The sequence below is a fragment of the Microbacterium sufflavum genome (assembly GCF_023091155.1).
Taxonomy (GTDB): Bacteria; Actinomycetota; Actinomycetes; order Actinomycetales; family Microbacteriaceae; genus Microbacterium; species Microbacterium sufflavum.
Genome location: NZ_JAHWXK010000003.1, coordinates 1 through 112,478, shown reverse-complemented (window position 1 = coordinate 112,478; position 112,478 = coordinate 1). Strand labels below are relative to the sequence as shown.

At 71.4% G+C, this 112,478-nt stretch carries 110 protein-coding genes, 1 tRNA gene and 1 riboswitch (1 of these 112 running past the window's edge); of the genes, 71 read left to right on the top strand and 40 right to left on the bottom strand.

The window, feature by feature from the left end:
* The 3 genes in view from sdhA to sdhC are tightly spaced (at most 19 nt apart) and all read right to left on the bottom strand, a layout consistent with a single transcriptional unit that may run on beyond the window.
* Positions 1-323, bottom strand: the 5' portion of a protein-coding gene (sdhA, locus tag KZC56_RS16665; RefSeq protein ID WP_136030384.1) for a succinate dehydrogenase flavoprotein subunit. Its footprint begins 1,504 nt before the window's first position; 323 of the gene's 1,827 nt are visible here — the first part of the coding sequence; it begins with the start codon at positions 321-323; its stop codon lies off the left edge, out of view.
* A gap of 19 nt (positions 324-342) precedes the next feature.
* On the bottom strand, positions 343-783 hold the full coding sequence (locus KZC56_RS16660; RefSeq protein ID WP_136030382.1) for a succinate dehydrogenase hydrophobic membrane anchor subunit: 441 nt from the start codon (positions 781-783) through the stop codon (positions 343-345).
* Positions 783-1,217: a succinate dehydrogenase, cytochrome b556 subunit gene (sdhC, locus tag KZC56_RS16655; RefSeq protein WP_136030381.1), complete on the bottom strand. Its 435-nt coding sequence runs from the start codon at positions 1,215-1,217 to the stop codon at positions 783-785. Before sdhC ends, KZC56_RS16660 begins: the two co-directional genes overlap by 1 nt.
* Before the next feature lie 227 nt (positions 1,218-1,444).
* Between sdhC and KZC56_RS16650 the strand changes: the two genes are divergently transcribed.
* The 10 genes from KZC56_RS16650 (at position 1,445) to KZC56_RS16605 (ending at position 12,900) form a co-directional block, all read left to right on the top strand.
* Positions 1,445-2,560 (top strand): mannose-1-phosphate guanylyltransferase, encoded by a 1,116-nt coding sequence (locus tag KZC56_RS16650; RefSeq protein WP_136030378.1) that lies wholly within the window; start codon positions 1,445-1,447, stop codon positions 2,558-2,560.
* Between the two features lie 149 nt (positions 2,561-2,709).
* Positions 2,710-3,822, top strand: coding sequence for a BMP family lipoprotein (locus tag KZC56_RS16645; RefSeq protein ID WP_136030376.1), 1,113 nt, complete (start codon positions 2,710-2,712; stop codon positions 3,820-3,822).
* Between the two features lie 106 nt (positions 3,823-3,928).
* Positions 3,929-5,443 carry an ABC transporter ATP-binding protein gene (locus KZC56_RS16640; RefSeq protein WP_247639049.1) on the top strand — a complete coding sequence of 505 codons (1,515 nt, stop codon included), beginning with the start codon at positions 3,929-3,931 and terminating at the stop codon, positions 5,441-5,443.
* Positions 5,440-6,759, top strand: coding sequence for an ABC transporter permease (locus KZC56_RS16635; RefSeq protein WP_136030370.1), 1,320 nt, complete (start codon positions 5,440-5,442; stop codon positions 6,757-6,759). The genes KZC56_RS16640 and KZC56_RS16635 overlap by 4 nt, the downstream gene beginning before the upstream one ends.
* Positions 6,756-8,042, top strand: a complete 1,287-nt coding sequence (locus KZC56_RS16630; protein ID WP_136036306.1) for an ABC transporter permease — start codon at positions 6,756-6,758, stop codon at positions 8,040-8,042. The genes KZC56_RS16635 and KZC56_RS16630 overlap by 4 nt, the downstream gene beginning before the upstream one ends.
* Positions 8,008-8,466 carry a cytidine deaminase gene (locus KZC56_RS16625; RefSeq protein WP_281733603.1) on the top strand — a complete coding sequence of 153 codons (459 nt, stop codon included), beginning with the start codon at positions 8,008-8,010 and terminating at the stop codon, positions 8,464-8,466. Before KZC56_RS16630 ends, KZC56_RS16625 begins: the two co-directional genes overlap by 35 nt.
* Complete coding sequence (locus KZC56_RS16620) at positions 8,463-9,755, top strand: thymidine phosphorylase (RefSeq protein WP_136030364.1); 1,293 nt, start codon at positions 8,463-8,465, stop codon at positions 9,753-9,755. Before KZC56_RS16625 ends, KZC56_RS16620 begins: the two co-directional genes overlap by 4 nt.
* A 50-nt stretch (positions 9,756-9,805) precedes the next feature.
* Complete coding sequence (locus KZC56_RS16615; protein ID WP_247639048.1) at positions 9,806-10,921, top strand: adenosine deaminase; 1,116 nt, start codon at positions 9,806-9,808, stop codon at positions 10,919-10,921.
* 2 nt (positions 10,922-10,923) lie between these two features.
* Positions 10,924-12,045, top strand: a complete 1,122-nt coding sequence (locus tag KZC56_RS16610; RefSeq protein WP_247639047.1) for a polysaccharide deacetylase family protein — start codon at positions 10,924-10,926, stop codon at positions 12,043-12,045.
* 3 nt (positions 12,046-12,048) lie between these two features.
* Entirely contained in the window at positions 12,049-12,900 is an 852-nt protein-coding gene (locus KZC56_RS16605; protein WP_247639046.1) for a carbohydrate kinase family protein, read from the top strand.
* A 10-nt stretch (positions 12,901-12,910) separates the two neighbouring features.
* Here KZC56_RS16605 and KZC56_RS16600 read toward each other — a convergent pair whose 3' ends face one another.
* From KZC56_RS16600 to KZC56_RS16555, 10 genes are all read right to left on the bottom strand, one after another.
* Complete coding sequence (locus KZC56_RS16600; protein WP_247639045.1) at positions 12,911-13,657, bottom strand: alpha/beta hydrolase; 747 nt, start codon at positions 13,655-13,657, stop codon at positions 12,911-12,913.
* A gap of 10 nt (positions 13,658-13,667) precedes the next feature.
* Positions 13,668-14,624, bottom strand: a complete 957-nt coding sequence (locus KZC56_RS16595; protein ID WP_206253122.1) for an SDR family oxidoreductase — start codon at positions 14,622-14,624, stop codon at positions 13,668-13,670.
* The gene (locus KZC56_RS16590; protein ID WP_247639044.1) at positions 14,624-15,574 is read right to left on the bottom strand and encodes a bile acid:sodium symporter family protein; all 951 of its coding nucleotides are present in this window, start codon (positions 15,572-15,574) and stop codon (positions 14,624-14,626) included. The genes KZC56_RS16595 and KZC56_RS16590 overlap by 1 nt, the downstream gene beginning before the upstream one ends.
* Complete coding sequence (locus tag KZC56_RS16585; protein ID WP_136035781.1) at positions 15,571-16,863, bottom strand: flavin-containing monooxygenase; 1,293 nt, start codon at positions 16,861-16,863, stop codon at positions 15,571-15,573. Before KZC56_RS16585 ends, KZC56_RS16590 begins: the two co-directional genes overlap by 4 nt.
* Before the next feature lie 96 nt (positions 16,864-16,959).
* On the bottom strand, positions 16,960-18,117 hold the full coding sequence (locus tag KZC56_RS16580; RefSeq protein WP_136035780.1) for a mannitol-1-phosphate 5-dehydrogenase: 1,158 nt from the start codon (positions 18,115-18,117) through the stop codon (positions 16,960-16,962).
* Positions 18,114-18,548 (bottom strand): PTS mannitol transporter subunit IIA, encoded by a 435-nt coding sequence (locus KZC56_RS16575; RefSeq protein WP_136030348.1) that lies wholly within the window; start codon positions 18,546-18,548, stop codon positions 18,114-18,116. The genes KZC56_RS16580 and KZC56_RS16575 overlap by 4 nt, the downstream gene beginning before the upstream one ends.
* Positions 18,545-20,179, bottom strand: coding sequence for a PTS mannitol transporter subunit IIBC (locus KZC56_RS16570; protein ID WP_136030346.1), 1,635 nt, complete (start codon positions 20,177-20,179; stop codon positions 18,545-18,547). The genes KZC56_RS16575 and KZC56_RS16570 overlap by 4 nt, the downstream gene beginning before the upstream one ends.
* Positions 20,176-21,861: a phosphoenolpyruvate--protein phosphotransferase gene (gene ptsP, locus KZC56_RS16565; RefSeq protein ID WP_247639043.1), complete on the bottom strand. Its 1,686-nt coding sequence runs from the start codon at positions 21,859-21,861 to the stop codon at positions 20,176-20,178. Before ptsP ends, KZC56_RS16570 begins: the two co-directional genes overlap by 4 nt.
* A complete protein-coding gene (locus tag KZC56_RS16560) occupies positions 21,858-22,139 on the bottom strand; it encodes an HPr family phosphocarrier protein (protein WP_136030342.1) in 282 nt (93 codons plus the stop codon). Before KZC56_RS16560 ends, ptsP begins: the two co-directional genes overlap by 4 nt.
* On the bottom strand, positions 22,136-22,453 hold the full coding sequence (locus KZC56_RS16555) for a PTS sugar transporter subunit IIB (protein ID WP_247639042.1): 318 nt from the start codon (positions 22,451-22,453) through the stop codon (positions 22,136-22,138). Before KZC56_RS16555 ends, KZC56_RS16560 begins: the two co-directional genes overlap by 4 nt.
* Positions 22,454-22,619: 166 nt before the next feature.
* Here KZC56_RS16555 and KZC56_RS16550 point away from each other — a divergent pair, with 166 nt between their 5' ends.
* A complete protein-coding gene (locus KZC56_RS16550; protein WP_206253138.1) occupies positions 22,620-24,542 on the top strand; it encodes a BglG family transcription antiterminator in 1,923 nt (640 codons plus the stop codon).
* Positions 24,543-24,544: 2 nt separating this feature from the next.
* Here the strand turns inward: KZC56_RS16550 and KZC56_RS16545 are convergent, their stop codons facing one another.
* Genes KZC56_RS16545 through KZC56_RS16535 form a run of 3 tightly spaced genes read right to left on the bottom strand, consistent with a single transcriptional unit; the run spans position 24,545 to position 27,311 of the window.
* Positions 24,545-24,808: an HPr family phosphocarrier protein gene (locus tag KZC56_RS16545; protein ID WP_136030335.1), complete on the bottom strand. Its 264-nt coding sequence runs from the start codon at positions 24,806-24,808 to the stop codon at positions 24,545-24,547.
* Positions 24,809-24,810: 2 nt separating this feature from the next.
* Positions 24,811-26,481, bottom strand: a complete 1,671-nt coding sequence (locus tag KZC56_RS16540) for a phospho-sugar mutase (protein WP_136030333.1) — start codon at positions 26,479-26,481, stop codon at positions 24,811-24,813.
* Entirely contained in the window at positions 26,478-27,311 is an 834-nt protein-coding gene (locus KZC56_RS16535; protein WP_136045840.1) for a purine-nucleoside phosphorylase, read from the bottom strand. The genes KZC56_RS16540 and KZC56_RS16535 overlap by 4 nt, the downstream gene beginning before the upstream one ends.
* 48 nt (positions 27,312-27,359) lie before the next feature.
* Here KZC56_RS16535 and KZC56_RS16530 point away from each other — a divergent pair, with 48 nt between their 5' ends.
* Positions 27,360-28,808 carry an NAD(P)H-quinone dehydrogenase gene (locus KZC56_RS16530; RefSeq protein ID WP_136030329.1) on the top strand — a complete coding sequence of 483 codons (1,449 nt, stop codon included), beginning with the start codon at positions 27,360-27,362 and terminating at the stop codon, positions 28,806-28,808.
* A gap of 73 nt (positions 28,809-28,881) precedes the next feature.
* Here KZC56_RS16530 and KZC56_RS16525 read toward each other — a convergent pair whose 3' ends face one another.
* Together KZC56_RS16525 and KZC56_RS16520 are read right to left on the bottom strand one after the other, a co-directional pair.
* Positions 28,882-30,648, bottom strand: a complete 1,767-nt coding sequence (locus tag KZC56_RS16525; protein ID WP_136030327.1) for an acetyl/propionyl/methylcrotonyl-CoA carboxylase subunit alpha — start codon at positions 30,646-30,648, stop codon at positions 28,882-28,884.
* A gap of 78 nt (positions 30,649-30,726) precedes the next feature.
* Positions 30,727-31,362, bottom strand: coding sequence for a Maf family protein (locus tag KZC56_RS16520; RefSeq protein WP_247639112.1), 636 nt, complete (start codon positions 31,360-31,362; stop codon positions 30,727-30,729).
* 23 nt (positions 31,363-31,385) lie between these two features.
* On the opposite strand from KZC56_RS16520, the gene KZC56_RS16515 reads away from it, so the two are divergent.
* The 5 genes from KZC56_RS16515 to KZC56_RS16495 all read left to right on the top strand — a co-directional run bounded on the left by KZC56_RS16515 (position 31,386) and on the right by KZC56_RS16495 (position 37,015).
* Positions 31,386-32,624: a class I SAM-dependent RNA methyltransferase gene (locus KZC56_RS16515; RefSeq protein WP_247639041.1), complete on the top strand. Its 1,239-nt coding sequence runs from the start codon at positions 31,386-31,388 to the stop codon at positions 32,622-32,624.
* 41 nt (positions 32,625-32,665) lie between these two features.
* Positions 32,666-33,325 (top strand): response regulator transcription factor, encoded by a 660-nt coding sequence (locus tag KZC56_RS16510; RefSeq protein WP_136030323.1) that lies wholly within the window; start codon positions 32,666-32,668, stop codon positions 33,323-33,325.
* Positions 33,315-34,550 (top strand): sensor histidine kinase, encoded by a 1,236-nt coding sequence (locus tag KZC56_RS16505; protein ID WP_247639040.1) that lies wholly within the window; start codon positions 33,315-33,317, stop codon positions 34,548-34,550. Before KZC56_RS16510 ends, KZC56_RS16505 begins: the two co-directional genes overlap by 11 nt.
* Positions 34,535-35,566 carry a DUF962 domain-containing protein gene (locus KZC56_RS16500; RefSeq protein ID WP_247639039.1) on the top strand — a complete coding sequence of 344 codons (1,032 nt, stop codon included), beginning with the start codon at positions 34,535-34,537 and terminating at the stop codon, positions 35,564-35,566. Before KZC56_RS16505 ends, KZC56_RS16500 begins: the two co-directional genes overlap by 16 nt.
* A 216-nt stretch (positions 35,567-35,782) precedes the next feature.
* The gene (locus KZC56_RS16495; protein WP_247639038.1) at positions 35,783-37,015 is read left to right on the top strand and encodes an ROK family transcriptional regulator; all 1,233 of its coding nucleotides are present in this window, start codon (positions 35,783-35,785) and stop codon (positions 37,013-37,015) included.
* 21 nt (positions 37,016-37,036) lie between these two features.
* Here KZC56_RS16495 and KZC56_RS16490 read toward each other — a convergent pair whose 3' ends face one another.
* From KZC56_RS16490 to KZC56_RS16470, 5 genes are all read right to left on the bottom strand, one after another.
* Complete coding sequence (locus KZC56_RS16490) at positions 37,037-37,285, bottom strand: acyl-CoA carboxylase subunit epsilon (RefSeq protein WP_206253146.1); 249 nt, start codon at positions 37,283-37,285, stop codon at positions 37,037-37,039.
* Complete coding sequence (locus KZC56_RS16485) at positions 37,282-38,871, bottom strand: acyl-CoA carboxylase subunit beta (RefSeq protein WP_206253148.1); 1,590 nt, start codon at positions 38,869-38,871, stop codon at positions 37,282-37,284. Before KZC56_RS16485 ends, KZC56_RS16490 begins: the two co-directional genes overlap by 4 nt.
* Before the next feature lie 90 nt (positions 38,872-38,961).
* Complete coding sequence (locus KZC56_RS16480) at positions 38,962-39,957, bottom strand: hypothetical protein (RefSeq protein WP_247639037.1); 996 nt, start codon at positions 39,955-39,957, stop codon at positions 38,962-38,964.
* Positions 39,958-40,038: 81 nt separating this feature from the next.
* Entirely contained in the window at positions 40,039-40,731 is a 693-nt protein-coding gene (locus KZC56_RS16475; RefSeq protein ID WP_136030312.1) for a phosphocholine cytidylyltransferase family protein, read from the bottom strand.
* 71 nt (positions 40,732-40,802) lie between these two features.
* Positions 40,803-41,891, bottom strand: a complete 1,089-nt coding sequence (locus KZC56_RS16470) for a hypothetical protein (protein ID WP_247639036.1) — start codon at positions 41,889-41,891, stop codon at positions 40,803-40,805.
* 133 nt (positions 41,892-42,024) lie between these two features.
* On the opposite strand from KZC56_RS16470, the gene KZC56_RS16465 reads away from it, so the two are divergent.
* The 3 genes from KZC56_RS16465 to KZC56_RS16455 are packed head-to-tail and all read left to right on the top strand — an operon-like array spanning position 42,025 to position 45,027.
* A complete protein-coding gene (locus KZC56_RS16465) occupies positions 42,025-43,179 on the top strand; it encodes an ABC transporter ATP-binding protein (RefSeq protein WP_308194378.1) in 1,155 nt (384 codons plus the stop codon).
* Positions 43,155-44,720 (top strand): hypothetical protein, encoded by a 1,566-nt coding sequence (locus KZC56_RS16460; protein WP_136030619.1) that lies wholly within the window; start codon positions 43,155-43,157, stop codon positions 44,718-44,720. Before KZC56_RS16465 ends, KZC56_RS16460 begins: the two co-directional genes overlap by 25 nt.
* A gap of 40 nt (positions 44,721-44,760) precedes the next feature.
* The gene (locus KZC56_RS16455) at positions 44,761-45,027 is read left to right on the top strand and encodes a DUF3039 domain-containing protein (protein WP_028503536.1); all 267 of its coding nucleotides are present in this window, start codon (positions 44,761-44,763) and stop codon (positions 45,025-45,027) included.
* Between the two features lie 2 nt (positions 45,028-45,029).
* On the opposite strand, the gene KZC56_RS16450 is transcribed toward KZC56_RS16455, so the two are convergent.
* On the bottom strand, positions 45,030-46,355 hold the full coding sequence (locus tag KZC56_RS16450) for a nicotinate phosphoribosyltransferase (protein ID WP_247639035.1): 1,326 nt from the start codon (positions 46,353-46,355) through the stop codon (positions 45,030-45,032).
* 61 nt (positions 46,356-46,416) lie between these two features.
* Between KZC56_RS16450 and murI the strand changes: the two genes are divergently transcribed.
* The 4 genes from murI to KZC56_RS16430 all read left to right on the top strand — a co-directional run bounded on the left by murI (position 46,417) and on the right by KZC56_RS16430 (position 49,643).
* Entirely contained in the window at positions 46,417-47,253 is an 837-nt protein-coding gene (gene murI / locus KZC56_RS16445; RefSeq protein WP_136030623.1) for a glutamate racemase, read from the top strand.
* 32 nt (positions 47,254-47,285) lie between these two features.
* Entirely contained in the window at positions 47,286-48,023 is a 738-nt protein-coding gene (gene rph / locus KZC56_RS16440; protein ID WP_136030625.1) for a ribonuclease PH, read from the top strand.
* Positions 48,020-48,619: an RdgB/HAM1 family non-canonical purine NTP pyrophosphatase gene (rdgB, locus tag KZC56_RS16435; protein WP_247639034.1), complete on the top strand. Its 600-nt coding sequence runs from the start codon at positions 48,020-48,022 to the stop codon at positions 48,617-48,619. The genes rph and rdgB overlap by 4 nt, the downstream gene beginning before the upstream one ends.
* A 103-nt stretch (positions 48,620-48,722) precedes the next feature.
* Positions 48,723-49,643 carry a cation diffusion facilitator family transporter gene (locus KZC56_RS16430; RefSeq protein ID WP_247639033.1) on the top strand — a complete coding sequence of 307 codons (921 nt, stop codon included), beginning with the start codon at positions 48,723-48,725 and terminating at the stop codon, positions 49,641-49,643.
* Between the two features lie 15 nt (positions 49,644-49,658).
* On the opposite strand, the gene ligD is transcribed toward KZC56_RS16430, so the two are convergent.
* Complete coding sequence (gene ligD, locus KZC56_RS16425; protein ID WP_247639032.1) at positions 49,659-51,647, bottom strand: non-homologous end-joining DNA ligase; 1,989 nt, start codon at positions 51,645-51,647, stop codon at positions 49,659-49,661.
* Positions 51,648-51,704: 57 nt separating this feature from the next.
* Between ligD and ku the strand changes: the two genes are divergently transcribed.
* Positions 51,705-52,514, top strand: a complete 810-nt coding sequence (ku, locus tag KZC56_RS16420; protein ID WP_136030633.1) for a non-homologous end joining protein Ku — start codon at positions 51,705-51,707, stop codon at positions 52,512-52,514.
* 24 nt (positions 52,515-52,538) lie between these two features.
* On the opposite strand, the gene KZC56_RS16415 is transcribed toward ku, so the two are convergent.
* From KZC56_RS16415 to KZC56_RS16395, 5 genes are all read right to left on the bottom strand, one after another.
* Positions 52,539-53,303 carry a DedA family protein gene (locus KZC56_RS16415; protein ID WP_247639111.1) on the bottom strand — a complete coding sequence of 255 codons (765 nt, stop codon included), beginning with the start codon at positions 53,301-53,303 and terminating at the stop codon, positions 52,539-52,541.
* A gap of 78 nt (positions 53,304-53,381) precedes the next feature.
* Positions 53,382-53,463: transfer RNA gene (locus KZC56_RS16410), tRNA-Leu, on the bottom strand.
* Positions 53,464-53,529: 66 nt separating this feature from the next.
* Positions 53,530-54,111, bottom strand: coding sequence for a DUF2238 domain-containing protein (locus KZC56_RS16405; RefSeq protein ID WP_247639031.1), 582 nt, complete (start codon positions 54,109-54,111; stop codon positions 53,530-53,532).
* Positions 54,108-54,956: an endonuclease/exonuclease/phosphatase family protein gene (locus KZC56_RS16400; protein WP_247639030.1), complete on the bottom strand. Its 849-nt coding sequence runs from the start codon at positions 54,954-54,956 to the stop codon at positions 54,108-54,110. Before KZC56_RS16400 ends, KZC56_RS16405 begins: the two co-directional genes overlap by 4 nt.
* Positions 54,953-55,753 carry a glycosyltransferase family A protein gene (locus KZC56_RS16395; protein ID WP_247639029.1) on the bottom strand — a complete coding sequence of 267 codons (801 nt, stop codon included), beginning with the start codon at positions 55,751-55,753 and terminating at the stop codon, positions 54,953-54,955. Before KZC56_RS16395 ends, KZC56_RS16400 begins: the two co-directional genes overlap by 4 nt.
* A 141-nt stretch (positions 55,754-55,894) precedes the next feature.
* On the opposite strand from KZC56_RS16395, the gene KZC56_RS16390 reads away from it, so the two are divergent.
* The 7 genes from KZC56_RS16390 (at position 55,895) to KZC56_RS16360 (ending at position 60,375) form a co-directional block, all read left to right on the top strand.
* Positions 55,895-57,085, top strand: a complete 1,191-nt coding sequence (locus KZC56_RS16390; RefSeq protein ID WP_247639028.1) for a TadA family conjugal transfer-associated ATPase — start codon at positions 55,895-55,897, stop codon at positions 57,083-57,085.
* Complete coding sequence (locus tag KZC56_RS16385) at positions 57,082-57,939, top strand: type II secretion system F family protein (RefSeq protein WP_247639027.1); 858 nt, start codon at positions 57,082-57,084, stop codon at positions 57,937-57,939. Before KZC56_RS16390 ends, KZC56_RS16385 begins: the two co-directional genes overlap by 4 nt.
* Complete coding sequence (locus KZC56_RS16380) at positions 57,936-58,874, top strand: type II secretion system F family protein (RefSeq protein WP_247639026.1); 939 nt, start codon at positions 57,936-57,938, stop codon at positions 58,872-58,874. Before KZC56_RS16385 ends, KZC56_RS16380 begins: the two co-directional genes overlap by 4 nt.
* Before the next feature lie 66 nt (positions 58,875-58,940).
* Complete coding sequence (locus tag KZC56_RS16375; protein ID WP_136030645.1) at positions 58,941-59,120, top strand: hypothetical protein; 180 nt, start codon at positions 58,941-58,943, stop codon at positions 59,118-59,120.
* A 1-nt stretch (position 59,121) separates the two neighbouring features.
* A complete protein-coding gene (locus tag KZC56_RS16370; protein WP_247639025.1) occupies positions 59,122-59,523 on the top strand; it encodes a TadE/TadG family type IV pilus assembly protein in 402 nt (133 codons plus the stop codon).
* Complete coding sequence (locus KZC56_RS16365; protein WP_247639024.1) at positions 59,513-59,947, top strand: TadE family protein; 435 nt, start codon at positions 59,513-59,515, stop codon at positions 59,945-59,947. The genes KZC56_RS16370 and KZC56_RS16365 overlap by 11 nt, the downstream gene beginning before the upstream one ends.
* Before the next feature lie 44 nt (positions 59,948-59,991).
* Positions 59,992-60,375, top strand: a complete 384-nt coding sequence (locus KZC56_RS16360) for a hypothetical protein (protein ID WP_247639023.1) — start codon at positions 59,992-59,994, stop codon at positions 60,373-60,375.
* A 12-nt stretch (positions 60,376-60,387) separates the two neighbouring features.
* On the opposite strand, the gene KZC56_RS16355 is transcribed toward KZC56_RS16360, so the two are convergent.
* Positions 60,388-61,617, bottom strand: coding sequence for an MFS transporter (locus KZC56_RS16355; RefSeq protein WP_136045849.1), 1,230 nt, complete (start codon positions 61,615-61,617; stop codon positions 60,388-60,390).
* Between the two features lie 122 nt (positions 61,618-61,739).
* Between KZC56_RS16355 and prfB the strand changes: the two genes are divergently transcribed.
* On the top strand, positions 61,740-62,852 hold the full coding sequence (gene prfB, locus KZC56_RS16350) for a peptide chain release factor 2 (RefSeq protein WP_247639022.1): 1,113 nt from the start codon (positions 61,740-61,742) through the stop codon (positions 62,850-62,852).
* 47 nt (positions 62,853-62,899) lie between these two features.
* On the opposite strand, the gene KZC56_RS16345 is transcribed toward prfB, so the two are convergent.
* Both KZC56_RS16345 and KZC56_RS16340 read right to left on the bottom strand, forming a co-directional pair.
* Positions 62,900-64,030, bottom strand: coding sequence for a DUF2510 domain-containing protein (locus KZC56_RS16345; protein ID WP_247639021.1), 1,131 nt, complete (start codon positions 64,028-64,030; stop codon positions 62,900-62,902).
* A 31-nt stretch (positions 64,031-64,061) separates the two neighbouring features.
* On the bottom strand, positions 64,062-65,486 hold the full coding sequence (locus KZC56_RS16340) for a DUF2510 domain-containing protein (RefSeq protein ID WP_247639020.1): 1,425 nt from the start codon (positions 65,484-65,486) through the stop codon (positions 64,062-64,064).
* Positions 65,487-65,649: 163 nt separating this feature from the next.
* Here KZC56_RS16340 and ftsE point away from each other — a divergent pair, with 163 nt between their 5' ends.
* The 3 genes from ftsE (at position 65,650) to smpB (ending at position 68,188) form a co-directional block, all read left to right on the top strand.
* On the top strand, positions 65,650-66,738 hold the full coding sequence (ftsE, locus tag KZC56_RS16335) for a cell division ATP-binding protein FtsE (protein ID WP_136034315.1): 1,089 nt from the start codon (positions 65,650-65,652) through the stop codon (positions 66,736-66,738).
* A complete protein-coding gene (gene ftsX / locus KZC56_RS16330) occupies positions 66,735-67,649 on the top strand; it encodes a permease-like cell division protein FtsX (RefSeq protein WP_136034313.1) in 915 nt (304 codons plus the stop codon). Before ftsE ends, ftsX begins: the two co-directional genes overlap by 4 nt.
* A 62-nt stretch (positions 67,650-67,711) precedes the next feature.
* Positions 67,712-68,188 carry an SsrA-binding protein SmpB gene (gene smpB / locus KZC56_RS16325; protein ID WP_136034311.1) on the top strand — a complete coding sequence of 159 codons (477 nt, stop codon included), beginning with the start codon at positions 67,712-67,714 and terminating at the stop codon, positions 68,186-68,188.
* A 9-nt stretch (positions 68,189-68,197) separates the two neighbouring features.
* Here the strand turns inward: smpB and KZC56_RS16320 are convergent, their stop codons facing one another.
* Complete coding sequence (locus KZC56_RS16320) at positions 68,198-70,066, bottom strand: S9 family peptidase (RefSeq protein ID WP_247639019.1); 1,869 nt, start codon at positions 70,064-70,066, stop codon at positions 68,198-68,200.
* 187 nt (positions 70,067-70,253) lie between these two features.
* Here KZC56_RS16320 and KZC56_RS16315 point away from each other — a divergent pair, with 187 nt between their 5' ends.
* Both KZC56_RS16315 and metE read left to right on the top strand, forming a co-directional pair.
* Complete coding sequence (locus tag KZC56_RS16315; protein WP_247639018.1) at positions 70,254-71,201, top strand: methylenetetrahydrofolate reductase; 948 nt, start codon at positions 70,254-70,256, stop codon at positions 71,199-71,201.
* A 22-nt stretch (positions 71,202-71,223) separates the two neighbouring features.
* Positions 71,224-73,536: a 5-methyltetrahydropteroyltriglutamate--homocysteine S-methyltransferase gene (gene metE, locus KZC56_RS16310; protein WP_136036509.1), complete on the top strand. Its 2,313-nt coding sequence runs from the start codon at positions 71,224-71,226 to the stop codon at positions 73,534-73,536.
* Between the two features lie 55 nt (positions 73,537-73,591).
* Here the strand turns inward: metE and lexA are convergent, their stop codons facing one another.
* The gene (lexA, locus tag KZC56_RS16305) at positions 73,592-74,284 is read right to left on the bottom strand and encodes a transcriptional repressor LexA (RefSeq protein WP_136034303.1); all 693 of its coding nucleotides are present in this window, start codon (positions 74,282-74,284) and stop codon (positions 73,592-73,594) included.
* A 288-nt stretch (positions 74,285-74,572) separates the two neighbouring features.
* On the opposite strand from lexA, the gene KZC56_RS16300 reads away from it, so the two are divergent.
* Genes KZC56_RS16300 through hisH form a run of 4 tightly spaced genes read left to right on the top strand, consistent with a single transcriptional unit; the run spans position 74,573 to position 77,316 of the window.
* Positions 74,573-74,941: a LysM peptidoglycan-binding domain-containing protein gene (locus tag KZC56_RS16300; protein ID WP_136034301.1), complete on the top strand. Its 369-nt coding sequence runs from the start codon at positions 74,573-74,575 to the stop codon at positions 74,939-74,941.
* A 34-nt stretch (positions 74,942-74,975) separates the two neighbouring features.
* Positions 74,976-76,070 (top strand): histidinol-phosphate transaminase, encoded by a 1,095-nt coding sequence (locus KZC56_RS16295; protein WP_205814367.1) that lies wholly within the window; start codon positions 74,976-74,978, stop codon positions 76,068-76,070.
* Positions 76,067-76,684, top strand: a complete 618-nt coding sequence (gene hisB / locus KZC56_RS16290) for an imidazoleglycerol-phosphate dehydratase HisB (RefSeq protein ID WP_136034298.1) — start codon at positions 76,067-76,069, stop codon at positions 76,682-76,684. Before KZC56_RS16295 ends, hisB begins: the two co-directional genes overlap by 4 nt.
* Complete coding sequence (gene hisH, locus KZC56_RS16285) at positions 76,681-77,316, top strand: imidazole glycerol phosphate synthase subunit HisH (RefSeq protein ID WP_247639017.1); 636 nt, start codon at positions 76,681-76,683, stop codon at positions 77,314-77,316. The genes hisB and hisH overlap by 4 nt, the downstream gene beginning before the upstream one ends.
* A gap of 48 nt (positions 77,317-77,364) precedes the next feature.
* On the opposite strand, the gene KZC56_RS16280 is transcribed toward hisH, so the two are convergent.
* Positions 77,365-78,231 carry a MinD/ParA family ATP-binding protein gene (locus KZC56_RS16280; protein WP_240745374.1) on the bottom strand — a complete coding sequence of 289 codons (867 nt, stop codon included), beginning with the start codon at positions 78,229-78,231 and terminating at the stop codon, positions 77,365-77,367.
* A gap of 984 nt (positions 78,232-79,215) precedes the next feature.
* Here KZC56_RS16280 and priA point away from each other — a divergent pair.
* Together priA and KZC56_RS16270 are read left to right on the top strand one after the other, a co-directional pair.
* Positions 79,216-79,962, top strand: coding sequence for a bifunctional 1-(5-phosphoribosyl)-5-((5-phosphoribosylamino)methylideneamino)imidazole-4-carboxamide isomerase/phosphoribosylanthranilate isomerase PriA (priA, locus tag KZC56_RS16275; RefSeq protein ID WP_136034294.1), 747 nt, complete (start codon positions 79,216-79,218; stop codon positions 79,960-79,962).
* Positions 79,946-80,743, top strand: coding sequence for an SseB family protein (locus KZC56_RS16270; protein WP_136035895.1), 798 nt, complete (start codon positions 79,946-79,948; stop codon positions 80,741-80,743). Before priA ends, KZC56_RS16270 begins: the two co-directional genes overlap by 17 nt.
* Before the next feature lie 18 nt (positions 80,744-80,761).
* Here the strand turns inward: KZC56_RS16270 and KZC56_RS16265 are convergent, their stop codons facing one another.
* Positions 80,762-81,160, bottom strand: a complete 399-nt coding sequence (locus tag KZC56_RS16265; RefSeq protein ID WP_136035894.1) for a DUF1844 domain-containing protein — start codon at positions 81,158-81,160, stop codon at positions 80,762-80,764.
* A gap of 207 nt (positions 81,161-81,367) precedes the next feature.
* On the opposite strand from KZC56_RS16265, the gene infC reads away from it, so the two are divergent.
* The 22 genes from infC (at position 81,368) to argH (ending at position 104,975) form a co-directional block, all read left to right on the top strand.
* Positions 81,368-82,042 carry a translation initiation factor IF-3 gene (gene infC / locus KZC56_RS16260; protein ID WP_136034288.1) on the top strand — a complete coding sequence of 225 codons (675 nt, stop codon included), beginning with the start codon at positions 81,368-81,370 and terminating at the stop codon, positions 82,040-82,042.
* Between the two features lie 74 nt (positions 82,043-82,116).
* Positions 82,117-82,311: a 50S ribosomal protein L35 gene (rpmI, locus tag KZC56_RS16255; RefSeq protein ID WP_136034285.1), complete on the top strand. Its 195-nt coding sequence runs from the start codon at positions 82,117-82,119 to the stop codon at positions 82,309-82,311.
* 31 nt (positions 82,312-82,342) lie between these two features.
* Positions 82,343-82,729, top strand: coding sequence for a 50S ribosomal protein L20 (rplT, locus tag KZC56_RS16250; RefSeq protein WP_017202428.1), 387 nt, complete (start codon positions 82,343-82,345; stop codon positions 82,727-82,729).
* 84 nt (positions 82,730-82,813) lie between these two features.
* Positions 82,814-83,626, top strand: a complete 813-nt coding sequence (locus KZC56_RS16245) for a TrmH family RNA methyltransferase (protein ID WP_136034283.1) — start codon at positions 82,814-82,816, stop codon at positions 83,624-83,626.
* A gap of 30 nt (positions 83,627-83,656) precedes the next feature.
* The gene (locus KZC56_RS16240) at positions 83,657-84,328 is read left to right on the top strand and encodes a response regulator transcription factor (protein ID WP_136034281.1); all 672 of its coding nucleotides are present in this window, start codon (positions 83,657-83,659) and stop codon (positions 84,326-84,328) included.
* Between the two features lie 3 nt (positions 84,329-84,331).
* The gene (locus tag KZC56_RS16235; protein WP_247639016.1) at positions 84,332-85,708 is read left to right on the top strand and encodes a sensor histidine kinase; all 1,377 of its coding nucleotides are present in this window, start codon (positions 84,332-84,334) and stop codon (positions 85,706-85,708) included.
* Positions 85,705-86,664 (top strand): TAXI family TRAP transporter solute-binding subunit, encoded by a 960-nt coding sequence (locus KZC56_RS16230; protein ID WP_240753075.1) that lies wholly within the window; start codon positions 85,705-85,707, stop codon positions 86,662-86,664. The genes KZC56_RS16235 and KZC56_RS16230 overlap by 4 nt, the downstream gene beginning before the upstream one ends.
* A gap of 273 nt (positions 86,665-86,937) precedes the next feature.
* A complete protein-coding gene (locus KZC56_RS16225; RefSeq protein ID WP_136034321.1) occupies positions 86,938-87,684 on the top strand; it encodes an amino acid ABC transporter ATP-binding protein in 747 nt (248 codons plus the stop codon).
* A gap of 42 nt (positions 87,685-87,726) precedes the next feature.
* Positions 87,727-88,641 carry a glutamate ABC transporter substrate-binding protein gene (locus KZC56_RS16220; RefSeq protein ID WP_136034279.1) on the top strand — a complete coding sequence of 305 codons (915 nt, stop codon included), beginning with the start codon at positions 87,727-87,729 and terminating at the stop codon, positions 88,639-88,641.
* Between the two features lie 81 nt (positions 88,642-88,722).
* A complete protein-coding gene (locus KZC56_RS16215) occupies positions 88,723-89,370 on the top strand; it encodes an amino acid ABC transporter permease (protein WP_136034277.1) in 648 nt (215 codons plus the stop codon).
* Positions 89,367-90,293 (top strand): amino acid ABC transporter permease, encoded by a 927-nt coding sequence (locus KZC56_RS16210; protein WP_206253196.1) that lies wholly within the window; start codon positions 89,367-89,369, stop codon positions 90,291-90,293. Before KZC56_RS16215 ends, KZC56_RS16210 begins: the two co-directional genes overlap by 4 nt.
* 49 nt (positions 90,294-90,342) lie before the next feature.
* On the top strand, positions 90,343-91,383 hold the full coding sequence (gene pheS, locus KZC56_RS16205) for a phenylalanine--tRNA ligase subunit alpha (RefSeq protein WP_136034273.1): 1,041 nt from the start codon (positions 90,343-90,345) through the stop codon (positions 91,381-91,383).
* The gene (gene pheT / locus KZC56_RS16200; protein WP_247639015.1) at positions 91,383-93,887 is read left to right on the top strand and encodes a phenylalanine--tRNA ligase subunit beta; all 2,505 of its coding nucleotides are present in this window, start codon (positions 91,383-91,385) and stop codon (positions 93,885-93,887) included. The genes pheS and pheT overlap by 1 nt, the downstream gene beginning before the upstream one ends.
* Before the next feature lie 81 nt (positions 93,888-93,968).
* A complete protein-coding gene (locus KZC56_RS16195; RefSeq protein ID WP_247639014.1) occupies positions 93,969-94,958 on the top strand; it encodes an NAD-dependent epimerase/dehydratase family protein in 990 nt (329 codons plus the stop codon).
* Between the two features lie 7 nt (positions 94,959-94,965).
* A riboswitch (TPP riboswitch) is annotated at positions 94,966-95,059 on the top strand.
* Positions 95,050-95,898 carry a hydroxyethylthiazole kinase gene (gene thiM, locus KZC56_RS16190; RefSeq protein WP_247639013.1) on the top strand — a complete coding sequence of 283 codons (849 nt, stop codon included), beginning with the start codon at positions 95,050-95,052 and terminating at the stop codon, positions 95,896-95,898. Its footprint overlaps the riboswitch before it by 10 nt.
* Positions 95,895-98,045: a bifunctional hydroxymethylpyrimidine kinase/phosphomethylpyrimidine kinase gene (locus KZC56_RS16185; protein ID WP_247639012.1), complete on the top strand. Its 2,151-nt coding sequence runs from the start codon at positions 95,895-95,897 to the stop codon at positions 98,043-98,045. Before thiM ends, KZC56_RS16185 begins: the two co-directional genes overlap by 4 nt.
* A gap of 239 nt (positions 98,046-98,284) precedes the next feature.
* On the top strand, positions 98,285-99,349 hold the full coding sequence (argC, locus tag KZC56_RS16180) for an N-acetyl-gamma-glutamyl-phosphate reductase (RefSeq protein ID WP_247639011.1): 1,065 nt from the start codon (positions 98,285-98,287) through the stop codon (positions 99,347-99,349).
* Positions 99,346-100,503, top strand: coding sequence for a bifunctional glutamate N-acetyltransferase/amino-acid acetyltransferase ArgJ (gene argJ / locus KZC56_RS16175; protein WP_247639010.1), 1,158 nt, complete (start codon positions 99,346-99,348; stop codon positions 100,501-100,503). The genes argC and argJ overlap by 4 nt, the downstream gene beginning before the upstream one ends.
* Positions 100,500-101,417 (top strand): acetylglutamate kinase, encoded by a 918-nt coding sequence (argB, locus tag KZC56_RS16170; RefSeq protein WP_136044381.1) that lies wholly within the window; start codon positions 100,500-100,502, stop codon positions 101,415-101,417. Before argJ ends, argB begins: the two co-directional genes overlap by 4 nt.
* Complete coding sequence (locus KZC56_RS16165; protein WP_136034255.1) at positions 101,414-102,619, top strand: acetylornithine transaminase; 1,206 nt, start codon at positions 101,414-101,416, stop codon at positions 102,617-102,619. The genes argB and KZC56_RS16165 overlap by 4 nt, the downstream gene beginning before the upstream one ends.
* Entirely contained in the window at positions 102,616-103,545 is a 930-nt protein-coding gene (argF, locus tag KZC56_RS16160; protein ID WP_136035884.1) for an ornithine carbamoyltransferase, read from the top strand. The genes KZC56_RS16165 and argF overlap by 4 nt, the downstream gene beginning before the upstream one ends.
* Entirely contained in the window at positions 103,545-104,975 is a 1,431-nt protein-coding gene (gene argH / locus KZC56_RS16155; protein ID WP_206253210.1) for an argininosuccinate lyase, read from the top strand. The genes argF and argH overlap by 1 nt, the downstream gene beginning before the upstream one ends.
* Before the next feature lie 60 nt (positions 104,976-105,035).
* Here argH and KZC56_RS16150 read toward each other — a convergent pair whose 3' ends face one another.
* On the bottom strand, positions 105,036-105,614 hold the full coding sequence (locus tag KZC56_RS16150; RefSeq protein WP_247639009.1) for a DUF1349 domain-containing protein: 579 nt from the start codon (positions 105,612-105,614) through the stop codon (positions 105,036-105,038).
* A gap of 68 nt (positions 105,615-105,682) precedes the next feature.
* Between KZC56_RS16150 and KZC56_RS16145 the strand changes: the two genes are divergently transcribed.
* Together KZC56_RS16145 and KZC56_RS16140 are read left to right on the top strand one after the other, a co-directional pair.
* Positions 105,683-106,327, top strand: a complete 645-nt coding sequence (locus KZC56_RS16145; protein WP_136036549.1) for a SatD family protein — start codon at positions 105,683-105,685, stop codon at positions 106,325-106,327.
* Positions 106,324-107,127: a hypothetical protein gene (locus KZC56_RS16140; protein WP_136036548.1), complete on the top strand. Its 804-nt coding sequence runs from the start codon at positions 106,324-106,326 to the stop codon at positions 107,125-107,127. The genes KZC56_RS16145 and KZC56_RS16140 overlap by 4 nt, the downstream gene beginning before the upstream one ends.
* Position 107,128: 1 nt before the next feature.
* Here the strand turns inward: KZC56_RS16140 and KZC56_RS16135 are convergent, their stop codons facing one another.
* On the bottom strand, positions 107,129-107,491 hold the full coding sequence (locus KZC56_RS16135) for a MerR family transcriptional regulator (protein ID WP_136034243.1): 363 nt from the start codon (positions 107,489-107,491) through the stop codon (positions 107,129-107,131).
* A gap of 53 nt (positions 107,492-107,544) precedes the next feature.
* On the opposite strand from KZC56_RS16135, the gene KZC56_RS16130 reads away from it, so the two are divergent.
* From KZC56_RS16130 to KZC56_RS16120, 3 genes are read left to right on the top strand one after another with little or no spacing between them, the layout of a single operon-like run.
* Positions 107,545-108,498 carry an aldo/keto reductase gene (locus KZC56_RS16130; RefSeq protein ID WP_136036547.1) on the top strand — a complete coding sequence of 318 codons (954 nt, stop codon included), beginning with the start codon at positions 107,545-107,547 and terminating at the stop codon, positions 108,496-108,498.
* Between the two features lie 38 nt (positions 108,499-108,536).
* Entirely contained in the window at positions 108,537-109,838 is a 1,302-nt protein-coding gene (gene tyrS / locus KZC56_RS16125) for a tyrosine--tRNA ligase (RefSeq protein ID WP_247639008.1), read from the top strand.
* A 12-nt stretch (positions 109,839-109,850) separates the two neighbouring features.
* On the top strand, positions 109,851-110,651 hold the full coding sequence (locus KZC56_RS16120; protein ID WP_247639007.1) for a DUF4184 family protein: 801 nt from the start codon (positions 109,851-109,853) through the stop codon (positions 110,649-110,651).
* Between the two features lie 24 nt (positions 110,652-110,675).
* On the opposite strand, the gene KZC56_RS16115 is transcribed toward KZC56_RS16120, so the two are convergent.
* Entirely contained in the window at positions 110,676-112,031 is a 1,356-nt protein-coding gene (locus KZC56_RS16115) for a CoA transferase (protein WP_247639006.1), read from the bottom strand.
* Positions 112,032-112,478 lie beyond the last annotated feature (447 nt).

The window sequence follows — 112,478 nt, the reverse complement described above, 5'->3', positions numbered from 1 at the left end:
TCGATGACCGCGTCGATGGCTTCCTTCGCGAGGATCTCCGCCGCGTCCTGGTCGACGAGGTAGTCGCCGCCCTTGACCGTGTCGAAGGTGTGCCACTCCCAGGAGTCCTCCTCGACGTTCGCGAGCGCCGCCGCCATGCCGCCCTGCGCGGCACCGGTGTGCGAGCGCGTCGGGTACAGCTTCGAGATCACGGCCGTCTTCGCGCCGGGGCCCGCCTCGATGGCCGCCCGCATCCCGGCGCCGCCGGCGCCCACGATGACGATGTCGAACTGGTGGTAGTGCACGCCGTCACGGACGACGGAATCCTGGGTCTGGGTAGTCACTTCTCGTATGCCTCTTCTTCTAGCCCTGCGCCTGGCAGGTCTCCCACAGCGTGCTGGACTCGGTCACACCCAGGCAGGGGTCGAACGTGAAGACGACCAGCGTGCCGAGGATGATGAGCAGGCCGGCGGCCAGCCCGAGTGCCCACACGAGTGCCTTGCGGGCGGTGGCGTTGGTCACGTAGTCGTTCACGATCGTGCGCATGCCGTTGGCGCCGTGGATGAGCGCGAGCCACAGCATCAGCACGTCCCACCACTGCCAGAACGGCGTGGCGAACTTGCCGGCGATGAACGCGAAGTCGAGGGCGTGGATGCCCTCGCCGAGCATGAGGTTGACGAAGAGGTGGCCGAAGATCAGCACGACGAGCACGACGCCCGACACGCGCATGAAGACCCAGCCCCACTTCTCCAGGTTCACCCCGCGCTGACGGCGGGCGGGGGCGACGGCGGTCTGAGCGCTCATCAGTGTCCTCCTCCGAAGCCGGCGAATGCGAGCATCAGGTGGCGGGGCACGAAGCCGGCCATGATGATGCCCCAGACGAGCAGAACGCCCCAGAAGAGCTGGCGCTGGTACTTGGCGCCCTTCGACCAGAAGTCCACGGCGATGATGCGCAGACCGTTCATGGCGTGGAACACGATGCCGGCCACGAGCACGACCTCGCCGAGCGCCATGACCGGGTTCTTGTACGTGCCGATGACCGCGTCGTACGCCTCCGGCGACACCCTGATGAGCGCCGTGTCGAGCACGTGCACCAACAGGAAGAAGAAGATGGCGACTCCGGTGATGCGGTGAAGCACCCACGACCACATGCCTTCGCGACCCCGGTAGAGGGTGCCGCGGGGGGTCTTGGACGTGGTTTCCGAAATCGACGGTGTCAAGCGAGCGCTTGTGGACACGGTCGTCCTCCCTGGATCGATGTGACTCGGTCGCGTGCGCCGTCTCGACCCCTCGAAGTGCTGGGGAGGGGCAGGCACGCCCGATCGCCCTCCATCCTATTCCTGTGAGAAGGCCGTGGGCGACGAAGGGGACCCTAACCAGCGTGCGCCGCCCGGATCCGGTCGGGACCGCGTCGCCGCGGAGCGGCTCACGGGGACCGAGCGGGCCGGCTGGGTACGCTGGCCGGGTGAGCGAACCCATCGAGGACTTCTACGCGGTGATCCCGGCCGGAGGCATCGGCAGCAGGCTGTGGCCGCTCTCCCGGGCGGATGCGCCGAAGTTCCTGCACGACCTGACCGGCTCCGGCCACTCGCTGCTGCGCGACACGTGGGACCGCCTCGAGCCTCTCGCCGGACCCGATCGGATCGCGGTGGTCACGGGACGGGCGCACCGGGCGGCGGTGGAGGCCGAGCTGCCCGGCATCGCCGATCTGAACGTGTTCCTGGAGTCGGAGCCGCGCGAGTCCGCCGCGGCGATCGGACTGGCCGCCGCCGTGCTGCACCGGCGCGACCCCGATGTGATCATCGGCTCGTTCAGCGCCGATCACGTCATCCGCGGCACGCGCGTGTTCGAGTTCGCGGTGCGAGACGCGGTCGAGGTCGCTCGCGAGGGGTACATCTGCACGATCGGCATCGCCCCCACGGAGCCCGCGGTCGGCTTCGGATACATCAAGAAGGGCTCCGAGCTCGTCGTCGAGCGTGCCCGTGAGGCCGCGCTCGTCGAGAGCTTCGTGGAGAAGCCCGACCTGGAGACGGCCAAGGCGTACCTCGCCGACCGGGGCTACCTGTGGAACGCGGGCATGTTCATCGCCAAGGCGAGCGTCCTGCTCGACGAGCTCGCCGCGAACGAGCCGGAGCTGCACGCCGGGCTGCTCGAACTGGCCGAGGCGTGGGACGATCGCGAGCGACGGGGCCCGGTCGTCGACCGCATCTGGCCGCGCCTCAAGAAGACGGCGATCGACTATGCGGTCGCCGAGCCCGCCGCGCGTCGTGGTCGCCTCGCCGTCGTCCCCGGGCACTTCGACTGGGACGATGTCGGCGACTTCGCGTCGCTCACCAAGCTCATCACCAACGGCAGGAAGAACGACCTCGCCGTTCTCGGGCCGCGGGCGCGGGTGCTCACGGATGCCGCCAGCGGCATCCTCGTCAGCCAGACCTCCCGCGTCATCAGCCTCGTCGGCGTCAAGGACATCGTCGTGGTCGACACCCCCGACGCGCTTCTCGTCACGACGGTGGAGAACGCGCAGCGCGTGAAGGGCGTCGTGGAGTCGCTGAAGCTGAACGGACAGGGCGACGTGCTCTGATGAGCAGTGATCGGTGCTCATCGGGTGGGTTGATTTCAGCTTTGTAACCTTTCGCCAGCGCCAGGGGCGACGTGCGTGCACGAAGGCTGAAACACTAGGTAACTTTGATCGATCCGCGATGGTCGCGGTTCCGTTGAGGGAGGCATGAGTTGACCATCTCCACCACCAAGAAGCTTCTCGGCGCGACCGTCGCCGCGGGCGTCATCTTCGCGCTCGCCGGTTGCGGCCAGGCACCGACCGACGAGGCCGGGGGATCGGACAAGCCGGCCGACTCCGACTTCCTGCCCTGCCTGATCTCCGACGCGGGCGGCTGGAACGACAAGTCGTTCAACCAGTCGGCCAAGGAGGGCATGGACAGCGCCGCCGAGGAGCTCGACATCAAGCCGCTCGAGTTCGAGTCGGCGAACGACAACGACTACGCGCCGAACCTCGAGACCGCGGTGTCCGAGGGCTGCTCGCTCATCGTCTCGGTCGGCTTCAAGCTGTCGGCCGCCACGGTCGAGTCGGCGCTCGCGAACCCCGAGATCGACTACGCGATCATCGATGACTGGGCCGACAACGACTTCGACGGCGAGGTCGACGCGCCCAACATCAAGCCCCTCGTGTTCGACACGGCTCAGGCCGCCTACCTCGGCGGCTACGCGGCCGCGGCGTGGTCGGCGCAGAGCGGTGTGAACAAGGTCGGCACCTTCGGCGGCATGCAGATCCCGTCGGTCGCCGTGTTCATGGACGGCTACCAGCTCGGGGTCGAGAAGTACAACGAGGACAAGTCGGCTTCGGTCCAGGTCTTCGGATGGGATGCGGCGACGCAGGAGGGCTCCTTCACGGGTGGCTTCGACGCGAACGACACCGCCAAGCAGACCGCTCAGGGCGTGCTCGACCAGGGTGTCGACGTGATCCTCCCGGTCGGTGGCCCCGTCTACCAGAGCGCCGCGGCGGCCATCACCGACAGCGGCAAGGACACCCTGATGCTCGGCGTGGACAGCGACCTCGCGGTTGCCGACCCGAGTGTTGCGGGCATGACGCTCGTGTCGATCATGAAGGCCATCGACGTGGCTGTGCACGACGCGACGATCGCGGCCGCCAAGGGCGACTTCGACCCGGAGCCCTACGTCGGGACGCTCGAGAACGAGGGCGTCAAGCTGTCCGGCTTCGGCGACTTCGAGTCCCAGCTGCCCGAGGGCCTGATGGACGAGCTGAAGACGCTGCAGGAGCAGATCATCTCCGGCGACATCACGGTGGAGTCGAAGAACTCGCCGTGATCTGAAACGGTCCGACACGGGGCGAGTGGTGAGCAGGCTGCCACTCGCCCCGTGCCGTGGACGGACGACGATTCTCCTGAATGACACTTCTGGATAAGGTGCAGATATGAAGCTCGAACTTCGCGGCATCACCAAGCGATTCGGCAGCCTCGTGGCCAACGACCACATCGATCTGGTGGTCGAACCGGGGCAGATCCACGCCCTCCTCGGGGAGAACGGCGCGGGAAAGTCCACCCTCATGAACGTCCTCTACGGCCTGTACCAGGCCGATGAGGGAGAGATCCTCCTCGACGACGAGGTGCAGCACTTCCGCGGCCCGGGTGACGCGATGGCTGCGGGGATCGGCATGGTGCACCAGCACTTCATGCTCGTACCGGTGTTCACGGTCGCCGAGAACGTGATGCTCGGCCACGAGCAGACCAAGGCGCTCGGCACCCTCGACATCGCGAAGGCCCGCCAGCACGTGCGGGACGTCGCCGCGCGCTTCGGCTTCGACATCGACCCCGACGCGATCGTGGGCGACCTGCCCGTCGGCGTGCAGCAGCGGGTCGAGATCATCAAGGCGCTCTCGCGCGACGCGAAGGTGCTCGTGTTCGACGAGCCCACCGCGGTGCTGACCCCCCAGGAGACCGATGAGCTCATGGGCATCATGCGGCAGCTGCGCGACGAGGGCACCGCGATCGTGTTCATCACGCACAAGCTCCGCGAGGTGCGGGAGGTCGCCGACACCATCACGATCGTCCGCCTCGGCCGGATCGTGGGGGAGGCGTCGCCGACTGCGTCGAACGCGGAGCTCGCCTCGCTCATGGTCGGCCGCGCGGTCGAGCTGACGGTGCACAAGGAGGCGCCGCGACTCGGCGAGGGCGGGCTGGCGGTGTCCGGACTGCGGGTGCTCACCACGGGGGGCGCGATCGTCGTGGACGGCGTCGACTTCACCGTGCGACCGGGCGAGGTGCTCGCGATCGCCGGCGTGCAGGGCAACGGCCAGACCGAGCTCGTGGAGGCCATCGTCGGTCTCGCGGCGCGCGTCGAGGGCAGCATCGTGCTCGACGGCAAGGAGCTGGTCGGCAAGAGCGTGCGCGCCATCCTCGACGCGGGAGTCGGGTTCGTCCCGGAGGACCGCACGGAGGACGGCCTGGTCGGCGGGTTCTCGGTCGCCGAGAACCTGGTGCTCGACCGCTCGGACGACCCGGCGTTCAGTCGCGCCGGCACGCTCAAGCGCGCCGTGCTCGAGGAGTTCGCGCGCGAGCGCATCAAGGAGTACGACATCCGCGCGCAGGGGCCCCACACCCCGGCGGGCACGCTGTCGGGTGGAAACCAGCAGAAGGTGGTCATCGCCCGGGAGATGAGCCGCGACCTGCGCCTGCTCGTGGCGGCGCAGCCCACTCGCGGCGTCGACGTCGGCTCGATCGAGTTCATCCACAAGCGGATCATCGAGACGCGCGACGCCGGGATCCCCGTCGTCGTGGTCTCCACGGAGCTGGACGAGGTCGCAGCTCTCGCGGACCGGATCGCGGTCATGTACCGCGGCACGATCGTCGGCATCGTCCCGGGTGACACGCCCCGGGAGACACTCGGACTCATGATGGCCGGTGCGGCCGAAGGAGAGGTGGCCGCGTGAGCGGAGCGACACCAGGCGCAGGGGACGCGACCAAGGGGCTCCCACCCGAACAGCTCGCCACGAGCACCGGCACTGTGCCGCGCGACCCCTCCGACGTCCCGCCGCCTCCCCGCGCGAACGTCGTCCTGAAGGAGATCCTGCGGGGGAGCGCCGTCACCACGATCCTGGCGATCGTGCTCGCGCTCATCGTGGGCGGCATCCTCATCGCCTTCACGAACGAAGACGTGCAGGAGGCGTCCGGGTACTTCTTCGCCCGTCCGACCGACACGTTGGCGGCGGCCTGGAACGCCGTCTACAACGGCTACGAGGCGCTCTTCCGCGGCGCGATCTTCAACGCCCGCGGAGCCGACTTCGCCGCGCAGATCCGTCCGCTGACGAACACGCTCGGTTTCGCCGCGCCGCTCATCGCGGCCGGTCTCGGCGTGGCGCTCGCGTTCCGCGTCGGTCTGTTCAACATCGGTGCGCGCGGCCAGATGCTCATCGGTGTCGCGGTCGCGGCGCTGCTGACCTTCTCCCTCGACCTGCCGCTGTGGCTGCACCTGCCCGTCACGCTCCTCGCCGGCATCGCGGGCGGGGCGCTGTGGGGTGCGATCGCCGGTCTCATCAAGGCCCGCACGGGTGCGCACGAGGTGATCCTCACGATCATGCTCAACTACATCGCGTACTACCTGCTGCTGTGGATGATCCGGACGCCCGGCCTGCTGCAGAAGCCGGGCACGAACCAGGCGCTCGGCTCGCCGACACCCGAGTCGGCGCAGTTCCCGACGCTGCTCGGCCCGCAGTTCCCGCTGCTGGACGTGGGCTTCGTGATCGTGATCATCGCGACGCTGTTCGTCTGGTGGCTCCTCGAGCGCTCCTCCCTCGGCCTGCGCATGCGCGCCGTGGGCGAGAACCCGCACGCCGCCCGCGCCGCCGGCATCAGCGTGCAGCGCATCTACGTCTACGCGATGCTCTTCGCGGGAGGCCTCGCCGGACTCGCGGGCATGAACCAGCTGCAGGGCGCCGTGACCACCGGCGTCACCGAGACCATCGACGCGGGCATCGGCTTCGACGCGATCACCGTCGCCCTCCTCGGCCGCAGCCGCGCGTGGGGCACGTTCGCCGCCGGCATCCTGTTCGGCGCGCTCAAGGCCGGATCGTTCTCGATGCAGGCGCAGGACATCCCGGTCGACATCGTGCTGGTCGTGCAGTCGCTCGTGGTGCTGTTCATCGCCGCGCCGCCGCTGCTGCGCACCGTGTTCTTCCTGCCCAAGTCCGACGCGGAGAAGGCCGCCAAGGCGAGAGCCAAGGCCGCGAAGAAGGCGGTGACGGCATGATGTCGCTCGCACAGACCGAGGCCGCAGACGGCACCGTCCAGCTCGCGACCGTGAAGGAGCGCCACCTCAAGGCGCCCATCGTGCTCGCCGTGCTGACCGTGCTGCTCGCGCTGCTGTTCCTCGCGGTACCCCGTAGCGGCACCAGCACCTTCCGGCTCTCCGACCAGTCGTCGGCGTTCGCACTGCCCGACGTGGCCCTGCCCACCTCGTCGACCTTCTGGTTCGTGTTCGCCGTGCTGGTCGTGATCACGGTCGCCTCGTTCCTGCGGGCATGGGTGTATCGTCCGACCTCGCTCTGGCTGGTCGCTGCCTACGGTGTGTTCGCGGTGTTCGGGTTCCTGGTGTGGGCGTCCGCGGGCGGCCTCGTCCCCGTCACGAGCCTGCTGTTCGGCGCGGTGTCGCTGTCGGTCCCGCTGGTGTTCGGTGCCCTCGGCGGCGTGATCGGCGAGCGCGCCGGTGTGGTCAACGTCGCCATCGAGGGGCAGCTGCTGCTCGGCGCGTTCTCGGCCGCCCTGCTGTCGAGCATCACCGGCAACCCGTTCGTGGGTCTGATCGGCGCGATGGTCGGCGGCGTGCTGGTCGCCAGCGTCCTCGCCGCGTTCGCGATCAAGTACCTCGTCGAGCAGGTCATCGTCGGTGTCGTGCTGAACGTGCTCGTCACCGGTCTCACCGGGTTCCTGTACGGCGCGCTCCTGGCACCCAACGAGGCCGAGCTGAACACGCCGGTGCGGTTCACGCGGATCGAGATCCCGCTGCTCAGCGACATCCCGATCATCGGTCCCGTGCTGTTCAACCAGACGTTCATCGGCTACCTGATGTTCCTCACGGTCGCCGTCGTCGCGTGGGGGCTGTACCGCACCCGCTGGGGGCTGCGGCTCCGCGCCGTCGGTGAGCACCCGCAGGCCGCCGACACGGTGGGCATCAAGGTCAACCCGACGCGGTTCTGGAACGTGCTGCTGGCCGGTGCGATCGCGGGCATGGGCGGTGCGTACTTCACGCTCGTCTCGGTGCCGCAGTTCGGCAAGGACATGACGGCGGGACTCGGCTTCATCGCCCTCGCCGCGGTGATCTTCGGCCGCTGGGACCCGATCAGGGCGACGCTGGCGGCACTGCTGTTCGGCTTCGCGACGAACCTGCAGAACCTGCTGTCGATCCTGAAGACGCCGATCCCTGGCGAGTTCATGCTGATGCTGCCGTACGTGGTGACGCTGCTCGCGGTCGCCGGGTTCGCCGGGCAGATCAAGGCGCCTGCCGCCGACGGCAAGCCGTACATCAAGTCGTAGGACGCAGGAAGAAGGAACGACCGTCATGACCGACATCGACTGGGACGAGCTGCGCCAGGTCGCCGCCGACGCGATGACGAAGGCGTACGCGCCGTACTCCCGCTACCGCGTGGGAGCGGCCGCCCTCGTCAGCGACGGACGCATCGTCGCGGGCTGCAACGTGGAGAACGCCTCGTACGGCGTCACGCTGTGTGCGGAGTGCGCGCTCGTCGGCGACCTGCACATGTCGGGCGGTGGGCAGCTCGTGGCGTTCGTGTGCGTCAACAACGACGGCGACACGATCATGCCGTGCGGCCGGTGCCGCCAGCTGCTGTACGAACACGCCGTGCCCGGCATGCTGCTGGAGACCGTCTCCGGCATCCGCACGATCGACGAGGTGCTGCCCGATGCGTTCGGGCCGCGCGACCTGGAGGACGCACGATGACCGTTGAGCCGTTCGACGCCGTGGATGTGATCCGCGCCAAGCGCGACGGCGGGGCGGTGCCGGAGCCGGCGCTGCGCTGGATGGTCGACGCGTACACGCGCGGCTACGTCTCGGACGCGCAGATGGCCTCGTTCGCGATGGCGGTGTTCCAGCGGGGCATGGAGCGCGACGAGATCCGCGTGCTGACCGACGCCATGATCGCCTCCGGCGAGCGGATGAGCTTCGCGACCCTCGGCAAGCCCACGGTCGACAAGCACTCCACGGGTGGTGTCGGCGACAAGATCACCCTGCCGCTCGCACCGCTGGTGGCCTCGTTCGGCGTGGCCGTTCCGCAGCTCAGCGGACGCGGCCTCGGTCACACCGGGGGCACGCTCGACAAGCTCGAGGCGATCCCCGGCTGGCGCGCCGCGCTCAGCAACGAGGAGATGTTCGCCCAGATGCGGGGCGACGTGGGGGCGGTGATCTGCGCCGCGGGTTCCGGCCTCGCCCCCGCCGACAAGAAGCTGTACGCGCTGCGCGACGTGACGGGGACGGTCGAGGCGATCCCGCTGATCGCGTCGAGCATCATGTCGAAGAAGATCGCCGAGGGCACCGACGCGCTCGTGCTCGACGTGAAGTTCGGCTCCGGCGCCTTCATGCAGGACATCGACCGCGCGCGGGAGCTCGCACGCACGATGGTCGCACTCGGCACCGACTCCGGCGTCGCCACGACCGCGCTGCTCACGGACATGAACGTGCCGCTGGGCCGCGCGATCGGCAACGCCAACGAGGTGCGCGAGTCCGTCGAGATCCTGGCGGGCGGAGGCCCGGACGACGTGCGGGCACTGACCGTCGCCCTCGCCAGGGAGATGCTCGCCCTCGCCGGGCAGCCCGACGCCGACGTGGAGGCCGCTCTCGACGACGGCCGCGCGATGGACAGCTGGAAGGCCATGATCCGCGCGCAGGACGGCGACCCCGACGCCGCGCTCCCGGTCGCGAGGGAGACGCACGTCGTGACCGCCGCGTCCGACGGTGTCGTGACGCGCATGGACGCGCTGCCCTTCGGGATCGCCGCGTGGCGCCTCGGTGCCGGGCGGGCCAGGGCCGAGGATCCGGTCATCCACGAGGCCGGCATCGACCTGCACGCCAAGCCGGGCGACCGCGTGACCGCCGGGCAGCCGCTGTTCACCCTGTCCGCGGCCGACGAGGCACGGTTCCCCCGCGCGATCGAGGCGCTGGAGGGGGCGTGGGAGCTCGGCGACCGGGCCCCGGAGGCCGGGCCGATCGTCCGCGAGCGCATCACGGCCTGAGGCCGCGGACGGTAGCCTGAAACCGAAGTCCCGCGACCGAGAGGATCCCCATGTCGATCGATGCGAACGGCGATGCCAGCCTGAACGGCGTCTCCCTGCGGAGCCTGCCCAAGGTGTCGTTGCACGACCACCTCGACGGGGCCGTGCGGCCGGCGACGATCATCGAACTCGCGGACGCCATCGGGCTCGACGTGCCGGAGAACGACCCGCGCGCGCTGGGCACCTGGTTCGCGAAGCAGAGCGACTCCGGCTCGCTGGTCGAATACCTGAAGACGTTCGACCTCACGACGGCCGTCATGCAGACGCGCGAAGGGCTCACCCGGGTCGCGCGCGAGTTCGTGCAGGATCTCGCGGCCGACGGCGTGATCTACGGAGAGGTGCGCTGGGCGCCCGAGCAGCACCAGGCCGCGGGGCTCACGCTGGAACAGGCCGTGGAGGCCGTGCAGCAGGGCATCGAGGAGGGCGAGGACGCCGCCGACCGCAACGGTCGCAGCATCCGCATCGGCCAGCTGATCACCGCCATGCGGCACACCGACCGCGCCAGGGAGATCGCGGAGCTCGCGGTCGACTTCCGCGGCCGCGGTGCCGTGGGCTTCGACATCGCCGGGCCGGAGGACGGCTTCCCGCCGTCGAACCACCGCGCCGCGTTCGACTTCCTCGCCGAGAACTTCTTCCCCGTGACCGTTCACGCGGGAGAGGCCGCCGGACTCGCATCGATCCGTTCGGCGCTGCTCGACGGGCGCGCGCTGCGGCTGGGCCACGGTGTGCGCATCGCGGAGGACCTGGAGGTCGTCACGCAGGAGGGCGACGAGGTGCAGGTGCGCTTCGGCGAGCTCGCCCGCTGGGTGCGCGACCGCGAGATCCCGCTCGAGCTGTCGCCGTCGTCGAACCTGCAGACCGGGGCCGTCGCGACCTGGGGCAACGTGCTGGCCGACCACCCGTTCGACCTGCTCTACCAGCTGGGCTTCGCCGTCACCGTGAACGTGGACAACCGCACCATGAGCGCGACCTCGCTCACGCGGGAGCTGGCGCTGCTGGTGGAGACGTTCGACTACGACCTCGACGACCTCGAGACCTTCCAGTTCAACGCCGCGGCCGCCGCGTTCCTCCCCGTCGAGGAACGCGAGGAGCTCGTGGAGATGATCGCCGAGGGATTCGACGCCTGACCGTGGCTTCCGGGGGGAAGCGACGGGGGCGCGTCGCACTGATCATCTCGCTCGCCGCCGTGCTGGTGGTCGGGGGTGGCGCGGCGGCATACCTGCTGCTGAACCGGGGGGCGGCCGAGGCGGCACCGGCGCGGACGGAGTCGCCGCGCCCCGAGCCGTCGCCGTCGCCGACGCCGCTGACCGCGGTCGAGCAGCTGCTGGCCGACGCCGACAACCCGCTGGCGTGTGCCGTGAGCTTCGCCGGCGAGGGCGCCCCGGCGGATCCGCAGCTGCAGTGGCAGAACGGCCTGTACGTCGCGCTGCCGATCCCGGCCGTGGCGGGGAAGGTGTTCGCCGGGTGGTACCCGACGGCGGCAGACGCGGCGGCCTTCACTCCGGAGGCCCGCGTCAACGGCGCCCACCCCGTGGTGTGCGACGACCAGCGGATCGAGCTGTTCGCGGCCTGGAAGACCCCGGAGGAGAACGCGGCGGAGGGTACGCGCGTGCCGATCCTCATGTACCACCAGTTCACATCGAACCCGGACGGGGAGACAGGCTGGCTGCGCGGGAACTACGCCTACATCGGCGACTTCGACGCGCAGATGAACCACATCGCCACCACGGGCTTCTACCTGCCGACGTGGGATGAGCTCAGCGCGTTCATCGACGGCCGGCTGTTCCTGCCCGCGCGCTCGGTCATCATCACGGACGACGACGCCGACCAGAGCTGGTTCGACCTCGCCGTGCCCGTGATCGACAAGTACCGCCTGCTGTCGACCTCGTTCATGATCACGGCCTACCGGACCGATCCGCCCCCGTCGATCTACGTGCTGCGGCGCTCGCACACCAACGACATGCACCAGGCGGGGGAGAACGGCAAGGGGCGGATGGTGAACTGGACGGCCGATCAGATCGCCGCCGACCTCAACGCCTCGGGCGATGTGCTGGGCGTCCGCGAGGTCATGGCCTACCCCTTCGGACACTACAACGACACGGCGAAGCAGGGCGTGGCGCAGGCCGGCTTCGAGATGGCGCGGACGATCGAGCCCGGGTACGTGCAGATCGGTACGGACAAGCTCGCGCTTCCCGTGGTGCGCATCGACTACGGCATGGGGCTCGACGCCCTGGTGTCGCGGATCGGCTGACGCGTGGGCGCGGTCGTCATCGTCGGTCCCGCCGCCTGGAACAGGATCGTCGTGCTCGACCGGCTGCCGGAGCCGGAACCGCACATGCAGTTCGCCGAGGACAGCTGGGAGACGGTCGGCGGCACGAGTGCGGGCAAGGCGCTGAGCCTGACCGGGCTCGGGCGCGCGGTGGCACTGCACGCGATCGCGGGGTTGGACGATGACGGCCGGCGGGTGCGCGACGCCCTGGCCGCGGCCGGAGTGCCCGTGCACTGGTCGGACGGCGTGACGGAGCGCCACCTGAACCTCATGACGAGGGCGGGGGAGCGCGTGTCGCTGTACCTGGCGACGCCGGAGGCGGGCGACGGGCGCGACGATGCGGCCCTGGCGGCAGAGCTGGCGGTGGCGGACGCGGTCGTGCTTGACCTGGCCGCTGAACCGTTGCGCCTGCTCCCGCTGGCACGGCGGAGCGGCACGCCGCTCTGGGTGGACGTGCACGACTACGACGGCACGGCCGCGTTCCACCGGCCGTTCCTCGCCGCCGCGCATGCCGTGTTCTGCAACGCCGACCGCCTGGACTCTCCGGTGGAGTTCCTGCGGGCCACGGTCGACGCGGGCGCCCAGCTCGCGGTGTGCACGCTCGGCGCGGACGGCGCGGTGGCGATCGATGCGGACGGGACCGCGGTGCGCGTGCGTGCGGTGCCCACCACGGTCGTCGACACCAACGGCGCAGGCGACGCGTTCCTCGCCGGCGTGCTGGACGCCCGACTGAGCGGAGCCGGGCTCGCCGCCGCGCTGGAGGCCGGGGCGCGGACGGCGTCGCTCGTGCTCGGCACCCGGCACCTGCACCCGCTGCTCGACCCCGTCCTCGGCTGAGAGGTGCCGGTCAGCGGGGGACCGACAGCAGGAACCCGCCCACGATGTCGGTGAGCTGCGCGCGCATCTCCTCCTCGGACAGGGTCGGCTCGCCGTCGCCCGCCTGTGGCCCGTAATCGCCGAACGAGGCATGAGAGGCGCCGTCGATCTCGACGAGTTCGGCGTCGGCCGGGAGCATCGGCCGCGCATCGGCGATCTTCTCCGGGGTGGACAGGCCGTCCTCGCTCCCGGCCACGCTGAGCACCGGGAGCTCGGAATCGGACAGGTCGTTCGCGCAGTACGACGCGAACAGCACCAGGGCATCGGCTGCGGTGGCGAGCTGGCAGGCGCGGACGCCGCCCAGGGAGTGGCCGCCGACGGCCCAAGACTCGACATCGGGCGCCGCGGACGTGAAGTCGTCCAGGCCGCGGGGGTCGAAGAACGCGAGGTTCAACCACGGCCGGGTGATCACGACCGTGATGCCCTCCTCGGCGAGGCCCTGGAGCGGGGCCGCATAGGCCCACGGATCGACCTTGGCGCCCGGGATGAACACCAGGCCCCGTTCCGAGTCGCCGTCGGCGGGTTCCAGCACGATGCCTTCGTCGGCGTCGGTCACGGTGATCGCCGAATTGTCACGGACCTCGGCGAGCGGACCCGGTTCGGCCGGCATGACCCCGATCTGGGTGTAGGCGAGCACACCGCCGATCGCGAGGACCAGCACGATGGCCAGAGCCCACAGGACACGTCTCAGGATGCGGCGGCGGGGCTTCTTCTGCACGGAGGCAACGCTACTCCCGTCGGCGGGAGACGGAGGGGTGCGTGGCCAGGTACTCCTCGAACGCCTCCGCCGAGGTGCGCGTGGGCGTGAAGCCGAAATCCTCGATGAGTCGGCGGTTGGACAGCACGGGCCGCCAGCGCAGGAACGGCACCTTCTCCGGCCCGTGCTCGGTGAGCCGGAGCATCCGTCCCAGGCGGAGCGCCGCGTCCAGTGCCCACGCCGGGACCACGAGCTGTCGCTTGCCGAGCCGCGCGGCGATCTGCGGCACCGTGAGACGCCCGTCTCCGGCAACGTTGAACACCCCGGCCGGTCCGTCCGTCGCCGCCCGCACCATCGCGGTCGCAACGTCGTCGACCCAGACGAACACGAAGGGGGAGTCGGAGCCCGCGATGCGCAGGATGCGCCGCCCGTCCCAGAGCGCGGTGATCTGATTCCGCACGGTCGGACCGAGGATCGTCCCGATGCGGAACACGACCTGCTCGAGTCCGGGGTGCTCGCTCCGGCAGTCGGACAGCATCTCCTCGACCAGCCGTTTGTGGCGCGCGTACGGGAACGCGTCGTTGCCGCGCAGAGGCGTGCTCTCGTCGATCCAGGCGGGAGCGTCGGGGTGGTAGCCGTACGCGGCGCCCGAGCTCGACACGACGATCCGGCGGACGCCGGTCTCGACGCACGCGGCGAGCACATTCGCGGAGCCGATCACATCGACCCGGTACTCCCGGTCGACGTCGCGACCCGGGTTCACGATCGCGGCGAGGTGCACCACGGTGTCGATCCGGTGGGCGCGCAGCAGGGGCGCGACGGCTGCGGCATCGGTCACGTCGAGCAGCGCGTTCACGACGCCGTCCCGCGCGGGGGCATCCCGCACATCCGCGGCCACGACCAGCTCCACGTCGTCACGGCGCGCGAGGGCGCTCGCGACGTGCGTGCCGAGGAAACCCGCACCGCCCGTGATCAGCACCCGCCGCATCAGGCCGCCTCGATGCTCATGCGACCACTCGCATCGCCGTGGGGGCTTCCGGTCCGCCGTCGGGTGTGCCGCGCCCACAGTCCGGCGAGCACGAGTCCGGCGATGATGTCCCAGATGCCCCACCAGCCCGCCACGATGGCCATGCCGCCCAGCCCGTCGAAGAACAGGAAGACCAGGCCCAGGCCGAGCCCGGCGTTGCGGATGCCCACCTCGAAGGTCATGGCCTTGCGCTCGCGGGTGCCCAGTCCGCCGACCACGGCCGTGCCGTAACCGAGGGCCAGCGCGACCGCATCGTGCACGGCGACCACCAGGAGGATGATGCCGAGCACCTGCACGAACACCGTCCAGTTGCCGATCAGGGCGGCCACGATGAAGCCCAGCAGTGCGAGCAGGCTGAACCACTTCACGAAGGGCTGCACGCGCGCGCTCACCCCCGGCAGCTTCGCCCGCAGCAGCAGCCCGAGGGCGAACGGGAGACCGACGATCAGCAGGATCTCGAGCAGCATCCGCCACGGGTCGAGCGAGATGTCGCGCAGCAGCGTGCGTGCGGTCGGGTGCAGCGACCCCCAGAACGTGATGCTCAGCGGCATCGCGACGATGTAGACCAGGTTGCCGACCGCCGTGAGCGACACGGACAGCGCGACGTTGCCGCCCGCGCGATGCGTGAGCACCTGCGAGATGTTGCCGGGCGGACAGCACGCGACCAGCAGCATCCCCAACGCCATCGACGGCGGGACGGGCAGCACCAGCGTGAGCAGGAACGTCGCGACGGGGAGCAGCAGGAGCTGGGCGAGGATCGCGATCGCGAACGGCTTCGGGTGCTTCGCCACGACGCGGAAGTCCTGCGGTGACGTGTCCAGCGCGATGCCGAACATGATCAGGCCGAGCACCACGTTGAGGATCGTGAGCGTGCCGGGGGTGAAGGAGAGCACCACGTCGTCGACGTTCACGCCCCGGCCTCCAGCGACTGCCGCTCCTGCCGGACCGCGCGGCGATAGGCGTCCTTGTTCACGTAATAGGCCATCCGGTCGAGGCCGAGGTAGTGGTAGCCGCCGGTCACGTCCGGCCACGGGGCCCCGGTCACCCGCTCGCGGAATCGCGCGCCGCGCTCGGGAGCCGTCTCCACCGCGTGCAGGTAGGAGGCGAGGAGCTCGGCCTGCTCGTAGCGCCCCTGCCACCCGATCCCCGACGCCTCGATCATGCCCATCACGAACAGCCCGTTGAAGGAGGAGGGGAACACGTTCAGGAACAGCCTCGGGGCCGCCCCGCGCCAGTGCAGGTGCTCCGGATCGACGAACGGGTAGTCGAGGCGGTAGCCGGTGGCGAGCAGGACCAGGTCGTAGTCGTCCGCGCTCCCGTCGCGGAAGTGCACCGTGGAGCCGTCGAAGCGGTCGATGTCGGGTCGGATGCGCAGGTCGCCCTGGCCGAGGTGGTTCAGGACGAGCGTGTTCACGATCGGGTGCGACTCGTACAGCCGGTAGTCGGGCCGGGGGAAGCCGAACCGTACCGGATCGCCCGTGAACGCCCGCAGCACGCGGGTGTCGATCGCCTGCTTGAGCCGGGCGGGCAGCGGTCGGCCCTGGTTGAGCGTGTCGCTGGGACGCCCGAACAGGTAGCGCGGCACGAAGTAGTAGCCGCGGCGCACGCTCATGTCGACCGACGCCGCATGGTGCACGGCGTCGACGGCGATGTCGCACCCCGAGTTGCCCGCGCCGATCAGCAGAACGCGCTTCCCCGCGAGCTGCTGCGGCGACCGGTACGCGCTGGTGTGCTGCAGCTCGCCCGTGAACGCACCGCGGAACGAGGGGACGTTCGGCGTGGCGAGCGTGCCGTTCGCGAGCACCACGCCCGCGTACCACCGGGTGTGCTCGCCGTCCGGTCCCGTGGCGGTGAGGTCCCAGCCGCCGTCGCGGGGTTCGAGCCTGGTCACGGCCGTGTCGAAGCGGAACAGCCCTGTCAGGCCGAAGTGCTCGGCGTAGTCGGTGAAGTACTCCTTGAGCACGCGGTGCCCCGGGTAGTCCGCGGTGGTCCGCATCGGGAACTCCGCGAACTCGGTCGTGGTGCGCGAGGAGATCAGGTGCGCGGACTCGTACATGGTGCTGCGCGGGTTGTCGATGTCCCACAGGCCGCCGACGCCGTGCGACGCCTCGTACCCGTCCACGGCGATGCCGCGCTTCTGCAGCGCTCTGGCTGCTGCCAGGCCCGACGGCCCCGCGCCGATCACGGCGTATCTGTTCATCCCGCTCCCCGCACGTCGCTGTGCTCGAAAAAACGCCCCCGCGCACCGATCGTAGCGGTGCGCGGGGGCGCGTCGTGGACGGTCGCCGCGGCGGGATCAGGTGTCGCGCAGGACGGCCTGCCGGGCGGCGACGGCCTCGCGCACCGCGTCGTACAGCGGGTGTTCGGGGTCGAGTCCGGTGGCGCGGGTCGTGAACGCTCCGGCGTCCTCGCTGCGCAGGAGCGCCTGGAGCTCGACGGACTGCTCATCCGCGGGGTCGTCGAACTCGAGAGCGGCGGCGACGGCGGCCACCAGGGCCCCGGTCGGCAGCCCGCGCTCCGCGGCCATCGCGGCGGGGCCGATGAAACGCTCGTGGCGGGAGATCTTACGCAGCGGCTGCCGCCCAACGCGCTGCACCGTGTCGACCAGTTCCGGGTTGCGGAACCGGTCGAGGATCGTGGCGCGGTACGCGGCGAGCTCGGCCGGATCGAGACCGTGCACCGCCGCGAGCACGGCCGATGTCTCCTGCAGTGCCGCGGACACCCGGGCGGCGATGTCGGGGTCGGCCAGCGCGTCCGAGATGCGCTCGATGCCCGCGCGAGCGCCGAAGTACGCGGTCGCGGCGTGTCCCGTGTTCACCGTGAACAGCTTGCGCTCGATGTACGGCGCGAGGTCCGCGACGAAGTGCGCCCCCGGGATGTGCGGCGGCGCGTCCCCGAACGGCCCCGACTCGATGGCCCACTCCACGTACGGCTCCACCGTGACGTCGACGCCCGCGCCCTCGGGCTGCGCGGGCACGATGCGGTCCACCGCGGTGTTCGCGAACACCGCGCGCGACAGCAGGGCCTCGGCGTCTGCCCCGGCGGCCGCGGCGACCTCGGCGCGCAGCTGGTCGGTGGCGCCGATCGCGTTCTCGCACGCCATGACCTGCAGCGGCGCGGCCGAGGGGGAGCGGAGCGCGAGCCCCGCGACGATCGACGGCGCCACGAAGCGCAGCACCGTCGGTCCCACGGCCGTGGTGACGACGTCCGCGGTCGCCACCTCCTCCGCGACGGCATCGGGGTCCGTGCGGCTGTTCACCGCGCGGAACCCGGTGACGACGTGATCGGTCCCCCCGGGGCCGGCCTCGTGCACGGTGTACTCGTCGACCGCGTTGATGGCGTCGACGAGAGCCCCGGCGACATCCGAGAACACGACCTCGTACCCGCCCTCGTGCAGCAGCAGGCCGACGAATCCGCGCCCGATGTTGCCGGCCCCGAAGTGGACCGCCTTCATGCCTCGTTCACCTCCGACAGGAGCGTGTAGAGCTCCTCCGGGGTCTGCGCCGCGGCGAGCTTCGCGACGTCGTCCTCGTCCGAGAAAAGGATCGCGATGCGCGACAGGATCTCCAGGTGCTCGTCACCGACACCGGCGATGCCGATCACGAAGGTCGCCTGCTCGCCGTCCCAGTCGACGCCGCCGTCGTAGCGCACGACCGAGAGGGCCGAGGCGAGGATGGCGTCCTTCGCGTCGTTGGTGCCGTGCGGGATCGCGAGCCCGTTGCCCATGTAGGTCGACACGGTCTGCTCGCGCTGCCGCATCGCGTCGACGTAGGCGGGGGTGACCGCTCCGGCGGCGACGAGGATGTCCGTCGCCTCCTGGAGGGCGTCGTCCCGCGTCGCACCCGACGGGTGGATCCGGATCTGCTCGAGGGTGAGCACGCTCATTCTTCGTCCTTTCGCTGTTCCCTGACCATCTCGACGACCTCTTCGTACTTCGGCGAGTTCATGAAGTTGTCGACGGAGACGTGGATGGAGTTCGGCGACTTCGTCTGCGCCCGCTCCGTGAGCTGCTGCTGCGTGATCACCAGGTCAGCCGTGCCGTCGAGGTTGGCGATCGCGGCGTTGGTCACGGTGACGCCCTCGATCCCGGCCTTCTTGATCTTGTTGCGGAGCACGCTGGCGCCCATCGCCGAGGAGCCCATGCCGGCGTCGCACGCGAACACGATCGTGGAGATCGGCCGGTCGGCGACCGCGGTCGCGGGCGCCTCGGTCGCGGCGGTGGCTGTCGCAGCGCCCGACGAGGTGCGCAGCGCGTCCATCGCGGCGGACGACTTGCCCTTGTTCGCCTCGGTCTGCGCGATCGCCGCACCGAACGTGTCGCCCTCCGCCGCGAGGTCGCGCTTGCGCGAGGCCCGCAGGATCACGGCGGTGAGCAGGAACGTGACGGCGGCAGCGAGGATGACGGACAGGTAGACCACGAGCAGGTTCGCGACGCCGGGGCCGATCGCCGCGGCGGTCACCGCGATGATGCTGCCGGGCGCCGCCGGGAAGGCCAGGCCTCCGCCGAGGAGCATGTTCGTGGTGACACCGGTCGCTCCACCCGCGATCAGGGCGAGGATCGTCGCCGGCTTGCTCAGCGCGTACGGGAAGTAGATCTCGTGGATGCCGCCGAAGAACTGGATGATCGCGGCACCGGGCGCGGACGCCCGCGCGGCACCGACCCCGAAGAAGCTGAACGCCAGCAGCAGGCCGATGCCCGGACCGGGGTTCGCCTCGATGAGGAACAGGATCGACTTGCCGGTCTCGGTCGCCTGCTCGATGCCGAGCGGGGTGAACACGCCGTGGTTGATGGCGTTGTTGAGGAACAGCACCTTCGCGGGCTCGACGATGATCGACACCAGCGGCAGCAGGTTCAGTCCCACGAGCCAGTCGACGGCGGCGCCCAGCGCGGTGCTGATGCCGAGCATGACCGGTCCGAACGCGAAGAAGCCGACGATCGCGAGGATCATGCCGAGGATGCCCGCCGAGAAGTTGTTCACGAGCATCTCGAACCCGGGGCGGATCTTGCCGTCCCACAGGCGATCCATCTGCTTCGTGAGCCATGCGGCGATCGGTCCCATGATCATGGCGCCGAGGAACATCGGGATGTTCGTGCCGACGATCACGCCGACCGTGGCGATCGTGGCCACGACGCCACCGCGCTCGCCGTAGACCAGGCGGCCCGCGGTGTTGGCGATCAGCAGCGGCAGCAGGTAGGTGACCATCGGGCCGACCAGCCCGACGTACGCCAGGATGTTGCCGCCGTCACCCTCGGCCACCGCGGTCATGGCACCCTGCCAGCCGATCACGGCCGAGTCGCCGCCGCCGCCGATGATCTCGGCGACCCCGGCCCAGTGCCAGCCGAAGGGGCTGTCCGCGCCGAAGAAGCCGGCGGGGATGAAGAGCATCGTGATGAAGCCCCAGGCGATGAAGGCCGCGATGTTCGGCATGATCATGCCCGAGAGGAAGGTGCCGAAGCGCTGGACACCCAGGCGGAGGCCGCCGGGTCTCGTGGCGGCAGGTGACGTCGTCGTCATGATGTCGTCTCTTTCTGGTGAGGGGGGAGTGCCGCGGCGAGGGTCGCCACGGCGGTTCGGGCGGAGGAGGCGTCGTCGGCGTCCAGCGCGGCTTCCGCCAGGCTGAGCGCGTCGGATGCGGTGCGTTCGGAGAGGGCGCGGCGCACGTCGGCCAACGCGGACGGCGCCATCGAGAGACTGGTCGCCCCGAGACCCACGAGCACGACGGCGAGGAGGGGGTCGGCCGCGGCCTCCCCGCAGATGCCCACGGGCTTGCCGAGACGGGCGCCGGCCGCGCCGACCTCGCGCACCAGGCGGAGCACCGCGGGGTGCCACGGGTCCTGGAACGACGCGACCGAGCCGAGCAGGCGGTCGGCCGCCATCGTGTACTGCGTGAGGTCGTTGGTGCCGATCGAGGCGAAGTCCGCGTGGGCGAGCACCCGGTCGGCCAGCAGGGCGCTGGACGGGACCTCGACCATGACCCCGGCGGTCTTCAGCCCGTACTCGCGTGCGAGTCCCGTGAAGTACACGGTCTCCTCGACCGTCGCGACCATGGGCGCCATGACCCACAGGTCGGCGTCGGTCTCGGCGTCGGCTTCCGCGAGCGCCGTGAGCTGCTCGCGCAGGATGTCCTCGCTCGCCCGCAGCGCCCGGAGGCCGCGGAGCCCCAGGGCCGGGTTCTCCTCGTGCGCGTCGTTGAGGAAGGCCAGGGGCTTGTCGGCGCCCGCGTCGAGCATGCGCACCACGACCTTCCGGCCGGGGAACGCCGCCAGGAGCTCGCGGTACGACTCGCGCTGCTGCGCCACCGTCGGGGCCTGGGAGGCAGAGAGGAACAGGAACTCGGTGCGGAACAGCCCGACGCCCTCGGCCCCCCGAGCGACCGCATCGGCGGCGTCCGCGGGCTTCCCCAGGTTCGCCAGCAGCGCGATGGGCGTGCCGTCGGCGAGGGCGCCGGGAGTGGCTGGTGCATCGACGGCCGAGCGTCGGGCCGCGGCGCGCTCGGCGGCACGGGCCAGGGCCTCGGTGCTGGGCTCGCGGGTCACGACCCCGGCAGCGGCGTCGACGATCACGGTCTCGCCCGTGGTGAGGGCGGTGCCCTCGGACGCCCCGACGATCGCGACGATGCCCTTCTCGCGGGCGAGGATCGCGGTGTGCGACGTGGGGCCGCCGTCCGTGGTGATCAGCGCGAGCACCTGGTCGAGGTCGAGCAGCGCGGTGTCCGCCGGGGCGAGGTCGCGCGCGACCAGCACGAACGGGTGCCCGGGGTTCGGCACGCCGGGGGCGTCGACCCCGCGCAGGCGGGCGAGCACGCGCTGGGCGATGTCGTCGAGGTCGGCGGCGCGCTCCCCGAGGTAGCCGCCCACGGCCTCCAGCGTCGCGCGGAACCCGGCGAACGCGTCGTGCACGGCCCACTCCGCGGTGGCGCCGCCGTCGATGCGGGCATCCACCTCGTCCTGCAGCGTCGGGTCCTCGGCGATCATGGCCTGCGCCTCGAGCACCTCCTGCGCCGCTCCTCCGGCGGCCTCGCCGCGCGCGGTCAGCTCGCGCGCCACCGTGGCGACGGCCTCGCGGGCTCGCGCGCGCTCGGCATCGGCGCCCGCGGTGCTGGGCGAGTCGTCCGGCGCCGGCAGCGCCTCGGTCATCCGGACGACCGGTCCCTGGGCGACGCCGAGGCCGATTCCCACCCCGCGCAGCTCGCTCATCCGGCCGCGTCCTGATCGTGATCGGTGGTCAGCAGCTCGGTGAGCGTGTCCAGCACGTCCTCCGCGCCGTCGCCCTCGGCCGTGAGCGTGACGTAGTCGCCGTGCTCGACCGCGAGCGCGATGACGCCGAGGATGCTGGCGGCGTTGACCGGCTTGCCGGAGTCCTTCGCGATGGTCACGGCGAGACCGGAATCCTTGGCCGCCTGCGCGAAGATCTTCGCGGGGCGGGCGTGCAGGCCGTGCGAGGAGCCGATCCGGACGGTGCGAGTGGCGGTCATGGTGTTCCTTTCGGTGTCTCGCCGGCGTCGGCGAGGATCGAGCGGGCGAGCCGGAGGGTGCGGCTGCCGTCGCGGTCGGCGAAGACGTCGTCGGGCAGCAGCGCCACCGGGCCGTCGGCGACGCGGCGGATGTCGGCGAGCCGGTCGCCGAGGTGCGGGCCGATGAGCACGAGGTCGTGGCGCCCTGCGGCGACGGAGCTCTCCGTTCCGGCCGCCGCATCCCAGGCCAGGCCGACGGACTCCGCCGCCCTGCGCAACCGCTGCGCGACGAACGTGCTCGACGCGCCAGCGCCGCACACCACGAGGATCCTCATCGATGCCGCCTTTCCTGAGAACAGTCTGAGAACGCGGAGCGGGGTCGCGCCAACACGTTCCTTTCCGCCCCTGCGGAACCTCGGTTTCCGCGCGCCCCGCCCGTCGGGCTGACATCATGGAGACACGTCGAGACAGTGCGGTCAGCACGCCAGAGCAGGGGGAGTCATGTCGCGCCAGCGCCAGGATCAGCTCCTCGCGCTGCTGCTGCGGCAGGAGGGCTGGGCGACCGCCGGGAGCCTGGCCGACCTCCTCGGCGTGACCCCGCGGAGCATCCGGTCGTACGTCGCCGCCCTCAACGCCCGCACGCCCGGCGCGGCCGTGGTGGAGTCGGGACCCGCCGGCTATCGCGCGGGGTCGGGCGCCCGGGGCGCGCAACGGGTGCGCCAGGGCCGCGAGGCCACGCCCCGCGACCGGTTGCACGCGCTCGTGCGCATGCTGCTCGACGCGCCGGAGGGCGTCGACGTGTTCGACGCCGCCGACGAGCTGCACGTGAGCGAGGCCACCCTGGAGGCCGACCTCGTGCGCGTGCGCGGTCTGCTCGACGGCACCGACCTCACCCTCGACCGCTCGCGCGAGATCGTGCGGCTACGTGGCGACGAGGCGGCCCAGCGGCGGCTGCTCAGCCGGCTCGCGCACGACGAGATGGACGACGCGTCCTTCCACCCGGAGGTGTTCCGCCGCGCGCTGTCCGGCACGGCGGTCGATCCGCGGGCGGTCGCGCCCTTCAAGTCGGCCCTGGTGGGGGAGCTCGGACAGCTCGGCTACTACGTCAACGAGCTCGCGATCGCCGACGTGCTGCTGCACATCGCGATCGCCGCGGAGCGGGTGGCCGCCGGGCGGTCACTCGACACGCCGCCGACCGGGGCCAGGCCCGAGATCCCTCGCGTGGGCGCGGTGATCGCGCGTCTCGCCGCCGAGCACTTCGGCGTGATGCTCGGCGAGGGCGACAGCGCCCACCTCGCGTCCCTCGTGCTCACACGCATCGTGGCGCCGGGCGGCGACGAGACCCGCGAGGTCGCGCGCAGCGGAGTGGCGCCGGAGGTCGACGCGGCCGTGCGGGCCGAGATCGCCAGGGCCGCGGACGACTTCCAGGTCGACCTGGTCGACGAGACGTTCGTGCTGCGGCTCGCGCTGCACGTGCAGAACCTGCGGCGACGGGCGGAGGAGAGCGCCCTCACGCGCAACCCGCTCACGCGGTCGCTCAAGACCACGTATCCGATGATCTTCGAGGTGGCGGTGTCGATCGCGAGCGGGCTGCACGACCGCCTCGGCACCCCCGTCCACGACGACGAGATCGCCTACATCGCGATGCACGTCGGCGGGCGTCTCGAGCGCAGCCGCAAGGCCGAGTCGATCCTCACGGCGACGATCGTGTGCCCCGGCTATTACGAGCTGCACGAGCTGCTGCGATCGAGCGTCGACCGCTCCCTCGGCTCCGCGATCGAGGTCACCAGCGTCGTCACGAACGTCGACCCCGACTGGGCGTCGTTCGACACTGACCTGGTGCTCAGCACGATCGAGCCCGGCTCACCCGGTGAGCGGTTCGTGCGCATCCAGCCGTTCCTCACCGACGCCGACGTCGACCGCGTGCAGCAGGCTGCGGCCCGCGTCCGCCGCGGCCGGCGTCTCACGCGGCTGCGGGCCGAGCTGGCGCGCTACTTCCTGCCCGACGCCTACGTCTTCCCGCTGCCCGATGCGGGGGAGGAGGAGATCATCCGGCTCCTCGGCGCGCGGCTGGTGGCGGCCGGACTGATCGGCGACGACTACGTGGAGAACACGATCGTGCGCGAACGCCTGTCGTCAACGGCGTTCACCGACGCGCTCGCCGTGCCGCACGCGCTGCAGATGACGGCCACCCGCACCGCGATCGCGATCGGGGTCGCCGAGGGGTCCGCGGCCTGGGGCGACGCCCGCGTGCAGGTCGTCGCGCTCGCCGCGTTCAGCGAGGGCGACCGCGCGGCCTTCCAGACCGTGTTCGAGCAGCTCGTCGAGGTGTTCAGCGAGCGCGACAGCGTGCAGCGCATCGTGCGGCGCGGCACCACGTTCGAGGCGTTCCTCGACGAGCTGGTGGCGGTGATCGACGGCTGAGCTCAGCCCCGCGGTGCGAGCACGTCGGCGAGCCGGTCCAGCAGCGTCTCCGCGGCGGGGGATGCCGCCGTCTCCAGCACGACGGCATCGCCCGGCACGATCGCGAGGTCCATGACCGCCAGCACGCTGCTCAGGTCGACGGTCGTCCCGTCGGCGGTGCGCAGCGTCACCGGGCGGTCGTGCGCCTGCACGAGCCGGACGATCTCGGCGACCGGGCGCGCGTGCACGCCGTTGTGCGCGCTCACGACGACGGTCCGCTCGGGCATGGTCAGGAGCGCTCGTCCAGCAGGGCGCGCACTCCGGCCTCGAGCTCGGCGACGGCCGCAGCCGCTCCCTCCGCCGAGTCGCCCCGCGCATCGATGTACACCTTGAGCTTCGGCTCCGTGCCGCTCGGGCGGACGATGACGCGCGAGCCGTCGCTCAGCCGGTACCGGAGCACGTCGCCCGACGGCTGACCGTCCGCGGCGTTCAGCAGGTCCTCCGCCGAGGCGATGGAGCGCCCGCCGATCTGCGTGGGCGGCAGGGTCCGCAGCGCCAGCATGACGGTGCCGATGAGGGCCAGATCGGCCACGCGCACCGACACCTGGGCGCTCGCGAAGTGCCCGTAGGTGTCGCCGAGCTCGCGGAGCAGGTCCGCGATGGTCGCGCCGCGCCCGCGCGCCTCCGCGGCGAGCCCGAGCAGCGCCACGGCGGCGGAGATGCCGTCCTTGTCCCGCACGGTCTCGGGGTTCACGAGGTAGCCGAGCGCCTCCTCGAAACCGAACACGATGCCCGGGGCCCGCGAGATCCACTTGAAGCCGGTGAGCGTCTCGTGGAAGTCGAGGCCGTGGTGCGCGGCGACCGCGCCGAGACCGGGGGAGGAGACCAGCGAGCAGGCCAGCGAGGCTCCGGGCGTGCCGGCGGCCGCACGGGCGGCGCGGGCGCCGAGCAGCAGGCCCACCTCGTTGCCGGTGAGCCGGCGCCAGCCCTCCGGCGCGGTGTCGTCGGGAATCGCCACGGCGAGCCGGTCGGCGTCCGGGTCGTTCGCGAGGATGAGGTCGGCGCGCGTCCGCCGGGCCTTCGCGAACGCGAGGTCCATGGCACCCGGCTCTTCCGGGTTGGGGAACGACACCGTGCGGAAGGTGGCGTCGGGGCGCAGCTGCTCGTCGACCACGAGCGGCTGCGGGTAGCCCGCGGCCTTCACGATGCGCGACACCGTCTCCCAGCCCACGCCGTGCATGGCCGTGTACACCCACCGCAGCCCGGCCGCGTCGTCCGGAGCCGGGGCCACGGCGGCGGTCGCGGCGATATAGGCCTCGACCACGTCTTCGCCCGCCGTCTCGTACTCCGTGGAGCGCGGCAGCGACCGCACGTCTCCGGCGTCTGCGACCCGCTGGATGTGCGCGGCGATCTCGGCGTCCGCGGGAGCCACGATCTGCGAGCCCTGGTCGGCGCCGCCGAGGTACACCTTGTAGCCGTTGTCGTTCGGCGGGTTGTGGCTCGCCGTCACCATCACGCCGGCGGCGGCGTCGAGGTGGCGTACGGCGAAGGCCAGCACCGGGGTCGGCAGCAGGCGCGGCAGCAGGATCGCGCGCAGTCCCGCCCCGGCGAAGAGCTCGGCAGAGTCCTGCGCGAACACCCGGGAGTTGCGTCGGCCGTCGTAGCCGATCACGACGGTGGGCGTGCCGCCCCCCGCGCGCTCGCGGAGGTAAGCGGCGAACCCGGCCGCGGCCTGGGCGACGAGCACCCTGTTCATCCGGTTGCTCCCGGCGCCGAGCTCACCGCGCAGTCCGGCCGTGCCGAACGCGAGCCGACGGCCGAAGCGGTCGTCCAGGTCGGCGACGGCCGCGGCGTCTCCCGCGGCGGCCCTGGTCACGACGCCGGCGAGTTCGTCCCTGGTCTGCGGGTCGGGGTCCTGCCGCAGCCAGGCGCGGGCCTGCGCGAGCCGCTCCTCGCTCACAGGGCCTCGACCACCCTCGCCAGCAGTGCGGAGATCACCGGCTCCGCCTCCCGCCCGGCCTCGATCACCTCGGCATGGCTGAGCGGCGTCTGCTGGATGCCGGCGGCGAGGTTCGTGATGAGCGAGAACCCGAGGATCTCCATGCCCGCCTCGCGCGCCGCGATGGCCTCCAGCGCGGTGGACATGCCGACGATGTGCCCGCCGATCGCCTTCGCCATCTGCACCTCGGCCGGGGTCTCGTAGTGCGGACCGCGGAACTGCGTGTAGACGCCCTCGTCCAGGCCGGGGTCGATGCTCCGAGCGACGTCGCGCAGACGCTTCGCGTACAGGTCGGTGAGGTCGATGAACGTCGCCCCCTCGAGCGGCGAGTCGGCGGTCAGGTTGATGTGGTCGCTGATCAGCACCGGCTGGCCGGGCTTCCAGGTCTCGCGGATGCCGCCGGCACCGTTGGTGAGCACCATGATCTTCGCCCCCGTCGCAGCGGCCGTTCGCACGCTGTGCACCACGCGACGCACGCCGTGGTTCTCGTAGTAGTGGGTGCGCGCGCCGATCACCAGCACGTTCTTCCCGCCGGGGGTGCGGATGCTGCGCAGCGTCCCGACGTGTCCCTCGAGGGCGGGCTTGGAGAATCCGGTGACCTCGGTCGCGGGGATCGTGGCGACCGTCTCGCCGATGAGGTCGGCGGCCTTGCCCCAGCCGCTGCCGAGCGTGAGGGCGATGTCGTGCTTCTCGACGCCGGTGAGGCGCGCGATGTCGGAGGCGGCCGCGGCGGCCACCTCGAACGGGTTCGCGGAGGGGTCGTCGAGGGGGTTGCTGTGCGTTTCAGGCATGGATCCACTCTAGGAAGGTGCAGGCTCGGGGGCCAGGATTGGGGAAGAATGGAAAGCATGTCTTCCACCACTTTCGAGCGCACTCAGCGCGTCGCCGTGCTCGGCGGCGGACCCGGCGGTTACGAGGCGGCCCTCGCGGCCGCCCAGCTCGGCGCCGAGGTCACCCTGGTCGAGCGCGTGGGGGTGGGCGGCTCGGCCGTGCTCACCGATGTGGTGCCGTCGAAGAGCCTCATCGCCACCGCCGACGCCGCGGTGGCGATCTCCGAGGCGAGCGACCTCGGCGTGAACTTCTACGCGAAGGGCGAGAACGGCAAGCCGCTCAAGCCCGAGATCGCGATCAACCTCGCCGCGGTCAACAAGCGGCTGGTCGCGCTGGCCGGGCAGCAGTCCGAGGACATGCGCACGACCCTTCTCGACGCGGGCGTGCGCATCCTCTCCGGCCACGGTCGACTGGAGGGTCCGAACGCGATCGTCGTCTCGACGGGGGAGCGCGGCACCGACTTCGACCGCGTCGAGGCGGACACCATCGTGGTCGCTGTCGGCGCGTCGCCGCGCGAGCTCGACTCCGCCAAGCCCGACGGCAGGCGCATCCTCACGTGGACGCAGCTGTACGACATGAAGGCGCTTCCCGAGCACCTCATCGTGGTCGGCTCCGGGGTCACCGGTGCCGAGTTCGCCTCCGCCTACATGAACCTCGGCGCGAAGGTCACCCTCGTCTCCAGCCGCGAGCAGGTGCTCCCCGGCGAGGACCAGGACGCCGCCCGGGTGCTCGAGAAGGTGTTCAAGCGCGGCGGCATGCAGGTGCTGTCGAAGTCCCGCGCCGAGAAGGTGGAGGTCACGGGCGACGGCGTGACGGTGACGCTGTCCGACGGCCGCACGGTCGAGGGCAGCCATTGCCTCATGGCGGTCGGCTCGATCCCGAACACCGCGGGCATCGGTCTGGAGGAAGCGGGCGTCGAGCTCGACGACTCCGGCCACGTGCGCGTGAACCGGGTGGCCCGCACGTCGGTGCCGAACGTGTACGCGGTGGGCGACTGCACGAACTTCTTCCCCCTGGCCTCGGTGGCCTCGATGCAGGGCCGCACGGCGGTGTTCCATGCCCTCGGCGACATCGTGATCCCGCTCGAGCTCATCAAGATCACGTCGAACATCTTCACCGCCCCGGAGATCGCCACGGTCGGCTACGGGGTGAAGGACGTGGAGGACGGCCTGGCCGACGGAATGGTCTACAAGCTGCCCCTCGCCGCCAACCCGCGCGCGAAGATGATGGGCATCAAGGACGGGTTCGTCAAGCTCATCGCCCGCAAGGGCTCCGGCACGGTGATCGGCGGCGTGATCGTCGCGCCGAAGGCGTCCGAGCTGATCTACCCGATCGCGATCGCCGTCGAACGGCGCCTCACGGTCGACCAGGTCTCGCGCGTGTTCGCGGCGTACCCGTCGCTGTCCAGCAGCATCACCGATGCGAGCCGGGCCATGCACCTGGTGAACATCTCCTGAGTCCCGCTCCTCCGGGCACACAGGAAAGGGCACCCCGCTGCGGCGGGGTGCCCTTTCCTGTGTGTTCCGGGTGTCAGCTGATGGTGAGGAGCTGGTGCCCGGCGGACACCGTGGCCCCGGCGTCGGCGTTGATGTTGCCCACCACGCCGTCCTTGTGCGCCTGCAGCGGCTGCTCCATCTTCATGGCCTCGAGCACGACGACCAGGTCGCCCTTGACGACCTGCTGGCCGTCCTCGACCGCGACCTTCACGACCGTGGCCTGCATGGGCGACTTGACGGCGTCGCCGGAGGCGCCGGCGTTCGCGGTGGTGGTGTGGCTGCGGCGCGACGGCGGCACGACAGCGGGCCGTCCGGACGAGCCGGCGGAGACCGCGACGCGGTCGGGGAGGCTCACCTCGAGGCGCTTGCCCCCGACCTCGACGACCACCGTGTGCCGTGCACCTGCGGCGGCGGGGGACTCCAGTTCGCCGTCCCACGCGGGGATGTCGTTGTCGAACTCGGTCTCGATCCAGCGCGTGTAGACGCCGAAGTCGCCGTCCTCCGCCGTGAAGGCGGCGTCGCGCACCACCTTGCGGTGGAACGGGATGACGGTGGGGAGACCCGCGACCTCGAACTCGTCCAGGGCGCGGCGCGAGCGCTCGAGCGCCTCGGCACGGTCCTTGCCGGTGACGATGATCTTCGCGAGCAGGGAGTCGAAGGCGCCAGAGACGGAGTCACCAGCGGTCACGCCGGAGTCGAGGCGGATCCCGGGGCCGCCGAACGTCTTGAACACGTGGATCGGGCCCGGCTGGGGGAGGAAGCCGCGACCCGGGTCCTCGCCGTTGATGCGGAACTCGATCGAGTGGCCCTGCGGCTGGGGGTCGTCGTAGTCGATGGTGCCGCCCGCGGCGATGCGGAACTGCTCGCGCACGAGGTCGATGCCCGTGACCTCCTCCGACACGGGGTGCTCGACCTGGAGGCGCGTGTTGACCTCGAGGAACGAGACCGTGCCGTCGGCGCCGATCAGGAACTCGCACGTTCCCGCGCCCACGTAGCCGACCTCCTTGAGGATGGCCTTCGACGCGGTGTAGAGCTGCTCGTTCTGCTCCGGGGTGAGGAACGGGGCCGGAGCCTCCTCGACGAGCTTCTGGTGACGGCGCTGCAGCGAGCAGTCGCGCGTGGAGATGACGACGACGTTGCCCGCGGCGTCGGCCAGGCACTGGGTCTCGACGTGGCGCGGCTTGTCGAGGTACTTCTCGACGAAGCACTCGCCGCGACCGAAGGCCGCGACCGCCTCGCGCGTGGCCGACTCGAACAGTTCGGCGACCTCGTCGAGCTCACGGGCGACCTTGAGCCCGCGTCCGCCACCGCCGTACGCGGCCTTGATGGCGATGGGCAGGCCGTACTCCTTCGCGAACGCCACGACCTCGTCGGCGCCGGCGACGGGGCCGGGGGTGCCGGGGGCGAGCGGGGCGCCGACCTTCTCGGCGACGTGACGCGCGGTGACCTTGTCGCCGAGGGCCTCGATGGCCTCGGGCGACGGGCCGATCCAGGTGATGCCCGCGTCGATCACGGCGCGTGCGAACTCGGCGTTCTCGGCGAGGAAGCCGTAGCCGGGGTGCACGGCGTCGGCACCGGCGCGGCGGGCGACGGAGAGGATCTTGTCGATCTGGAGGTAGGTCTCGGCGCTGGTCGAGCCGCTCAGCGCGTAGGCCTCGTCGGCGAGACGCACGTGCAGCGCGTCACGGTCCTGGTCGGCGTAGACGGCGACCGAGGCGATCCCGGAGTCGCGTGCGGCACGGATGATGCGGACGGCGATCTCGCCGCGGTTGGCGATGAGCACCTTGGCGATTGCAGGCATGCTTGCCAGCCTAGCGAGTAGCCCCCCGATCCCTTTGACGACTCTCGACAAGAAACGATCGAAAACGTGGAGGGGAGTCTACGACCACAGGTCGGTCCAGCGGACCCCGAGCTCACCCGCCAGGCGGCGCACGGTCGACAGGGACATGCCGACCACGGTGGACGGGTCGCCCTCCACACGGGTGATGAAGGCACCGCCCAGGCTGTCGACCGTGAAGGCACCGGCCACGAGCAGGGGCTCACCCGACGCGACATAGGCGGCGATCTCCGCGTCGTCCAGGTCGTCGGCGAAGGTCACGGCGGCCTCGGCGACGGCGGTCGCCTCCACCGGGGTCGCGCCGGGGGAGACCCGGAAGACGGAGTGCCCGGAGTGCAGCACCCCGGTGGCGCCGCGCATCTTCTGCCAGCGGCGCGTCGCCTCCTCGGGGGTATACGGCTTCCCGTACACGCGTCCGGCGAGCTCGAACATCGAGTCGCCGCCGATCACCAGGCCGTCGAAGTCGCCGTCGGCGCTCAGCCGCTCGGCGACGGCCGCCGCCTTGGCCCTGGCGAGCAGCAGCACCAGGTCGGCCGGTGCGAGCGGGCCCACGCGCTCCTCGGCCGCGGCGGCGAGGGCGTCCTCGTCGACATCCGGCGCGAGGGTGAGTGGCTCGATGCCGGCCTGGCGCAGCAGCATGAGCCGGGCGGGAGACGTGGAGGCGAGGCAGACGCGCATGTGCACCACCGTATCCTCGAAGGATGACTTCCTCCGCAGCCGACGTGCTCGAACTCGACATCACCGGCATCGCTCACGGAGGGACCTTCGTCGCCCGTCACGAGGGTCGTGTGGTGTTCGTCTCCGACGCGCTCCCCGGAGAGCGCGTGCGGGCGCGGCTGCTCACCCCCGCGGGTGCTGCGGACGCGGACACGCGCAGCTTCTGGCGCGCCGATACGGTCGAGGTGGTCGAGGCCTCCCCGCACCGGCGCCCGCACCTGTGGCCGGAGGCCGACGTGTCGCGCGACCCCGCCGACCGTCCGGGCGGCGCCGACCTGGGCCACATCGAGCTCGGGCAGCAGCGTGTCCTGAAGCGCCAGGTGCTGAGCGAGGCGTTCGACCGCTTCGCCGGCGCCGGGCTGGAGGCGCCGGAGATCGAGGCCGTGGAGTCCGGAGACGGCGCGCGCTGGCGCACCAGGGTGACCCTGCACGTGGACGACCGCGGTGTCGTCGGCCCGTTCGCGGCGCGCAGCCACCGCGTGGTGCCGGTCGGCTCGTACCCGCTTGCGCGGCCGGCGGTCGAGGCCGCCGCTCTCGCGCTCGACGGCGGTGAGCCGGGCCGCATCGAGCTCGTCGAGCCGGCCGACGGCGAGGTCCGGGTGCTGCGTCACCCCGAGTCCGAGCGGCGGGCTCCGCGCCGAGGCCGCCGACCCGCGCCCGAGGTCGTGCACGAGCGCGTGGGCGACCGTGTGTTCCAGGTCGACGCCGGCGGCTTCTGGCAGGTGCATCCGCGCGCGGCCTCGGTGCTCGACGCCGCCGTCTACGGGCTGCTCGACGGGCGCGTGGACCCGGGTGCGACGCACTACGACCTGTACGGCGGGGTAGGACTGTTCGCCCGCACGCTGGCGGATCTGGGCGGCACCGACATCGTCACCGTCGAGTCGAGCAGGCGGGCGACCGAGCACGCCAAGGTCAATCTCGCTCCGGTCGAGGTGTCGGCGGTGACCGCCAGGGTCGACCGTTTCCTCTCCGGCGCGTCGAGCCGCGGTCGTACGGGCGCCGTGGTGCTCGACCCGCCGCGCGCCGGTGCGGGTCGCGCGGTCGTCGAGGGTGTGCACGCGCTCGCCCCGGAGGCGGTCGTGTACGTGGCGTGCGACCCGGTGGCGCTCGCCCGCGACCTCGGCACGTTCCGCGAGCTCGGGTGGCGGGTGGGGACGCTGCGCGGCTTCGACCTGTTCCCGCACTCGCATCACTTCGAGGTCGTCGCGCTCCTCACCCGCTGACGGCGCGGCGACCCGCGAGCGGGACTCAGTAGGCTGTGGGCATGAGCACCGTCGCCCTCATCGACGACCACGAGTCCGTCCGCCTCGGTCTCGAGGCCGCGTTCGCCCGCGACGGGCAGACCGTGGTGTTCTCCGGCAGCACGGTGGGGTCGTATCTGACGTGGCGGTCCAGCGCGGTCGTGCCGCCCGCCGACGTGGTGGTGCTCGACCTCACCCTCGGTGACGGGACGACCGTCACCGAGAACGTCACCTCGCTCGTGGCAGACGGGGCGAGCGTGGTCATCCACAGCGTCGCCGACCGGCCGGCCGCGGTGCGGGAGGCGCTCGCGGCGGGTGCCGCCGGCGTGGTCAGCAAGTCCTCGGCCCTCGACGACGTGCTCGACGCGATCCGCACGGTCGCCCAGGGCGAGGCGTTGAACAATGTCGAGTGGGCGAGCGCGGTGGATGGCGACCGGGCCTTCGCGGATGCCCAGCTCTCCACACGAGAGCGCGAGGTCCTGCGGCTGTATGCCACGGGGCTGCCGCTGAAGGCGGTCGCCGAGCGGCTCGGCGTCGCCTACTCCACCGCGAAGGAGAACATCACCCGCATCCGGGTCAAGTACGTCGAGGTCGGGCGGCCCGCCCCCACCAAGGTCGACCTGTTGCGACGGGCGATGGAGGACGGCATCGTGGCCGCCGACGGGGCGCCGAGTGCCCACTGAGCCGCTCAGCGTCCGCGACGCCTGGAGCAAGATCCCGTCTCCCGGCAGCGTGGAGAGCGGTTTCGAGCGCTTCACGTCGAAGCGGATGGAGCGGATCCTCGCGATCGTGGTGGCGCTGGGCTCGGCGGTGCTCGGCGTGCAGGCGCTCATCGCCGCGATCGCGACCCTGTCCAGGGCCGATGTGCCGCACATGCTCCTGCTCGTGGTCGTCTTCGTCCCGCTCATCGTCATGCTCGTGGCGTGCCTGGTCGGCCGCGGGGTACGCGTCGCCGCGGGGATCTTCGCGGTGGTCTACGTGGTCGCGCTCGCCGCGTGGCCCGTCGTCGTCGATCCCGCCGACAAGGTCGCCGGCGCGCAGCCCTGGATCTTCTTCCTGGTGAACGTCGGGGTGGTCGCCGCGATGCTGGCCTTCCCGCTGCGGCTGCAGTTCGCGTGGGCGGTGGGCGTGCCGTTCGTGTACGGCTACGTCCGGCTGGTGCAGGGCGGGTTCTCGCGCGAGTTCTGGGTCACGACCGCGTTCGACGTGTCGTTCACGCTGATCCTGGGCGTGGTCATCGTGTCGCTCGGCTGGATGTTCCGGTCGGTGGCGGGGGGCGTCGACGAGGCGAGGGGCACGGCGGTGGCGTCCTACGCCACTGCGGCCGCCGCGGCCGCCGCGGAGGAGGAGCGGGTGGCGATGTCGGCGCTCATGCACGACAGCGTGCTCGCCGCGCTGATCGCCGCGGAGCGTGCGGACGGGGAGAGGGCACAGGAGCTCGCGGTCGCGATGGCCAGGGAGGCGCTGACGCGGCTGGCCAACACGGAGGCCGCGGTGGCGGAGGAGGGCAGCGACGAACCGGTCGGCACCGCACAGATCGTCGTCGAGCTGCGCCGGGCGCTGTCGGAGCTCGGCGCGGACGCCATCGTCGAGGAGCGCGGAGGCATCGGCCTCATCCCCGGACGTGCCGCCAGAGCACTGGTGCTCGCGGCGCGGCAGGCGATCGGCAACGCGGTGACGCACGCGCACGGACGTGGACTGCACATCGTCGCGGAAGGCCACGGCGACGAGGGGATCGCGGTCACGATCTCCGACCACGGCCCCGGCTTCGACGTCGACGCGATCGGCCCCGACCGGCTGGGCATCCGCGCATCGATCCTCGCGCGCATGGCCGGTGTCGCCGGCACCGCGCAGATCGTGTCGGATGAGGACGGCACGACGGTCACGCTCGGATGGGAGCGCTCGTGAACCGGACGGTGCGCAGTGTCGCGACGTCGCTGGCCGTGGGCTTCGCGCTGTACTTCGTCGCGCGCGGTGTCTGGTGGATCGAGCAGCCGACGGCACCGCTGCTCATGGTGCTCGGTATCGGACTGTTCCTCGCGGTGGTCACCGTCGCGATCCTCGGCCATCCCGCGACCGTGCGGATGCCGCTGTGGACGTCGCTGCTCGCGCTGGCGGCGACCGCGGTGATCCCGATCCTGGTCACCGTGTCCCTCGACCCCGCCGACCGTACGGCACCGTTCGCCACGTGGTACATCGGCGGCCTCGGGTTGCTGGCCGTCGTGTGCGTCGTCCGGCGGCGACCCGTCATCGGGTGGTCGGCCCTGGCGATCCTGGTCGCCACGGCGTCTGCGGCGCTCAGCGTCGGCGTCGCTCTGAACCTGGGCGTGGTCGGCTCGATCATGTGGGTGGTGGTCGCGCAGCTCCTGGTGATGTTCTGGGACAGGGCGGTCAGGGACACGGAGCGGCTCTCCGAGATCCAGCAGGCGGTGTCGGCCTGGCACGCCACGCAGCGCGTGCGGCAGCGGGAGCGGCGACTGCGCACGCAGTTCGCCCTCGCCGTCGCCGGGCCCGTGCTGAGTCGGGTCGTCGCCACGCGCGGTGCGCTGGACGAGGACGAGCGGCTGGAGGCGCGACTGGCGGAGGGGCGGCTGCGCGACGAGCTGCGCGGGGCGGACCTGCTGAACGACGACGTCCGCGATGCGATCGAGGCCGCCCGGCGACGCGGTGCATCGGTGACGGTGTTCGACGAGGGCGGGCTGGACGGCATCGGAGAGGACCGACGGATCGAGATCCGGGACGAGCTGGCGCAGGTGCTGCGCTCGGCGGGGACCGGCCGCATCATCATCCGCTCCGCCAAAGACCCCCTGGTGGCGGTCACCGTGGTGGGTCGTGCCGGACGGCGTGCAGCGGACGACGACTCGGTCGACCTGTGGCACGAGATCGTGCGCGAGGCGGGCAGCGAGCCCGCACGGCGGTCGTGAGGAGAGTGGGCGAGGGGCGGCGATATCGCCTGCCCCTCGCCGTGCGGACAGTTACCCGAAAACCGTCCGCTGGTGGCCGATCAGCGTCTGTCTACCCTGGGACAGAGAGACCAGCCGAACGCGAAGCGTCCCCTTCAGTCTGCGGGGTCGTCAACACCTTGTCTGTAGGTATTTTGGGGGACACGCGCAGCGACGCGTGAGGAGGATCATCGAACGATGGGTACACGGCGGGGAACCAACCTTCCGCGGATGGGCGACTTCAACCAGTCGGTCATCCTCGAGGCGGTCCGGCATGCGGTCGATGGGCTGAGCCGTATCGAGCTGGCGCAGGTCACCGGGCTCTCGGCCCAGACCGTGACGAACATCACGCGCCGGCTGCTCGACGAGGGGCTCATCCGGGAAGCCGGTCGGACCATCAGCGGACCGGGCAAGCCGCGGGTCATGCTGCGGCTGGTGGAGGAGAGCAGGTTCGCGGTCGGCGTGCACCTCGATCCGGCGGTGACGACCTTCGTGCTGCTCGACCTCGCCGGGGAGGTCGTGCGGCGGTCGAGCATCGCGACCCCCGCTGAGGCCCCGTCGTTGATCCTGGCCGATCTCGCGGCGCAGATCGAGGAGCTCGTCGAGGGGTCGGGAGTGCCGCGCGAGCGGATCGCGGGGGTGGGCGTGGCTGCTCCGGGACCGCTCGACGCTACCCGGGGCACGGTCATCGATCCTCCCAAGCTGCCCGGCTGGCACCGGGTGGCACTGCAGGACGATCTGGCGGCCGCGATCGCCTTGCCGGTCGTGCTGGAGAAGGACACCACGGCAGCGGCTGTCGGCGAGCTGTGGACGCGGCGCGGGCCGTCCGACGACTCGTTCGTGTTCCTCTATCTCGGTACCGGCCTCGGCGCCGCCGTGGTGCGAGACGGCGAGGCGGTGCGTGGCAGCACCCGCAACCTCGGGGAGATCGGGCACATCGTGGTCGATCCGGAGGGGCCGAGGTGTGCGTGCGGCTCGCGGGGCTGCGTCGACGTGGTGTGCACCCCCGAGGCGATCGTGGAACGGGCGGAGCAGCTCGGGGTTCTCGCCGGAGGTCGGCGCCCCGGGGACAGGGCCGCACTCGACGCGAGCCTCACCGAACTGTGTGTCAGGGCCGCGGCCGGGGAGGCGTCGGCGGGGGCTGTCGTGCAGCGTGCCGCCGAACACCTGGCGACGCTGACGCTCGTGCTCACGGACCTGCTCGACGTGGACCGGGTGGTGTTCGGCGGTCCGTTCTGGAGACGCCTCGCCGACCTGTCGCTGCCGGAGGTCGCCGCGCGGCTCGCGCGGTCCAGCGCGACGCGAGCCGTCCGAGCGCTCCCGGTGCAGAGCACGGTGGTGGGCGACGACGTCGGTGCGGTCGGCGCGGCGTGCGTCGTTCTCGATTCCATGCTCACGCCGCGCACGTCCGACCTGCTGCTGGGCCGGTGAACGTGCCTCCGGCCGAGCCCGTCAGCCTCGGCCGGAGAAGCGGCCCCAGGGGATGTCGCGGCGCAGGGGACGCCGGAGCGGGCGCTGCGTGCGTTCCCACGCGGAGACGCGCGGCTCGTCGACCGTCGCCTCCGCCTGTTCGGTGGCGTAGGCGTCTCCGATCACGGCGATGAGGGCGGCGAGCTCCTCCTCCGTCGCCGTGCCCCGGGTGATCTCGAGCATCGGAGGGGCCGCTGCCGTGCCCTCCGCCGCAGCGTCCTGCGCCGTCACAGCGGGATGTTCCCGTGCTTCTTGGGCGGCAGCTCGGCCCTCTTGCCGCGCAGAGCGCGCAGGGCCTTCGCCACGGATACCCGGGTGTTGGCCGGCTCGATGATGCCGTCGAGCTCCCCCCGCTCTGCGGCGAGGAAGGGGGATGCGACGTTGTACGTGTACTCGTTCGCGAGTCGCGTCCGGACCGCCGCGACGTCCTCCCCGGCCTCCTCGGCCTTCTTGATCTCCCCGCGGTACAGGATGTTGACGGCGCCCTGGCCGCCCATGACGGCGATCTCGGCGGTCGGCCAGGCCAGGTTCACGTCGGCACCGAGCTGCTTAGATCCCATGACGATGTAGGCGCCGCCGTACGCCTTGCGCAGGATGACCGTGACGAGCGGGACCGTCGCCTCCGCGTACGCGTACAGCAGCTTGGCGCCGCGGCGGATCACGCCGGTCCACTCCTGGTCGGTGCCGGGAAGGTAGCCGGGCACGTCCACGAGCGTCACGATCGGGATGGAGAACGCGTCGCAGAACCGCACGAAGCGACTGGCCTTCTCGCCCGCCTCGATGTTGAGGGTCCCCGCCATCTGCGAGGGCTGGTTGGCGATGATGCCGACGGAACGTCCCTCGATGCGGCCGAAGCCGATCACGATGTTCGGCGCGAAGAGCGGCTGCACCTCGAGGAAGTCGCCGTCGTCGACGACGTGCTCGATGACGGTGTGGATGTCGTACGGCTGGTTGGGGGAGTCGGGGACGATCGTGTTGAGCGTGCGGTCGGCGTCGGTGGTCTCGAACTCGAACGCGCTCTCGTACGAGGGGAGCTCCGCCATGTTGTTGTCGGGCAGGAAGCCGAGGAGCGTGCGCGCGTAGTCGATCGCATCGTCCTCGTCCTCCGCGAGGTAGTGCGCCACGCCCGAACGCGTGTTGTGCGTGTAGGCGCCGCCCAGTTCCTCCATGCCGACGTCCTCGCCGGTCACGGTCTTGATCACGTCGGGACCAGTCACGAACATCTGGCTGGTCTTGTCGACCATGATGACGAAGTCGGTGAGCGCGGGGGAGTACACGGCGCCGCCCGCGGCCGGGCCCATGATGATGGAGATCTGGGGGATCACGCCGGACGCGCGGGTGTTCAGGCGGAAGATCTCGCCGTACTTCCCGAGCGCGACCACGCCCTCCTGGATGCGCGCGCCACCCGAGTCGAGGATGCCGATGCACGGCATGCCTCCGGCGAGGGCGAACTCCATGATCTTGACGATCTTCTCGCCCGCGACCTCGCCCAGCGAGCCGCCGAACGTCGAGAAGTCCTGGGAGTAGACCGCGACGGTGCGCCCGTGGATGGTGCCGACGCCCGTGACCACGGAGTCGCCGTAGGGGCGCGAGCGGTCCATGCCGAAGGCGGTCGTGCGGTGGCGCACGTACTCGTCGAACTCGACGAAGCTCCCGGGGTCGACGAGGAGTTCGATGCGCTCGCGGGCGGTCATCTTGCCCTTCGCGTGCTGCTTCTCCTTCGCCTTCGCCTCGGCGTCGACGACGGCCTCGGTGTAGCGGGCGCGGAGATCCGCGATCTTGCCGGCGGTGGTAAAGAGGTCGGGCTTGTCCGTCACGGATTCCACCCTAGCGTCGCCGTCGTCGCGTCCGTTGGATGCTCGGCACAACGGGTCGGGCGATCCTTTGGTGAGGTGCGCGCCCTGCCGTCACCGCTCGGCGGTGTCCGCACCCGGACGCTCGGGCAGGCTGTGGTCGCCCGCGACCTCGCCCTCGCCCTCGTCGAGCGCCGCGACCGCGTCCCCGCGACGTCGCCCCGCGACCTCGCCCACGCGGTGGCCCACCCAGCCCGCTCCACGAGCGACCGTTCCGGCTGCGCCCGCGACCGCGTTGCCGGCGTAGCGGGCACCGCGGAGCATGCGCAGCTCCAGCTTCTCCGCACCCGGCACCGGCTCCAGCTCCGAGGGAAGATCGACGGGGGCTGCCCCGAACGCCCGGTGTGAGGTCGTCAGCACGCGGCGGCCCAGGAGGTGGTTGCCTGCCCCGCCGATCGCCGCGCCGATACCGAACGGCATGGCTTTGCCGACGAAGGACGCGCCGCCCTTCGCCGCGAACTGCTTCACGAACATGCTCTTCAACTGATCGACCAGCGGGCCGACGGCAGCACGAGGCAGCGACTTGGTCACGAGTTCGCCCCAGTACGCCGAGCGGCTGACCCCGCGCCCCGCGATCTGTCCCGCCAGCTGACCGACCAGGTCGACGCCCTCCTTGCCGAGCATCAACGTCATCACCAGCGCCCGCGCGCGGTCGGGGTTCCCGACAGCGATCCCATGGACCTCGGCCACCGACTGCGCGAAGAGCGCCGTCGACTCCACGAAACCGACCGTCTCCACGCCGGACAGCGCGAGTGTGACGCCGGTGCCGATCCCGGGGACCACCGCGGTCGCACCGACGGCGGCGCCGCCGGCCGTGACCGCCGCGAGGTACCGCCGCTCCAGGATGCGGATGATCTCCGCGGGCGTGGCGTGCGGGTGGCGAAGGCGGATGCTCCGGATGTGCGCCAGGACGAGCGGTCGCTGGATAGAGAGAACGCGGTCGAGGCCGCGCACCATCATCGGGTGTTCGGGTGAGCCGGTCGGCGGGATGCCTTTGTCCCACGGGGCGTCATCCGGCAGGGAGTGGATCTTGTGCACCTTGGGGGCCATGGCGCCGATCCTACGGAATTCCACCGCGAAAACACCGAGAGCCCCGGTCCGCGGGGGACAGGGGCTCTCGGTGTCGTGGAATCAGACGAAGAGGTTCGCGCGCTCCAGGTCTTCTGCGAAGTCGACCTCGACCGCGTAGAGGTCCGAGACGTCCATCGGCTCGAGCAGCAGGCCGTCTTCGGCGATCGCGAGCTCGAGGCCGCGCTCGAAGTAGTCCTGGTCCTCGACGCGCTGCAGCTGACGCATGAACGCCTTCTTCTCGCGGGACGAGATGTAGTTGATGCCGACTGCCTCGCCGAGTCCGCCCTTGACGGTCTTGGACAGCTCCTTGATGTAGCCCTCGGCCGTGACCGTGTACTTGACCTCTTCGTCGCTCACCTTGGCGGTGTTGACGGTCACGAACGACTGGTCGCGCTCGATGTACTCCACCGCGCGGCCGAGGATCATCGGGTCGAACACGACGTCGCCGTTCATCCAGAGCACCCCGCCGCGGCCGGTGGCGCCGAGCGCGCGAAGGAGGCTCTTCGACGTGTTGGTCTCGTCGTAGCGGTCGTTGTGGACGTAGTTCACGTTCGGGAACGCCTCGATGATCGTCTCGGCGCGATAGCCCACCACGGTGGTGATGCGCGCGTCAGAGCCGAAGGCGGCGCGGATGTTGTCGTGCTGCTGGCGCATGATCGTGCGGCCGTCGTTGAGCTCGGTCAGCGGCTTGGGCAGCGCGCGGCCGAGTCGAGAGCCCATGCCGGCTGCGAGGATGACGGTCTGAAGAGTCACGAGTGCTCCTAAAGGAAGTTGTGTTCACGGCCGGTTCACCGACCAGACACTTCGTCGTGCCGGGAATCATGCTAGCGATTCCGCCTGGGAAGCCCGGGGCCCAGAGGTCCCTGTTGCCATTTCGTGACCGAGTACACACGCAACGCACAGCCTCGGCAACCCCCTTGCATTCCTCCTCGCGTTGCGGTCTGCATGTCGGATTGTCGCGTGGGGCCTTGGCTGGAAGCCGCCCATTGATACCGTAGGACGGTGACTTCCTCCCCTGACGACCGCACCGCCGAGGTGGACACGAACGAGACCCCTTCGGGAACGCCCGACGCGAGTGCGTCAGCGGCGGAGAGCGCGAAGAAGGCGACCGCCGCGACCGCGGCCAAGAAGCCACGTGCGCCTCGCCGCAGCACCACCACCGTGAAGAAGGCGACGGGCGGGGCGGCGGTGAAGAAGAGCGCCGACGAGAGCGGCGCGACGCCACAGCCCACGGGCGCGAAGACGGCGGCATCGAAGACGTCGGCAGCGAAGACGATTGCGTCGAAGACGTCGGCAGCGAAGACGTCAGCATCGCAAGGCGCGGGATCGAAGGCCTCGTCATCGAAGGCCACGGCATCGAAGGCTGCGGCAGCGAAGACGACGGCAGCGAAGGCCACGGCAGCGAAGACGTCAGCATCGCAAGCCGCGGGAGCGAAGGGCTCGTCATCGAAGGCCTCGTCATCGAAGGCCACGGCATCGAAGGCCACGGCATCGAAGGCTGCGGCGTCGAAGGCGGCGGCGAAGACCTCCGCATCGGCGAAGAGCGTCAGCGCAACGGCGGCACCGGCCAAGGCGGCCGCAGAAAATGCCGCCGCGTCGCTCGAGGTCGTGGTGGAGCCGACACCCAAGGGCAGCGTTGATGCTTCAGCCGTGGCGCCCGCAGCGCGCAGCGCCGATGCGGCGCGACTCGCGGCGGCGAGGAACACGGCAGCGCGCACACCCGCGCGACCCCGACAGGCCGGCGCCTCCCGGGCGGCGGCGGTGAAGAACGCGGCGGCCACGCCGACGTCCCCACGGGCGGCGACGTCCACAGCGACCGCTGCGAGGACGGCGGCGGCGAAGGCGGCGGCGGCCAAGTCGGCAGCGGCGAAGAGCACGGCGCGCTCCGCGTCGGCGAAGACGGCGGCGGCCAAGACGGCTGCCGCGAAGGCCGCAGCCGAGAAGGCCGCAGCCGAGAAGGCCGCAGCTGAGAAAGCCGCGGCTGAGAAGGCCGCAGCCGAGAAAGTCGCAGCCGAGAAAGTCGCAGCCGAGAAAGTCGCAGCCGAGATGGCGGCAGCCGAGCAGGCGACGCACGAGGGGACCGGCGAGGAGGCGGCGGCCGACGGGGCTGCCGCGCTCGAGACCGTCACGGAGACGCCCGCCGTGGACGGTGAGGGCGTCGCGATTGCGTCCGCCACCGCGGTGGCGGACGACACGGTAGCTCCGATGTCCGCCGGCTCTGTGGGTGAAGCGGCGTCCGATGATCCGGGCGCGGACACCATCGTCGCAGAGCTCGAGCCGACCGCCGAGAGCACAGCCGTTCCCGTGCCCGCCGATGCGGTGGAGCCCGTGCCGAACCCCACAGCCGACGCGCTGACGGACGACTCCGTCGTCGTCGTCGATCCGGAGACCTCGCAGGAGCCGCCGCTGCGTGCCGAGGGTTCCCGTGAGGACCAGCCGAGCACCGAGGCGATCCGCATCCGCGGCCTGGTGAAGCAGTTCGGCGACAACCGCGCCGTCGACGGCATCGACCTGTCGGTGCCCGCCGCCTCGTTCTACGGGATCGTCGGACCGAACGGTGCGGGCAAGACCACCACGCTCTCGATCGTCGCGGGGCTGCTGCGCGCCGACGAGGGGAGCGTCGTGATCTGCGGCATCGACCAGGCCGTCGACCCTCTCGCCGCCAAGCGCGTCATGGGAGTGCTTCCCGACCGCCTTCGCACCTTCGACCGCCTGACCGGCCGACAACTCCTCTACTACTACGGACTGCTTCGCGGGCTGGCGGCTGACGTCATCGAGAAGCGCGCCGCGGATCTGGCTCGCGCCTTCGATCTCGGAGACGCGCTCAACCGCGTGGTGTCGGACTACTCCGCGGGTATGACGAAGAAGATCATGCTCGCCGGTGCGATGATCCACTCGCCCCGCGTGCTGGTGCTCGACGAGCCCTTCGAGTCGGTCGACCCCGTGTCATCCGCCGTCATCCTTGACATCCTCCGCGCCTACGTCGCCCACGGGGGCACCGTGATCCTGTCGAGCCACGGCATGGACCTGGTCGAGCGGGTGTGCTCGCGTGTGGCGATCATCGTCAACGGCGAGGTGCTCGCGGAGGGGACGATCGACGAGGTCCGCGCGGGGCAGACCCTCGAATCGCGCTTCGTCGAGCTCGCGGGCTCCAGCGGCGAGGTGGAGGGGCTGGAATGGCTGCACACGTTCTCCGACTGAGGTTCGCGCTCCTCCTCGGCGCACTCCGCGGTGAACGCCGGATCCGCACGCTGCTGTCCTTCGGGGCCGTCGTCGCCGTGACGGTCGTGGTCTGCGTCGCGGTGTTCAGCCTGACCGACGCCTCCGTGCCGGTCGCCAGCGCGGTCACCGTGCTCGGCGGTGCGGCGGTGCTGCTCGGCTTCCTCGTGGGGCCGCTGCTGGTCGGGGCGGTGGACCAGCTCGACCCCCGTCGGTTCGCGGTGTTCGGCGTCGACGAGCGCCGACTGCCCTGGGTGCTCATGCTCGCCTCGCTGGTGAGCGTGCCGAGCCTCGCCCTTCTCGCCGTCTATGCCAGCGTGTGCATCGTCGCGATCGAGGCGGGCGCGCCGTGGCCACTCGCGGTGATCATGTCTCTGCTCGGCCTGTTCATCACGGCCCTGATCGCCCGGATCGGCATGGCGCTGAACGCGATGCTGCTCCCGGAGCGTCGATCGAGGGAGCTCACCGCCCTGTTCGCGCTCGCCCTGATAGTGATCGCATTCCCCGTCGCCGTGTTCCTCGGTTCGTTGCGATGGGACGGTGACGTGCCCGCGTCGATCGCGACGCTCACGTCGGTGATCGGTGTCACTCCGTTCGCTGCGGCTCCGGCCTCTGCGTTCGCCGCGGCGGCAGGAGAGACCGGGACGGCGTGGGCGAGCGGTGCCGTCGCGGTGGTCACGGCCATCGCCCTCGCCCTCGTCTGGGCGTGGTTCGTCCGTCGTCTGCTGACGACCACCGAGCGGCCCGTCACGGCACGGGAGCGCACGGGCCTCGGCTGGTTCGGCCTGCTGCCGTCCAACGCTTTCGGAGCGATCGCGTCGCGCAGCCTCGTGTACTGGCTGCGGGACCGTCGCTACATCATGAACGTGATCGTCGTGCCCGTCGCCGGGGTGCTGACGGTGCTGCCGCTCATCGTCGCCGGTGTCCCGATCGAGATCGCGGCCCTCATCCCGGTTCCGGTGATGGCGCTGTTCTTCGGCTGGCTGCCCCACAACGACATCGCCTACGACTCGACCGCGCTGTGGACGCACGTGGCGAGCGGGGTACGCGGCCTTCCCGACCGCCTCGGACGGCTCGTCCCGGTGCTCCTCGTGGCCGTCCCGGTGCTCGCGATCGCGGTGCCGCTGTCGTTGCTGCTCGTGGGGAGCTGGACCCTCCTCCTTCCGCTGGTGGGTCTCGCGGTCAGTCTTCTGCTGTGCGCCCTCGGCATCTCGAGCGTGGTGTCGGTGGTCGCACCGTACGCGGTGTCGCGACCCGGGGACAGCCCCTTCCAGCAGCCACAGCGGCCGACGTCCCACGGTGCCTACGGCCCCGCCGCGGCGTTCCTCGGATCCATCGTCCTGAGCGTGCCGACGATCTGGCTCTTCGCCGCCACGATCGTCTCCGGTTCGGCGTTCGCGCCCGCGGCGTTCTGGGTGGGGCTGTTCACCGGCGCGATCGTGCTCGTCGCCGGGGCTGTGCTCGGCGGGCGCATCTTCGAGCACAGCGGAGAGCGGCTCATGGAGTTCGTCGAGACCGCGTGACGGCCGCCCACCGGCCCCACGACGCGGCTAGAATCGCGGAATGAGTACTCCGCTGGACAGCCCCGATCAGGGCGGCGTGGCAACGCTTGATCGCGAACTGGAAGAGCTCCTCCGGGAGGAGAACCTCGAACCGGGCGACCACGAGCGCTTCTCGCACTACGTGAAGAAGGACAAGATCCTCGAGTCCGCGATCACCGGGAAGCCGGTGCGCGCTCTCTGCGGCAAGAAGTGGACGCCGGGCCGCGATCCGGAGAAGTTCCCGATCTGCCCGACGTGCAAGGAGATCTACGAGTCGATGGTCGGCTGACCTCAGTCGGCCTCGAGGTAGACGGTCGGGATCGCCGGGTCGGACTTGCTGAGCGCCAGGGCGCGCACCGGCAGCTCCTCGCGCACGCGAAGGTGATGTGCGCGGGCGGCCGCCGTCCCGGCGACACCCTCGTGCGCGGTGTCGATGTCGCCGTCCTCGACGAGAGTGACCTGGAGCGGTCGGCCGTCCACGTGCTCAGCGGGTGTGTCGAGTTCCTCGAACCCGTCGGACACGACGACGGTCTCCGCCGTCGCGACGCCGTCGGACAGCGTCCGGAACGCTGCCTTCCGCCCCCCGAACGACGCCTTGTCGGCGGAGGCCTTGGCCACCCCGATCCAGGCTCCGTCGGCATCCTGCCGCGCGACCAGCTTGTACACCATGCTCGCAGTGGGGTAGCCGGACCCGGTCACGACCGAGGTGCCGACGCCGTACGCGTCGACGGGTGACGCGGCGAGAGCGGCGATCGCGTACTCGTCGAGGTCGCTGGTGACGGTGATGCGCGTGCCCGTCGCTCCCAGCTCGTCCAGCTGTGCGCGGACCTCGGCGGCCACGATCGGCAGGTCACCGGAGTCGATCCGGACGCCGCCCAGCTCGGTTCCTGCCACGCGGATCGCCGTCTCGACGCCGCTGCGGATGTCGTACGTGTCGACCAGCAGGGTGGTGTCGACGCCCATGCTCGCGACCTGGGCGCGGAAGGCGTCCTCCTCGGAGTCATGCAGCAGCGTCCAGGAGTGCGCCGCCGTGCCCATCGTGGGGATGCCCCACGTGCGGCCGGCCTCCAGGTTGCTCGTGGCGGTGAAACCCGCGATGTAGGCGGCGCGGGCCGCGGCGACGGCGGAGCGCTCGGCCGCACGGCGAGATCCCATCTCGGCCAGCGGTCGCTCACCGGCCGCGATGCTCATGCGCGCCGCGGCCGTCGCGACCGCGGAGTCGTGGTTGAGCACGCTCAGCGCGAGGGTCTCCAGGACGACGGCATCCGCGAAGGATCCCTCCACCGTGAGGATGGGGGAGCCGGGGAAGTAGAGCTCGCCCTCGCGGTACCCGCGGACCGAGCCCGTGAAGCGGTAACGCTCGAGGTGGGAGAGCGTCTCGGTGTCGACGACCTGCTCGTCGCGCAGGAAGCGCAGCTCGTCGTCGCCGAACCGGAAGTCGCGGAGCAGGCTCAGCAGGCGCCCGGTGCCCGCGACGACGCCGAAGCGCCGGCCGCCGGACAGCCGACGCGAGAACAGCTCGAACACGCTCGGACGGAACGCGGTGCCGTCCCGGAGCGAGGCGGCGAGCATCGTGAGCTCGTAACGGTCGGTGAGCAGCGCCGTCGACGTGGTCATCCGCCCAGCATAGTGAGCCGCGATACGCGGGCCCTGCCGCGCGCGGGTAGGCTGGGGAGTCATGAATGACGCGCCGATCGGGATCTTCGACTCCGGTGTCGGCGGGCTCACGGTGGCCAGGGCCATCCGCGCCCAGCTGCCCAGAGAATCCTTCGTCTACATCGGCGACACCGCGCACTCGCCCTACGGCCCGAAGCCGATCGCCGACGTGCGCCGCTACGCTCTCGAGGTGCTCGACACCCTGGTCGACCAGGGCGTGAAGATGCTCGTGATCGCCTGCAACACGGCCTCGGCGGCGATGCTGCGCGATGCGCGCGAGCGCTACGACGTCCCGGTGGTGGAGGTCATCGGCCCCGCGGTGCGCCGAGCCGTCTCGACCACGCGCAACGGCCGGGTCGGCGTGATCGGCACGGTCGGCACGATCGGCTCCCGCGCGTACCAGGACATGCTCGAGGTGAACGAGCGCCTGCAGGTCTTCACGGCCGCCTGTCCGCGGTTCGTCGAGTTCGTTGAGGCCGGGGTCACCGGAACCCCGGAGGTGCTCGCCGTCGCGGAGGAGTACCTCGCGCCGCTGCGAGAGGCCGACGTGGACACGCTCGTCCTCGGCTGCACGCACTACCCGTTCCTCCGGGGTGCCATCAGCTACGTGATGGGCGAAGGCGTGACCCTCGTGTCGAGCGATGACGAGACGGCCGGCGACGTCTACCGTCAGCTCGTGCGCGGCGATCTGCTGGCCCCTGCGGATGCCACCGCCACCTACGTCTACGAGGCGACGGGCGACTCGGCCGACGATTTCACCGCGCTCGCCAACCGGCTGATGGGCCGCGAGGTGCGCGACGTGCAGCTCGTCCACACCGGCGTCATCACCCTCCCCGACCCCGCGCTCGACGCGCGCTGATCCGCTCGCCCGTCCCGAACCGAGAGAAGCCCATGACCGACATCGTCCGTGCCGACGGCCGTTCCGCCTCGCAGCTGCGCGAGATCACCATCGAGCGCGGCTGGAGCGCGCAGGCCGAGGGATCGGCCCTGATCAGCTTCGGGGGCACCAAGGTGCTGTGCACCGCCTCGTTCACGAACGGCGTGCCGCGCTGGCTCACCGGCAAGGGCAAGGGCTGGGTGACGGCGGAGTACGCGATGCTCCCGCGCGCGACCAACAGCCGCAACGACCGCGAGAGCGTGAAGGGTCGCATCGGCGGTCGCACGCACGAGATCTCGCGGCTCATCGGCCGTGCCCTGCGCGCCGTGGTCGACACCAAGGCGCTCGGCGAGAACACGATCGTGATCGACTGCGACGTGCTGCAGGCCGACGGCGGCACCCGCACGGCGGCCATCACGGGCGCCTACGTCGCCCTTGCCGACGCCATCGAGTGGGGCCGCGAGAAGAAGTTCATCGGGCGCAACTCGACGCCGCTGCTCGACTCGGTCGCGGCGGTGTCGGTCGGGATCGTCGACGGCGAGCCCCTGCTCGACCTCGCGTACGTCGAGGACGTGCGCGCCGAGACCGACATGAACGTGGTCGTGACCGGTCGCGGCCTGTTCGTCGAGGTGCAGGGCACCGCCGAGGGGGCGCCGTTCGACAAGCGCGAGCTCGACGCGCTCCTGGAGCTGGGACTCGCGGGCTGCGAAGACCTGAAGGCGCGGCAGCTCGCGGCGCTGGCGGGGGAGTGACCGTGCGCGTCGTCCTGGCGACCCACAACCCGCACAAGGTCGAGGAGTTCCAGCAGATCGTCGCCCAGGCCAGGCCCGACCTGGAGGTGGTCGGCTACGACGGCCCCGAGCCCGTGGAGGACGGCGTGACCTTCGCGGAGAACGCGCTGCTCAAGGCCAGGGCGGCCGCCGCGCACACCGGGCTTCCGGCGCTCGCCGACGACTCGGGCATCTGCGTGGACGTGCTCGGCGGATCACCCGGTGTCTTCTCCGCGTACTGGGCCGGACAGAAGAAGGACGCGGTGGCGAACCGGGAGCTGCTGCTCGACCAGCTCCGCGACATCGCCGACCGGCACCGAGCCGCACACTTCACGTCGACGATCGCGCTCGTGGTCCCGGGTGGGGCCGAGCACGTGGTCGAGGGGATCTGGCCGGGACGGCTCGCGCACGCGGCGTCCGGCGACGGCGGCTTCGGCTACGACCCCGTGTTCGTCCCGGACGGCCAGGACGCGGGAGCCGAGCGCACGGTCGGGGAGTTCACCGCCGAGGAGAAGCAGGCGCAGTCGCACCGCGCCCGCGCCTTCACCGCCCTGGTGCCCCTGCTCGCAGGACTCTGACCTGGGCGGCCGCGGAGAAGTCCTGCTGACGGTGAGAATCGTTACCCTTCCCGACTAGCCAGGATCGGCCGTTCCGGGGCGATCCCCGGTCTAGCCTGGAGGCATGCACGATCACGCGCCCGCGCCCGGCGGTCTCCGCTCGGCGAGCAGCAGACGCCTGCTCGCCATCTCGTTGACGCTGACCGCCACGGTCATGATCGTGCAGGTGGTCGGCGCTCTGCTCACCGGATCGCTGGCGCTGCTCGCCGACGCGGCCCACATGTTCACCGACGCCTCCGCGCTCGTGATCGCGCTCATCGCGGCCACCGTCGCCGCCCGACCCGCGGACGACCGTCGGACGTTCGGCTACCAGCGCGCCGAGGTCTTCGGCGCGCTGATCAACGCGGTGATCCTGATCGCGCTGGCCACCGTGGTGGCCGTCCAGGGGGTCGAGCGCCTGCTGAATCCGAACACGGTGGAGGTCGCCGGCGGTCTCATGCTCGTCGTCGCGGTCGTCGGCCTGGTGGCCAACGCCGTGTCGATGTGGCTGCTCAGCCGAGCCCAGAAGACCAGCATCAACGTGCGCGGGGCCTACCTGGAGGTGATGGGCGACCTGCTGGGTTCGCTGGCCGTCATCGTCGCGGCCGCCGTGATCCTGCTCACGGGCTGGATGCCGGCCGACGCCATCGCCTCGCTGTTCATCGCGGCCATGATCATCCCGCGGGCGATCTCGCTGTTGCGCGAAGTGTTCTCGGTGCTGTCCGAATCGGCCCCGAAGGGCACGGCCGTCAGCGAGATCCGCACACACCTGCTCGGCTATGCAGGGGTGATCGGCGTGCACGACGTGCACGTGTGGCAGCTCACGCGCGGAGCCCCGGTGTTCACCGCCCACGTGAGTGTGGAGCCCGCACTCCTGGCGGACGGGCGCTCCGCCGCTCTCCTCGCCGAGATGCAGTCGTGCCTCGCCGACCACTTCGACGTGGCGCACTCCACCTTCCAGATCGAGCCAGCCGAGCAGTCGGACTGCGAGCCGCACCACGCGTGACGCGGCGGGCGGCGCTCACTCCTCGACGGTGATCTCGTCGGGGGTCTTGTCCGGCCGGAGGCCCCGCCACCGCGCGTGACGCAGGATGCCGTCCGGTGTCCAGTTGCCGAACTCGACCTCGCCCACGAGCTCCGGTCGCACCCACAGCGCGTCCGAGGCGTCGGGCCTCGGCACGCCGTCGAGCGGCGGAGCGGACACCCGCAGCGGCTCGAGGCGCGCCATCAGCTCGCGGAGCATCCGGTCGCTGAACCCCGTGCCGACCCGTCCCACGTAGCGCAGTTCTCCCTCGTCGGGCACGGCCAGCAGCAGGGACCCGAGCGTGCCGTCGCGTTCGCCCTTGCCCGGACGGATGCCCACGATCACGGCCTCCTGCATGCGCGTGTTCTTCAGCTTGAGCCAGGACGGTGAGCGGACGCCGGGGCGGTAGCGGGACGCGGGGTCCTTGACCACGACGCCCTCAAGACCGAACTCGTCGCTCGCGCCGAGGGCCGCGTCCACGTCGTCGAACACCGGCGGCACCTGGACCGGCGCCTCGAGGTCGGCGACCAGGTCTTCCAGCAGCGTGCGGCGTTCGCGCAGCGGCATGCCCGTGAGGTCGTGCCCGTCGAGCCGGAGCAGGTCGAACAGCATGTAGACGACGGGCGTGCGCACCACCTCGCGCTCGATCTCGCGCGGGCGGGTCAGGTGCATCCGGTTCTGCAACAGGGAGAAGCTCGGCCGTGCGTGGGCGTCGAACGCGACGATCTCCCCGTCGACGATCGCCTCGTCGACCGGGAGGAACGGCGCCCCGTCGGCCGTGAGCTCGGGGTATCGCGCGGTGATGTCGGTGCCGCGCCGGGCGTGGAGCAGCATACGGCCGTCGCGCCAGGTGCCGATCGCCCGGATCCCGTCCCACTTCACCTCGACCCACGACGGGGAGCTGAGGCCCCGAGCGAGCGCCGGCGTGCCGGTCTCGGCGAGCATCGGGTCGAGCGAGGGCAGTGTGGTGCCCGCGGTGGGCGCGGCGGCGGTGGCCAGCGGGCGCCGCTTGCGGGCGGGGGACTCGGCCGGCCGGGATGTGGCGGCGACCGCGGACTCGCGCGCGGGAGGCGCCGCGACCGGAGCGGCGGTGTGGGTGGACGGGTGGAGCGATGCGAGCGGATCGATACCCGAGGCGGCCCGTGCCAGCACCTCGTCGAGTTCGAGGTGCGCGAGCCCCGGATCGTCGAGCTCGTCCCACGTGCGCGGCGCCGCGACCCACGGCCGCTCGCGCCCCCGCAGCGAGTACGGCGAGATCGTGGTCTTCTTGGCGTTGTTCTGGCTCCAGTCGAGGAACACGCGCCCGCCGCGGACGGCCTTCGACATCACGCTGGTGGCGAGGTCGGGGTGCTCGTTCTCGATGATGCGGGCGAGCTCCTTCACGACCGCGGAGACCTCGGCGCTTGTCTGTTCCCCTGGCAGGGCGGCGTAGAGGTGGATGCCCTTGCTGCCGCTGGTCACCGGGAGCGGATCGAGCCCCATGCCCTGCAGGAGCACCCGGGCCAGGCGGGCGACCTCGGCGCACTCGGGCAGTCCGACGCCCGGACCGGGATCGAGGTCGAGCACCAGGCGGTCGGGGCGTCCGGGCAGACCGTCCGCCGTGAACCGCCACTGCGGCACGTGCAGCTCGATCGCGGCCACCTGGGCGAGCCACACCAGCGTCGGCACGTCGTCGACCAGCGGATACTCCTTCGGTCCGTCGGAGTGCTGGATGGCCTGGCGGGCGATCCACTCCGGGGCGCCGGGTTCGAGCTGCTTCGTGAAGAACGCGTCGGCCGGGGCCTCTGCGGTCCCCACCCCCTCTACCCAGCGCTTCCGGGTGACGGGGCGACCGTGCAGGAGCGGCAGCAGCTGCGGCGCGATCGCGGTGTAGTAGGCGATGATCTCGCCCTTGGTGGTGCCGGTGGCGGGGTACACGATCTTGTCGAGGTTCGTGACGCGCAGCCGTCGGCCGTCGATCTGCACGACCTGCGCCTCTCCCACCATGGGCCCAGCGTAGTCAAGGGCTGGTCGTGACAGGTGGGGCTGGTGTCTACTGGTGGGATGAGGACCATCTGGAAGGGCGCGCTGACGTTCGGGCTCGTGAACGTCCCGGTCAAGGTGTACTCGGCGACGGAGGACCACGACGTGCCGCTGCATCAGGTGCACGACAAGGACGGCGGGCGCATCCGCTATCAGCGCACGTGCGAGGTGTGCGGCGAGACCGTCGCGTACTCCGACATCGACCGCGCCTACGTGGAGGACGGACAGACGGTCGTGCTCACCAAGGACGACCTCGCGGCCCTCCCGGCGGAGAAGAGCCGGGAGATCGACGTGGTCGAGTTCGTGCCGTCCGACCAGGTCGACCCGCTCACGCTCGACAAGCCCTACTACCTCGAGCCGGATTCGAAGTCGCCCAAGGCGTACGTGCTGCTGCGCAAGACGCTCGAGCAGACCGACCGCACGGCGATCGTGCGCTTCACCCTGCGGCAGAAGACGCGACTCGCGGCGCTGCGCGTGCGGGGCAAGGTGCTGGTGCTGCAGACGCTGCTCTGGTCGGACGAGGTGCGCGAGGCGGAGTTCCCCTCGCTCGACGAGGACGTGCGGATCTCGAAGAAGGAGCTCGAGCTGTCGTCCTCCCTGGTCGACAGCTACTCCGCCGACTTCGACCCCGAGGAGTTCGTCGACGAGTACCAGAAGGAGCTCCGGACCCTGATCGACGCGAAGATCGACGCGGGGGAGACCTTCGATGTCGCGGAGACCTTCGGAGACACCGAGAAGGCGGCGGACGGCGGCGAGGTGATCGACCTCATGGAGGCCCTGCGGGCGAGCGTGGCGCGGTCGAAGGAGAAGCGCGCGAAGAGCGCCGGCTGACCGTGCCGGACCCGGTGGACCGGGTCAGTGCTTGCCGTCGCCGTCCAGGTCGGGCGCGCGGTCGAACACCTCGGGACCGAGGGCGAGCTCCTCGGCCTCGCGGTGGTCGGTCACCACATCCTCGCCCGCCGCCGCGGCCTTCTTCGCCTTGTGACGCTCCGTGAGGTAGTGCCACAGCGTGACCGCGGCCGTGCCACCGACGGCGATCAGGAGGATCACGTCGATGTAGTCGACGACGAGGTCGCGCACCCAGGGGATGTACGCGATCAGGTAGCCGACCATCGTGAGTCCGAAGCCCCACAGCATCGCGCCGATGAGGTTGTAGAGGGTGTAGCGCCGCCACGGCATGTGGCCCACGCCGGCCGCGACCGGGGCGAAGGTGCGCACGATGGGGACGAAGCGGGCGAGGATCACGGTGATGCCGCCGAACCGCTCGAAGAAGGCGTTGGTGCGCTCGACGTTCTTCCTGCTGAAGAGGCCGGACTCCTTGCGTTCGAAGATGGCCGGACCGCCCTTGTGGCCGATGTAGTAGCCGACCTCGCCGCCGATGAACGCCGACAGCGCGATGAGGAGCGTGACGACCCAGATGTTCACGCCGAAGACGTTGCTGGTGTGGGTGAGCAGCCCGGCGATGATCAGGAGCGTGTCACCGGGGAGCAGGAAGCCGACCAGGAGCCCGGTCTCGGCGAACACGATGAAGCACACGACGAGCAGTGCCCAGGGCCCTGCCGCGGCGATGATCGTCTGCGGATCCAGCCAGGGGATGAGGGCGGTCGGTGCGTGCAGCATGCTTTCGAGCACGGAAGGAGTCCCGTCGGTCGTGAATTGTCGGCGGTAGTGCGATGAGGGATGCCACAGCACCCGTCGTGCGGAAGGTGGGACTTGAACCCACACGCCGTGAGGCACAGGAACCTAAATCCTGCGTGTCTGCCAATTCCACCACTCCCGCGCGGTGGGTTCAGTCTACTGACCCGGGCCGAGCTCCACTCTGGGGATCGGCCCGCAGTTTCCCGTCTCAGCGGCGCGGATCGCGCTCGAGTCCGACCACCGCGACGACGGCTCCCGCGACCAGGGCGCCGAGCCCGCCCATCGCCATGTCCCCGATCGTGTCCTCGTAGGTGACGAAGATCTCCGTCGTGATGAACGTGCGGCCCGCCCACTCGACCATCTCCCACAGCGCGCTGGCCGCGAGTCCGATGAGCGGGCAGACGACGAGCGGGAGACGCGGGCGGAACGCGGGGGAGCCCTGGGGAGGGACGATGCCGAGGCGCGAGAGCACCACGTAGCCGGTGGCGGCGATCACACCCGTGCAGAGGAAGTGCACCACGAGGTCCCAGCCCGGCAGCGAGCGGTACAGGTCGAACACGTTGCTCACGGCCGCGATCAGCACGATCGCTCCGACCGCGAGGTCGGCTCCCCCGCGCAAGCCGAGCGCACGGGGCAGCATGAGCGCCGGGAGCGCGAACGCCAGCACGCCCGCGTCGGTGGGGGTCGACCAGATCGCCGCGACGATCACGCTCAGCACGCCGATCGCCCGCACGGCGTCGGCCGCGTACTCGGCGACGGTGCAGGGCGGGCGGAGGAAGTCGTCTTTCATGCGCCCTCCCCGAGGGGACCCGGTGCCGGCGGAGCGAGGTCGACCAGGGCCTGAACCGGAAGGTGGTCCGACGGCCAGCCGCCGCCGTGCTGCCGCGGATCGATCCCCGCCCGGACCACGTGCACCTCCGCGGACGCGAGGATCGCATCGATGCGTCGGCCGACCCGGGGTGTCCGGTAGTGCGCGAACGTGCCCCACGCCGGCGTCGCCCTGGTGTCTGCCACACGCCAGGTGTCGCGCAGCGCCCCGTCCGCGGTGAGTGCCCGCCACGGCGCCGAGCCCTCGGCCGCGTTGAGGTCTCCGGTGACGACGACCGGAGTCCCCGCTGCGACCGCCGCAGCGTGCACCTCTGCGGCCTGCCGCCTCCGGGCCCACGGCGAGAACGCGTCCAGGTGCGTGTTGAGGAGCGTGAACTCGACCCCGCAGCGCCGGTCGCGGAACCGCGCGCCCACGACGACCCGCGGCAGGACGCTCGTCCACGCGATCGAGCCCGGCACCTCGGGACGGTCGGACAGCGCGCGCTGCCATCCGTCGAGCAGCTCGAGCCGCTCCCTGTCGTAGAACACCGGGCATCCCTCGCCGCGGGGACCGGGACGCCGACCGTGGCCGATCGAGCCGTATGCGGGGCCGAGGGCCGCCCGGATCGCACGCGCCTGCGTGGGCAGGGCCTCCTGCACCGCGAGCACCGTCGGCTGCTCGGCGCGCAGCATCGCGGCGACGTGGTTCCGGAGGGCGCTCCAGCGATCGGCCGCCCGCACCGCCAGCACACCGAGGTCGCGGCGCACGTTGACGCTCATGATCAGCAGCTCGGTGTCGCGCGGACGGCCGAGGAGCGGCGCGCTCACGACCGCCACCTCGCCGGAGCGGCGACGCCGAGCCGATGCAGCGTGCGGCGCAGGGCCAGCCGCGTCCACCGCACGGGCGGGAAGTCCTCCGGCCAGTGGATCAGTACCGTGCGGACGCCGCGGTGCACGCGGCGGGCGAACGAACGGCCGCTGTGGAAGGGACGCATCGAGATGCCCATCCCCGCCTCGCGCGCCCAGCGGATGCGGTGGCGTTCGCCGAGGTGGAACGCGAGGTCGAGGTCGTCGTGCACCTCGGGGTCGTCGCGGTGCACGCGGTCGCGCACGTCGCGCCACGCCCAGCGCCGGAGCGCGAGGTTCGAGCCGAACAGCGGTGCATGTCCGAGGGCGCTGCCGCACACCAGGGCGTAGGCGAGCAGATACGCGGTCGCGAGCGGGCGGCGCAGCGGTCGCGGTCCGTCGAGGAAGAGCGCGCCCCCGGTCCACGCCGCGACCCCGGGGTCGCGCACGCAGGCCGCGAGCATGACCTCGACCCACTGCCGGTCCGGGATGCAGTCGGCATCGAGACGCAGGAGCACGTCTCCCGACGCGGCGTCGTAGCCGGCTGCGCTCGCCGCGGCTGTGCCGGGCGTCGCGCAGTGGATGAGCCGCACGCCATGAGCGGACGCGACCGCGCCGGACGCGTCGGTGGAGGCGTTGTCGACCACCAGGATCTCGTCCGGGGCGCGCGTCTGCGCGGCGAGCGCCGTGAGGCAGCGGTGCAGTTCGGCGGCGTCGTCCTTTACCGGGATCACCACCGTGACGGTGGGGTCGGGGGTGGCTGGTGTGGCGCGCTGCACGTCGTCTCCTCGCGGCTCGTCGGCCCAGCGTAGGCGGCGGGTGCGACCTGCCGCGACACGGTTGACAGCGCCCGGGGCTGGTCGATAGGGCGGTGTGGATAACTCCGGAGGGGCCGCGGCGATCCTTGTCAGGATGCTCGGGTGATCCATCCCTCCACGGCCATCGCCGAACACGTCCGTCGTCGCCTGCGTGCCGAGGGCGTCGACCCGGCCGACGACCCGGAGCGTGCGAGATCCATCGCGCGCTCGGAGGTGCGGCGCTACGACGATCTCGCGCTGGCGCGCGGGGCGGAGCCCGTGGACGACGAGAGCGCGTGCATCAGGGAGGTGCTCGCCGCGATCGGCGGCTTCGGGGTCCTGCAGCCGCTCCTCGATGCGCCGGACATCGAGGAGATCTGGGTCAACGGCGACGGCGGCGTGCACGTGGCCCGCGGCGGCGCATCCGAGCGCACCGGCCTGCGCCTCGACGAGACCGTCGTGCGCGACCTCGTGGAGCGCATGCTGCACTCCTCGGGACGCCGGGTCGACATCGGCCAGCCGTTCGTCGACGCGTCGCTGCCCGACGGCTCTCGGCTGCACGTCGCGATCGCCGACGTGGTGCGCGGCGCGTGGAGCGTGAACATCCGCAAATTCCTCACCGGGCACCGCACGCTGGACGAGCTCGTCGCGCAGGGCTCGCTGCCGCCTGCGACGGCGGCGGAGCTGGCGACCGCCATGCGCGAGGGGGCGACCGTGATCGTGTCCGGGGCGACGCACGCGGGCAAGACGACGATCCTCGGGGCGCTTCTCGCGGCGTGCGCGTCGTCTCAGCGCATCGTCACGGTGGAGGAGACCTTCGAGCTCGCGGTCGGCGGGCCCGACGTGGTGGCGTTGCAAGGCCGGCAGCCCAGTCTGGAGGGCACGGGGGAGATCACCCTGCGACGGCTGGTGAAGGAGGCGCTGCGCATGCGCCCGGATCGGCTCGTGGTCGGCGAGGTGCGCGACGCCGAGGCTCTCGACCTCGTCCTGGCGCTCAACACCGGCGTGCCGGGGGCGTGCACGGTGCACGCCAACAGCGCGGTCGAGGCGATCGAGAAGCTCTGCCTGCTGCCCCTGCTCGCCGGACGGAACATCGACCGTGGCTTCATCGCTCCCGCCCTGGCATCCGCGATCGACCTCGTGGTGCACTGCGAGCGGGATCGGGAAGGACGACGCCGCGTCCGCGAGATCCTCGCCCCGTCCGGCGAGGTCCGCGACGGTCGCGTGCAGTGCCGGACGGTGTACGACGCGACCGCGGAAGCGCGGGACCGGGTGGCATCGTTCGCGGACCTCGTCGGGGGAGCACAGGCGTGAGCGTGCTGCTCGGGGCGATGCTGGCGGCGGGCCTGCTCCTGGTGCTCTCGCCCTGGCTCTGGCCGGCGGAGCGCCGGGCGCCGCGTGCGATTGCTCAGGGGCGCCTCACACGGCTCGGGGAGGAGGCCGGTTTTCCCGCGCTTCCCGCCTCGGCGCTGATCGCCGCGATCGCTGCGGCGGCCCTCATCGCCGGGTCGATCGTCTGGCTCATGACCGGGGTCGTGGTGCTCGCCGCGCTGGCGATCCTCGCGGGAGGGGTCGCCCCCGTCGCCTTCCTGCGCGGCCGGAGGCGGCGGCTGCGGCGACTGCGGCGGCAGCTCTGGCCCGACGTGTGCGATCTGCTGATCGCGTCGATCAGGGTCGGGCTGTCGCTCCCGGACGCGGTGGCGTCGCTCGGCGAGTCCGCACCGCCTGCACTCCGCCCCGCTTTCCGCACGTTCGCTCGGGACCTGGAAGGCAGTGGCCGGTTCGAGTCGAGCCTCGACCGGCTGAAGGATGCGCTGGCCGACCCGATCGGCGATCGCATCGTCGAGACGCTGCGGATGGCGCGGCAGGTCGGGGGCACCGAGCTGATCGGGGTGCTGCGGGCCCTGTCGGCGTCGGTCAGGGCGGATGCGGCGCTGCGCGGAGAGGTCGAGGCGCGGCAGTCGTGGATCCGCGGGGCCGCGGTGCTGGGGGCGGTCGCGCCCTGGGTCATCCTGACGCTGCTGGTGCTGCGACCCGAGGGAGCCAAGGCCTACGGCACCCCCGAGGGGGTGGTGGTGATCTGCGTCGGCGCCGTGGTGTCGGTCGCGGCCTTCCGCATCATGGTCCGCATCGGGCGTCTCCCCGAGCCGCGGCGGTGGTTCGGATGACCGGGATCACGGCGCTCGCGGCCGCGGTCCTGCTGGGCGGCGGTTTCGCGGCCGGGGTCCTCCTTCTGCTCGCGCGGCTGCCTCGGTGGCGGGCGGCACCGCTGATGTCTCGGATCGCCCCCTACGTGCGCGACGTGGTGGACGATGAGCGGCTGCCGGCGACGGCGCTTCCGGGCGTCGGACGCCTCCCCGCGCACCGGAGCTCGCCGGGCGAGCGGGTGCGCGATGCCCTCGAGCGTCTGGTGGGCGACGGCGACGTGCTGCGCAAGCGCCTGGCGCAGGCGGGGTCGGCGCTGAGTCCTGTCGCGTTCCGGGGCAGACAGCTCGCCTGGACGCTGGCGGGCATCGCGACCGGTGCGATCGCGGTGATCGTGCTCGTGCTCACCGGTCGCTGGTCGGTGCCGGTCGGCGTGATCCCGGTGCTCGCCGGCACGACGGCCGCGATCGGCTACGACATGCAGCTCTCCGCCCGCGTCAGGGCTCGGCGCACGCGGCTCGCCGACGAACTGCCGACGACCCTCGAGTTCCTGGCGCTGTGCCTCTCGGCCGGCGAGAGCTTCCTCGACGCGGTGCGGCGCGTGGCCGGGGTGGGGTCGGGTGAGCTGACCGGGGAACTGCGCCGCGTCGTGCTGGAGGTGGGGACCGGGTCGACGCTCGCGGAGGGGCTGGGCGATATGGCCGCACGGCTGGAGCTGCCCGGCCTCTCGCGCGCGGTGGACCAGATCGTCGCCGCACTGGAGCACGGAGCACCGCTGGCCGCCGTGCTGCACGCCCAGGCCGGGGACGCGCGCGAGGAGGCCAAGCGCACCCTCATCGAGCAGGCCGGGCGCAAGGAGATCCTGATGCTCCTGCCGCTGGTCTTCCTGATCCTGCCGCTGTCGGTGGTGTTCGCGATCTATCCCGGGCTGTTCATCCTGCGGCTCGGCCTCGGTTGACGCGCCGGGCGCACGGCCTGTGGATAACCGCGGACGCGGGTGGGCGCTCCCGGGCAGACTGACGGCATGATCACACGCCTGCGTTCTCCGCTCCGTGCCCTGGCCGACGACGAGAGGGGAGACGTCCCCGGCTGGGTGCTCGTGACGCTCATGACGGCGGGGTTGGTCGTGGTGATCTGGGCGGTCGCGGGGCCCGCGCTGACCTCGCTGTTCGAGCAGGCGATCCAGCGGGTGTCGGGTCTCTGACGTGCCCCTCCGTGCGGCCGTGATCGAAGACCGCGGGTCGAACCCGGTGGAGTTCGTCCTGGTCGGCACGCTCCTCACCGCCCTCACCCTCGCGGTGCTGCAGCTGGCGCTCGCGGTCTACGTGCGCAATGTGGTGCACGACGCGGCGGTGGAGGGCGCCTACTACGCCGCCCTCGCAGACGTCTCGCTCGGCGAGGGGAAGCAGCGCACGCAGGACGTGATCACCCGCGCGATCGGCCCCGCCTACGCGGAGGACGTCGCCGTCGGGACATCGCGCCTCGCCGGCCGGGAGTCGGTCGACGTGCGGGTGAGGACCAGCCTGCCGGTGTTCGGCCTGATCGGCGTGCCGTACGGGCTGCAGGTCGAGGCTCACGCACCGGCGGAGTCGTTCGATGCGGGATGATCGCGGCTCGAGCTCCCTGGAGTTCATCGCCGCCGGGGTTCTGATGCTCGTGCCGCTGCTGTATCTGGTGATCGTGCTCGGCTCCGTTCAGGAGCAGACGCTGGGGGTCGAGGCCGCCGCCCGGCACGCGGCGCGCGTGATCGCGACCGCTCCCGACGCGAGGACGGCCGCCTCCCGGGGCGATGCGGTGCTGTCGAGCATCGCATCGCAGTACGGCATCGACGACGACGACGTGCAGTTGACCGTGAGGTGTCGTCCGGAGGGTGTTCCGTGCCCCTCCGCCGGTGCGACCGTCATGGTCTCGGTCGCCACCAGCGCCCGCCTGCCGTTCGTGCCCGCGGTCCTGGGCCTGGACAGAGCCGTGTCGGTGCCGATCGAGGCCGTGTCGGCGCAGAAGGTGTCGCGTCAGTGGGGTGCCGAGTGAGGGCGGGGGACGCCGCCCGGGGCACGGACGCGGAGGAGGGGAGCGTGCTGCTGCTCGTGCTCGGCTACGTGCTGCTCGCGCTCGCCGTGATCTTCGTGTGCGCCTGCGCGACCGACCTGTACATCGCCCAGAAGCGCCTGGACGCCCTCGCCGATGCGGCCGCGCTCGCCGGAACCGACGGCTTCGTCCTCACGGTGCAGGGGCAGACGCCGCGCGCGGAACTCACGGACGAGGCGGTGGCGGCGCAGGCCCGGCCGCTCGTGGACGGTGCGGGCGGGGACGAGGTGCTGGTGTCGGCGACCTCCCCGGACGGGGCTTCGGCGCGCGTGACCGTTCGCACGGCGTGGCATCCACCGCTCGTGTCGCCGTTCGTGCCGGAGGGTCTCACGCTGCAGGCGACCGCGACGAGCCGCACCGCCCTGCGGTGACCAGCCGGGGCCTCAGGCCTCCGCGGGCGGATCCGGGCGGGGGACGAAGCGGGGGATCCACCGCAGGAACCCGGCAGCGCCGAGCAGTCCGATCACGCCGATGGCGCCCGCGGCGACGGAGAGCGTCGACACCGCGGTGATGGCGGAGACGAGCAGCGGGGCGACGGCGCCGCCGGCATCGGTCAGGGTGCGCCAGGAGCCGAGGAAGGCGGCGGGCTCGCGCTCCGGGGCGACGTCGGCGCCGAGCGTGAGCAGGATGCCGCTGGAGAGCCCGTTGCCCACGCCCAGGACGGCGGCGAACATCCCGAACCACAGCACCGCGGCATCCCCGTCGTGGGTGAAGGCCAGAGCGAGGAACCCGACACCCATGAGCAGCATCGCCGGCATGGCCGCCCACAGCCGCCCGAACCGGTCCATCACCTGCCCGCTCGCGTAGAAGAGGGCGAAGTCGATCGCGCCCGAGACCCCGACGACCAGCGCGATCGTCGACGCGTCGAGCCCCAGCGACAGGCCCCACAGCGGCAGGACCACCTGCCGGGCGGAGCGGACGGCGGACAGAGACGCGGCGGCGAGACCGAGCCGCGACAGCAGTCGTCGCTGCCGCCACATGGTCTGGAAGATGCCCGCGCGCTCGATCGTCGGGATCGAGCCGCTCACGGCCTCTCCGCTGTCCTCCACGAAACGCTCGGTCGAACGCACCGGCGGGATCGTGGCCTCCGGGTCCGGCCCGAACAGCACGAGCAGCACCATCACCACGAGGCAGACGCCGAAGAACCAGATCGCCGCGGACTCGCTGCCGAACAGCTGCAGAAGCCCCGCGGCGACGAACGGGCCGATGAAGATGCCCAGACGGAAGCTGCCGCCCAACAGGGACAGCGAGCGCGCACGGAACGGCAGGGGTACGCGCGTGGTCATGAACGCGTGCCGCGCCAGCCCGAACGCGGCCGCGCACAGCCCGAGCACGAACACGGAGGCCGCGAGCACGCCGAGCGACGGCGCGAACAGCATGCCCGCTCCGGACAGCAGCGCCGCCGTTCCGGCGATCACCATCGTGTATCGCTCGCCGATGCGGCCCACGGCCCAGCCGGCCGGGAGGTTCCCGCAGAGCTGTCCCACCACGAGCGCCGACGCGACCAGCGCCGCCGTCGCCACGTCCGCGCCCATCGACGCGGCGATCACCGGGATCAGGGGGATGACGGCCCCCTCGCCGAGAGCGAAGAGGACGGTGGGCAGGTACACCATCGGTCCGAACTGACGAAGGACCGTGGATGCGCTGCTCACCCTCCTCACGCTACTCCCGCGCGGGAGCAGCGCCCGACGACGGCGTCCCCGCGGGCGCGGGCGGCACGTTAGGCTGAGGTGTCATGCTCGAACTAGATCTCTCCGCCGAAATCCAGGCGCTCAGGCACACCTTCGGCGACATCAGCGAGGTCGTCGATGTCAACCGTCTGCGCGAGGACATCGCGCGACTCAGCGAGGAGGCCGGTGCGCCCGACCTCTGGGACGACACCGAGAACGCGCAGAAGGTGACGAGTGCGCTGAGCCACCGTCAGTCCGAGCTCGCGCGCATCACCGGCATCGCCCAGCGCCTCGACGACCTCGAGGTGCTCGTCGACCTGGCCAACGAGATGGGCGACGAGGACTCCGCCATCGAGGCGCGCAACGAGCTCGGCACCCTGACCTACCTCATCAACCAGCTCGAGGTGCAGACGCTCCTCGACGGCGAGTACGACGAGCGCAGCGCGATCGTCACGATCCGCTCCGGGGCGGGTGGCGACGACGCCACCGACTTCGCGGAGATGCTCATGCGCATGTACCTGCGGTGGGCTGAGCGGCACAAGTACCCCGTCAAGGTGATGGACACCTCGTACGCCGAGGGTGCGGGCATCAAGTCGGCGACCTTCGAGATCGATGCCCCCTACGCGTTCGGCACGATCTCCGTCGAGGCCGGCACGCACCGCCTCGCGCGCATCAGCCCCTTCGGCTCGGCCGACAAGCGGCAGACGTCGTTCGCCGCCGTCGAGGTGATCCCGCTGATGGAGGAGGCCACCGAGGTCGACATCCCGGAGAACGACATCCGCGTCGACGTGTTCCGCTCCTCGGGCCCGGGTGGGCAGTCGGTCAACACGACCGACTCCGCCGTGCGCATCACGCACCTCCCGACCGGCATCGTCGTGTCGATGCAGAACGAGAAGTCGCAGATCCAGAACCGGGCAGCCGCCATGCGCGTGCTGCAGAACCGCCTGCTGCTGCTGCAGAAGGAGCAGGAAGCGGCGAAGAAGAAGGAGCTGGCGGGCAACATCACCGCGAGCTGGGGCGACCAGATGCGCTCCTACTTCCTCTACGGCCAACAGCTGGTGAAGGACCTCCGCACGGGGCAGGAGTCGGGTAACCCCGCCGCGGTGTTCGACGGCGACCTCGACGACTTCATCTCCGCCGGCATCCGCTGGCGCAAGCGCCGCGACGACGACGACTGACGCACGAAGGCCCCGGATCGCTCCGGGGCCTTCGTCGTGTGCGGCGGTCAGCGAGCGGCGCCGCGCAGCGTGCCGGTCACATCGTCGTAGCTGTAGGCGATGCACTGGATCGCGCGGTCGCCCGCACGGGTCCACGACGCCTTCGTGGGCTGGTAGCTGTAGAAGTCCAGCTCCGACTGCTCGTACGGGACGCCGACAAATCCCTCGAACTGCGCCAGGCAGCCGTCCCACGCCTCATCGAGCAGTGCGCTCTCGCCGGGGAAGGTCTGGTCGTCGACCTCGTAGATGAAGTACACCTCGTCGGTGTGCGGCTGATCGCACGGCACGACCGGGAGCTCGAAGATCGTGTCCTCGCCGGTGTAGTCCACGTAGGGGAGGCAATCGCCCACCTCGAGGTCTTCGAACGCGACCATCTCGGCGCCGTCGATCGTCGACGGGTCGACGGGCGAACCGGACTCCGTCGCCGGCGCGCTCGGCGACGGCACCGGGTCTCCGGACGCCTCGACCGACGTGAGCCCGACCGCGATCAGGGCGACCGCGCCAGCGAGGGTCGAGCCGAGCACGGCCACGGCGAGCCCGGCGATGCCCGGCCACTTCGTTCCCCGCAGGAACAGCGAGACGAGCGACACGACGAAGCCGGCAGCCACGACGACCCATCCGATCGGCGCCGTGAGGGGCACGCACGCGAGCACGACCCCGACCAGCGCGACCGCGAGCCCGACCAGGCCGGGGATCGACGGACGCCGCGCGGTCGTGCTCGATGCGGCGGCCGGTGCGCCCGGGGAGCCGGGTCCCAGTGGTATGGCCGCTCCGTTGCCCGGGGCCGCGGTGGCTGCGGACCCCGGGGCTGCCGCGTACGGGGGCGCCGCGTACGGGGAGGACGGGGTGAACGGCGAGGACGGCGGCACGAACGGCTCGAAGGCCGCCTGGACCGGGGTAGCTGCGAGCGGCACCGCGGGCGTCGGCATCGCGGGCGTCGGCACCGCGGGCGTCGGCATCGCGGGTGCGGGCTCGGTCCCCGCGGTGGAGGCGGGAGGCTGCGGTACGCCCGACGACGCAGGGATCTCGGGCGCAGAGGGGTGCGGGTCGATGCTGCGGACGTGCGCGGTCCACTGCTGGCCGTCCCACCACCGCAGGCTGCCGGAGCCGTCGTCGTACCAGCCCTCGCGTGTCGTCATGAGCGGTGCCTCTGTCTTCTTCGGGCGACGCTCAGCGCGCGGTGGCTTCCACGGTCACGCGGGCGACCTCCTGGAACAGCTCGTCGCTGACGATCACGACGTACGATCCGCTCTGGGCGACATCGAACGACACGGTGCCCTGCGTGGTCTCACCCGCCGGGAGTTCACTCGATTCGAGCGTGGCATCGCCGAAGATGTCGTAGTCGCCCTCGGCACCCTCCGCGGTCTCGACCGAGAAGTACAGCGGGTTCACATAGGTCGTGCCCTCGAGCGTCTCCCACGTGAGGTCGATCACCAGGTAGCCGCCGTTGGTCGCCTCGAAGTCCGAGCCGTTGGTGGTGCCCCAGGTGGCGGACGTGATCGTCAGCTCCGCGCTGCCGGACATCTGCGTCACGGTGATCGGATCGCCGAGGCTGCCCTCGACGACCGTGCCGGAGCCGGTGCCGTCGTCCGTTCCGGAATCCGTGCCGGAGTCGCTCGTCCCCGTGTCGGAGCCGTCGTCGGGCAGCGAGTCGGAGCGGTCGACCTGGCTGGCGACGGCACCGAGGAAGAACACGAAGCTCATGATCGCGGCGATGATCGCGCCGAGCACCGAGACGCCCAGGCCCGTGATGCCCGGCCACTTCTTGCCCTTCAGGAACAGGGAGATGAGCGACACGATGAAGCCCGCGCCGAGGAACAGCCACGAGAAGACGACCGTGAACGGCGTGAAGGCGAGGAGCAGGCCGAGGGCGGCGAGACCGAGGCCGACGAGGCCCAGCACGGAGATCTTCGCCGGCGCCGGGGCTGCCGCGGCGTAAGCCGGAGCGCCGGGGTAGCCGCCGCCCTGAGCGGGATACGTCTGCGCGGTGGGGTAGGCCGCCTGTCCGGGGTAGCCGCCCTGGCCCGCAGCCTGCGCGGCGGGGGAGTACTGCCCGGGGTAGCCGCCCTGCGGAGAGGCGGCCAGTCCGGCGGGAGGCTGCACTCCGGTCGGAGGCGGCGTGACCGTCCCGGCCGCCGTGGCTCCGGGCGCAGACCAGTCGGCCACCGGCGCGGCACCGGGAAGCTCGTGGGCGCCCGAGGCCGGCGCGGCCCAGTCGCTCGCGGGCTCGGGTGCGACCACGGCCTCTGGCGCGGTGGCGTCGGGTGCGGCGGTGGCGTCGGGCGTGGTGGCGTCGGGCGTGGTGGCGTCGGGTGCGGTGGCGTCGGGTGCGGTGGCGTCGGCGGCGGTCGCGTCGGGCGTGGTGGCGTCGGGTGCGGTGGCCTCAGGTGCGGTGGCGTCGGGGGCCGTGGCCTCGGGCTGCGCGTCGGGCACCGCCGCGGCGGGCGCACCCGGCATCGTCTCGGACTCGGATGCCGGGGACTCCTGGGCGGGCACAGCGGGCGTCTCGGGCGCGAAGTGCTCGGTCCACTGCTGGCCGTCCCACCACCGCAGCCGACCGGAGCCGTCGTCGTACCAGCCAGCAGGTGTCGTCATGGAAGTCCCCTCCGTGTGCGCGCTCGCGTGGGTGACGCGAATCGACTCTCCATGTATAGCAGTGGGCAGCGACGCCGACACCGTTTGCACAGGTCGACGGCCTGAGGCCGCGCGGGGTGTCGCAGCGGGTCAGCGCAGAGCCCGCGCTTAGGCTCGAATCGCCATGATTCGGTTCGAGAACGTCACGAAGCGCTACCGCGGGACGTCGAAGCCCGCCCTGTCCGGAGTCGACTTCGAAGTGCAACGCGGGGAGTTCGTCTTCCTCGTCGGCGCTTCGGGATCGGGCAAGTCGTCCTGCCTGCGGCTCATCCTGCGGGAGGACGTGCCCACCAGTGGTCGCGTCGCCGTCCTCGGTCGCGATCTCCGCTCCCTCGCGAACCGGAAGGTGCCCTACTTCCGTCGCCACATCGGCTCCGTGTTCCAAGACTTCCGCCTGCTGCCGTCCAAGACCGTGCACCAGAACGTCGCGTTCACGCTGCAGGTCACCGGCTCCTCGCGCGGTTTCATCCAGCAGGCCGTGCCCGAGGCCCTGGCACTGGTCGGGCTCGAGGGCAAGGAGAAGCGCATGCCGCACGAGCTCTCCGGCGGTGAGCAGCAGCGCGTCGCGATCGCCCGTGCCCTCGTGAACCGTCCGCAGGTGCTGCTGGCCGACGAGCCCACCGGAAACCTCGACCCCGCGACCTCCGTCGACATCATGCAGCTGCTCGCCCGCATCAACGCCGGCGGCACGACCGTGCTCATGGCCACGCACGAGGCGGGGTTCGTCGATCAGATGCGTCGCCGCGTGATCGAGCTGCGCGACGGCGAGATGGTGCGCGACGAGGTCCACGGCGGCTACGGCGACACCTCGAACATCCCGCGACTCGCGCCGGAGGAGGTGCGGGGAGCCGCCGCCGCGGCCGCCCTCACCGCGGTGCAGGAGGTGCAGCGGCAGACCGCCGACCTGTCGGTGGTGCGTGCCGCCCTGGCGGAGGAGCTCGACGCGCAGCGCCGCGCCGCCGCAGCCGCGGCCCCGCAGCCGGAACGTGAGCCGCAGGTGGTCGAGCCGCCCGAGCCGCCGCGTCGCGGAGTGGTGGAACCGCCGGATGAGGCGGAGCGTGCCCCGGCCGCGGAGAAGGCTCCGGTCGAGCGTCCGGCCACCCCTCGCACGCACCCGATCGTGCTGCCGGAGGTCGACGTCGCCGAGCTCGGCGTGGCCGACCGTCTCGGCCTCTCCGACCAGGACGACGAGGAAGTGGGCCCGACCTCATGAGAATCGGCCTGATCCTGACCGAGGCCCTCGTGGGTCTCCGTCGCAACATCTCGATGGTCATCTCCGTCGTGCTGGTGACGTTCGTGTCGCTGACCTTCGTGGGCGCGGCGATCCTCATGCAGTCCCAGATCGGCGTGATGCGGGGCTATTGGGCCGAGCGTGCCCAGGTGGCGGTGTACATGTGCTCGGCGGTGTCGGAGTCGGACACCTGCGTCGACGGCGCCGCCAGCGAGGAGCAGGTCGCCGCGGTGCGCGCCCAGCTCGAGGGCGACGCGCTGGCGCCGCTGATCAGCTCCATGACGTTCGACACCAAAGAGGAGACGTACGCCAAGCTCGTCGAGCAGGTGGGCGAGGAGCAGGCGAGCGTGCTCACGCCCGACCAGGCGTTCGAGGTGTTCTTCGTCACGATGAAGGATCCGGGGCAGTCGCAGGTGCTCGCCGAGGCGTTCAGCGGACAGGCGGGCGTGGAGCAGGTGCAGGACCAGTTGCAATACCTCGAGCCGCTGTTCTCCGCGCTCACCGTCGCGACCTACATCGCGGTCGGGATCGCCGTGCTGATGCTGATCGCCGCGACCCTCCTGATCGGGACGACCATCCGACTATCGGCCTACGCGAGACGCAAGGAGATCGGGATCATGCGCCTGGTGGGCGCGTCCAACCGGTTCATCCAGACGCCGTTCGTGCTGGAGGGCGTCTTCGCGGCCTTCCTCGGCTCGGCGCTCGCGTGCGCGGCGGTCGTCGCCGGGGTGCACTTCGGCGTCAACGGCTACCTGCGCGGGCGGGTCCCGTTCATCACGACCTGGGTCACCATGAACGACGCGTTCCTCGTGGTGCCCGTGCTGGTGGGGATCGGCGTCGTGCTGGCGGCGCTGTCGGCCGGCTTCGCGATCCGTCGCTGGCTGCGCACCTGATACCCTGAAAGGCTGCTCGGCCGGATCCTCGGTCGAGCTCGTCACGGCAACAGGAGAGCATCATGCCCAGGGAACGCGGGGAGAAGGTCGTCGCGACCAATCGTCGCGCGCGTCACGACTACACCATCGAGAAGTCGTACGAGGCGGGAATGGTGCTCACCGGCACCGAGGTCAAGTCACTCCGTCAGGGGCGCGCGAACCTCAGCGACGGATACGCGTTCGTCAAGGGCAACGAGGTGTTCCTCGACGCCGTGCACATCCCGGAGTACTCGCAGGGGCACTGGACCAACCACTCCGCCAAGCGCATCCGCAAGCTGCTGCTGCACCGTGAGGAGATCGCCAAGCTCTCCCACGCGGTCTCGGCCGGTGGTTACACCCTGATCCCGCTGAAGCTCTACTTCTCCGACGGCAGGGCCAAGGTCGAGATCGCTCTCGCGAAGGGAAAGCGCGAGTACGACAAGAGGCAGACGCTGCGCGAGCGGCAGGACACGCGCGAGGCCGAGCGGGCCATGCGCCTGCGCAACCGCGTCGGCGAGTAGCCCGCGCCGTCAGGGCGCCGGGGTGAAGCAGAACACGCGGCCGAGGAACGCGAGCTCGCGCTGCAGCGCGTCCACGATGTTCTCTGCGCTGCGGAAGCCGTGCCCCTCTGCCGGATACAGCGCGTACTCGTGCTCGATGCCGTTCGCGGCGAGGGCGTTGCGGATCGCCTCGGACTGCGACGGAGGCACCACGCGGTCCTCGCCGCCCTGGAGCAGCAGCACGGGCACGTCGATGCGGTCGGCGTGCGTGAGGGGTGAACGCTCGACGTACACGTGCTCGTCCTCCGGCAGCCTCCCGACCAGACCGTCGAGGTACGGCGCCTCGAAGTCGTGCGTCTCGGCGGCCAGCAGGCGCAGGTCCGCCACACCGTAGCGGCTGATGCCCGCCGCGAAGGTCCCGCCCCGCACCAGCGCCGACAGAACGGTCCAGCCGCCGGCCGAACCGCCGCGGATCGCGATGCGCGCGGGATCGGCGAGCCCCGCATCGGCCAGGCCCCGCGCGGCGGCGACCACGTCGTCCACGTCGACCACACCCCACTGCCCGACGAGGCGGTCGCGGTAGGCCCGGCCGTAGCCGGTGGAGCCGCCGTAGTTCACGTCGAGCACGCCGATGCCGCGGCTCGTGAAGAACGCGACCTCGGACGACGCGGCCCCCGTCACATGCGCGGTCGGTCCTCCATGGACGAACACGATGTACGGCGGAAGCTCGCCGGGAGCCGCGGTGTGCGCGGGGTTCGCGGGCGGGTAGGCGAACGCGTGCACCGAGCCGTGCGCGCCGTCCACCACGATCGGCTGCGCGCCGGGCATCCACTCCGGATCGGACGGGACCCCGCCCGCCACGGCCTCCACGCGGCCCGAGTCGAGGTCGACGCACCATACCCCGGGCGTGGTGCCCGAGCTGTTGCCGCTGAGCAGCACGCGGGAGCCGGACACGTCGTCCACGCTCACGTGCCCGTCGGCGGGGAGGTCCAGCGCGGTGCTCGTCGTGCCGTCCGCCGGGAGCACGTGCACCTCGTCGCGGCCGTTCGTGCGCGCGGCGACCACGCGTCCGTCCGCCAGCGGCTGGAACCACCGGTTGCCCAGCACCCACAGGCCGTAGCCGGTGTCGGCGTCGGTCCCGGTCAGGGCGATCGGTGCGGCTGCGGGTGTCACGCCGTCGACGTGAAGGCGCTGCACCTGCCAGCGCCCGGACGCGTCGTCGGCGTACACGAGCGCGGTGTCGTCGAGCCACTCCGGCTGCAGGGCGGCGGACGACGCGATGCGCACGACCTCGCCGTCGGCGAGCGACGCGATCGCGAGCTGCGCCTCGTCCCACGGCATCGTCCGCTCGTGCCACTCGACCCAGGCCACCCGCGTGCCGTCGGGCGACAGCGCCGGGTGCGCGAAGAAGCCCGTGCCCTCCGCGATCACCCGGAGCGCGCCGTCGTCCTCGGCCGCGGACCCGTCCACCGGGATCTCGACGATGCCGCGCCGGTGCGGGTCCGGACGGAGGTCTTCGCGCACGGCCAGCAGTCGTCCGCTCTGCAGTCGGAGTCCGCCGTACGACGCACCGGCGGGCGTGAGCGGCTCGGGCTCGCCCCCGGGGACGAGGCGATGCACGCGCTGATCCGCGCCCGAGACGAAGAACAGCGCACCGTCGCCGGCCGTCCACGCCCCGCCGCCGTACTCGTGCACGCGCGACCGCGCGCTCCACGGAGCCGGCAGGATCTCGGCGCCGGAGGAGCTGCGTACGGTCACGCGTCCGGCTTCGGCCGGCACGGACTCGCCCCACCAGATCTCCGACCCGGCGAACCGGGCGCCGTCGATGCGCGGTGCGGAGGTCGCGACAGACGCGGCGGTGAAGGGGGAGGGCCAGGAACCGAAGGGCAGCGACGACATGCCTCGAGCCTAGGCGGACCGACACACGGCGTCACACACGTGCGGCCCCGCGCGGGGCTGTTCTAGGTTGCTGGAAACGCCCGGTTCGTCCAGGGCGTGGAGCGACAGCCGAGCCCGGCACCCGCCCGCGAACGACACGCCTCCCGTGCCGTCCGCGCGCCCCGGCCCCCTGTCCCCAGGAGTGAAGATGTCCACCGAGATCGACACCACCGGCACCGCCCGCGTGCCGTTCTCCTTCGAGCTCTACCCCCCGCGCAACGCGTCGAGCGAGGAGGGGCTGCACGAGACCGTCCTGCGCCTGGCCGCAGCCGGTCCGGAGTTCCTGTCGGTGACCTACGGTGCCGGCGGCTCCACCGGGGGGCGCTCGCTCGACGTGCTGCGCTTCATCCGCACCCACACCGACGTCGAGCCCCTCGCTCATCTCACCTGCGTCGGCAACACCTACGCCGGGGCGACCGCGCTCATCCGCGAGTTCCTCGACGCGGGGATCCTCAGCTTCCTCGCCCTGCGGGGCGACCCGCCCGCCGGGCAGACCGAGGACTTCCTCGGCGACCTGGAGAGCGCGGCCCAGCTCGTCCAGCTGATCGACCGCGTGCAGGCCGAGCGTGCGCCGTACGAGGAGTCGCCGGTTCCCGGGATCCCCGGTGCCGCCCGGGTCGCGCCGCGGCGGAGGGTGAACATCGCGGTGGCCGCGTTCCCGAAGGGCCACCCCCGGGCGACCCACCGCACGCAGGACGTGGAGGCCCTGCTCGCGAAGCAGGCCGCCGGTGCGACGTTCGCGATCACGCAGCTGTTCTTCCACGCCGACGACTACCTGGCCTTCGTGGAGCGTGCCCGCGCGGCCGGGGTGACCATCCCGATCCTGCCCGGCATCATGCCCATCACCTCGCCCGCTCGGCTTTCCCGCGTGCTGGAGCTCACGGGAGAGGAGCTGCCCGGAGAGCTCTCCATCGCCCTCGACGTGGAGCCGACCGCCGAGGGGCGCCGCGAGATCGGCATCGCCTGGGCCGCGCGCCTGGCCGCGCAGGTCGTGGCCGGCGGCGCCCCCGGCGTGCACCTCTACGCCTTCAACCAGCACGAGACCGTCCTCACCGTCCTCGCCGAAGCCGGCATCCTCCCGGCTCTGCGCCGTTAGACCCCCGCCGAAAGGAAACACCATGACCGCATTCCCCGAGGGAACCATCCTCGGCTACCCCCGCATCGGCCGTCGCCGCGAGCTCAAGAAGGCCGTCGAGGCGTTCTGGGCGGGCCGCATCGACGAGCAGGAGCTGGAGCGCACGGCCGCCGAGCTGCGCGCCGCCACCCGAGAGCGGCTCGCCGCGCTCGGCCTCGGCCGGGACGACTCCGCGATCCCGGAGTCCTTCTCGTTCTACGACCAGGTGCTCGACGCCGCGGTGACCGTGGGCGCGATCCCCTCGCGCTTCGAGCACCTGCGCGCCGCCGACGGCACGGTCGGCCTCCCGGCGTACTTCACGATCGCGCGGGGCGAGGGGGAGCGCGCGCCCCTGGAGATGACGAAGTGGTTCGACTCGAACTACCACTACCTCGTGCCGGAGATCGGTCCGGAGACGGTGTTCTCGCTGTCCAGCGACCGGCTCGTGCGCGAGGTCGCAGAGGCCGCTGCCGCAGGCTTCACCACGCGCCCGGTCGTGGTCGGCCCGGTTACCCTGCTGGCGCTCGCGAAGGCCTCGGACGACGCCCCCGAGGGCTTCGATCCGCTGTCGCGCCTGGACGACGTGCTCCCCGTGTACCGGGAGCTGCTCGCCCGCCTCCGGGCCGCGGGAGCGACCTGGGTGCAGCTCGACGAGCCGGCGCTCGTGAGCGAGTCGCTCCCCGCCGACACCGCCGCCCTGGCGACCGCGGCCGAACGTGCACTCGCCGTGCTCGGGGGAGCGGAGGACCGTCCGTCGATCCTCGTCGCCGCCCCGTACGCGGCGCTCGACGCCGTGTTCCCGGTCCTCGCGGCCGCACCCGTCGAGGCGATCGCGGTCGACCTGGTCCGGGGCGCTGTGCCGTCCGCGGCGGAGGGTCTCGCGGACAAGACGCTCGTCGGCGGCGTGATCGACGGGCACAACATCTGGCGGGGCGACCTGGCCGCGGCGTTCGCCACGCTCGAGCGTCTGCGCGACCTGGGGGCCGCGGCCGTGTCGGCCTCCACCTCGACCTCACTGCTGCACGTGCCGCACGACGTCGCCGACGAGACCTCGCTCGACCCCCGCCTGGTGTCGTGGCTGGCGTTCGCCGATCAGAAGGTGCAGCAGGTCGGTGTTCTGGCCCGCGGGCTGTCGCAGGGTCCCGAGGCGATCGCCGCCGAGCTCGACGAGGCCTCGGCGGCCCTGCGCGACCGGCTGGACGCGCCGGGCGTGCGCGACGGCGCGGTGCGCGAGCGGGCGCTCGTCGACGCCGACTTCTCGCGGGTGTCCTACGAGGAGCGGGAGAGTGCGCAGGAGGCCCTCGGCCTCCCGGTCCTGCCCCTGACGACGATCGGGTCGTTCCCGCAGACCGCCGACATCCGTCGCGCACGGGCACGGTTCACGCGCGGTGAGATCCCCCGCGACGACTACGACGACTTCCTGCGCCGGGAGATCGCCGCGGTCGTGTCGCTGCAGGAGGACCTCGGACTCGACGTGCTGGTGCACGGGGAGCCGGAGCGCAACGACATGGTGCAGTACTTCGCCGAGAACCTCGACGGCTTCGCGGTCACGGAGCACGGGTGGGTGCAGTCGTACGGCTCGCGCGCCACACGCCCGTCGATCCTGTGGGGCGACGTCTCCCGGCCGGCACCGATCACGGTCGACTGGTCCGGATACGCGCAGTCGCTCACCGCGAAGCACCTCAAGGGCATGCTCACGGGGCCGGTGACGATCCTCGCGTGGTCGTTCGTGCGCGACGACCAGCCGCTGGGGGAGACCGCGAACCAGGTCGCGCTGGCGCTGCGCGAGGAGATCGCCGACCTCGAGGCTGCGGGCATCGCCGTGATCCAGGTCGACGAGCCGGCCCTGCGCGAGCTGCTGCCGCTGAAGAAGGCCGATCAGCCGTCCTACCTGGACTGGTCGGTGGCGTCGTTCCGTCTGGCGACCGGTGGGGCAGCACCGGGCACGCAGGTGCACACGCACCTCTGCTACTCGGAGTTCGGTGTCGTGATCGACGCGATCCGCGCGCTGGACGCCGACGTCACGTCCATCGAGGCCGCCCGCAGCCGGATGGAGGTCGTCGCGGACATCGCCGAGGCCGGGTTCGACCACGGCATCGGCCCCGGCGTCTACGACATCCACTCCCCGCGGGTTCCCGCGGTGGAGGAGGTGGAGTCCCTGCTGCGTCGCGCCGTGGAGGAGATCCCCACGCGGCAGCTCTGGGTCAACCCGGACTGCGGCCTCAAGACCCGCGGCTACGAGGAGACCACCGCGTCGCTGCGGAACATCGTCGAGGCCACGCGCCGCGTGCGCGCCGAGGTGGGCGCCTCGGTCTGATCATGTGACGAAGGCCCTCTCCGAGCGATCGGGGAGGGCCTTCGTCGTGTCCGGGTCAGACGGCTCGCAGCACCGCGACGACCTTGCCGAGCACCACGGCCTCGTCGCCGAGGATGGGCTCGAAGGCGGTGTTCCGCGGCAGCAGCCACGTGTGTCCATCGCGGCGACGGAGCACCTTGACGGTGGCCTCGCCATCGAGCATCGCCGCGACGATCTCGCCGTTCTCGGCGTCGTGCTGCGAGCGGACGACGACCCAGTCGCCGTCGCAGATGGCGGCGTCGATCATCGACTCGCCGGAGACCTTGAGCATGAACAGGTCGCCCTTGCCGACGAGCTGCCGGGGGAGCGGGAAGATCTCCTCGACCTGCTGGTCCGCGGTGATGGGCACGCCGGCGGCGATGCGGCCGACGAGGGGCACGAGCGCGGCGTCGCCGACGGGAGTCGTGACATCGGCCGGGTTCTCGGCGCCGGAGCCGGTGCCGGGCAGGTCGATCAGCACCTCCATGGCGCGCGTCTTGCCCGGGTCTCGACGCAGGTAGCCGCTCAGCTCCAGCTGGCCGAGCTGGTGCGTGACGCTGGAGAGCGACTTGAGCCCGACGGCGTCGCCGATCTCGCGCATGCTCGGCGGGTAGCCGTTCTGGGCGATGGCGGCCTGGATGACCTCCAGGATCGCCATCTGCTTGGGGCTGAGGCTCTTGCGACGGCGGGTCCGCGGCGCCTCCGACTCCGGGGCTGTGGTCTCGCTCATGATGCTCCTTCAGTGCGTGAGATCCGACGTCGCTCTTCGAATGTCGGTGGCCCGTGGTGGGGTGTCCTTGTCGAAACCGTATCCGAGAATCGCGCCGATCTGGAAGATCTGTTCGAGCGTGTCGGACGATTCGTGGACAGGGTTTCGAAGACAGCTTGACAGATGTTCGAACTCGAAGATATCTTCGGAACGTAGCTTCGCATTCACGGCTCCCGGCCGAGTCGCGGATGCGAACGCTACGCCAACCTCCCCGGGCCCTCGCGGCGCCGGGACAGTGAAGGAGCAGACATGAGCACCATCAGCCTCAGCACCGCGACCGCGATCTCCGCCACGGCCCGTCCGGCCACGCGGCTCCGGCTCACGGCTCGCGGTCGCGGTGTGCTGCTCGCGGTCGCGTCCGTCCCGCTCGCCGTCGGCATCGCCTTCGCGGCGATCAGCGGCGGCAGCGCCATCGCCTCCGGTGCCGACAAGCCCGTGGCCGCCGTCGAGACCATCACGGTCATGCCCGGTGACACCCTCTGGTCGATCGCCGGCTCGATCGCTCCCGAGGCCGACCCGCGCGACGTGATCGGCGACATCAGCCGCATGAACCTGCTCCGCGGCGGAGAGATCCAGATCGGTCAGGAGCTCGCGATCCCGGCGCAGTACGCGGAGTGACGCATGGCCGTCGGTGCCGCCTCGTCCTCTTAACATGGATAGGGTGACCCTCTCCCTCAACGATCTCCCGCTGCGCGACGATCTGCGCGGACTCACTCCGTACGGCGCACCGCAGGCACCGCTCCCGATCGCCCTCAACGTCAACGAGAACACGCATCCCGTTCCTGACGAGGTCGCCAGCGACATCCTCGACGACATCGCCGTGGCGATCCGCGACGTCAACCGCTATCCCGACCGGGAGTTCACCACGCTGCGGGAGGCGTTCGCGGACTACCTCGGTCACGGGCTCACGGCCGAGCAGATCTGGGCGGGCAACGGCTCGAACGAGGTGCTGCAGCACATCCTGCAGGCGTTCGGCGGACCGGGGCGGACGGCGTTCGGCTTCGCTCCGACCTACTCGATGTATCCGCTGATCGCGCAGGGCACGGGTGCGTCGTGGGTCGCCGGCACCCGGCACCCCGACTACTCGATCACCCCGGAGGAAGCCGCGGAACAGGTGCGCGCCGCCGACCCCGACGTGGTGATCTTGTGCTCGCCCAACAACCCCACCGGTACGCCGCTCGGGCTCGACGTCGTCGCGGCGGTCTACGAGGCCGCGCGCGGCGTCGTGATCGTCGACGAGGCATATCAGGAGTTCGCACCGCATGACGCGCCGTCCGCGCTCACGCTCCTCGACGGCCGTCCGCGGCTCGCTGTGTCGCGCACCATGAGCAAGGCCTTCGCGTTCGCCGGAGCGCGCGTCGGCTACCTGGCCGCAGACCCCGCGTTCATCGACGCGCTCCGCCTCGTGCGGCTGCCGTATCACCTGAGCGCGCTCACGCAGGCCGCGGCGGTGGCGGCGCTGCGCAACGCCGACGTGATGCTCGGCATGGTCGAGGAGATCGTCGAGCAGCGCGACCGCATCACAGCGACGCTGGAGGCACTGGGGTACACGCCCCACGAGTCCTGGTCGAACTTCGTGCTGTTCGGTGGCGTGGCCGACCCGCAGGCCACGTGGCGGCAGTTGTACGACCGCGGCGTGCTCGTGCGCGACGTCGGCATCCCCGGCCACCTCCGCGTCAGCGCGGGCACCGAGGCCGAGACGACCGCGTTCCTGGACGCCCTGGCCTCGATAGGATCGGCATCATGACCACCCCCGCGAACCCCGCCCGCACCGCGCGTCGTGTGCGCAGCACGTCGGAGTCGACCGTCGAGCTGGAGCTGAACCTCGACGGCACCGGGGTGAGCCGCATCGACACCTCGGTGCCGTTCTTCGACCACATGCTGACGGCGTTCGCGAAGCACTCGCTGACCGATCTCACCGTCCGCGCCTCCGGCGACACGCACATCGACGCTCACCACACCGTGGAAGACGTCTCGATCGTGCTGGGTCAGGCCATCCTGGAAGCCCTGGGCGACAAGGCGGGCATCTCGCGCTACGGCGATGCGCTCGTGCCGCTCGACGAGGCGCTGGCGCAGGCCGTGGTCGATATCTCCGGTCGTCCGTACCTCGTGCACGAGGGCGAGCCCGTCGGTTTCGAGCAGCACCTCATCGGCGGGCACTTCACGGGCTCGCTCGTGCGCCACTCCTTCGAGGCCATCGCGTTCAACGCCGCGCTGACGGTGCACGTGCGCGTGCTCGGCGGCCGTGACCCGCACCACATCGCCGAGGCGGAGTACAAGGCCTTCGCGCGCGCGTTCCGTCAGGCGAAGGCGCTCGACCCGCTCGTCGACGGCATCCCGTCCACCAAGGGGGCCCTGTGAGCGCGGCACCCCGCGTCGCGGTCTTCGACTACGAGTCCGGCAACGTGCACTCCGCGGTCAAGGCGCTCGTGGCTGCGGGCGCCGACGCGGTGCTCACGCGCGACCGCAGTGAGGCGCTCGAGGCCGACGGCCTCGTCGTGCCGGGGGTCGGGGCGTTCCAGGCCGTGCGTGATGCGCTGCACGCGCACGGGGGCGACGAGATCATCGGGCGGCGTCTCGCGGGCGGTCGCCCCGTGCTGGGCATCTGCGTCGGCATGCAGGTGCTGTTCGAGCACGGGGTCGAGCGCGGCCACGACACCGCGGGCCTGGGGGAGTGGCCGGGCGCGGTCACCGAGCTCAACGCTCCCGTGCTGCCGCACATGGGCTGGAACACGGTCGACCCCGGCGAGGACACGGTGCTGTTCCGCGGCATCGAGGAGGAGCGGTTCTACTTCGTGCACTCCTACGCGGCGCAGTCGTGGGAGCTCGACGTGATCCCGCCGTTCCCCCAGCCGGTGCTGACCTGGGCCACCTACGGCGATCCCTTCCTGGCGGCCGTGGAGAACGGACCGCTGTCGGCGACGCAGTTCCACCCGGAGAAGTCGGGCGAGGCGGGCATCCAGCTGCTGCGCAACTGGGTCACCAGCCTCTGAGCCCGTGAGCCGGGGGCTGTCGCACGCGGCCGGTCCGGCCGTTCGGCGTCAGAGCCCTCTGGCGACGGCCGCCGCCGCCGACAGCCACGCTCGCTGCGTCCGTCCGGCGAGGGCGGTGTAGCGCAGCGGGCCGTCGACCATCTCCCGATCGAACGGGATCGCATGCACCTCTCGGCAGAGCGAGCGGTACCCGTCGGACACCGCGCCGATCTCGGTCGGTGTCGCGTGGGGATCGGCCTGCGAGACGATCACGACCGCCTGCTCGACGAGGTGAGCCGAGCGCTCGTCGCGTTCGGCGAGGGCTTCGAGCAGGAGGGCCCCGGCCTCGGCGTGGTCTCCGCGGGAGGTGGTCGCGACCACGAGCTGATCCGTGTGGTCGATCATCCGGCGCCACAGCGGGTCGGTCTCATCGTTGCCCGAGTCGACGAAGATGAGTCGGTAGAACCGGGAGGCCACCGTGTGCAGCACGTCGACCTCGGCCGGGCCCAGGCGATCGTCGTGTGCCAGGCGTGGCGGCTGCGAGCGGAGGACGTCGAAACGGTCGCGCGGCTGGTGATGAACGTAGTCCGCCAGGTCAGCGGCTTGGGCGCCCGGGCTGATCAGGCGGCTGCTGTCGGAGAGCATCTCCCGCAGGGTGTTGCGGTGTGATGCCGATTCCGTGCGCCAGCCAAGGGTCCCGCGCGTCTGGTGGTTGTCCCAGGCGAGCACGCCCGCACCCCCGAACCGGGCGAACACCGCGGCGAGAAGCGCTGTGGTGGGTGTCTTCCCCGCGCCGCCCTTGCTGTTCACGATCGCGATCGTGCGCGGCCCGGACCACTGGCGACTCACAGCGGCCTCGTCGCGGCGGAACGCCTCCTCGACGGAGCCGGGACCGAAGTCCATGCCGATGCGGTTGAGGGCGCCGCGGAACCCCATCCGGGCGGGCTCGGCCGGAAGCTCCTCGGTGAGGAAGGACGGGCGGGTCGTGGTCTCGCGCTGCGGCGAGCGACGGCGGCTTCGCCCGGACGATGCGGCGTGCGCAGATGCGTTCTGCGCGGACGCGTCGGCGGATCCGGCGGCGCGGGACTCGGCGGGTTCGGGGGACCGGGGGGACGCGGATGCGGATGCGTGGGCAGGGGACGCGACGGGTTCGGGGGACTGAGCGGATGCGGATGCGGGGGCAGGGGTGATGATCTCTGCCGGAGTGCTGGTGGGGGTGGGCGCCACAGCCGGCATCTGTGCCTGTGTCGGTGTCCGTACCGGTGTCGGTGTCGCGGTCGCGGTCACCGTCGGTGTCGGTGTCGGTGTCGCGGTCGGTGTCGGTGTCGGTGTCGGTGCCGGTGCCGGTGTCGGTGTCGGTGTCGGTGTCGGTATCTGTGTCGGTGTCGGTGTCGGTGCCTGTGTCGGTGCCGGTGTCGGTGTCGGTGTCGGTGCCTGTGTCGGTGCCGGTGTCGGTGTCGGTGCCTGTGCCTGTGTCGGTGCCGTTGCCGAGGCCGGTACCGGTGCCGAGGTCGGTGACGGTGTCGCGGCGCGCGTGGGTGCCGCGATCTGTGCGGGTGCGCGGGTGGGGGTGACCGCGGGGGTCGCGGACTGGGACGCGCGCCCCGAAGCGCGTGCGGGCCACGGCGCCGGGGAGGCGGACGACTCGGCGGCCGGGCGGGGAGCGGCCGAGCCGCGGATGGCGGACCGGGGGCGGGGGACGGCGATCTCCTGGTCGGCTCGGACGCGTCGGTACTCGGACGGGGGCCCTGGTTCTCGCGCTGACATCCGTAGCATGTTACCCGACGAAATGTCAGGCATGGATGGCGGCGCCGCTGCGACCGACGGCCGGCGTCATGCATTTGAGTGGGTGCCGACCGCCGCGGTAGCCTCGTGTGTCGCGCCCGCTCGGGCCGCAGAGACACCCGAACCAAGGACCCCATGAACGACTTCGCGCAGTCACCTTCGCTCACGCTCCTCCCCGCGGTGGACGTCGCCGGCGGCAAGGCCGTCCGACTCACCCAGGGCGAGGCAGGCACCGAGACGAGCTACGGCGACCCGCTCGACGCCGCAGGGGAGTGGGTCGCGCAGGGCGCCTCCTGGATCCACCTGGTCGACCTCGACGCGGCGTTCGGCCGCGGCAGCAACGCACCGATCCTGCGCAAGGTCATCAAGCAGTTCCGCGGCGTGAACGTGGAGCTCTCCGGAGGCATCCGCGACGATGCGAGCCTGGAGGCGGCGCTCGAGAGCGGCGCGGCGCGCATCAATCTCGGTACCGCCGCGCTGGAGAACCCGGAGTGGGCGGCCGACGTCATCAGCCGCTTCGGCGAGGCGATCGCGGTCGGCCTCGACGTGCGCGGCACCACTCTCGCCGCCCGCGGCTGGACCAAGGAGGGCGGCGACCTCTGGGAGGTGCTGGAGCGCCTGGAGGATGCCGGCTGCAGCCGCTACGTGGTCACCGACGTCACGAAGGACGGCACACTCCGCGGCCCGAACCTGGAGCTGCTGCGCGAGGTGACCTCGCGCACGCCGAAGCCGGTCGTGGCCTCCGGCGGGGTCTCCAACCTCGACGACATCGCGGCGCTGCGCGAGCTGGTGCCGCTGGGCGTCGAGGGTGCCATCGTCGGCAAGGCGCTCTACGCCGGAGCCTTCACCCTGGCCGAGGCGCTGGATGTCGCCGGAGACTGACCCCCACGGCCACGGCCCGGAGGCGCACAACCACGCCGATTCCGCGGGTGTTCCGTGGGAGGGTCGCAGCTTCGAGTCGAACCCGCACGCGGCCGACGACGGCTCCGCCGATCCCGCCCTGCTCGACGCCCTTCAGCGCTTCCGGGCGGGCGAGGGATCGCAGGCGGAGGTCGTCGACGCCTTCCGTGCCGCGCGCGTGCTGATCCCGCTGATCGCGGAGAAGGGCGAAGAGGGGGTCGCGCCGAGCGGGCTCGCGGTCGACAAGACCCAGGAGCTGTCGATCGTCACGGTCGCGGCGCCCGATGGCCGGCGCGTCCAGCCCGTGTTCTCCTCGGTCGAGGCGATGCAGCGGTGGGACGCGACGGCGCGACCGATCCCGGTGGAGGCGGTGCGTGCGGCTCTGGCCGCATCCGCGGAGGACACCGACCTGATCGTGCTCGACCCCACATCCGACACGGAGTTCGTGATCCGGCGCCCGGCGGTCTGGGCGGTCGCGCAGGGGCACGCGTGGGAGCCGAGCTTCCTGTCGCCCGAGGTGTTCACGGCGCTGCAGGAGAGCGTCGCGCATGAGCTCGCGGTGATCGACGTGGCCGTGGCCGCGGGCGACCCCGACGCCCGCCTGCGCGGGCCCGAGCTGGTCGTGATCCTCGAGCTGGTCGACGGGCTCGAGCGCGAGGTGCTCGACGCCGTGCTCGGTCGTCTGGCTCAGCGCTGGGCGGCCGACGACCGCATCGCCGTGCTCGCGGACTCGCTCACGGTCAAGCTCCGCCGCAGCGCCTGAACCGCGACGGGCGCCGGCTCAGGTGACCGGGCCGGTCCACTTCTCGCCGGGGCCCTTGCCGATCGGGTCGGGGATGGTCGATGCCTCGCGGAACGCGAGCTGGAGCGAGCGGAGGCCGTCGCGCAGCGACCGCGCGTGCATGTCGCTGATCTCGGGGGCGCCGGCGGTGATGAGCCCGGCGAGGGCGTTGATGAGCTTGCGGGCTTCGTCGAGGTCGAGCTGTTCGGCCGCGTCGGGCTCGTCGGCGAGGCCGAGCTTGACGGCGGCGGCGCTCATGAGGTGCACGGCCGCGGTCGTGATGACCTCGACGGCGGGGACGTCCGCGATGTCGCGAACCGCGGACGAGGCCGCCTCCTCCTGTCGTGCCCAGCGCTCTTCGCGCTCGCGTGCCGCCTCGTCGGGTGCCTGGTTCGTCACTTCGCCTTGCCTTCTGTTAGACTTTGGCGGGCTCCGGAGCGTCATGCTCTGGAACGAAAGAGGATTCACTTCCCACCCGCGCTTGCCGTTCCAGGCTACCGGGTCTTGCACTCCGCCGGTTCACTCGTCACGAGAGGACCGGTAGACAGGGTGTGGAGCCGGCGTCTGAGTGCCGGCGGGTGGGAGACGAGTTCGATTTCGCCCGGGATGCATCCGCATCACGGTGGCCGAATCACATCGTCTAAGGAGCTCCGCATCAGCGATCCCCGCACCAATGAGCGCATCCGAGTCCCCGAGGTCCGCCTCGTCGGCCCCTCGGGTGAGCAGATCGGCGTTGTCCGCATCGAGGCAGCGCTGCGTCTCGCACAGGAAGCCGATCTCGACCTCGTTGAGGTCGCCCCGAACTCGAAGCCGCCCGTGGTCAAGATCATGGACTACGGCAAGTTCAAGTACGAGGCCGCCCAGAAGGAGAAGGAAGCGCGTCGTAATCAGGCGAACACGATCCTCAAGGAAGTCCGCTTCCGACTGAAGATCGAGGCGCACGACTACACGACGAAGCTCAAGCGCGCCGAGGGCTTCCTCAAGGCCGGCGACAAGGTCAAGGCGATGATCCTCTTCCGCGGTCGCGAGCAGTCGCGCCCGGAGCAGGGTGTGCGTCTGCTGCGCAAGTTCGCGGAAGACGTCGCCGAGTTCGGCACCGTCGAGTCGAACCCGACGATCGATGGCCGCAACATGGTCATGGTGGTCGCGCCGATCAAGAGCAAGTCCGAGGCGAAGCAGGAGCAGAACGCGGTGCGCGACGCGCAGCGTGCGGCGAACAAGCAGGCTGCCCGCGACGCCAAGAGCGACTCGGCCGCCCCGGCCGCACCCGCCGCGGAGTGACATCCGCCCCACGAACTCCCGCAACGCGGGTAGACACCGTCGCCTGAGAAGGCGCCATCACGAAGGAAGAGAAGATGCCGAAGCAGAAGACCCACTCGGGTGCTAAGAAGCGCTTCAAGATCACCGGCAGCGGAAAGCTGAAGAAGCAGCAGGCGAACATGCGCCACAACCTCGAGCACAAGTCGAGCCGTCGCACCCGTCGTCTGAACCAGGACCAGGTGCTGTCGAAGGCTGACACCAAGGTCGCGAACAAGCTTCTCGGTCGCTGACGCGCCGAACGCACGATAGGAACACAGGAAAATGGCAAGAGTCAAGCGGGCAGTCAACGCCCACAAGAAGCGTCGGGTCATCCTCGAGCGCGCCTCCGGCTACCGCGGTCAGCGTTCGCGCCTCTACCGGAAGGCCAAGGAGCAGGTCATCCACTCCCTGGTCTACTCGTACCGGGACCGTCGCAAGCGCAAGGGTGACTTCCGTCGCCTCTGGATCCAGCGCATCAACGCCGCCGCGCGTCAGAACGGCATGACGTACAACCGCTTCATCCAGGGCCTCGGCCTCGCGGGCGTCACGGTCGACCGTCGCATGCTCGCCGACCTCGCGGTCAACGACGCGGCCACGTTCACCACGCTGGTCGAGACGGCGAAGAAGGCTCTGCCCTCCGACGTCAACGCGCCGAAGTCGGCTGCGTAAGCATCTCGCTCCGAACGGGCGTCTTCCTGCGGGAAGGCGCCCGTTCCGCGTTTCCGGGCGTCGTCGTCGCCCTAGACTGAGATCGTGCTGGAGAACCCTCGTTCCCCCCGAGTCCGTGCCGTCGCCAAGCTGACCAAGCGCAGCGCGCGCACCGAGACCGGGCTGTTCCTGCTGGAAGGACCGCAGTCGGTCCGCGAGGCGCTGACCTACCGCCCCGAGGCGATCGTCGAGCTGTTCGCGACACCCGGCGGCTGGGAGCGGCATCAGGACATCCGGGCGAAGGCGGCCGACGCCGACGTGCGGGTCGAATACGTCACCGAGGACGTGTTGCACGCGATGGCCGATACCGTCACCCCGCAGGGCCTCGTCGCTGTCGTGCGGCAGACCCCGACCTCGGTGCGCGACATCTTCGACGCGTCGCCCCGGCTGGTCGCGATCTGCGAGGAGGTGCGCGACCCGGGCAACCTGGGCACCATCATCCGCGCCGCGGATGCCGCAGGAGCGGACGCCGTGGTGCTGACGGGACGCACGGTCGACCCCTACAACCCGAAGGTCGTGCGCGCGACGACGGGCTCGCTCTTCCACCTGCCGGTGTCGGTCGGCGCCGAGCTGCCCGATGTCGTCGACCGCGCGCACGCCGCCGGTCTGCGCATCCTCGCGGCGGATGTGAAGGGCGACGACCTGCTGGGGGCGCGCGCGGACGGCGTGCTGGCCGAGCCCACCGCCTGGCTGTTCGGCAACGAGGCGCGCGGCCTGGAGGACGAGGCGCTGGAGCTCGCCGACCGCGTCCTGCGGCTGCCGATCTTCGGTCGTGCGGAGTCGCTCAACCTCGCCACGGCGGCGAGCGTGTGCCTGTACGAGAGCGCGTTCGCACAGCGCGCGGCGCCGACGGGCTGAGCGGGCGGGAAGAGCGGGGAAGCGGGGGCGATGAGGGTACTGATCGTCGAGGACGACGAGCGGGTCGCGGCGGCACTGGAGGCGTTCCTGGCGCGCTCCGGGTACGCGACGGTGCGGGCGTCCGACGGTGCGCAGGCGCTCACCCTCGTGGACGCCGACACCGAGGTCGTGCTGCTGGACCTCGGGCTGCCCGACGTGGACGGCATCGACCTGTGCCGTCGCATCCGTGGGCGCTCCGACGTGCCGATCGTGATCGTGACCGCCCGCAACCAGGTGGCCGAGCGCATCAAGGGGCTGCGGGCGGGCGCGGACGACTTCGTCGTGAAGCCGTACGACGTGCACGAGCTGCTGGCGCGCATCGAGGCCGTGACGCGACGCTCCCGTCCCCTGCGCACCGAGGCGGACACCCGGGTGCTGTTGCACGACGGGAGCGTGCACATCGACCTGGTGGCGCGCGAGGTGCGGGTCGACGGCGCCGTGGTGGGCCTGACCCGCAAGGAGTTCGACATCGTGGGTGTGCTCGCCCGCTACCCCGGGGTGGCGGTACCGAAGGAGCGGCTGATCCGGGAGGTGTGGAACACGGACTGGCGCGGCTTCGGGCACTCGCTCGAGGTGCACGTGGCGGCGATCCGACGCAAGACCGGCGACCGCGGCTTCATCGAGACGGTGCGCGGTGTCGGCTACCGGCTCGCGGAGTCCTGAGTCGTGCGCCGTCGCCTGATCGTCATGTTCCTGGTGCCGCTGGTCGCGGTCCTGGTGTCGCTCGGGGGAGTGGCGGCGTGGAGCGCGTCGCGCAGTGTCCAGCAGGCGTTCTACACCGAGCAGCTGGGCGACCTCGGCTACTTCGTCACCAGCGCACGACAGGCGCTGCGCTCGGGCAGCCCCGCGGTGGTCGACGCGGAGGTACGGCGCTTCCAGGAGGTGTACGGCATCGAGGTGACCGTGTTCGACCTCGCGGGGGCCGCGTGGGCCGCGGGCGCGCACGGCGACGCGGTGCTGTCGGAGGCGGATGCGGAGCGCGTGCGGCTGGCGCTCTCCGGCCGTCGTGCCGAGCAGCCCGCGCCCGCGCCGCCGTGGGCCGTACCGGATGCGGCGCTCGTGGAGCCGGTGTTCGACGACGGTGACGTGATCGGCGCGGTGCTGGTGGCCGGCGACGTCGACCGTCCTCGCGCCGCGATCCTGCAGCAGACGCTGCTCCTGGGCGCCGTCGTGGTGGTGCTGAGCGGGCTCGGCGTGCTTCTCGTGGCCGGGCTCGCGCGGTGGGTGCTCTCGCCGGTGCGACGGCTGGACGAGGCGATGGTGGCGATCGAGCGCGGCGAGATGGATGCCAGGGTCGCAGAGGACACCGGACCCCCGGAGCTGCGGCGCATGACGCGGGTGTTCAACGGCATGGCCGACGAGATCGAACGGGTGATGACGCGGCAGCAGGAGTTCGCGTTGAACGCCTCGCATGAGCTGCGCAACCCGCTGAACGCGCTGCTGCTGCGCGTCGAGCACCTCGCGACGGGGCTCGGAGCGGAGTGGGACGCCGACGTGGAGGAGACGCGTGAGGAGGGCCGGCGGATGAGCCGCATCCTGGAGACGCTGCTCGGGCTGGCCCGCGGCGGGCGCACGGACTCCACGCTGTCGGCCGTCGACCTGGCGGCCGTGGCGTCGCGGCGGCTGGAGGCCTGGCGCGACGTGGCCGAGCATCGGGGCATGACGCTGCACCGCACCGGCGAGGACTCGGTGATGACGATCACGGACCGCACGATCGTGGAGGCCGCCCTGGACGCGGCGATCGACAACGCCGTCAAGTACTCGCCCGCCGGAGGCACGATCGAGATCGGGGCGCGGCGCCACGCCGACGGGTGCCATCTCACGGTGCGCGACCACGGGGCGGGGCTCAGCCGGGATGACGCGGAGGCGGCGACGGATCGGTTCTGGCGCAGCGCCGACAGCGGCGACCAGCCGGGCACGGGCCTGGGGCTGGCGATCGCGACGGACCTGCTGACGACGGTCGGCGGAGAGCTGCGGGTGAGCTCGGCCGACGGCGGCGGGCTGCTGGTCGCTCTGGTGCTCCCCGCGGAGGGCGCCGCGTGAGCCGGGTGGGGCGCCTGGTCGCCGGACTGCTCGTGACGTGCCTGGCGCTGACGCTCGGGGCGTGTGCGACCCGGTCGGGCGAGTGGGGCGACGAGGAGTACACGATCGCGAGCGGAGGCTCGACGGGTGTGTACTTCGCCTACGGCACCGCGGTGGCCGACGCGGTGTCGAGCGCCAGGACGGTCGACCTGGTGGCGGAGCAGACGGCCGGATCGGTCGACAACCTGCTGCGGGTGAGCGCCGGGGAGGCGCTGCTGGGGTTCGCGCAGGGCGACGCCGCTGCCGACGCGGTGGCCGGGACGGGGGCTTTCACCGAGCCGCAGGACGTGACGGCGGTCGCACGGCTGTACGACGAGTACCTGCAGGTGGTCGTGCGCGGTGACTCCCCGGTGCACGACCTCGCCGATCTCGCCGGGATGACGGTGTCGCTTGGGGCGGAGAACTCGGGGGTCAACGTGATCGCGGGGCGCGTGCTGGACGCGGCGGGGGTGGACGCGGCGTCGATCCGCGACCCCCAGCTCGACCTCGGTGCGTCGATCGCGGCCATGGCGGAGGGCGAGATCGACGGGTTCTTCTGGGTGGGCGGGCTGCCGACCCCGGGGATCGCGCAGCTGGCACGGACCGCGGACGTGCGCCTGCTGCCGATCGAGCAGGAGTGGGTGAACGAGGTGAACGACCGCTACTCGCACGCGTACAGGCCTGCCGACGTGCCGGCGGGGACGTACGGGCTCGCTGCCGCGGTCACCACCCTCGCCGTGCCGAACTACCTGGTCACGGCGGGCTCGACGCCCGCGGGGGTGGTGCGCGATGTGCTGGCGACGCTGTTCGATGCCAGGACGGCTCTCGCGCAACAGGTGCCGGCGGCGGCGCTGCTCGACCGGAGGTCGGCCATCTTCACGGGTCCGGTGCCGTTGCACCCCGGCGCGCAGGAGTACTACCGCGACCTGCGGGGGTGATCCGCGGCGGCCGTCCGGCTGCTCAAGAAATCCTCAAGAAGTCGGACGGCACCTGAGCAGCTCTGCCAGGGTGAGGTCGATCGCACACGATCGGACACCTGCTGCCTGCTGTCGCTGGGAGCGTGGCAGCAGGGCGATCCCACGGCCCGAGGGGGCGGGCCGTGGGGCGACCCTGCACTGCCGCATTGTCGCCGCGATCAGGTGATTACGAACGTGTAAACCTCACCGTGGTGCCTGGAACCGCGCGCAACGCGTGGCTAGTTTGGAGAAATGATGACCTCTGAAACCCCTCTCGTCGTCGTGGAGAACGTCCAGAAGCACTACGGCGAGTTCCAGGCGCTCAGCGACATCGACCTGACCGTGAACACCGGCGAGGTCGTCGTCGTGATCGGCCCGTCCGGGTCGGGCAAGTCGACGCTGTGTCGCACGATCAACCGCCTGGAGACGATCACGAGCGGCTCGATCCGCATCGACGGCAAGGAGCTCCCCGCCGAGGGCAAGGCGCTCGCGCACCTGCGCGCCGACGTCGGCATGGTGTTCCAGTCGTTCAACCTCTTCGCCCACCTCACGATCCTGGAGAACGTGACGCTCGGGCCGATCAAGGTCCGCGGCCTCAAGAAGTCGGAGGCCGAGGCCGAGGCGATGACGCTGCTGAAGCGCGTGGGCGTCGCGCAGCAGGCGAACAAGCTCCCCGCGCAGCTCTCCGGCGGTCAGCAGCAGCGCGTCGCGATCGCGCGGGCCCTGGCGATGCAGCCCAAGGTCATGCTGTTCGACGAGCCCACCAGTGCGCTCGACCCGGAGATGATCAACGAGGTCCTCGACGTCATGGTCGAGCTCGCCCAGGACGGCATGACGATGATCGTCGTCACGCACGAGATGGGCTTCGCGCGCAAGGCCGCCGACCGTGTCGTGTTCATGGCCGACGGCCGGATCGTCGAGGAGGCGAAGCCGGAGGAGTTCTTCACCAACCCGAAGAGCGACCGCGCCAAGGACTTCCTCTCGAAGCTCCTCACCCACTGACCCCACCAGACCCTGCACCCACAGCACACGAAGGAGACGCACATGCGACGCACACGGACACTGGCAGGCATCGGGATCGCGGCGGCGGCGCTGCTCGCCCTGACCGCCTGCAACAGCGGCACCCCGTCCAGCACCGGAGCACCCGAGGACGGCGACGAGGACACCTCGAGCGCCACGCCGTGGACGGTGCTGGAGGACGTCAGCATCGACGGCAGCCCGACCTTCGACCGGATCTCGGAGTCGGGGACCGTCAAGGTCGGCGTCAAGGAGGACCAGCCCGGTCTCGGCTACCTCGACCCCGTGACCGGCGACCGCACCGGCTTCGACGTCGACATCGCGCGCTGGATGGCCGCATCGCTCGGCGTGGACCCGGAGAAGATCGAGTTCCAGGCGATCGCCTCCGCGAACCGCGAGCAGGCCATCGTCAACGGCGACATCGACTACTACGTCGGCACCTACTCGATCACCGACAAGCGCAAGGAGCAGATCTCCTTCGCCGGCCCGTACTTCGTCACCGGTCAGGGCCTCCTCGTCGGCGCCGACAGCGACATCGAGAGCGTGGACGACCTGAGCTCGTCCACCACGGTGTGCTCGGCGACCGGCTCGACCCCGATCCAGAACATCAAGACGAACTACCCCGATGTCCCGACCAAGGAGTACGACACGTACTCCAAGTGCGTCGAGGACCTGAAGAACGGTCAGGTCGACGCGGTCACGACCGACGAGGCCATCCTCATCGGCTACGCCGCGCAGGACCCCGACAACCTGAAGGTCGTCGGCGAGCCCTTCAGCGAGGAGCGCTACGGCATCGGCGTGGCCAAGGGCGACGACGCGCTGGTCGAGTACTTCAACACGCAGCTGACCGACGGTGGCGACATCTGGCAGCAGATCTTCGACAACAACCTCGGTGCCTCCGGTGTGAAGGCGGAGCAGCCCGAGGTCGACCCGGTCGGTTGATCACCGCGGGGCGGGCGGCACGGTCGCCCGCCCCGCTTCCGTCGCCTCATCTGACGTAGAAACGAACCGAAAGGCACAGCAGTGGGAGTGATCTCAGACCACCTCGATCTCTGGGGTGAAGCGCTGTGGGGGACCATCGCGCTGTTCCTCGGCGGTGGCCTCATCGCCGTGGTGCTCGGCCTCATCGTGGGCGCGGCCAGGGTGTCGCCGGTTCCGATCGCGCGCGCCGTCGGTGGCGTGTACGTGAACTGGATCCGCAACACCCCGCTCACGCTGGTGATGTTCTTCTTCGCGTTCTGCCTCCCGATCCTGCTGGGGGAGCGGGTCAACGCCCTGCTCCTCGCCGTGATCGCGCTGGGCCTCTACACCGCCACCTATGTCGCGGAGGCCATCCGCGCCGGCATCAACACGGTTCCGGTCGGGCAGGCGGAGGCCGCGCGGGCGATCGGACTGAACTTCGGCCAGGTCATGCGCTACGTCGTGCTCCCGCAGGCGACGCGGTCCGTGGTCCCGCCGCTCATGAGCGTGCTGATCGCCCTCATGAAGAACACCACGGTGGCCGCCGGGTTCTCGGTGGTCAACCTCGGCACCATCCGGGCGGCACTGAGCGAGCGCGGTGAGAACGCGCTGGTCGTGCTGCTGTGGGTCATGGTCATCTTCGTCGTGCTCGTGCTGCTGCTCAGCTGGGTGCAGCGCGTGCTCGAGAACAAGTGGAGGATCGCGCGATGAGTTCCGTCCTGTTCGACGTCCCCGGGCCCCGCGCGGTCGCCCGCAACCGTCTCATCGGCGCCGTCACGGTGCTGGTGGTGCTGGCCGTCCTCGGCTGGGTGGTGTGGCGGTTGTACGCCACCGGCCAGTTCGCCCCCGAGAAGTGGAACATCTTCACCTACTCCGCGGTCTGGGTGCGCTTCGGCGAGGGACTGCTGAGCACCCTGGCCGCCTTCGCGGTCGCGGGGGTCGGCTCCCTCGTGCTCGGTTTCGTCCTCGGCATCGGCCGGCTCTCCGAGCACGCCTGGGTGCGTGAGCCCGTGCGGTGGATCATCGAGATCCTGCGGGCCGTGCCCGTCCTGATCCTGATGATGCTGCTCTACTACGGTCTTCCCGTGCTCGGCGTCAAGATGCCGCCCTACTGGGCCGTGGTCATCGCGCTGATCGTCTACAACGGCTCCGTTCTCGCCGAGGTCCTGCGCGCCGGGATCGAGTCGCTGCCGCGCGGACAGCAGGAGGCCGGTTACGCGATCGGTCTGCGCAAGACGGGGGTCATGTCGCTCATCCTGCTCCCGCAGGCCGTGCGGGCCATGATGCCCGTGATCATCGCGCAGCTCGTGGTGGCGCTGAAGGACACCGCGCTCGGCTTCATCATCACGTATCAGGAGCTGCTGTACGTCATCAACCAGATCGGCAACCAGGCGCCCTACGGCTCGCCGCTGATCCCGGCGGCGATCGTCGGCGGCTCGATGTACGTCGCGGTCTGTCTCCTGCTCTCCTACATCGCCTACCGGCTGCAGCGTCGGGCGAAGCGCTCGCCGAAGGCGGGACCGGCCGAGCCCGATCCGCGGCAGCACGGCGGCGAGACCAACACCTCGCTCATCGTGCTCCAGAAGGGTGCGGGGAAGTTCGACGCCGACAGCGCCGGAGGTCCGGGTCTCTGAGTCGCGACCGGCGCGGGACGCTCGTCCCGCGCCGGTAGACTCGACTCCCGTGTCAGAGTCTCCGGAAATCACCCCCGACGCGGTCGAAGCCGCCGTCGCCGACGCCCTCGCGGCGATCGATGCGGCCGCCGACACCGCCGAGCTGAAAGCCGCCCGAGCCGCGCACGTCGCCGAGGGATCGCCGCTCGCGGTCCTGAACGCCTCGATGCGCCAGGTCGCCCCCGAGAACAAGGCCGCGTTCGGCAAGCTCGTGGGCCAGGGGCGGGGGCGCGTGACCCAGGCGCTCGCGGCGAAGGAGGCCGAGCTGGCCGCCGCCGAGGTCGCCGCACGGCTCGAGGCTGAGCGGGTCGACATCACCGCGGTCCCCTCGCGCACGCGCGTCGGTGCCCGCCACCCGCTCACGCTGCTCCAGGACCAGGTCGAGGACATCTTCGTCGGCATGGGATGGGAGATCGCGGAGGGGCCGGAGCTCGAGCACGAGTGGTTCAACTTCGACGCGCTGAACTTCGACGTCGATCACCCCGCTCGCCAGGAGCAGGACACGTTCTACGTCGACCCGACCTCGCGTCACCTGGTGATGCGCACGCACACCAGCCCGGTGCAGGTGCGCTCGATGCTCGACCGCGAGGTGCCGATCTACGTGCTGTGCCCCGGGCGGGTGTACCGCACCGACGAGTTCGACGCCACGCACCTGCCGGTGTTCACGCAGTTCGAGGGGCTCGTGATCGACAAGGGCATCACGATGGCGCACCTGAAGGGCACGCTCGACCACTTCGCGCGTCAGCTCTTCGGCCCGGAGGCGAAGATGCGCTTCCGCACCAACTACTTCCCCTTCACGGAGCCGTCCGCTGAGCTCGACCTGTGGCACCCGACCTTCAAGGGCGGCGCGCGCTGGATCGAGTGGGGCGGCTGCGGCATGGTCAACCCGAACGTGCTGCGCGCGGCAGGGATCGATCCAGAGGTCTACAGCGGCTTCGCGTTCGGCATGGGCATCGAGCGGGGACTCATGTTCCGCAGCGATGTGCAGGACATGCGCGACATGGCCGAGGGCGATGTCCGTTTCAGCGAGCAGTACGGGATGGTGGTGTGATGCGCGTCCCGCTTTCGTGGCTGCGTGAGTACGTCGATCTGGCTCCCGAGACCACGCCCGAGGATGTCCTCGCGGCGCTGGTGACGGTGGGCTTCGAAGAGGAGGACGTGCACCGCTTCGCCATCACGGGTCCCGTGGTGGTCGGCCAGGTCGTGTCGCTCGAACCGGAGCCCCAGTCCAACGGCAAGACCATCAACTGGTGCCAGGTGGACGTCGGTGAGGAGCACGGCGGCGTCCGCGGGATCGTCTGCGGGGCGCACAACTTCGCCGCCGGGGACAAGGTCGTCGTGACCCTTCCCGGTGCGGTGCTGCCCGGCCCGTTCCCGATCGCCGCGCGCAAGACCTACGGGCACGTGTCCGACGGGATGATCGCCTCCGCGCGCGAGCTCGGCCTCGGCGACGAGCACAACGGCATCGTCGTGCTGTCCGACCTCGGCATCGATGCCCCGGTGGGCACCGACGCCATCGCGCTGCTCGGCCTCGACGACGTCGCGGTGGAGATCAACGTGACGCCCGATCGCGGCTACGCCTTCTCGGTCCGCGGTGTCGCCCGCGAGTACGCCCACGCCACGGGCGCGACCTTCCGCGACCCCGCCGAGCGCGACTTCGCCGAGCTGCAGCCCGGCTCCGGTCACACGACCGTCGTCGACGACCGGGCCCCGGTGCGCGGCAACGTCGGTGCGAGCGAGTTCGTCACGCGCGTCGTGCGGGACGTGGACCCGTCGCGCCCGACGCCGCCGTGGATGATCGCCCGGCTGAGCCTCGCCGGCATGCGGTCGCTGGGCGTGCTGATCGACATCACGAACTATGTGATGCTCGAGCTCGGGCAGCCGCTGCACGGCTACGACCTGGACAAGCTCGCGGGCGGCATCACGGTGCGTCGCGCGACGCCGGGCGAGAAGATGACCACGCTCGACGGCGTGGAGCGTGCGCTGCACGAGGAGGACCTGCTCATCACGGACGAGTCCGGACCCATCGGCCTCGCCGGTGTCATGGGCGGCGGCACGACCGAGATGAGCGACACCACGCGCAACGTGCTGATCGAGGCGGCGACGTTCGACCCCACGACCATCGCCAGGACGGCCCGTCGCCACAAGCTGCCCAGCGAGGCCTCCAAGCGCTTCGAGCGGGGCGTCGACCCGCTGATCCCCTTCGTGGCGGCGCGTCGGGCGGCCGACCTCATGGTCGAGCTCGCCGGCGGGACGCTCACCGACGAGGGTGGCGCGCTGTTCGCCGAGGTGTTCGTGGGGGACATCGCGCTGCCGGCCGGCTTCGTGCAGGGGCTCATCGGCGTGGACTACACCGACGACGAGATCACGGGCGCCCTCACGACCATCGGCGCCGAGGTGACCGAGGCGGAAGCCGGCTGGACCGTGATCCCGCCCACCTGGCGACCCGACCTCACCGACAAGTGGACGCTCGCGGAGGAGGTCGCCCGCATCCACGGGCTCGACCGCATCCCCGCGGTGTTGCCGACGCCGCCGTCCGGTCGCGGCCTCACCGCCCACCAGCAGGGTCGTCGCCGCGTGGCGAACGCACTCGCGGCGGCGGGCTTCGTCGAGACGCCGACGTTCCCGTTCACGACCGAGGCGCAGAACGACCTGCACGGTTCCGCGTCGGGGGAGCACCTGCCGAGCATCCGCCTGGCGAACCCGCTCGACGGGCAGGCCCCGTACCTGCGCCGCTCGCTGATCCCGGGGCTGCTGCAGACCGCGCACCGCAACATCGCCCGCGGCATGACCGACCTGGCCCTCTTCGAGACGGGCCTCGTGTTCCTGCCGGAGCCGGGCGTCGAGTACGGAACCGACGAGGTGCCGCCGCTCGGCGTGCGCCCCTCCGACGAGACGCTCGCCGCGCTCGACGCGTCCATCCCGCCCCAGGAGCGCCACATCGCGGTGCTCCTCACCGGCAACGTGTCGCCGCGTCAGCCGGGTCGTCCCGCCGAGGCGTCGGGGCTGGTCGAGGCGCTCGACGCCGTGCGCGTGATCGCCGCCGCCGCGGGCATCGACATCGACGTGCGACAGGCGCAGCGCGCCGCGCTGCATCCCGGCCGCACCGGGGCGCTCGTCGCGGCCGGCGAGGAGGTCGGCTACGTCGGGGAGCTGCACCCCTCGGTGGCGGAGGACGCCGACCTGCCCGGTCGCGCCACCGTGCTCGAGCTCGACCTCGACCGCATCCTCACCCTCGCGGGGACGCGGATCGTGGCGGCCTCGCTGTCGACGTTCCCCGCGGCCACGCAGGACGTGTCGCTGACCGTGGCCGCCGATGTGCCGGCGGGCGAGGTGCGGGCGGCGCTCGCCGAGGGGGCGGGCGCGCTGCTGGAGTCGGTGCGACTGGTCGACGACTACCGCGGTGAGGGCGTGTCCGAGGGAGCCAAGAGCCTGACGTTCGCGCTGCGTTTCCGCGCCGACGACCGGACGCTCACCGCTGCGGAGGCGACCGACGCCAAGCTGGCGGGTGTCGCGGTCGCGGCGGAGCGATTCGGCGCCGCACTGCGCGACTGATCGACCCCGTCGCGAAGGCCTTCCGCTCTGCCCTGAGCGGAAGGCCTTCCGCGTTTCCCCGGATGCTGCTGGCATGGGCACATGACGGATGTGCTGATCCTGGGCGGGACGGGCTGGCTCTCGGGGCGGATCGCCCACGGCTGGCTGGAGGCGGGCGCGGACGTGACCTGCCTCGCGCGCGGGGGGCGTGCCGCTCCCGACGGCGCGGCGCTGATCGTCGCCGACCGGGACGCACCGGACGCCTATGCGGAGGCCGCCCGCCGCGAGTGGGATCACGTCGTGGACGTCTCCTCACGGGCGGCGCACGTCGCGGGGGCCGTCGCGGCCCTGGGCGATCGTGCGGCGCAGTGGACGTACGTGTCGTCGATGTCGGTGTACGCCGATGACATGACCGCGGGCGCCGACGAGTCCGCGCCGCGTCACGCGCCGGCGCGTGACGGCCAGGGGGAGGACGACTACGCGGCCCAGAAGGTCGCGGCGGAAGACGCCGTCGCGGCCCTCGGCGCACGCGCGCTCGTCGCGCGTCCCGGGCTGATCGTGGGCGACGGAGACCCCAGCGATCGCTTCGGCTACTGGGCCGCCGCCTTTCTCCGCGCGGCCGACGGTCCGGTGCTCCTGCCGCCCCTCGACGGGAAGACCGCGCAGGTGATCGATGTGGACGATCTGGCGGCGTTCCTCGTGACGGCGTCTCCCGGTTCTCCCGTGAATGCGATCGGCGACGCGCGTCCGCTCGGGGAGGTGCTGGACGCCGTGCGTCGTGCCGCTGGTCACGAGGGGGCGACGGTGATCGCCGACGCGGATCGGCTGGTGGCCCAGGGCGTGGAGTACTGGATGGGCCCGCATTCGCTCCCGCTCTGGTTGCCCGAGGAGATGACCGGATTCATGACGCGGTCGAACGCCGCCTATCGGGCGCGCGGCGGGGCGCTGCGTCCGCTGGCCGACACGATCGCGCGCGTGATCGACGACGAGCGCGCACGCGGCGTCGACCGGGAACGGAGGGCGGGGCTGACCCGCGCCGAGGAGCTGCGGATCCTCGCGGCCGTCACGGAGGGACCCGCCGGGGCTCGCTAGACTGCGAGGCAGTGACACGGGGTGCCGCATCCGCGGCTGAGATCACACCCGTCGAACCTGATCTAGTTCGTACTAGCGAAGGGATGTCGCGATGAGCGATCTTCTGCGTCCTGTTTCCACCCCCGACCTCGCCGCCTCGGCGGGAAGACTGCGGGAGGCGCTGCGGCAGTCGCCTCCGTTGACGCACTGCGTCACCAACGCGGTCGTCACGGGCTTCACCGCCAACGTGCTGCTCGCCCTGGGCGCCGCGCCCGCGATGGTCGACATCGTCGGCGAGGCCGAGATGTTCGCCGGTGTGGCCTCCGGTCTGCTGATCAACCTGGGCACGCCGACGCCCGAGCAGCGCGCCGCGAGCGTGGAGGCCGTGACGGGAGCCGCGGCGTCCGGCACCCCGTGGGTGCTCGACCCGGTCGCGATCGGCGTGCTGCCGGTGCGCACGACCCTCGCGCATGAGCTCGCGGCGCGGCGTCCGACCGCGATCCGCGGCAATGCGTCCGAGATCCTCGCCCTGGCAGGCCACACGGCCGGCGGTCGCGGCGTCGACGCGACCGACGGCACCGAGGCCGCTGCCGGGGCGGCGCAGGAGCTCGCCCGCACCACGGGAGCCGTGGTGGCCGTGTCCGGGCCCGTCGACCTGATCACCGACGGCGATCGCGTCGTGCGCATCGCCAACGGCCACGAACTGCTCACGCGCGTGACGGGTGGCGGCTGTGCTCTGGGCGCCGTGATGGCGGCCTTCCTCGGAACTGCTCAGCAGACGGGAGACGATGCGCTCACGGCGGTCGCCGCGGCGACCCTCGTCTACACCGTGGCGGCTGAGCACGCCGCCCCGGTCGCCGCAGGGCCCGGCACTTTCGCTGTCGCGCTGCTGGACGCGCTCGACGCCGTGACCGCGGATGACGTCGCCGCGGGCGCCCGCGTGTCGGAGGAGACCCGATGAGTGCCGACTTCTCGCTGTATCTCGTCACCGATCCCGGGCTGTGCGGGAAGCGCGGTGTGGTCGAGACCGTGCGCCGCGCGGTCGACGGCGGCGCACGCATCGTGCAGCTGCGCGACAAGAACGCCGCGCACGAGGAGACCGTCGAGCAGCTGATCGCGCTCTCCGCCGTGATCGACGGGCGGGCGCTGCTGATGGTCAACGATCGTCTGGACGCCGCTGTCGAGGCGCGGGCGCGCGGCGCGCGGGTCGACGGCGTGCATCTCGGCCAGGCCGATGCGTCGGTGCGGCGTGCGCGAGAGCTGCTCGGTCCGGACGCGCTCATCGGACTCACCGCGAACACCCGTGAACACCTCGATGCCGTGCGCGCACTGCCGCAGGGCACCGTCGATTACCTCGGTGTCGGGGTGATCCGCCCCACGAGCACCAAACCGGACCACCCGGAGCCGCTCGGCGTCGAGGGGTTCGCGGCCTTCGCGGCCGAGAGCCCGCTCCCGTGCGTCGCGATCGGCGGGGTCGGCATCGATGACACCGAGGCGCTCCAGGCCGCAGGCGCGGCGGGGCTCGCCGTGGTCTCCGCGCTCTGCGCCGCCGCGGACCCCGGGGAGACGGCCTCCGCGTTCCGTCGTCGTTGGCGGGCGGGGGTCGTGCCGCGTGTGCTCAGCATCGCCGGCAGCGACCCGTCGGGCGGCGCCGGCATCCAGGCCGACCTGAAGGCGATCGCCGCGAACGGCGGATACGGGATGGCGGCGCTCACCGCCCTCACGGCGCAGAACACGCGGGGAGTGCGGGCGGTCCACGTTCCTCCGGCGGATTTCCTCCGCGCGCAGCTGGACGCCGTGTCCGACGACATCGTCATCGACGCCGTGAAGATCGGGATGCTCGCCGACGCCGAGGTCATCCGCACGGTGGCCGACTGGCTCGATGTGCAGCGTCCCCCGGTGGTGGTGCTCGACCCGGTCATGGTGGCGACATCGGGCGACCGTCTGCTCGCCCCCGACGCGGAGCGTGAACTGCGGGGGCTGCTGACGCGCGCCACGGTGGTCACGCCGAACCTCGCCGAGCTCGCCGTGCTGGTCGGTCGCCCCGTCACCGACTGGCCGGATGCGCTCGCCGCTGCTGAGGAGCTGTCGGCCGACATCGGCGCCGCGGTGCTCGTGAAGGGCGGGCATCTCACGGGTGACGAGGCGCCGGATGCGCTGGTGGACGCGGACCGCGGCCTGCGGGACGAGTTCCCCGGAGCGCGCATCCCCACCACCAACACTCACGGCACCGGCTGTTCCCTGTCGTCGGCGCTCGCCACCCTGCTCGCCCGCGGTCTCACCCCGTCCGACGCGGTGCGTGCCGCGCGCGCCTGGCTGCGAGAGTCGCTGCGGGCGGCGGGTGCGCTCGCCGTGGGGCAGGGACATGGGCCCGTCCATCATTTCGCTGGAATGTGGGACCGCGGCGACCTGGAAACCCGGCAGACGGCGGAGGAGATCGCCGGCGACTGGTGGCAGGACATCTCCGACGTGCGCGACGGGATCGACGCGCTGCCCTTCCTCCGCGGTCTCGCCGACGGCACACTCGCGCGCGAGCCGTTCCTGTTCTACCTCGCGCAGGATGCGCTGTACCTGCGCGAGTACGCGAGGGTGCTCGCGGCCGCGGCGCGGACCGCTCCCACCTCGGCGGAGCAGGCGTTCTGGGCGCACGCGGCGCACGGATCGATCGTGGGGGAGCTGGAGCTGCACGCGTCGTGGCTCACGCCCGAGCGCGGGGTGAGCGCGGAGACGTTCGCGGCGGAACCCGCGCCCGCGACCACCGCGTACCTCGACCATCTGCGATCGGTCGCGTTCGGCGGCGATCATGCCGAGCTCGTCGCCGCCGTGCTGCCGTGCTTCTGGCTGTACACCGATCTGGGCAGGCGGCTGCACGCGGGAGACTTCGGCGTGGAGGCCCGTGATCCCGATCACCCCTATGCCTCGTGGCTGTCGACCTACGCCGATCCGGCGTTCGAGGAGGCGACGGCGCAGGCCATCGCTTTCGCGACCGCGGCGGCATCGCGGTCTGACGCCTCCGGACGGGAGCGCATGCGGCGCGCGTTCCGCACGTCGAGCGCACACGAGCTGGCGTTCTTCGCCGCGCCGCTGGAGGCCGCCGCCGTCGGATGACGGTGCGGATTTGCGGTGGCGACGACGGCCGCGCTACTGTCGCGACATGCCTTCGGCCGCCACCGCTCCTTCGACGCTCGCTCCGAGCGTCATCGCTGTGCGCCGACGCCGCGGCCGCCGACTCTAGGCGACCCCGCCCTCCTGCCTGCGCGTGCGCGGCGGTCGAGTGCCGGTGTCGCCGCCTTCGGCCCCGCCCCCGGTCCCGAAATCGTCGAGGACCCGACCGTTAAGGTAGAAGCATGACGTACTCCGTCGCCGTCTCCGGCGCATCGGGCTATGCAGGCGGCGAGATCCTCCGCCTCCTGGCCGCCCACCCCGACATCGAGATCCGCACCGTCACCGCGCACTCGAACGCCGGTCAACCGCTCGTCGACCACCAGCCGCACCTCCGCTCGCTCGCGCATCTCACGCTCCAGGACACGACTCCCGAGATCCTGGCCGGTCACGACATCGTGTTCCTCGCCCTCCCGCACGGCCAGTCGGGGCAGTACACCGACGCGCTCGGCGACGTCCCGCTGGTGATCGACGCGGGCGCCGACCACCGGCTCACCTCGTCGGCCGCCTGGGACGCCTTCTACGGCGGCGCGTTCCATGAGCCGTGGGCGTACGGCGTTCCCGAGCTGCCGGTCGCGGGCGGACGGCAGCGCGACGCGCTGCGCGGGGCGACGCGCATCGCGGCTCCCGGATGCAACGCCTCCACGGTCAGCCTGAGCCTCGCACCGGGTGTCGCCGCCGGAGTGATCGACCCGTCCGACATCGTGTCGGTCCTCGCCGTCGGCCCGTCCGGGGCGGGCAAGAGCCTCAAGCCGAACCTGCTCGCCAGCGAGATCCTCGGCTCGGCCAACCCCTACGCGGTCGGCGGCACCCACCGGCACATCCCGGAGATCCGGCAGGCGCTCGCTGCGGCCCGTCCGGCCGACGCCGACGCCTCGGGCGCCGACATCCGCATCTCGTTCACGCCGGTGCTCGTCCCGATGTCGCGGGGCATCCTCGCCACCTCCACCGCGCCGATCGTCGAGGGCGCGACCGACGCGGAGATCCGCGCGGCCTGGGAGAGCGCGTACGGCGAGGAGACCTTCGTGCAGCTGCTGCCGGCGGGCAGCTTCCCCCGCACCGCCGACGTCCTGGGCGCCAACACCGCCCTGATCGGCCTGGCGATCGACCGCTCCGCCAATCGGGTCACCGTCGTCACCGCCGTCGACAACCTCGTCAAGGGCACGGCCGGTGCCGCCATCCAGTCCATGAACATCGCGCTGGGGCTCCCCGAGGCCCGTGCCCTCTCGATCAACGGAGTCGCCCCGTGAGCGTTACCGCACCCGCAGGATTCGAAGCAGCCGGGGTCGCCGTCGGCCTCAAGTCCACTGGCAAGCCCGACGTCGCCGTGGTCGTGAACCGGGGCCCGCGCAAGGTCGGAGCCGCGGTGTTCACCAGCAACCGCGCCAAGGCGAACCCCATCATCTGGTCGCAGCAGGCCGTGGCCGACCGGGTGGTCGAGGCCGTGGTGCTCAACTCGGGCGGGGCGAACTGCTTCACCGGCAGCTTCGGCTTCCAGACCACGCACCAGACCGCCGAGACGGCCGCCGAGCTGCTGGGCATCAGCGCGGGCGACGTGCTCGTCTGCTCGACGGGCCTGATCGGCACGGGCGACGAGGCCTTCCGCGCCAAGGTGCTCGAGGGCACGGCGCAGGCCATCGCCGAGCTCAGCGCCGACGGGGGAGAGAGCGCCGCACACGCCATCATGACCACCGACACGGTCGCGAAGACCGCTGTCGTGTCGCGCGACGGCTGGACGATCGGCGGCATGGCGAAGGGCGCGGGCATGCTCGCCCCGGGCCTGGCGACCATGCTCGTGGTGCTCACGACCGACGCGGTGCTGGAGCCGCTGCAGGCCGATGAGGCGCTGCGCCGTGCGACGGGGCAGACGTTCGACCGGCTCGACTCGGACGGCTGCATGTCGACCAACGACCAGGTCACGCTGCTGGCCAACGGGGCCTCCGAGGTCGTGCCGGACCTCGACGACTTCGCGGAGGCGCTCACGGCGCTCTGCCAGGAGCTCGCGGTGAAGCTGCAGGGCGATGCCGAGGGAGCGAGCCACGACATCACGATCGAGGTGCGCCACGCGATCACCGAGCAGGAGGCCGTCGAGGTGGGCCGTTCGGTCGCCCGCAACAACCTCTTCAAGGCCGCGATCTTCGGCAACGACCCCAACTGGGGTCGGGTGCTCGCGGCGATCGGCACCACCAACGCGCAGTTCGACCCGTACGACGTGGACGTGTGGATGAACGGGGTCCGGGTGTGCACGGCGGGCGGCCCCGACCGTCCGCGCGAGGAGGTCGACCTCACGCCGCGCGCCACCCACCTGCTGATCGACCTCAAGGTCGGCGAGGCCACCGCGACGGTGCTCACGAACGACCTGACCCACGACTACGTGCACGAGAACAGCGCCTACGCCTCATGACCGACATCCAGGACACCACGCCCGACGTCGCCGCGCAGAAGGCGACCACGCTGATCGAGTCGCTGCCGTGGCTGAAGACCTTCCGCGACCAGATCGTCGTGGTCAAGTACGGCGGCAACGCCATGGTCTCGGACGAGCTGCAGGAGGCCTTCGCGCAGGACATCGCCTACCTCCGCTACGTCGGCGTGCAGCCCGTGGTCGTGCACGGCGGCGGGCCGCAGATCTCCGACATGCTGCAGCGGCTGGAGATCCCGAGCGAGTTCAAGGGCGGATACCGCGTCACCAACACCGAGGCGATCAGTGTCGTGCGCATGGTGCTCACCGGGCAGGTGAACCCGCAGCTCGTGGCGAAGATCAACTCGCACGGGCCGATCGCCACGGGGCTCAGCGGAGAGGACGCCGGTCTGTTCGGCGGGCGTCGCCGCGGCGTGGTCGTCGACGGCGAGGAGATCGACCTCGGCCGGGTCGGCGACGTGGTGCAGGTCGACCCCACCGCGGTGCTCGACCACCTCGCGGCCGGTCGCATCCCGGTCATCTCGAGCATCGCGCCCGACCTCGACCACCCCGGCCAGTCGCTGAACGTGAACGCGGATGCGGCCGCCGCGGCACTCGCCGTGGCGCTCGGGGCGCGCAAGCTGGTGATCCTCACCGACGTGCCGGGGTTGTACGCCGACTGGCCCAACCGCGACTCGCTCGTGTCGCACCTCACCTCGGATGCGCTGATCGAGATGCTGCCGCGCCTGGAGTCGGGCATGATCCCGAAGATGCGGGCGTGCCTGGACGCGGTCGAGGGCGGCGTGGACGCCGCGGCGATCATCGACGGACGGGTACCGCACTCGGTGCTCGTCGAACTGTTCACCAGCAAGGGAATCGGGACCGAAGTGGTCCTGGGAGAGAAAGGGGCGACGGCATGACCGTCTGGCAGGACGACGCGGCACGTGATCTCGTGCTCAACGCGGGGGAGCGGCTGGCGCTGCTGACCCGTGGAGAGGGCTCGTACCTGTGGGATGCCGACGGCCGACGCTACCTCGACTTCCTCGCCGGCATCGCCGTGACCTCGCTCGGTCACGCGCACCCGGTCTTCGTCGACGCGGTCGCCACGCAGGCGGCCACGCTCGCGCACGTCTCGAACTACTTCGCGACGCCGCCGCAGCTCGCGCTCGCCGCACGGCTCAAGCGTCTCGCGGGTGCCGGCATCGACGGGCGCGTGTTCTTCTCCAACTCGGGGGCCGAGGCCAACGAGGCCGCGTTCAAGCTCGCGCGCCTGCACGGTGGAGCGGAGCGCCCGCGCATCCTCGCGCTGGAGAACGGGTTCCACGGTCGCACCATGGGGTCCCTCGCGCTGACGGCGAAGGAGTCGATGCGCGCGCCGTTCGCTCCGATGCCGGGCGGGGTCGAGCACATCCCGGCCACCGTCGAGGCGTTGGAGGCCGCGATGGACGACCGGGTCGCGGCCGTCATCGTCGAGCCCATCCAGGGCGAGGCCGGTGTCGTCGAGCTGCCGGAGGGCTACCTCGCGGCGGCGCGCTCGCTCACGCTCGCGCACGGGGCTCTGCTGATCGTCGACGAGATCCAGACCGGTGCCGGCCGCACGGGCGAGTGGTTCGGCTTCAGTCACGAGGGCGTCACGCCCGACGCGATCACGCTCGCCAAGGGCATCGGCGGCGGGTTCCCGATCGGGGCCCTGGTCACGTACGGTGCCGCGAGCGCCCTGTTCACTCCCGGTTCCCACGGCTCCACGTTCGGCGGCAACCCGCTCGCGACCGCCGTGGCCGACGCGGTGCTGGCCGAGATCGAACGCGCGGATCTGGTCGGCAATGCGGCCCGCCGTGGCGCCGAGCTGCGCGAGATCATCCTGGGCATCGACTCGCCGCTCCTCGCGGGTGTCCGCGGCCGTGGCCTCCTCGTCGGCGTCGCGCTCACCGAGCCGGTCGCCGGAGCCGTGGTCGCGGCAGCCCAGGAGCGCGGTCTGATCGTGAACGCCGCGAACCCCGAGACCGTGCGCATCGCGCCCGCCCTCACGATCGGCGACGCCGAGCTGGCCGAGTTCCGCGAGCTGTTCGCGGCGAGCCTCGCCGACGTCCACTCCTCCGCCCCCGGAAAGGTACCCGCATGACCCGCCACCTGCTGCGCGACGACGACCTCACGCCCGCCGAGCAGGCGGAGATCCTCGACCTCGCCCTCGAGCTCAAGAAGGACCGCTGGGCCGACAAGAGCCTCGCGGGCCCGCAGACCGTCGCCGTGATCTTCGACAAGTCGTCCACCCGCACCCGGGTGTCGTTCGCGGTGGGCATCGCGGATCTGGGCGGCAGCCCGCTGATCATCTCGACCGCGAGCAGCCAGCTGGGCGGCAAGGAGACGCCGTCCGACACCGCACGGGTGCTGGAGCGCCAGGTCGCCGCGATCGTGTGGCGCACGTACGCGCAGGCGGGACTCGAGGAGATGGCGGAGGGCACCCGCGTTCCCGTCATCAACGCCCTGTCCGACGACTTCCACCCCTGTCAGCTCCTCGCCGACCTGCTGACCATCCGCGAGCACAAGGGCGACCTGAAGGGACTGACCCTGACGTTCTTCGGTGACGGGCAGAGCAACATGGCCCACTCCTACGCGCTCGCCGGGGTCACGGCGGGCATGCACGTGCGGATCGCCTCGCCCGAGGACTACGCGCCGCGCGCCGATGTGATCGAGGCCGCCGACCGCCGTGCGGCGGAGACCGGCGGCTCCATCACCCTGTTCACCGACCCGGTCGAGGCGGCGGCCGGTGCCGACGTCGTGGTGACCGACACCTGGGTGTCGATGGGCAAGGAAGAGGAGAAGATCGCACGCATCCGCGATCTGGGCGGTTACAAGGTGACGCCGGAGACCATGCAGCTCGCCGACGACGAGGCGATCTTCATCCACTGCCTGCCCGCTGATCGTGGCTACGAGGTGGACTCGTCGGTGATCGACGGGCCGCAGAGCGTGGTGTGGGACGAGGCGGAGAACCGCCTGCACGCGCAGAAGGCGCTGCTGGTGTGGCTGCTCGGCAAGAAGGACGCGTGATGACCGGACAGACGCACGAGGGCACGAACGAGGGCGCGCTGTGGGGCGCCCGCTTCGCCACGGGCCCCTCGCCCGAGCTGGTGGAGCTCAGCCGCTCGACCCACTTCGACTGGATCCTGGCGCCGTACGACATCGCGGGTTCGCACGCGCACGCCACGGCGCTCGCCGCGGCCGGATATCTGGAGCCGGACGAGGCCCAGCGCATGCACGACGGGCTGGACGCGGTGGCTCGCAGGGTCGCCGACGGCACGCTGCTGCCCGTCCCGACCGATGAGGACGTGCACGGTGCGCTGGAGCAGGCGCTGATCGCGGAGCTCGGGCCGGAACTGGGCGGTCGGCTGCGCGCCGGACGCAGCCGGAACGACCAGATCGCCACCCTCGTCCGGATGTACCTGATCGATCACGCCCGGGTGATCGCGCGCGACCTGCTGCGGGTGATCGATGCCCTGGTGGCGCAGGCCGAGGCCCACCCGGAGGCGATCCTTCCCGGCCGCACGCACCTGCAGCACGCTCAGCCCGTGCTCCTCGCGCACCACCTCCAGGCGCACGCGTGGCCGCTCGTGCGCGAGCTGGAGCGCCTGGTCGATTGGCGTCGTCGCGCGGGCGTCTCGCCCTACGGCGGGGGAGCGCTCGCCGGCTCGACGCTGGGGCTGGACCCGGCTCTCGTCGCGACCGAGCTGGGCCTCGATCGCCCGGCCGAGAACTCGCTCGACGGCACGGCCGCGCGCGATGTGGTGGCCGAGTTCGCGTTCATCGCGGCGATGACGGGCGTGGATCTGTCGCGCCTGTCGGAGGAGATCATCCTCTGGAACACCCGCGAGTTCGGCTTCGTCACGCTCGACGACGGGTACTCGACGGGCTCGAGCATCATGCCGCAGAAGAAGAACCCCGACATTGCCGAGCTCGCGCGCGGGAAGTCGGGGCGGCTGATCGGCAACCTGTCCGGTCTGCTGGCGACGCTCAAGGGCCTCCCGCTCGCGTACAACCGCGACCTGCAGGAGGACAAGGAGCCGGTGTTCGATTCGGTGCAGACCCTCGAGGTCGTGCTGCCGGCGTTCGCGGGGATGATCGCGACGCTGCGCTTCGACACGGAGCGGATGGCGGAGCTGGCGCCGCAGGGCTTCTCCCTGGCGACCGACGTGGCGGAGTGGCTCGTGAAGCAGCGGGTGCCGTTCCGCGATGCGCACGAGATCTCCGGCGCGCTGGTGCGCGCGTGCGAAGAGCAGGGGATCGGTCTGGAGGAGGCGTCGGACGAGCTGCTGCGGTCGGTGTCCGAGCACCTGGTTCCCGCGGTGCGGGAGGTGCTGACGATCGAGGGGTCCGTGGCGTCCCGGTCGGGCGTGGGCGGGACCGCGCCGGTGCGCGTGGCCGAGCAGCGCGCCGAGCTGGTGGCCAGGGCCCAGGCGGCGGCGCACGCTCTCGGGCTGTGAGCGGAGGGGGCCGCGGTCGTCCGCGGCCCGCTCCCGTCTCGGCGGTCTCGACCCGCGCGGCTAGTGCAGGTCGGCGTCTGCGGCGGTCCGCTCCCAGCGTGTGAAGCGGACGGTGAGCCCGGCGCGCGTAGGGGCGGCGAGGAACGGTCCGGCCGCGGCGGGGGCCTCGCCGTCGAAGGGCGCGACCCGCACGAGACGCCAGGGTCCGCCGTCGGCGGCGGCGCGGACGATCAGCGCGTCGCGCCAGCGGCTGACGCGGACGGTGATCTCGCTGTCCCGCCAGTCGTCGACGTGTCCGACCGACCAGTCGGAGACCACGGCGGTGACGACGGCGCCGAGCCCGAGGTGGCCGTCGGCGTGTTCGATGCCCGCCTTGACCCAGTGCTCGTCTTCGGCGCGCACGAAGAGGCCGGCCTGGTCGAACTGTCCTTCCCAGGGGGCGCGGAACGACACCTCCATCGCCTCGCCGACGGCCAGGGGAGCGAGGAGTGCGTGCTCGGTGTCGTGCACGAAGCCGTACGCGGTGTGCCGCCAGGCGTCGCTGCCCTCGGCGGCGGTCACGTCGAGGTGCGCTCCGCTGCCCGCGACGTCGGCGGGCGCGTGGGTCCAGGTTCCTGCACTCCAGGGCATGATGCTCATATCAGGCATATCTCCGATCTATAACCAAAAGATGCATAAACTCAGCTTATTCGTGCTACGGTTATGCCATGGTCATCGCCGTGATCGCCGACATCGTGGGCTCCCGCGAGCTCGACGACCGCAGTGCCGCCCAGCGGGCGCTCGACGACGCCATCGCCGAGGTCGAGTCCGACCGACCTCTCGCACTGCAGCCGCTCACGCCCACGGTAGGGGACGAGCAGCAGGCCGTCTATCGAGAGCTGACCGATGCGCTCACCTCGCTCCTGATGATCCAGCTGCGGCTGCCGGACGACCTCGCCTTCCGCTTCGGGATCGGCGTGGGGGAGGTGCGCGCGGTCGATTCGGTCCACGGTGAGCTCGCGGACGGGCCGGGATGGTATGCCGCGCGCGCCGCGATCGAGACCGTCCATGCCCGCGAACAGCGCGCCGTGCCGCGGACGCGCACCTGGATTGTCGGTGCCCCGGGTCAGGATGAGGTCATGCCCGCCGTGATCGCCGCCGCCAACGCCTACGTCCTCGTCCGCGACGAGCTCGTCGGCGCCATGACCGCGCGCGAGCGACGCCTCACCTACGGTCGGCTGATCGGCCGGTCGCAGCAGGAGCTGGCGGCACAGGAGAGCATCACGCAGCCCAGCGTCTCCAAGTCCCTGCGCAGTGCGGGGGCGGCGGCGCTCATCGAGGGACTGGCGGCGTTGCGAGGGGAGGGCGCATGATCCTCGCCGGCTTCCTGCTCCTCGCCATCGGCGCGGCCGATCTGGTGCGTCAGTTCGTGCCCCGTCGCTGGCTCGGATACGTGGTCGCCGCCGCGGTCATCGTGCTGCTCGGCATCGGAGGGGAGGCGCTCCTCTGGGCCGTCCTGGGCCTCGCCGGAGGTGCCCTCTGGGTGTGGAGCATGCCGGACGGCCGACCCTCCCGCGCCGGCTTCTGGCCCGCGGTCGCAGTGGCCGCCCTCAGCATCGGCGCGGTCGTGTGGGTGGGTGCGCGCGACGAGACCGGGCTCATCGGCGAGCTCTGGACGCTGCGGTCGCCCTTCGGCGAGGTGTCGTTCGACCTCGCCGTGCTCGCGCTCGGAGCCGGGGTCTTCCTGCTGGAGTCGTCGAACCTCGTGGTGCGGGCGGCCCTCGACGGCGAGCACACCTGGCGGCCGGCCGACCCCGCCCCGATCGCGGTCGCCCCGGAGCCGTCGTCGCCCGAGACTGCCGAACCCGCCGCGGCGCGTGCGGCGCAGGCCCCGGTGGAGGCGGTCCTGCCGGCGACCGATCCGCGCAACGGCTTCAAGGGCGGTCGGCTCATCGGACCGCTCGAGCGCGTGCTGGTGATGATCCTCACCCTCGCGGCCGCCTATCCCGTGCTGGCGGCCATGCTCGCGGCCAAGGGCATCGTCCGGTTCCCCGAGATCTCCCGCGACGGCGAGACCGGCGCCAGGGCCGAGTACTTCCTGGTCGGCAGTCTCGTCAGCTGGGTCATCGGGCTCGGTGCCGCGTTCCTGGTGTGGTGGGCCGCGCACACCTGAGTCAGGCCAGCTGCCTCCGGTACCAGGTCAGCTTCTCCTGGAGGCGGTGCTGCTGCGCGAGGACCTCCGCGAGCTGCCGCTCCACGGTCTCGGCGTGTTCCTCCAGGAGGGCGATCCGCTCGGGGATGGTGTCGTCGTCGCGGCACAGCTGTCCGTACCGCCGGAGACGCTCCACGGGCATCCCGGTCTCGCGCAGGCACTTGAGGAACTCGAGCAGCCCGAGCTCCGCATCGGTGTACACCCGGTGGCCTCCGGCCGTGCGCGGCACCGCGGGCAGGATGCCCTCGCGCTCGTAGTACCGCAGGGTGTCGATGCTGAAGCCGGAGCGGGCGGCGGTCTCGGCCGGCGTGTAGGTCGTGGTCATGCCGTGATCCTAGGGCTTGACCTGGAGTGCGCTCCAGGTTGCATGCTTCCTGCATGACCGCTTCTCCGCATCGCGCATCCCCGATCGTCCTCGGTGCCATGTCCTTCGGCACCCTCATCGATGAGGACACCGCCTTCGCCCTGCTCGACCGCTTCGTCGAACGCGGCGGCAGCTGGATCGACACCGCCGACTGCTACAGCTTCTGGGCCAGCGACACCGGGCACGGCGGGGCGTCCGAGGCGGTGATCGGTCGGTGGCTCGCCGCTCGCCCCGGTGTCCGCGAGCGCATCCGTCTGTCGACGAAGGTCGGTGCCGAACCGCTGTGGCCGGGCTCGTGGCCCGCGCACCGCACGGGCCTGTCGCCGCGGGCGATCGCGCAGGCGGTCGAGGGCAGTCTGTCGCGCCTGGGCGTCGACACCATCGATCTGCTCTGGCTGCACCAGGAGGATCGCGCTGTCCCCATCGAGCGGACGGTCGACGGCCTCGCGTCGCTCACCGGCAGCGGGACGGTCCGGCGCGTCGGCGCGTCCAATCATCCCGCCTGGCGCATCGAGCGGGCCCGCGCTCACGCGACGGCGATCGGCAGCGCGCCGCTCGATGCGCTCCAGCTCAACGCGACCTATCTGCGCGCGCGCCCCGGCACGTTGCCGCCGGGGGTGGTGCACCCGTTCGGCGTGCTGAGCGACGAGCAGCGCGACTACGCCGCCGCGAACGGTCTGGAGACCTGGGCGTACACGCCCCTGCTGTCCGGGGCGTACGACAACGCGGCGAAGGCGATCCCCGAGGTCTACGACCACCCCGGCACCGCGCGGCGCCTCGCGGTCCTCGACCGGATCGCGCACGCGCACGACGCCCAGCGCGGGCAGATCGTGCTGGCATGGCTGCTCGCGCACGGCATCCGGCCGATCCTCGGGGGGAGCAAGATCGCGCAGCTCGACACCGCGCTGGACGCGGCCGAGCTCGCCCTCGCGCCCGAGGAGATCGCCGAGCTCGACGGTGCGGTGTGAGGCGGGATGCCGCACCGCGCGCTGCTAGCCTGGAGCGCGTGTCAACTCCCGACCTGACGACCGCACCCCAGGCGATCGATCCCACGTTCGAGAACGTGTGGGACGAGATCGTGTGGCGTGGCCTGGTCCACGTGTCCACCGACCAGGAGGCGCTGCGCGCCCTGCTCGCGGGAGACCCCATCACGTATTACTGCGGGTTCGATCCGACCGCGCCGAGCCTGCACCTGGGTCACCTGGTGCAGCTGCTCCTGCTGCGTCGGCTCCAGCTCGCCGGGCACCGGCCGCTGGGTCTCGTCGGCGGCTCGACCGGGCTCATCGGCGATCCCCGTCCGACCGCGGAGCGCACGCTCAACACACGCGAGACGGTGGCCGAGTGGGTGGATCGCCTGCGGGGACAGGTGGAGCGCTACCTCAGCTTCGAGGGCGACAACGCGGCCCGCATGGTGAACAACCTCGACTGGACCGCGCCGCTGTCCGCCATCGACTTCCTGCGGGAGATCGGCAAGCACTACCGGGTCGGCACGATGCTGAAGAAGGATGCGGTCGCCGCGCGCCTCAACTCGGACGCGGGCATCAGCTACACCGAGTTCAGCTACCAGATCCTGCAGGGTCTCGACTTCCTGGAGCTCTACCGTCAGTACGACTGCCGTCTGCAGACGGGCGGGTCCGATCAGTGGGGCAACCTGACCAGCGGCACCGATCTGATCCACCGTGTCGAGGGTGTGTCCGTGCACGCGATCGGCACGCCCCTGATCACGAACAGCGACGGCACCAAGTTCGGCAAGAGCGAGGGCAACGCGATCTGGATCGATGCGGAGCTCACCAGCCCGTACGCGTTCTACCAGTTCTGGCTGTCGACGGCCGACGCCGACGTGATCGAGCGGCTCAAGGTGTTCACGTTCCTGACCAGGGCCGAGATCGAGGAGTACGCCGAGCTCGTCGCGACCGAGCCGTTCCGCCGCGCTGCGCAGAAGCGTCTGGCGCTCGAGGTCGTGGCGACCGTGCACGGCGTCGAGGCGACGGCGGCCGTGATCGCCGCGTCGGAGGCACTGTTCGGACAGGGCGACCTGACCGCTCTCGACCCGGCGACGCTGCGTTCCGCGCTCGATGAGCTGCCGCATGCGACCGTGGCGCCCGGCACTCCCGTGGTCGATGCGCTGGTCGCGACCGGGCTCGTGTCGAGTCTGTCGGAGGCGCGTCGGGCGATCACTCAGGGCGGTGTGTCGCTCGACGGTGAGCGGGTGGCGGACGACACGGCGACCGTGCAGGGCACGCTCCCCGGTGGGGTCTCGGTGCTGCGCCGAGGCAAGAAGACCCTCGCCGGCGTGTTCCTGAGCTGACGCGGCGTCCGGATGCCGTTCACGCCGAGTCACGCGATCGTCGCGCTGCCGTTCGTGCGCACGCCCCTCGTGCCCGCGGCGATCGCGATCGGTGCGATGACGCCGGATCTCCCGCTTTTCCTGCGCGGGGTGGGTCTCGACTACTCGTTCACGCACTCCGTGGCCAACGTGCTCTGGACGGCGCTGCTGGCCTTCGTGCTCTTCCTGCTCTGGCGTGTGGTGCTGCGGCCGTCGGTCGGTGAGCTGGTGCCGCTGTGGGTCGCGCGTCGGCTGCCGCGCGAGTGGGACGACCGCGGCTCCGTGGCCGCGGGCCGTGCGGTGGGGGTCGGCCTCGGTCGCCCCTGGTATCCGCTGCTGCTCGCGGTGTCGCTCGTGCTCGGCGTGCTGTCGCACATCGCGTGGGACGCGTTCACGCACGAGGGGCGCTGGGGCGTCGCGCTGTTCCCGATGCTGGATGAGCAGTGGGGTCCGCTGCTCGGGTACAAGTGGGTGCAGCACGGTTCGAGTGTGCTGGCGCTGCTCGGCCTCGGGCTGTGGGCGGCGCTGCGGCTGCAGCGTGCGGTGCCTCGCGACGCGGTCACCCGGTGGCTGCCCTCGCCGGTGCGGGTGACCTGGTGGCTCTCGCTGCCGGCGATCCTGGTGGCGGCGTGGGTGATCGGTCTCGCGGTGCTCGGTCCCCTCACGGCGGAGTTCACCGTCGCTCACCTGGCGTATCGCGTGCTGCCTCCGGCGTGCGCGGTGTGGGGTGCGCTCACTCTCGTGCTGTGTGCCGTGGTGGCTCTGCGCCGAGGGGACCCGGTCCGGTCGCGCTGACCGCGCGCGTCACCAGCGCGGTCGTCACCAGCGCGGTGCGTCCGACCCCCACGGGTGCGGCGCCGTGAACGCCGTGCCGGGGATGACCGGTGCCGCGGTGACGAGGGATACCCCGTCGACGTCGAACCTCGCCTCGTGCGAGGCCGCGTCCGGATCCGGCGCAGCGACCGGGTCCGTGCGGCGCGGCATCCCGAGAAGTTCGGCGGCGACCCGGCGCAGCGAGGTGCGTGCGATCCAGGATCCGCTCTCGCGCGCACGCCGTCCGAGCAGCGTGGTCACCGCCGCGGCGAGCAGGTAGCCGCTGCTGTGGTCGAGCGCCTGTGCGGGCAGCGCTCCGGGTACGCCGTCGTCGCCCTCGATCACCGCGATTCCGCTCTCCGCCTGCACCAGGCTGTCGAAGCCCGCGCGCTCCGGCGCGTCGGCACCCCACGCGCTGAGCTCGGCCACGACGAGACCGGGGTACCTCTCGACGAGGGTGTCGGGAGACAGGCCGAGTCGTGCGAGCGACGCCGGACGGTACCCCAGGACGACCACGTCGGCGGTGGCGAGCAGAGCGGACATCGCCGGGTCACGGGCATCGAGGATCGTGCTGCGCTTCCCGTGACCGGTGTCGAGGTGCTGCCAGGGGAGCTCGGCGATGGCCGGGGGATCGATCCGCAGCACGTCGGCACCGAGCAGGGCGAGTGTGCGTGTGCAGACGGGACCGGCGATCACGCGCGTGAGATCGAGCACGCGGATTCCGGCGAGGGGAGACGGAGGCCCGGACGTCGGACGACCGGAGGGCGCGGCATCGCCGACACGGGCCACCTCGATCAGAGGCATGGTGCGGAGACGGGCGTCGTGCTCCGGCTGCTCGGCCCGCACGGAGACCGCGAGTCCTCCGTGGTGCACGATCCGCCGGACGGCTTCGTCGCGGGGGAGCGCGGCGAGAGCTGCGGCGACGTCGGGGCGGCCGGCGTCAGGCGCGAGCCCCAGGGCGGATCGGAGCCCGCGAGCGTGATGGGGGTAGTTGCCGTGCGTCCGGATCCACCCGTCGGCGGTGGGCCAGAACCCCGACAGGGGAGACCAGACGGGCGGGGGAGCATCGTCGACCGTGAGGAGGCGGTCGCTCCGGTATGCGGCGGCGACCCGGGCGACATCCAGGTCCGCGACCCTGCGCCCCGCCGCCAGCGTCGCGGCGGCCGTGCTCCCCAGCGCGAGTTCCCCGGCGGCGGTACGGGCAGGGAGCGGGACGTCGCCTAGACCGGCGAGGTCTGGGAGCGCGTCGTGCACGGCAGCGGGCTCTCCGCCGATCTCTGTCCAGACCCGGCGCAGCAGGGCGGCGCTCGGACGGGTCCTCGCGGGAGCGGCGGCACGGGGGGAGGGACGGTGGGGGCCCATGGCGCGATGCTACTCCGCGGCTTCCGAGCGGAAAAACCCGGCTGATCCGGGCTGATGTGGTCCTGTCGCGGTGCCGACACGCCCGGGGGTGGTGCCCCGATTTGCCAGAACCCCGGAACCCACGTAACTTATTACTTGTTCGCCCCACAGGGAAGCGGAGAAGCCCAGAGCTTCACCCCCCTCAAGCGGAGAACCACCTCCCATTCCTTCTCTCTTGAGAGATCAGGCGCGTGCGTCTAGGATGGGAGATCCACCCCTTCTGCGGCTGTCTCAGCTGCGCAGCGGATCCTCGATCCGCCCGGCGCGCTGATTTGACAAGCGAGTCGGGATGGCTAAGATAGAGAAGTTGCCCTGCGGGCCTGGTTGTGATGGCTGGGTCGTGGGAGCATCCGATCCTTGAGAACTCAACAGCGTGCACTTGTCAAATGCCAAATTATCCTCGTTCAG

Excerpts from the sequence above, each read along its gene's own strand:
- KZC56_RS16460 (WP_136030619.1), top strand. The coding sequence starts at position 43,155 with ATGGCTGCACACGTTCTCCGACTGAGGTTCGCGCTCCTCCTCGGCGCA.
- KZC56_RS16660 (WP_136030382.1), bottom strand. The coding sequence starts at position 783 with ATGAGCGCTCAGACCGCCGTCGCCCCCGCCCGCCGTCAGCGCGGGGTG.
- KZC56_RS16595 (WP_206253122.1), bottom strand. The coding sequence starts at position 14,624 with ATGCGGCGGGTGCTGATCACGGGCGGTGCGGGTTTCCTCGGCACGCAC.
- KZC56_RS16585 (WP_136035781.1), bottom strand. The coding sequence starts at position 16,863 with ATGAACAGATACGCCGTGATCGGCGCGGGGCCGTCGGGCCTGGCAGCA.
- KZC56_RS16500 (WP_247639039.1), top strand. The coding sequence starts at position 34,535 with ATGGGAGCGCTCGTGAACCGGACGGTGCGCAGTGTCGCGACGTCGCTG.
- KZC56_RS16480 (WP_247639037.1), bottom strand. The coding sequence starts at position 39,957 with ATGGCCCCCAAGGTGCACAAGATCCACTCCCTGCCGGATGACGCCCCG.
- KZC56_RS16560 (WP_136030342.1), bottom strand. The coding sequence starts at position 22,139 with ATGACCGCCACTCGCACCGTCCGGATCGGCTCCTCGCACGGCCTGCAC.
- KZC56_RS16165 (WP_136034255.1), top strand. The coding sequence starts at position 101,414 with ATGACCGTCTGGCAGGACGACGCGGCACGTGATCTCGTGCTCAACGCG.
- KZC56_RS16575 (WP_136030348.1), bottom strand. The coding sequence starts at position 18,548 with ATGAGCGTGCTCACCCTCGAGCAGATCCGGATCCACCCGTCGGGTGCG.
- KZC56_RS16520 (WP_247639112.1), bottom strand. The coding sequence starts at position 31,362 with ATGCGCGTCTGCCTCGCCTCCACGTCTCCCGCCCGGCTCATGCTGCTG.
- KZC56_RS16280 (WP_240745374.1), bottom strand. The coding sequence starts at position 78,231 with ATGGGGTTCCGCGGCGCCCTCAACCGCATCGGCATGGACTTCGGTCCC.
- KZC56_RS16220 (WP_136034279.1), top strand. The coding sequence starts at position 87,727 with ATGCGACGCACACGGACACTGGCAGGCATCGGGATCGCGGCGGCGGCG.
- KZC56_RS16495 (WP_247639038.1), top strand. The coding sequence starts at position 35,783 with ATGGGTACACGGCGGGGAACCAACCTTCCGCGGATGGGCGACTTCAAC.
- KZC56_RS16380 (WP_247639026.1), top strand. The coding sequence starts at position 57,936 with ATGACCGGGATCACGGCGCTCGCGGCCGCGGTCCTGCTGGGCGGCGGT.
- KZC56_RS16570 (WP_136030346.1), bottom strand. The coding sequence starts at position 20,179 with ATGACGACGACGTCACCTGCCGCCACGAGACCCGGCGGCCTCCGCCTG.
- KZC56_RS16405 (WP_247639031.1), bottom strand. The coding sequence starts at position 54,111 with ATGAAAGACGACTTCCTCCGCCCGCCCTGCACCGTCGCCGAGTACGCG.
- KZC56_RS16415 (WP_247639111.1), bottom strand. The coding sequence starts at position 53,303 with ATGCTGCACGCACCGACCGCCCTCATCCCCTGGCTGGATCCGCAGACG.
- ftsE (WP_136034315.1), top strand. The coding sequence starts at position 65,650 with ATGATTCGGTTCGAGAACGTCACGAAGCGCTACCGCGGGACGTCGAAG.
- rph (WP_136030625.1), top strand. The coding sequence starts at position 47,286 with ATGACCGACATCGTCCGTGCCGACGGCCGTTCCGCCTCGCAGCTGCGC.
- KZC56_RS16320 (WP_247639019.1), bottom strand. The coding sequence starts at position 70,066 with ATGTCGTCGCTGCCCTTCGGTTCCTGGCCCTCCCCCTTCACCGCCGCG.
- KZC56_RS16185 (WP_247639012.1), top strand. The coding sequence starts at position 95,895 with ATGAGTGCCGACTTCTCGCTGTATCTCGTCACCGATCCCGGGCTGTGC.
- KZC56_RS16130 (WP_136036547.1), top strand. The coding sequence starts at position 107,545 with ATGACCGCTTCTCCGCATCGCGCATCCCCGATCGTCCTCGGTGCCATG.
- KZC56_RS16550 (WP_206253138.1), top strand. The coding sequence starts at position 22,620 with ATGTCGCGCCAGCGCCAGGATCAGCTCCTCGCGCTGCTGCTGCGGCAG.
- KZC56_RS16430 (WP_247639033.1), top strand. The coding sequence starts at position 48,723 with ATGCACGATCACGCGCCCGCGCCCGGCGGTCTCCGCTCGGCGAGCAGC.
- KZC56_RS16465 (WP_308194378.1), top strand. The coding sequence starts at position 42,025 with ATGGCGGCAGCCGAGCAGGCGACGCACGAGGGGACCGGCGAGGAGGCG.
- argH (WP_206253210.1), top strand. The coding sequence starts at position 103,545 with ATGACCGGACAGACGCACGAGGGCACGAACGAGGGCGCGCTGTGGGGC.
- KZC56_RS16530 (WP_136030329.1), top strand. The coding sequence starts at position 27,360 with ATGGAAAGCATGTCTTCCACCACTTTCGAGCGCACTCAGCGCGTCGCC.
- hisB (WP_136034298.1), top strand. The coding sequence starts at position 76,067 with ATGACCACCCCCGCGAACCCCGCCCGCACCGCGCGTCGTGTGCGCAGC.
- KZC56_RS16525 (WP_136030327.1), bottom strand. The coding sequence starts at position 30,648 with ATGCCTGCAATCGCCAAGGTGCTCATCGCCAACCGCGGCGAGATCGCC.
- argB (WP_136044381.1), top strand. The coding sequence starts at position 100,500 with ATGACCGACATCCAGGACACCACGCCCGACGTCGCCGCGCAGAAGGCG.
- smpB (WP_136034311.1), top strand. The coding sequence starts at position 67,712 with ATGCCCAGGGAACGCGGGGAGAAGGTCGTCGCGACCAATCGTCGCGCG.
- metE (WP_136036509.1), top strand. The coding sequence starts at position 71,224 with ATGACCGCATTCCCCGAGGGAACCATCCTCGGCTACCCCCGCATCGGC.
- priA (WP_136034294.1), top strand. The coding sequence starts at position 79,216 with ATGAACGACTTCGCGCAGTCACCTTCGCTCACGCTCCTCCCCGCGGTG.
- KZC56_RS16620 (WP_136030364.1), top strand. The coding sequence starts at position 8,463 with ATGACCGTTGAGCCGTTCGACGCCGTGGATGTGATCCGCGCCAAGCGC.
- KZC56_RS16630 (WP_136036306.1), top strand. The coding sequence starts at position 6,756 with ATGATGTCGCTCGCACAGACCGAGGCCGCAGACGGCACCGTCCAGCTC.
- ligD (WP_247639032.1), bottom strand. The coding sequence starts at position 51,647 with ATGGTGGGAGAGGCGCAGGTCGTGCAGATCGACGGCCGACGGCTGCGC.
- KZC56_RS16225 (WP_136034321.1), top strand. The coding sequence starts at position 86,938 with ATGACCTCTGAAACCCCTCTCGTCGTCGTGGAGAACGTCCAGAAGCAC.
- ftsX (WP_136034313.1), top strand. The coding sequence starts at position 66,735 with ATGAGAATCGGCCTGATCCTGACCGAGGCCCTCGTGGGTCTCCGTCGC.
- ptsP (WP_247639043.1), bottom strand. The coding sequence starts at position 21,861 with ATGAGCGAGCTGCGCGGGGTGGGAATCGGCCTCGGCGTCGCCCAGGGA.
- KZC56_RS16555 (WP_247639042.1), bottom strand. The coding sequence starts at position 22,453 with ATGAGGATCCTCGTGGTGTGCGGCGCTGGCGCGTCGAGCACGTTCGTC.
- ku (WP_136030633.1), top strand. The coding sequence starts at position 51,705 with ATGAGGACCATCTGGAAGGGCGCGCTGACGTTCGGGCTCGTGAACGTC.
- infC (WP_136034288.1), top strand. The coding sequence starts at position 81,368 with ATGCATCCGCATCACGGTGGCCGAATCACATCGTCTAAGGAGCTCCGC.
- KZC56_RS16365 (WP_247639024.1), top strand. The coding sequence starts at position 59,513 with ATGCGGGATGATCGCGGCTCGAGCTCCCTGGAGTTCATCGCCGCCGGG.
- KZC56_RS16450 (WP_247639035.1), bottom strand. The coding sequence starts at position 46,355 with ATGACCACGTCGACGGCGCTGCTCACCGACCGTTACGAGCTCACGATG.
- KZC56_RS16295 (WP_205814367.1), top strand. The coding sequence starts at position 74,976 with ATGGATAGGGTGACCCTCTCCCTCAACGATCTCCCGCTGCGCGACGAT.
- KZC56_RS16615 (WP_247639048.1), top strand. The coding sequence starts at position 9,806 with ATGTCGATCGATGCGAACGGCGATGCCAGCCTGAACGGCGTCTCCCTG.
- KZC56_RS16195 (WP_247639014.1), top strand. The coding sequence starts at position 93,969 with ATGACGGATGTGCTGATCCTGGGCGGGACGGGCTGGCTCTCGGGGCGG.
- KZC56_RS16355 (WP_136045849.1), bottom strand. The coding sequence starts at position 61,617 with ATGGTGTACCTGCCCACCGTCCTCTTCGCTCTCGGCGAGGGGGCCGTC.
- KZC56_RS16115 (WP_247639006.1), bottom strand. The coding sequence starts at position 112,031 with ATGGGCCCCCACCGTCCCTCCCCCCGTGCCGCCGCTCCCGCGAGGACC.
- murI (WP_136030623.1), top strand. The coding sequence starts at position 46,417 with ATGAATGACGCGCCGATCGGGATCTTCGACTCCGGTGTCGGCGGGCTC.
- KZC56_RS16345 (WP_247639021.1), bottom strand. The coding sequence starts at position 64,030 with ATGACGACACGCGAGGGCTGGTACGACGACGGCTCCGGCAGCCTGCGG.
- KZC56_RS16510 (WP_136030323.1), top strand. The coding sequence starts at position 32,666 with ATGAGCACCGTCGCCCTCATCGACGACCACGAGTCCGTCCGCCTCGGT.
- KZC56_RS16640 (WP_247639049.1), top strand. The coding sequence starts at position 3,929 with ATGAAGCTCGAACTTCGCGGCATCACCAAGCGATTCGGCAGCCTCGTG.
- thiM (WP_247639013.1), top strand. The coding sequence starts at position 95,050 with ATGAGCGATCTTCTGCGTCCTGTTTCCACCCCCGACCTCGCCGCCTCG.
- KZC56_RS16545 (WP_136030335.1), bottom strand. The coding sequence starts at position 24,808 with ATGCCCGAGCGGACCGTCGTCGTGAGCGCGCACAACGGCGTGCACGCG.
- KZC56_RS16300 (WP_136034301.1), top strand. The coding sequence starts at position 74,573 with ATGAGCACCATCAGCCTCAGCACCGCGACCGCGATCTCCGCCACGGCC.
- KZC56_RS16535 (WP_136045840.1), bottom strand. The coding sequence starts at position 27,311 with ATGCCTGAAACGCACAGCAACCCCCTCGACGACCCCTCCGCGAACCCG.
- KZC56_RS16135 (WP_136034243.1), bottom strand. The coding sequence starts at position 107,491 with ATGACCACGACCTACACGCCGGCCGAGACCGCCGCCCGCTCCGGCTTC.
- lexA (WP_136034303.1), bottom strand. The coding sequence starts at position 74,284 with ATGAGCGAGACCACAGCCCCGGAGTCGGAGGCGCCGCGGACCCGCCGT.
- KZC56_RS16315 (WP_247639018.1), top strand. The coding sequence starts at position 70,254 with ATGTCCACCGAGATCGACACCACCGGCACCGCCCGCGTGCCGTTCTCC.
- argC (WP_247639011.1), top strand. The coding sequence starts at position 98,285 with ATGACGTACTCCGTCGCCGTCTCCGGCGCATCGGGCTATGCAGGCGGC.
- KZC56_RS16270 (WP_136035895.1), top strand. The coding sequence starts at position 79,946 with ATGTCGCCGGAGACTGACCCCCACGGCCACGGCCCGGAGGCGCACAAC.
- KZC56_RS16580 (WP_136035780.1), bottom strand. The coding sequence starts at position 18,117 with ATGAAGGCGGTCCACTTCGGGGCCGGCAACATCGGGCGCGGATTCGTC.
- KZC56_RS16210 (WP_206253196.1), top strand. The coding sequence starts at position 89,367 with ATGAGTTCCGTCCTGTTCGACGTCCCCGGGCCCCGCGCGGTCGCCCGC.
- pheT (WP_247639015.1), top strand. The coding sequence starts at position 91,383 with ATGCGCGTCCCGCTTTCGTGGCTGCGTGAGTACGTCGATCTGGCTCCC.
- KZC56_RS16515 (WP_247639041.1), top strand. The coding sequence starts at position 31,386 with ATGACTTCCTCCGCAGCCGACGTGCTCGAACTCGACATCACCGGCATC.
- KZC56_RS16140 (WP_136036548.1), top strand. The coding sequence starts at position 106,324 with ATGATCCTCGCCGGCTTCCTGCTCCTCGCCATCGGCGCGGCCGATCTG.
- KZC56_RS16150 (WP_247639009.1), bottom strand. The coding sequence starts at position 105,614 with ATGAGCATCATGCCCTGGAGTGCAGGAACCTGGACCCACGCGCCCGCC.
- argF (WP_136035884.1), top strand. The coding sequence starts at position 102,616 with ATGACCCGCCACCTGCTGCGCGACGACGACCTCACGCCCGCCGAGCAG.
- prfB (WP_247639022.1), top strand. The coding sequence starts at position 61,740 with ATGCTCGAACTAGATCTCTCCGCCGAAATCCAGGCGCTCAGGCACACC.
- rpmI (WP_136034285.1), top strand. The coding sequence starts at position 82,117 with ATGCCGAAGCAGAAGACCCACTCGGGTGCTAAGAAGCGCTTCAAGATC.
- KZC56_RS16240 (WP_136034281.1), top strand. The coding sequence starts at position 83,657 with ATGAGGGTACTGATCGTCGAGGACGACGAGCGGGTCGCGGCGGCACTG.
- rplT (WP_017202428.1), top strand. The coding sequence starts at position 82,343 with ATGGCAAGAGTCAAGCGGGCAGTCAACGCCCACAAGAAGCGTCGGGTC.
- KZC56_RS16120 (WP_247639007.1), top strand. The coding sequence starts at position 109,851 with ATGCCGTTCACGCCGAGTCACGCGATCGTCGCGCTGCCGTTCGTGCGC.
- KZC56_RS16375 (WP_136030645.1), top strand. The coding sequence starts at position 58,941 with ATGATCACACGCCTGCGTTCTCCGCTCCGTGCCCTGGCCGACGACGAG.
- KZC56_RS16455 (WP_028503536.1), top strand. The coding sequence starts at position 44,761 with ATGAGTACTCCGCTGGACAGCCCCGATCAGGGCGGCGTGGCAACGCTT.
- KZC56_RS16145 (WP_136036549.1), top strand. The coding sequence starts at position 105,683 with ATGGTCATCGCCGTGATCGCCGACATCGTGGGCTCCCGCGAGCTCGAC.
- KZC56_RS16340 (WP_247639020.1), bottom strand. The coding sequence starts at position 65,486 with ATGACGACACCTGCTGGCTGGTACGACGACGGCTCCGGTCGGCTGCGG.